Raw genomic sequence first — 115,343 nt, forward strand, 5'->3', positions numbered from 1 at the left:
GGATAGAGGTGGAAATTATGGGGTTGCCTAGTTCTTTTACAATACAAAGCGGAATTTGATTATCCGGGACCCGGATGCCCACCGTTTTCTTCCGTATTCCGCCTAGCCGGGGCACTTTACTGCTCGCTTCTAACACAAAAGTAAACGGACCCGGTAAAGCCTTTTTCATCACTTTATAAACGGAAGTCGAAATATTTTTAGCATAATCCGAAATGTGGGTTAAATCGGAGCAAATAAAAGAAAGGTTTGCTTTGTCGGGCTTAATGCCTTTAATCAGGCAAAGTCTTTCCAAAGCCCGGGCATTATGTAAATCACAACCCATCCCGTAAATAGTATCTGTAGGATAAATCACGATGCCGCCTTTTCGTAAGATATCTACTACTTGTGTAATTTTATTCATAGGCGGATTAGTCGGATGAATTTTTAAAAGCACTGCGTTTGCCATGTTAAATATTGTTTAAGTATAAATTGCATGGTATTTTACCGGCAAATTAGAAATTGGTTTATTTTTTTATAGAAATATTTATTAACATCTGGTTGTGGGCTAACGCAAATGCTGTGGAATAACTTATATTTACCAGATTAGAGCAGAATATCAATTAAATCCCACCAAAATTCTTAAAAATTATTTTGCTAAATTTTTGTTAAAAAATTTTGGTTCAAAATTTGAATTTGTATTATACCAGTTTACTGAACATGAGTTAAAGTTGGTCCGCGTGAAAGAATTATGCAAACAGAACTACTGAAACAGCTACACGAATTACAAAACAGAATTTTAGAATCAGAAAACCGGAATCAATTATTAATAAAAAAGCAGGCTATTCTGGAAGAAAATTTTAAAAATTTAACCGTTCAGCAAGAATTAAGTCAGATTGATGGTACTAATTCGCATCTACCAGTTAAAGTAAATCCGAGTAGTCTATTTAGTGGAATTGTATTTCGGCAAATATTTCAGGATAATCGGGAGGCCATGTTGATTATGTCAACGGAAGGAATAATTCTGGATGCTAACAAGGCTGCTTGTGCTTTACTACAATACAACTCCGCGGAAATTCTAACGCTGCAATACGCGCAAATAGTAAATAAAGATACCCGTGAACCAGCTTGGTGGAACCAGAATTTAGGGCCTAATACCGCCTGCAAAGAAGTACTAACTCTTATTCGCAGCAATGGAGAACCTATTTTAACCGAAATCAACGCTCAAGCCTACAACGATCAATCTGGAGAAATAAAAGTTTTAGCTACCATCCGGGATATTACGAGCCAACAGATAGCGTTGCTAGGCGCAGAACAAAATTACTGGGAACTATTCAACAAAGTAAATGATGCCATTTTAATATTTGATTTAAATTCTGCTCACATTTTGGATGCTAATCACCAAGCGTGTAAACTCTATGGTTATACTCTAGCGGATTTTAAAACTACAAACTTAAAAGATCTTTTTGAAGATGTTGAACTTGGGCAAAAATACTTGCAGCAATTAAGGCTGGCCGGCAATCTGGAAGAGATAGAAGTTACCCATTGCCGAAAAGATAAATCTACTTTTCCATTATCGTGGCGTGTCTCTTTTATAAATTACCGCAACCAAAAAGCAGTTTTAGCTATTATAAAGGATTTAACGGAGCAAAAAAAGACAGAAAAAATCTTGCTTGATAGCGAAGAACGATTTTTTGCTTTCATGGATAATAGCCCCTTTTTAGCTTGGATGAAAAAGGCGGATAACTGGCAATATACTTATTCAAACGCCACTCATAAACGATTTTTAGGTTTATCCAGAGAACAACTAAATGGTAAAACGGACTTTGATTTATGGCTACCGGATATTGCCACCAAATTACGCCAGAATGACATAGATGTGGTAGAAGCCCAGCAGGCATTGGAATATCAAGAAGAGATAGACTTGCCTGATGGTAGTAAAAGACAATTCTTAGTGCAGAAATTTCCCTTTAAACCTTTGACTGGCGAGTCTTACGTTGCTGGTACCTGCATCGATATTACTGATTTACTACTAGTACAGCAAGCTTTAGTTGAAAGTGAAACCCGGAATCGAGCGGTGTTAAATACGGCTATGGAGAGCATTATCAGCATAAATCGGAAGGGAGAAATTTTAGAGTTTAATCCGGCCGCTGAAAAAACTTTTGGTTATCGGCGCGAGGAGGTGATTGGTAAAAAATTGCATGATGTTATTATTCCCCCACGTGTGCGGCGCGGCCACGATTCAGGCTTCCACCGATTTTTACAAACGGGTGAAAGTAATTTAATGGGGCGCGTATTAGAATTAACTGCCATGCGGGCTAATGGAGAAGAATTTCCAGTAGAAGTTTCTATAACTGCCAGCATAGAATTAAATATTCCCATATTTACTGGAATCATCCGGGATATCAGTGAGCGAAAAGCAGCTGAAGATGCACTTCGCCGAAGTGAGAAACAATTCCGAGTTATTACGGAAAATATGACAGACCTGGTTTGTTTGCACGAGCCGGACGGTAAAATAATTTATATCTCCCCCTCGGTGCAAGATATTTTAGGTTTTAAGCCGGAAGAGTTAATTCATACCTCGCCCTATGCGCTTATCCATCCGGCCGATAAAAGTAGATTAATCACTTATGTGGTAGAAGTTTTATCCGGTAATCCGTCAGTTAAAAATATGGAATACCGGGTGCAGCAGAAAGACGGAAATTATATATGGGTAGATACCGGCGTACGACCCATATTTAACGAAGCAGGAAAAACAGTTGAAGTACAAACCGTATCCCGCAACATTACGACCCGGAAGAAAACCGAACGAAAATTAAAAAAAGCAAAAAAAGCGGCCGAGATTTCTGCCATGGCCAAAGAAAGTTTTTTGGCTAACATGAGTCACGAAATAAGAACGCCTCTGAATGGAATTCTGGGAATGGCTGGTTTATTAACCAAAACCGCGTTAAATGATGCGCAACAAAAATATTTAAATATCATCGATTATTCTGCCCGTAATCTGTTGGTTATTATAAACGACATTCTGGATTTAGCTAAAATTGAATCTGGTAAATTAATTCTGGAACAAATTCCTTTTAATATTCAGGAGTTGTTACAGAGTACCCAGCAAGCACTGGAATATAAAGCCGAGGAAAAAGACATTTTACTGATTGTAAAAAGTTTTAACCTGGCTAACCCGTATGTAGTAGGCGATCCGCACCGTCTCACGCAAGTACTGCTCAATTTAGTGAGTAATGCCGTTAAGTTTACCAGTCAAGGGGTTGTGGTTATTCGCACCGACATTTTAGAAGAAACTGCCACTCATTTTAAATTTTTAATTACTGTAAAAGACACGGGCATTGGTATTCCCAAGGAAAAACAAGAATTAATATTTGATAATTTTACGCAGGCTGATCCGCATACTTCCCGGAATTACGGTGGCACTGGTTTAGGTCTTACCATTTGTAAAAACCTGATTGAAATGCAAGGCGGCCGCATTTGGGTAGAAAGCGTACCAGGCCAAGGCAGTGAATTTAAATTTGAACTTGCCTTTCAGAAAGCTGCGCCTGCTCAGATTGAAAAAGTAATTTCAGATATAGAGCACATTGATTATTCCAGCTTGGGGCCGTTGCATATTTTGCTGGCCGAGGATAATGAGGTAAATCAGTTTTTAGCAAAATCGATTATGCAAAACTGGGGTTTTACCATTGATGTCGCGAAAAACGGGAAAGAAGCAGTAACATTAGCGACCAACCGTGATTATGATTTAATTTTAATGGATATCCAGATGCCGGAAGTAAGTGGCACCGAAGCTACCCACCTGATCCGGCAATTACCCAATCCACAAAAAGCCAATACTCCCATTATTGCCTTAACTGCAAATGCCTTAAAAGGCGACGCCGAACGATTTATAGCTGCCGGTATGAACGATTACGTGGCTAAACCATTCGACGAGAGTAAACTTTTTCAAAAAATTGCCGCGAACCTGGCAAATTCCGAGGTTCTTTCAACTAAATCAATTAATTCTTTAAAGGAGATAAATACTGTGACAAATTTTTCTAACGGAACACCGATCAAAGTCTGCGATCTGACCGCTTTACAAGCGATGGCTAATGGTAAAAGCGATTTTTTAATTAAATTTTTCGAATTATTTATTCAACAGGTTCCACCCCAGGTACAGCGCATGCAGGAAGCAGCTGCCCAAAATAACTGGTCTACGGTAACCGGATTGGCACATCAGCTTAAATCAAATTTTGATACGCTAGGGGTAACCACTCTGCAGCAACCTATTCGCAACCTCGAAGATTATTCCCGGCAGCAAAGCAATTTAACGGCTATTCCGGGGTTGTTAGCCACCATTAAAACAATTTCGGATCAGGCCATTTTGGAGCTTCAAACGGAAAAAGCACGTTTGCAAGGTTAAGGATTACTTTGTGATTTTATTTGTGGTACTTCCGAGATGCGTTTATCCGGAAGCACAGTTTAAGTCATACCAAATTATAATTTTAATTGGCAGCTAGTTTTCAGACCACTGGCTGCCATTTTTTTGCTTCTGCCGGGTTGTCATTATTTACCACTGCTTGACTAAAACGTAACAATAGCCGCCTCGCTGTTAATCAAAATTTTAAAATCCTGCCAGATGTATTACTTTTGTTTATTAGCGGCGACTACATGCTGCGGCTGCTAAAGGAATTTAAGTTAAAACATGGAAGTACAGAAAAAAGCCCGGAAAAAATCAAATGCCCTTCGCAATTTTCTGGTTGTGGGAGGGATTTTATTTGTTAGTTTTTCGTATTACGCCTACCAAATAGTTTATACCCCCAACATTGATACGCACGGTAAACATAGTTATATCCGGATCCCGCGGGGAGCAACCTTTGAGCAGGTAATGGATTCTGTGGAACAGGAAAAAGTAGTGATTGATCTATTGTCCTTCCGGTTTATTGCCAAGTTAATGGATTACCCGAAGCTTATTAAACCGGGTCATTATGAACTGGTAAATGGGGCTACCAATTACCAAATGATCGGTCGTTTACGGGCCGGTATTCAATCGCCGGTAAAGCTTACCTTTAATAACATCCGGATAAAAAAAGATTTAACCGCCAAGCTCAGTACAGACATATCAGCTACTCAAACTGAACTGGATTCTTTGCTGCGCAATACCAAGTATGTGCAAAACCTGGGTTTTGATACCACTACTATTATGACCATGTTTATTCCGAACACTTACGAGTTGTATTGGAATACTTCCGGTAGAGAGTTAATAAAACGCATGAAGAAGGAGTACGATGCCTTCTGGACTCCCGCCCGGGTAGCCAAAGCTAAGGCGCAGGGCCTAAGTAAAACGGAGGTATCTACTTTAGCTTCCATTGTGGAAGCAGAACAAGCGGTGCATCCGGATGAACGCCGGCGGATTGCGGGCGTTTACCTGAACCGTTTAAAAACCGGCCTGCCCCTGCAAGCTGACCCCACAGTGGTATTTGCGGTGGGCGACTTCACGATTCGCCGGGTGCTGAATGAACATTTACGCCTTGATTCGCCTTATAATACCTATAAATACAAAGGTTTACCTCCCGGTCCGATTAACTTGCCGTCCATCACTTCCATTGATGCGGTTTTAAACCCGGAGCAGCACGACTATATTTATTTCTGCGCCAAAGAAGATTTTTCCGGCTATCATAATTTTGCGGTTACTCAAGCCGAACATATCCGAAATGCCCGTAAGTACCAGCAAGCTCTGAACGAACGAAATATTTTAAAATAAATTTAGAAATTATGAATTAGAAACTGAGCGTTGCAGTATTTCTAGCCCGGAATTATTTTAATTTCTAAATCAACTAATTTCTGAATTGGAGTATACCATACAATTAAAAGATCATTTCTAATTTTTAATCCATAATTGAAAAATATGTTTCAATCGGAAGTGCAGGTACGAGTGCGTTATTCAGAAACAGATCAGATGGGCTACGTTTATTACGGCAACTTTGCCGCGTATTACGAAGTAGCACGTACCGAAACTTTTCGCAATCTGGGCATTAATTACAAAGAATTAGAGAAAGCGGGAGTTATGATGCCCGTACTGGAACTCCGCTGTAAGTACATCCGACCAGCCCGTTACGACGATTTGCTCACCGTTAAAGTATTAGTACCTAACAAACCCCACGGTACACGTATAAAGTTTGAGTACGAAGTGTTTAACGAAGCAAAAGAGCTCTTAAATATTGGAGAAACAACCCTGGTGTTTGTGGATATGCGTTCTGGAAAACCAACCGCTATTCCGGAAAGCTTGGTATCGCTGCTCGAAGGTTATTATTAACGCATGGGTTTACAACAGAAATACGTAGAAGATCGCAAGCCTTACCGGAAATTTATAATTTTTTTAAAAAGGTTGCGGTTTAACCAAGGGCGACTTTCGGTGTACGATATTCTGGACGTTTTAATTCGGGAGTTGAAACTCGATTCGCTTACCAAAAGGGCTTCTTACATGGCCTTTAACTTTACACTATCTATTTTCCCCACTATTATTTTTCTTTTTACCCTTATTCCTTACATCCCCATTCCGGATTTAAATTCCAGCATTTTAACTTTTCTGCAGGATTTTATGCCCAAGGAAATGTACGCGGCTGCTTCCAGTACCATTGAGGATATTGTAAACATTCCGCGCGGTGGGTTATTATCCGTTAACTTTTTGTTTGCTCTGGTGCTTTCCACCAACGGTCTGATGTCGTTAATGGATGCCTTTGATAAAAAATACAAAACATTCCGGCAACGATCTTACCTGCGTAAGCGCGTAATTGCCACCGGACTTACTTTTATGCTGTCGTTTATTTTAATTATGTCCATCGGTATTATTTTTTTCGGAACTTATTTGCTGGATGTATTGGTGTTTTACGAAATAGTAACGGAAGCTTTTACTTATACTTTAATTGTAGCTTTAAAATACATTGCAATTGTGTTGTTGTTTTTGCTAGGAACCTGTTCTATTTACTACTACGTACCGGCTATTCACGATAAATGGCCTTTTTTCTCGGTGGGTGCCGTGGTAGCTACTTTGCTTATATTTTTGGTTTCCTGGCTGTTTTCGTTGTATATCCGCATTTTTGATACCTACAATCATTTCTACGGGTCAATCGGCGCTTTGGTCGGGATGATGATCTGGCTGGATTTTATTTCGATGATTTTGGTTTTAGGGTTTGAAATAAACATTAGTATTGATTCTATCACAAAACGTTTTTCAAAAATAAATCTGGAGTGAGCCTGTAAAAGCCGGTAAGTGATGTGGGATTGCCACTGTTTTATTGCTTATTCGATAGCGCTATTATTAATTAAATAATTTGGTAGAGTTTTTTAGATTTTAGAACCTAATAGCTGCATTTTTAAAATTCGAACCCGAAATAATACCGAGATTGAAAATAAACTCTTTCAAAATGAATACGTTAATGTTTTTGAGCTAACAAAAATTTAAATTTTTTTTGTGGTTTTCGCGCAAAACCCTACTTTTGTACCACTAAAGAGAGATGGCAGAGTGGTCGATTGCGGCGGTCTTGAAAACCGTTGACTGTTAAAGGTCCGGGGGTTCGAATCCCTCTCTCTCTGCTAGCTAAACAAAAAAGCCTGTAAGTTATTTACTTACAGGCTTTTTTGTTTAGCAGTATCATATCAATTAACTAATCGATTTCTAATTTAAGGGTTAAGGTGTTCAATGGCTTATAATTTAAAATTATTTGCCAGAAGGTTGCTCAAAATGCTTACCTGTTCCGTTATAGAAAAAGATTTTGTTTTCTTTAATTATTCAAGTCTTAAACTTGTTAGCATCTTTGCCAACTAAGCAGGAGGTAAAAATGGCTGCGAAATGTTATATCTACTCATATGAGACAAATCTTTGCTCTATTGCTTTTTTTGATTTAACCTTTGCTTGTTCTTTCGAGAAAAAACCGGAAAACAACCAAAAGGTAATATCTTTGCAACCAGCCTCTAAGCCTGTGGTACGAGCCGCTCCCCAACCGGTAGTAAATTTGACGGAGAAAGTAGTTTTGCAGGATACGTTGGATGTAAAAAAAAGCCTTAAACACGAGTCGGTTAATGGGCCAGCGAGAGGAACCAAGCCATCCGGAGTTAAAAAGAAAATTCCGGAAGCACCTGGTAAGTTGGTAAACAAAGGCGTTATTACCAATACCGCTAATTTAAATAAAAATTTACAGGCAGCTACCTCTGGCGATCTGCTGATGAAAAAAGCAGTAGATAAAGCTATTACTGATGGCTATAAAGCCTTAAAAAAACCGATTGCGGTGATAACCACCAAAAGTTTTATGGTGGATACCGAGGATAAGCACAACTTTAATTCGGTGGCTCCTTATTGGCACCAACAGGATAATGGTACCTGGAAGAGAATTGATGGTAAAGCCAACGGCTTAAGTGGCAAAATTGGCGATACGGTAAAATTGCAAAAAGGAGTCGGGAGTGTGGTACCCACGTTAGCCCTGGCTTATGTAGCGAGCAGCAATCCGGCAGAAAAAGAAAAATTTGCGGCGCGGGCCATTGAATACTGCCAGAAGTTTTTTTTAAATCCGGCCACCCGCATGAATCCCAATCTGGATTACGCCCAGTTAATACCGGGTCAGAACAAAATCCGGGTAGAGAGTGCCGTGGAAGGCGAGAAACTCGTGGAAATCGTGGATGCGCTTTTACTGCTTCAATCCAGTAAACATTATACCCCCGAGTTTGATCGGCAAATACGCAGTTGGTTCGGGGATATGGCCGATTGGATGGTAAACAGCCCCACCGGAAAACAAGCTGATAAAAAAATCAGGGGTAATATTGGCGTTATTTACGAAACCATGCGAGCCGCCTTTGCTATTTTTAGTGGCGATACCTCTTACGCCCGCCGCCGCCTGCCACGCGTAAAAGAGCGTTTGTTCGCAGAAATGGATTCTGACGGGGGCCTGAAACTGGAACTAGGCCGCGCAAAGCCAAATATGTACAGCAACAAAGCCTTAAATGCCTGGTTAACTTTAGCCCGCATTATGGCTATACAAGACGTAGATCTTTGGACTTTAGAAGAAAATGGCAAGAGTTTAGAAAAAGCGGTTTTGTTTATGGTACCTTACATGATGGGGGAGAAAAAACTTAACGATACCGAAGAAGTTCAACCCAGGTATTTTAAAGAAGTAGCCCGCACGGCCCAATACGCCTACCGGAACCATCCGGCAACAGTACAAGCGCTAGAGCAATTTTTAGTTAAATACGACACCGATTTTCGTGAGGGAGATGATCCTGCAATTTTAACCGAAAGTTATTTGCCCTGGATGAAAGGTTTGCCACAACCAGAGTTCAGTAGTTTCCAGGAACAATAGAAAAATTTAAAAATTAGAATTTATCTTGCGATTAGCTGTTCTGATTGTAGCAAAATCTACTGTAGTACATAAATAAGCTGGTTTGCCACTTTAGCTAGTACTCTGTGTTCAAATAAAGAAGGCCGTACTTAAAAGCAATGGGAAAAGCTTGCTCTAAATAAAAGGTAGCAACCACCAGAGTAATCCATTTAAAAACGCAATATAAAAACAGGAAGTCACCAAAAGGTTAAACTTTACCAAGCAATTTTGGTTAGTTTAACTTATTTTATGAGGAAAACAAAAAATGATGAATGAACAAGAAAAAATAACGGCCTCGCAACGGGTGGTGCAACTTACCACTCAGCGGGAACTGACCGAAGCGGAACAAGTGGAGTTAACAAACCTGAGAGAATTATTGGCTGCCCAACCGGATTTAAACAATCCGGAAGAAGATTTTATAAATCCCTTAATCACTAATTCCGGCGAATAAAAAAGTTTATTTTCGTTTAAAAAGCCGGCTTTATTGTCAGTTTTTAAATTTATGGGTGGTTTGTCTCCTTTTATGCCATTACTAAGGAGCTTTAATTAGTTTACTATTATTGCATATAGCTTCTATTAAATTTGGCAATAAAGCTATGCGTAAACGCAGTTAAGTAGAGTTTAGAGTCTTATTATTTATAGTATAAATTTAAAATCCGGTTAACCGTACCAAGCGATTTTGACGGAATTTTTTCATAAAGAGAAAGCTTGCAAATGAATGTAGAAAAGAATTAAACTTTTTGAGCAACCGGAGTAAAAAGCCACTGGTGCGCTAAGTCGATATCTGTAAAAACTGCCACTTTTACTCTGGCGCTAAGGTCAGCATCTTGTTCTACTAAATCCATGATGTTATAGGCGGTAACTACTTCCGGCACCATGGGCCGGATAAGATACGCATAATCGTGTGTTAACTGGGGATTAAAGGAGGTAAAGATGTTTTTAACCAGCCAGAGTTGATCAGCAGCTTCTAAATAATCAGCTTGTTGAATATTGCACAACCATTTGGTTAGTTGCTGTTCGTGGGCATAGTGGTGGGCACGAAGAACTACTTCTCGGAAAACCTGGCTAATTGGGTGGGTTAGCCATTCTAACTCCAGGTAGCTATACTTCAGACTTACCTGAATTACAACTTTTTCATGGCAGAATATCGTTTGTAAGTTCATAAGTATCTAAAATCCACACTACTGCTTACACGAATAAAAAGTTGCTTTTTAGCGCCTCATTTGTGTATTTAGAGGATAGATTGTTTTGCATGTACTATTGGATAGAAGAAACTTTAATCAAAAGAAAGGCGGAAGTTTAATTTTTTAAATTTTTGCAATGGTGCTTTTACTTTCGATAGTGATGGGCGAGCCCTCCGCCAACATTACCGAAGCAGGAGCGATGTTATTTAAAAATTGAAACTCCCGACCATAGTTTAAGGCAAAATCTACGGTTATGGCGTAATCTTTAACCGCGTACTGTTCCCATTTGGGATGCGTTACTTCGTACTGGTTACTTTTGGCGTTATTAACTTTAGCATACCCGTAATAATGCTCCGTAATAAACTCAGCTTCGCTTCCGGCAACAATGGCAATAGCTTCTTTATCGGCGATTACTTTTATTTGCTGCCAGTTCGATTTTTGCTTCCAGCGATAATCTATTTCCCAGGTATTGTTATTGTCGGTCCAGGAATGCAGCATCGGTTTGGTTTCGTATTTTTCGTTGTATAACAGGTTGGCTACCAAAGCTAAGGCTGGTAAAGGCACAATCTCTTTAATAAAGACAACCCCGCGTCGCCACGAATTGTTGGCCTTTCTTTTAACATAAAACCGAAGGTTAACTTCGGCAAAATTTACGTGGTAAGGAATTTTTAGACCCAGCAACCGTACCTTTTGAAACATAAAGCCAATCAGGCTTACGTAGCAAGTATCTTCCCATAAGTCCAGTTCGGTACCAAAAGGTAAATAAGGTTTTAATATATTTGGATTTACTTTGTAATTGGCAATCGCTAGTTTACGCCATTCGGCAGTCAGGAAACTCATAATATTTTTTACCGGGTAAATAATCTGCAGCTAAATACGTAGTTTAGTATTTGCCGGGATTTAGTTGCGCGTTTATATATTCAGCATAGCTTCTCTTAAATCAGGAAATTAGGTGGAATTTAAAAATTAGCCTTAATGGATGGACTAGACTACTGGCCTTAAACAGAGCAGCTTAATACTAAATAGTACATTAAAAGTTGTACTCTGGTTGTTCCTGCAGAAAAGTTTGCAAATAGAACAACTAAAAACTAATCCGTTAGTCATAAAAAAGCCTGATGCGAGAATTTGCATCAGGCTTTTAGGTTATTTTTAAAAATACTAGCGCAATTGCATATCCGCAATAATCTCGTGGATGCGCCGGGTTAACTGGGCATCTACACGGTCGAAGTCGGCTTCGGACGGAAGTTTTTGCTGCACGCTAAAGTAAAATTTAATTTTTGGTTCCGTGCCCGACGGACGAGCCGAGATTTTAGATCCATCGGCGGTAATAAACTGCAGCACGTTGGAGCGTTCCATATCAATGGTGTGCTCCGTGTTGGTTTCCAGGTTTTTAATAACGCCGGTTTTATAATCCCGGATTTCGTGTACCCGCGCACCATTAATTACCTGCGGCGGATTTTCCCGGAGCGTCTGCATCATTTCGGCAATTTCCTGCTGGCCGCGCTGGCCTTTTTTGGTTAAAGAAATTAAGTCTTCTTTAAAAAACTTAAACTCTTCGTACATGCTTATCATGAGTTGGTACAACGTTTTGCCCTGATCTTTAGCAGCAGCGGCCATTTCGGCAATCATAGCGCAGGAAGCAATGGCATCTTTATCGCGTACGAAATCCCCGATTAAGTAACCGTAGCTTTCTTCGCCGCCGCCAATAAACGTTTCTTTTCCTTCTAAACCCCGGATTACTTCAGCAATGTATTTAAAGCCGGTAAGAGTCTGGTAAGATTTTACGTGGTATTTTTCGGCCACGCGGTTCATAAGCTCGGTAGTAACAATAGTATTGGCAATAAATTCTTTGCCAGTTAACTTACCCGCGTCGTTCCAGGCTTTTACTAAATAATATATGAGCAAACTACCGGTTTGGTTGCCATTGAGCAGCACAAATTCGCCGTGAATATTTTTTACAGCTATCCCTACGCGATCGGCATCCGGGTCGGTGGCCAATACTAAATCAGCATCTATTTCTTGAGCTTTTTGTAAAGCCAGGCTCATGGCTTCTTTTTCTTCGGGGTTCGGGTAAATTACCGTCGGAAAATTACCATCCGGCGTGGCTTGTTCTTCCACGATGGTAACATTGGTGAAACCGAGTTTTTCCAGAATCCGGGGAACTAAGGTAATGCCGGTGCCGTGCAAGGGGGTGTACACAATTTTTAAATCGTGCTGGCGCTGTATAGCCTCGTGCGAGATAGATAAACCAGCTACCCGTTCCAGGTACGCTTCGTCTACTTCGTTGCCGATTAACTGAATGTTTTCTGGTTTAGATTCAAACCGGATATCTTCGATGGAAGTAATGGCGTTTACTTCGTTAATAATATTTTTATCGTGGGGCGCTACCACTTGGCCGCCATCGTTCCAGTAAGCCTTGTAACCGTTGTATTCTTTGGGGTTGTGCGAGGCCGTTAAAACTACCCCGCTGTGGCAACCTAAATGGCGAATGGCGAAAGAAAGCTCCGGGGTCGGGCGCAGTTCTTCAAAGAAAAATACTTTAATATCATTGGCGCTGAAAACATCAGCCACAATGCGGGCAAACTCCGGGCTATTATTTCGGCTGTCGTGGGCAATAGCTACTTTTACTTGCTCGCCCGGAAAAGATTTTTTTAAATAATTACTTAAACCTTGCGTGGCGGCGCCTAATGTGTAGCGGTTCATGCGGTTGCTACCTACGCCCATTAATCCCCGGAGGCCACCCGTCCCAAACTCCAGGTCGCGGTAAAATGCATCGGTGAGCGATTCATTCTGCGTGCCGGTCATAAGTTCCCGTATTTGCGCTTTGGTCGCGTCGTCGTAAGGTCCGTTTAACCAGGAGTCGATTTTACTTTGGATAGCTGGGTCAATCATAGTTTTAACATAGAATTAGAAGGTGAATATAAAACAAGTAAATTTTAAAAATTACCGTAGTACTTCAGTAAAGTAGTAAGAATTTAGGTGAAACTACCTTTTATAAGGCTACTAATTTATTCCGCCGGGAACCTTGAGTTTCGCGGAACAAAATTAGAAAATGTTGCCATATAAATTTGTTTATTTACAGGTGTGGTTCTGTACGGATTTTACCGGAATTCGGATATTATAAATCCAGAATAGGCGCATACTAACAGTTAATAACCGGCCTAAATAGCTTTATTATTTGCTTGCTCCTGGATAAAGTTTTTCCGTAGCAACTGTTCCATCTCAACCATTATTAATATTAAGCTACACACTTGATAGTATAAAACGGAAAACAAAGCCCTGGCTGGAAGTAAGTTATTACTCCTAAACAGATTCTGGTAAATCTTCCTCTTAAATGGTGGTGGCTGTTTTAAATTATTTAGTATTTACTTGCAATTGCTGATTCATGTTTTAAAATTTGTAAAAATCATAGCATGCACTCATGAACACGAAGGAACTGAATACATCACTTATAGCCATTATCCAGAAAAAGCAGGAATTAGGAAAACTAACCTACGACGACGACCGGTACGATGAGGTTGAGGAAGAACTGCACGATCTGGAAGATGATTTTAATGAGAGATTTGGCGATTATTTAGAAGATATATTAACCCAGGTACACGATAAAGTTTGTCCGGATACGGATGTATTGCTGCCAACTGCTTATTTGCCCACCCAACTAGCGACCGAAGACAATACTACCATTTCGGCCAAAGAAGGTGTTTGGGTAGATACCGAAGAATTTCCGGACCGCGAAGCCCGGCTGGTATTAGTGCCTAACCCAACCCGCTTGGTTTTATCGGTGGGCAAAAACGTACGCAAGGAAGTGTGGAAAGCTTAGAAGGGTAAGCCAGATTAGCAATTACTTAAAAAGCATAAATCCGGAGTGGCCAGGCCACTCCGGATTTATGCTTTTTAAGCTTTCGTAAGTTAAAGTCCGGAAGGTACACGTGCGCCACTTATAAATAATAACGATTAGCGTTTAAATGCTCAAAACTAATATTTCTTGCTTCAACAAATCTAAATTGTACTTAAATTTAATTGATTTATACTATTGTATAATTTACAATAACTAATATATTTGTTAGAACAGGCTTTAAAATATTGATAAAGAGGAGGGTAAATTAACTATATAAATTAAAAATTTTTAAATTATTCAGTTTGTACTTTAGTAAATTTCTAGTAAAATTAATTTTTTTGAAGAAATATTATATCGAAAATCCGTTTCAGATTAATTATCGCGTAAATAAATTTGCCAATTATTTATTTAGCTTTTAGGGTTGTTCATTTGAAAGCTGTCTTTCAGGTAAGATGCTGTACCAACGCAATAGCGTCGCTGAAAAAGGTTTAAAAACAAGGAGCAATTTCCGAATCGGGGAGGTAAATCTTTTTATCAGTTAAACCAATCAATAATTTTAAATAAAGAAGTATATGCGTACATGTAGACTCATTTTTTACTTACTCACATGGAGTTTGGGCTTATTCCAGGCGTTAAATGTACAAGCCCAGGGCAGGCAGATTACCGGCACCGTTCTTTCGGCCAAAGACCGGCAAGCTATTGTTGGGGCTACTATTCTGGTTAAAAACACGACTACTGGTACCACCACCGATGCAGAAGGAAAATTTAGTTTAAACGTACCAGAAAGTGCGACGCTGGTTGTTAGTTACATTGGTTATACTAACCGCGAAATTCCGGTAGGTAATCAAACCACCATCAATGTTTCGCTGGAAGAAAATTCTGAAGCCTTGGAAGAGGTGGTAGTAACGGCTTTGGGTATAAGAAAAGAATCAAAAAAACTAGGTTATGCTACTTCTACTGTAAACACCGAGCAATTAACTACCGCACGCACCACCAACGTAGGTAATAGCCTGGTAGGTAAAGTGCCTGGTTTGCAGGTACAAGCCCCGCCCAGTGGGCCGGGTGGTTCTTCTAAAATCCGGATTCGGGGACAAGCCTCTTTTGGCGCCAATAACTCGCCATTAATTATTGTAAACGGGGTGCCGATTAACAACTCTACCGGCGGATCGGCCAACAGTGGCGGAACCGGATATACCGGTGAAGCCCGTACCGATACCGGAGATGGTCTGCAAAGCATTAATCCCGACGATATAGAGTCCATGACCGTTTTAAAAGGAGCAGCGGCCTCGGCTCTTTATGGTTTTCGGGCTAGCAACGGGGTTATTATTATTACTACAAAATCCGGTAAAGGTCAAGCCGGTATGGGAGTAGAATTAAATTCGAATTTCCAGGCCGATCAGGCTTTAGATTATACCGATTTTCAGTACGAATTTGGCCAAGGCGAAAACGGCTTCCGGCCGCAGGTACTCGAAGGTGGTCCAAATGCGGCGCGGGGGCCTTCCACCGGTACTGGTACCTGGAGCTTTGGCGAACGTTTCGATGGTAAACCTACTATTGCGGTAGATGGTCAATTACATCCGTATAGTCCTTACAAAGATCGGGTTAAAGATTTTTACCGTACTGGTACCACCTGGACTAACTCCGTGGCTTTATCCGGCGGTAATGATAAAGGTAACTTCCGTTTGTCTTTTGCCAATACCAATGCCAACAGCATCATTCCTAATTCGGAATTCAACAAGAAAATTTTAAATTTCGGATTAAATTATAACCTCACCGATAAGCTTTCTACCCAATTTAACGCGAACTACTCCAACGAGTACAATAAAAATCCGCCGGTAGTGGCGCAACAAGATTATAACATTAACCAAACAGTTTACACCTTGGCTAATAGCATTGATGTAGCCTGGCTAGAAGCGGCTTACCAAAACGCGGCCGGCAACGAAATTCACCCTTCCCGTTTTACCAACCGAACTAACCCGTATTGGTCCATTAATAAACGCTTTGAAGAAAACCGCCGCGACCGGATTTTTGGCAATGCTTCCATCCGTTACCAATTTACACCTTGGTTATACGCGCAAGGTAGGGTAGGGCAAGATTATTTTACCAACCCCTATAGGGCTAACCGACCCACCGGAACTGCTTTCCTGGTTTCTGCTCCTATTGGTTTTAATGGTAACTTTTATCAGCGGGAAAATACTTTCCGGGAGCGCAACCTTGATTTCCTAATTGGCGCTAACCATGAGTTTGGTAAGTTTGGTATCGACGCAACTTTCGGTGGTAACTCCCTAGATATAAAAACTACTACCATTGGAACTTCGGTAACTAACTTCTACGTGCGCGACTTGTATACCATTGGTAACGGCCAGGTGAAAGACCCGCAAGCATCCAGCACTTGGAAACGGGTAAATTCTTTATTTGGTACTGTTGATTTTTCGTTCAACAACTACTTGTTTTTAAACCTGACCGGCCGTAATGATTGGTTCTCGCCTTTAAATCTGAAATCAAACGATATCTTTTACCCATCAGTCAGTACTAGTTTTGTTTTTAGTCAAGCCATTACATCGTTGCCAGCTTGGCTAAATTATGGTAAACTCCGGGTAGCTTACGCCGAGGTAGGCGGAGACACTGATCCTTATTCCAATGCCCTCTTCTATAACATTAACGCTAATCCTTTAGCAGTAGGTAGTAATAATTATGCTTTAGGAAATATTTCCGGTTCCGTCAGTCCAAATCCAAATTTAAAACCATCTCGGGTGAAGGAAGCAGAAGCGGGAGTGGAATTAAAAACTCTGGATAACCGGATTAACTTAGACTTAAGTGTTTACCGGAAAACTACCGTGGATGAAATTTTGAACGTGGATATTTCGAACACCTCTGGCTATAATCAAACCAAAGTAAATGTGGGTAAACTTCGGAACCAAGGTATTGAAGCCTTATTAACTTTAGAGCCCGTACGCTCGGACGCTACTACTTGGACCAGTGCTTTTAATTTTACCATTAACAAAAGCGAAGTACTGGAACTAGCAAATAACCAAACCCGCTTCGACGTTGCCAATGCTCAAGATTTAGGAGCTTTTATTGGTTATGTGTCGCACGAAGTAGGTAAGCCTTTAGCCTCTTTACGCGGCTTCGATTACAAACGGGATGACCAAGGACGCATTTTAACGACCAACGGCCGCTTTGCGCAAGGTAACCTGGTAACTTACGGTAGCGCAATCCCTACGCATACCGGTGGCTGGTTAAACACCGTTAACTTTAAAGGCTTCCGTTTATTTGCGCAAGTAGACTTTAAAGCGGGTCATAAGCTAATATCTAACTCTAATTTTAACTGGATGCGTCACGGCTTGCACAAAGCTTCCTTAATTGGCCGCGAAGGTGGCGTGGTAATGGAAGGCGCGGTAAATGCCGATGGTACTCCTAATGCTACTCCCGTACCTGCTCAAGAATTTTATAATAACTACCGCAGCGTAAACGTAACCACTCCGTTTGTGTACGATGCGAGCTTCGTGCGTTGGAGAACCTTGTCTTTAGGATACGATTTTACCAAGTTTGTAAACAAATCTTTCGTGAAAGGTTTAGCGCTGAATGCTTTTATTAACAACGTGCTGATAATTAAAAAATACGTCGACAACCTGGATCCGGAAACTCAGTTTTCGGCATCTGACCTTAACACTGGTTTAGAAGCGCATGCCTTACCTACTACCCGCAGTTATGGTTTAAACATTAACATTAAGCTTTAAGCAATTATGATTTACACGAAAAAATATATATCCCTGGCCTTTGCCGCTCTTTTATTAAGCGTGAGCAGCTGCGATAAGGATTTTGAATTAATTAACACCAACCCTAACGCAGCTACTGATCTTGATCCGGTTTATCTGTTAAACAATGCCCAGTTTGCTTCCGGTAACCAAGCCATGCATTTTTACGAAGGCCAGATTGTACAACAGGTAAACACTCCTTTTACGGGGGTAGTAGAGGCCGGTAACCACAACGTGCTCAACGATGCCAACACCCGGAGTTTGTGGAACGGCTTATACGAAGGTCCGGTGCGCAACACGGTAGCTATTATTGAAAAAACCAAGGCTGATCCGAACCAAAGTAATATTTACAACATGGCCCGCATCCTAAAGGCCTACAACTTTATTGTTTTAGTAGATAGCTACGGCGATGTGCCTTACTTTGAAGCCGGTAAAGGATTTGTGGAAAGTACTTACCTGCCGAAATATGACGATCAGAAAGCCATTTACGATGATATTCTGAAGGAATTACAAGAAGCTACGGCTGCCTTAGACCCCGCTAAACCAACCGTAATTGGGGGCGATATCTTCTATAATGGCAACATTGAAAAATGGAGGAAACTGGGTAATTCTTTGTTGTTGCGGGCGGCTATGCGTTTCACGGAAGTGGATCCAACTAAAGCCGACCAGTGGGTGGATAAAGCCGTAGCTGGTCCGTTAATGGTGTCTAACGACGATAACGCTTTTGTCCGCTTTAATTCTCCGGCTTATGTGCATCCTACTACCTCCGGCTTAACGGCTACCGAAAAGGCCAACTTTTTTGCCGGCGAACCTTTCGTAAATTACCTGAAAACCTACAACGATCCCAGAGCCCCTTATATAGTTGTCCGTTACTCGCAACGCGGCACCGATTCCGGGGGTGAAATAAATACCAACCTGGCTGATCAGTTTGGCTTACCTTATGGCTATTCCGATGTAACCTTACCTACCGCTCCCGGCTACCGCGGATCGCTGGACCTTTACTCGCAATTTCGCCGCACTACCGTATTAAATCAAAATTCGCCGGAGTTTTTAGTTACCTACGCGCAAACCCAACTTTTACTGGCCGAAGCAGTGCAAAGAGGGTTTATCACCGGCGATGCCAAAACCTATTACGAAACCGGTATAAAAGCGCACATGGACCAACTAAAAGGCTATGATGCTACCATTAACATTCCGGAAGAAGTAAAAAATGCTTACGTGCAGCAACCCGGTATTTTGTACGATCCGGCTACTGCTCTGGAGCAAATTAATACGCAATACTGGGTGGCCTCTTTCCGGAGCTGGTCCGAAGCCTGGTCTAACTTCCGCCGTACCGAATTGCCAAGATTGCAGCCTATTAATTACCCCGGCGAAGATGCCTCGGTAAAAGGAGGCTTTATCCGCCGCCTGGTTTATCCGAACCGGGAAGTATCGGTAAACCAAACCAACGTGAACGATGCGGTTAGCCGGATGGGAGCCAATGTTTTAGGTACCCGTTTGTTCTGGGATAAATAAAAATTTAAAAAAAACGCCCATTATTATTAAGTAGCGGGCGTTTTTTAAATTTTTAGCCTCTTTGTATTTTGTTTTAAGGTAGCTATACGGCTAAAGATCATATTATCTACAAAATTAAACTAATACCTTACTGCTCTTCAGCAGCCCTTATTTCCGCGATTTGTTTCTCTGTCAAATGAAAAAAGTATTTACCTTACTACTCTTATCTTCCTTTTTTATTCCTTTTTCCAACATACAAGCGCAGCAAATATCCAAAGAAGAGTTAGTTTTTCTGACCCCGGAGTGGAAAGGGGATCGTTTTCCGGATGGGCGGCCAAAAGTTCCGGATGATATTCTGAAACGCATGAAAGCGGTAAGTATGGAAGAAGCCTGGGCGACGATGGGAGGTGCCCAATTCAATTACCAATTAGCGGAAGATTGGCCCGTTAGAATCAACCCGGACAGTGTACTGGTGGGCCGGGCATTTACCACCACCTTTATGCCTTATCGCCCGGATATGTGGAAAGTTATCGACGAACGCGGTAAAAAAGAAGGCCGCCGTAACCAAAACGTGTGGGGGGTGGAGCAATTGCAAAAAGGCGATGTATATGTGGCTGATCAATTTGGCTTGCACAAAAATGGCCCCACCATCGGCGACCGCGTAGCCGCCGATATTTACCGAAGATCTGGTAATGGCATTGTGTACGACGGAGCCATCCGGGATATTGAAGGTTTAAAAGAGATGGGCCGGTTTACCTCCTATGTAACGAGTTACTCTCCATCTTATCATAACCCGCGCAACGATTTAAATACCATGATCATGGGCATTAACAAACCCGTTCGTATTCGTCAGGTAACGGTTATGCCGGGCGATGTGGTTTTGGGCAAAGAAGGAGTCGTTATCTTTATTCCGCCGCATTTGGCCGAAAGAGTAGTGAAAGCATCCGAAAAAACCCGCCTGGAAGATATGTTTGCCCATATTCGCACCGCCGAAGGTAAATATACGGCCGGCCAAATGGATGCGAGTTGGCCGGCTGCTATTCAGAAAGATTACCTGGATTGGTTAAAAGCCAGCGTGAAAGATAAAAAATTAAAATTACCGGTAGCCAAAGCGCAAGTCGAGGAAATAATAGCGGCCAGTAGTGTCAATAATGTCAATTAAACTTTAACCAAAACACCTAGCAAATAAATTAAACAAATATGTCATATAAACAAAATCGCCGTTCCTTTATAGGGAAGCTTTCATTAGCGGGCGCTGCGAGTCTTTTGGGTGCTCCGGCCTTGGCTTCGGCCGGTACCGGTTTAATTGGAGCTAAAGAAAGAACGACCCACGCTTCGGCTCCGGCTGATCTGAAAATTACCGATGTAACCTGTGGTTTTATCAAAGGGGGCCATGATTTAATTGTAAAGGTTTCGACTAACCAAGGCATTGTGGGTTGGGGACAAGGGGTAGATGCCGTAGATGGAACCTACTATATGGTAAAACAAATGGGCAACCGCTTAAAAGGCCAAAACCCCTTAAATCCTAATCGTATCCAGGAAGATTTGCGGAAAGGTGCTTTTTTTGGGGGCGCCCAATCGGGGGTTTATGTAGCCGTAATGGGAGCTATTGAAACCGCTCTTTGGGATGTTACGGGCAAAGCGTTAGGCGTACCGGTGTACCAATTACTAGGCGGTAAATTTCGGGATAAAGTGCGGGTTTATTGCGATACCGCCTTATATACCGCTCGTAACCCAACGCCCGATGATTACGCCAAATCGGCGAAAGGTGCCGTTGACAAAGGTTATACGGCCGTTAAGTTTGATATTGATGAAGGCAACGACCCGAACAAATATGACCGCTACAACTGGACCGCCAACCCGGCCGAGTTAGACCGCATGTATAATTCTATTGCCGCGGTTCGGAAGGCAGTAGGACCAAAAATTGATATTTGCGTGGACATGCACGGCCGTTATGATGCCACAACCGGCCATCGAGTGGCTAAACTGATGGAGCCTTTAAACCTGATGTTTTTAGAAGAGCCCATACCGGCCGATAACATGGATGTTTATAAAGAAATTACTAAAAGTACATCTACCCCTATTTGTGCCGGCGAAAACATGTATTTAGCTTATGGCTTCACCCGGGTTTTAGCCGATGGCGGCGTGGATATTATCATGCCGGATTTACAAAAAACGGGCGGTTTAGGCGAAGGCCAACGCATTGCTAACCTAGCCAACTTGTATTATGTGCCTTTCTCTCCCCACATGGTAGCCTCCTTCATCGGGGCAATGGCAACTGCCCACGTTTGTGCCTCCGTGCCAAACTTCCATATTCTGGAGTGGCAAACTTACATGGATACGGAGCAGATTTACAAGGACGTAGTAAAATACGACAAACCATTCGTAGAAAAAGGTTTTATTACCGTTTCAGATAAACCAGGTATTGGCGTAGATATCAACGAAGAAGGCATGAAGAAATACCATCCGAAAGATATTCCTTTCTTTGTGTAAAGCCTTATCAGCTTAAACCCTAAACTTTAGAATTTTTTAAATTTTGAATACACCTACCAGATTAGTTTACCCAACACTTTGCCTGAATAGGCTACTTTTAAAAAATTTCATGCTAATAACCGATAACCAATAACAATTAACTTCTTACTTCTAATACTCCTAAATAACCTTAAACTTTATGAAAAGCATTTTACAGAAGATTATTGCCCAAAACAAACAACAGGAGAAAGAAACGGCCGAAGCCATGCAGGCTGAAATAAATAATCCCCAAACCAGTGACAGCCGCCGTTCATTTTTAAAAAAATCAGCTTTAGGCGGTATTTCGTTAGGGGCTTTAATGGGAATGTCTTTTGAAGATACCATTGCCCAAACTACCTCCAAAGTAAGCCGGGCTTCGAAACCCTCCGAATTAAAAATTACGGATATGCGCTACGCCTTAACGAGTGTGTTGGGCGGTACCGCTATCATCCGGATTGATACCAACCAGGGAATTTACGGTTTAGGTGAAGTTCGGGATGGGGCCGATCCGCGTTATGCCTTAATGCTGAAAAGCCGCATATTAGGTATGAACCCCTGCAACGTAGAAATGATATTTAAAGCCATCAAGCAATTTGGGGGGCAAAGCCGCCAGGCGGGTGGCGTTTGCGGCGTGGAAATGGCTTTGTGGGATTTGTGCGGTAAAGCGTATAACGTACCGGCCTGGCAACTATTAGGAGGACGTTACCGCGACCAGGTACGCTTGTATGCCGATACGCCGGAAGCGGGTTCGCCGGAAGAACAAGCGAAATTAATTAAATTCCGGACCCAGGATCAAGGGTATACTTGGCTGAAGATGGACGTTTCGATTGGCGAATTAAAAGGGAAACCCGGCACCGTGGTAAACTCTAAGTTCTGGGAAAATGCCCAGGGCAACTTGGCGCAGTGGGGCGATCAAAGCAATTACATGTCTTATGGCAATACCTTGCACCCATTCACCCAAATCCAAATAACCGATAAAGGCTTTGAAGAACTGGCTAAAATTGCCGAAAATGTGCGGAGCATGGTGGGCTACGATATTCCCCTGTCTACCGACCATTACGGCCACTTCGATCATAACAACGGTATCCGGTTAGGGAAAGCGCTGGAAAAGTACCGGCTGGCCTGGTTAGAAGATATTATTTCGTGGGAATACACCGATCAGTGGAAAACCATCTCGGATGCGATTGAAACCCCCACCACTACCGGCGAAGATATCTTCTTACTGAAATACTTTAAACCACTCATTGATAAAAAAGCGGTTGATATTATTCACCCGGACTTAGCAACCTCCGGCGGTCTGCTGGAAACAAAGCGGATTGGCGATTACGCCGAAGAAAATGGCATTGCCATGGCCATGCACCAGGCTGGTACGCCGGTTTCTTTTATGGCCAACGTGCATTGCGCCGCCGCTACGCAAAACTTTTTAGCGCTGGAACACCACTCCGTAGATTTACCTTGGTGGGAAAGTTTAGTGAAAACTACCGATGGCCGGAAATTAATTACAAAAGGCTACGCGACTGTACCGCTTACGGCACCGGGCTTAGGCATTGAATTAAACGAAGAAGTAGTAAAACAGCACTTGCACCAAAGAGATAAAACATTTTTTGCGCCAACCAAAGAGTGGGACGAAAGACGTTCTCACGACCGGATTTTCAGTTAATAAGCTTAAAGCGGAAGGTAGCATTGCCTTCCGCTTTATTAATTTTTAAAAATTTTACTCGTGGGCGAACTACCCAACAGGCGTTCATCCTGATCTTCCATTAAGATTAACAGTTTATACCTTGAAACAGAACAGCATTTATAAAGTAGCCTTGGGAATAGCGGCACTGGCCCTGGTAGTGGCTCTTGTAATGATCTTTAGCGGCAAAAACGCGCAAGCCGGGCCTGTATTTATTTTAGTATTTGTAGCCTTAGGCATTGGTTTCCGCGGCTTTGCCATTACCAAAGGCTTTGCTTACACCATGATGATTTTTGCCGCCGTAACAACGGCGCTTAATTTTCCGCAGTATTTTGTAGAAGTTAACGGCTTTAAGTTTGCCACCCTCATTACCCCGCTTATTCAAATCATTATGTTTGGCATGGGCACCGAAATGGGATTGAAAGATTTTGCCGGCGTTTTAAAAATGCCCAAGGCCGTATTAATTGGCTTAGTGGGCCATTTTACGGTAATGCCTCTCCTGGGATTTTCGTTGGCCAAAGCTTTTGGTTTTCCGCCGGAAATTGCGGCGGGCGTTGTTTTAATCGGCAGCATGCCCTGCGGTTTGGCTTCCAACGTAATGTCGTACCTGGCCAATGCCAATCTCGCTTTATCGGTAACGCTTACCGCGGTAGCTACTTTACTGGCCCCTTTCTTAACCCCCCTGTGGATGAAAATTTTAGGCGGTCAGTTTGTGGAGGTAGATGCTTTAGCCATGATGTGGGACATTGTAAAAATGGTAATTATTCCGATTGGGGGCGGTTTGTTGTTTAATAAGTTTTTTAAAGGAAAAGCCCATTGGTTAGATAAAGCCATGCCTTTAGTTTCCATGATCGGGATTGCTTTTATCATTACCATTATTACCGCCGCCGGCCGCGATAATCTGATTGTTATTGGCCCGGCTTTAATTGTGTGTGCGCTGATTCATAACACCGGCGGCTATATGTTCGGTTACTGGATTGGCCGTTTGTTTGGCTTAAAAGAACGCGACGCCCGCACCATTGCCATAGAAGTAGGTATGCAAAACGGAGGCTTGGCCTCGGGTTTGGCGAAAGAAATGGGCAAAGCCGCGACCATTGGCCTGGCGCCGGCTGTTTTCGGACCTTTAATGAATATTACCGGTTCCATCCTGGCCTCTTACTGGCACCGCAAACCACCCGTAGATAAGGACGAAGCCCTCAATCAAGAATTTAGCGAGTTGGCCGTAAAATCGTAACGAGTAGATCGCGCTCATTTAATCGGCAAAAATTTAAAATTTAAAAAACGAAGTAATAAAAACTTACATGAAAAAAATAGGGGTACTGTGTCTATTTTGGCTGGGGTTTATCGGGAACGGTTTTGCTCAAACTGCCGAAGAGAAGCAAGTAACAGCAGCAGTCGAAACGTTTAAAAATGCTTTAATAACCGCTGATAAAAATTTGCTGGAGTCCATAACAGCCGATGAGCTCAGTTACGGACACTCCAGCGGCAAAGTAGAAGACAAAGCAGCTTTTGTGAATGGTGTAATCAACGACCCCATTAAGTTTAATTTAATTGATTTACAAGATCAAACCATTCGGATGGCGGGTAATACGGCCCTGGTGCGGCATGCTTTTAATGCCAAAATCACGAATAATGGCACCCCCGGAGAAATTAAAATTAGGAATTTATTGGTGTGGCAAAAACAAAAAGGGCAATGGAAATTATTAGCCCGGCAAGCTTTCAGAGTACCGTAAATTTTAAAAAATACTTAAAAAGTTTTTGCATCAGATAATTTAAAATACAAAAAAAATGAATAAAAAGATATTTCTTATTGGCGCGCTCGTTTTAAGCGGATTTTTAACAAATGCCCAAATGCGGGTAGGTTCTACTCCCGAAACCGTAAAAGCCTTAACTTCTAACTGGAAGGGTGAACGGTTTCCGGATGGCCGCCCTAAGGTGCCGGATATTGTATTAGACCGGTTACAAAATGCCACTTTAGAGCAAATCTGGGGCTATTTAGGCAACAAAGGATATCGCAACCAGGTCGAAAAAAACTGGATTATCTTAAAACCCGGCGAAACCATGACCGGCCGCGTAGTTACCGCGCAGTTTATGCCTACCCGCCCGGACCTGGATAGCTTGGTAAGAGCGCAAGGCAAAGCCGAAGGCCGTTCGCAAAAAGGCGGTATTAACATTTGGCCCATCGATGTTTTAACCAAAGGCGATATTTACGTGGCCGATGGTTTTGGCAAAGTAAAAGACGGAACTTTAATTGGCTCTAGTTTAGGCAACGCTATTTATGGTAAAACCGGCAAAGGTGTTATTTTCTACGGTTCCGTACGCGACATGCAGGAATTAAAAGACACCAAAGGTTTTAACGCCTGGGTAAAAGGCCACGATCCGTCGTATATCAAAGACATGACGCCCTCTTCCATTAATGCCCCCATCCGGATTGGCGAAGTAACCGTTTTCCCCGGCGATGTGGTGTTTGCGAACGAGTACGGCGTGGTATTTATTCCGGCGCACTTAGTAGAAGGCTTGGTATCGGCTTCCGAAATGACGGCGTTGCGCGACGAATTCGAGCGGGTACTTTTAACCCAAGGTAAATATCCGTCCGGCGAAATTCACGGCGACTGGTCCGATAAAATTAAAGATGAATTCAGAACCTGGGTGGGTAAATATCCGAAGAAGTTAGCTATTACTAAAAAAGACATTGACGCTTACTTAGCCAAAGGGCATTAATAATATTCCGGTTAAGTAAACGGGATTAGCTTGTCTTAAATTTAAAAAAAATAATTTCTGGTAGATAAATTCAATTTTTAATCCATAAAAGTTGCGCTTGGTTAGTTAGCAAAATCTTTTGTTAGATTGCGTTAACTAACCAAGTTGTTTATACAAATCTTTCATTTAATGATAAATCTATAATGAATTTTAAAATTTCTTTTTTATTGCTTTCTGTTGTGGGTATTATGGACTCACAATTATTATACGCCCAAACGATCTCGAAAGAAGAACTTACTTTTTTAACTTCCGAGTGGAAAGGAGAGCGCTTTCCGGATGGACGCCCGAAAGTGGCGGAAAGCTTACTCGAAAGAGCCAAGAAAGTGGGCATTGCCGATGCCTGGACCGTGTTAAAAAACGAGGGTTATACCAACCAGTACGAAGGCAACTGGAAAACCGTAAACGACGAAACCCCGGTAGTAGGCCGGGCCGTTACGGCTCAATTTATGCCCAGCCGGCCCGATGTAGAAAAAAGTATCGTGGACCGGGGCCAGAAAGTGCAAGGCCGCAAAGGGGCTTCTAACTCCTGGCCCATCGATGTGTTAACGAAAGGCGATGTGTACGTAGCCGATGGTTTTGGTAAAATTAACGGCGGCACTTTAATGGGCGCTACACTGGCTAATTCTATTTTTAATAAGTCGGGTAACGGCGTAGTGTTTAACGCGGCCGTCCGCGATCTGGAAGAAATTCAAACCATAAAAGGCTTTAACGCATTTGTGCGCGATTGGCACCCGTCGTTTTTAGAAGGCAGCGTACTTATGGGTTTAAATACCCCCATCCGGATGGGCAACGTCATGGTGATGCCGGGTGATTTAGTAATTGCTAAAAGAGAAGGCGTGCTTTTTATTCCGGCGCATTTAGCGGAACAAGTAATTAGTACCTGTGAGTTTGTAACCCGCAAAGACAAATTTGGCTTTGAAATGATTAAAGCGGGCAAATACTCAGCCGGTCAGATTGATAGCCAGTGGAACGATCAGTTAAAAAATGATTTTCTAAAGTGGCTGGGTACGCACCCCGAAATGGGCACCATGACCAAAGCGGAAGTGGACAAAGTAATGAGCAAAAGAACCTGGTAGCCTTTTTTTTAAATTTTTTGTAAAAGCTGGAGTAAATTCCAGCTTTTTTCTTTTTTAGAGTAATTCTAGCAACTAAAAGTTTAATAAAAGGAACTCGGTACGATTTAACTAAACTTATAAGATTCTTTTATTACGTGCTAGATTCTCTAACTTTGTTATTCTGTTTTTTTTTAATGTAAAAAACTGTTTTTTTATATACTTAAAGAATTCTGTTTTTAAGTATTAAAAAATATAAAAAAAATCCTTTTGAAAATCGAACTAGTACCCTAGGCTTATAAGTTGTCGTTTTTAGTAAATTAGCTTATTCTTTATGATGCATACATCCGACAATTTATTGCAAGATTTGGAGGCAGTCCGGCAAATTTCCTTTGTACCCAGTATGCTGGAGATTATTTGCCAGATTACCGGGATGGGTTTTGCTGCCGTGACCCGGGTTACGCCGGATAAGTGGATTGCCTGCAGTGTGCGGGATGAAGTGCAATTTGGCTTAATAGCGGGCGGGGAGCTTCCTGTTGCTACTACTCTTTGCAATGAAATAAGAGATCACCGGCAGCCCATCATCATTGATAATGTTGCGCAAGATCCGGAGTATAAGCATCATCATACGCCGCAGCTATACGGGTTGCAAAGTTACATCTCCTTTCCTATTATTTTAAAAAATGGCGCCTTTTTCGGTACCCTTTGTGCCATTGATTCAAAAACCGCAGCGTTAAACAACAAGAAAGTGGTGGACACCTTTACCATGTTTGCCGAACTGCTGTCCTTTCATTTACAAAGTCAGGACTTACTGGAACGGAGTTACTGCACCACGGTAGAATTACAAAATAAAAATACTATCCTGACGAAGGCTAATCAGGACCTGGACTCCATTGTTTATACGGCCGCCCACGACCTGAAATCCCCGATTACCAACATTGAAGGATTGGTAGCAGCCCTCACTTACTCGCTGGGGCAAGAAAATTTGAATCGGGCAGAGATTAACCAGATTCTTAAGCTGATGCAATCCTCTATAAAGAATTTTCACACCACCATCCAGGATTTAACCACCATTATAGAAGCAGATACGAGCAAGCGAGAGGAAAAAGCCGAAGAAATTCACCTTTTAGAGCTGGTAGAAAGTGTGAAATGGGATCTGCAACATTTGCTGGAAGAATCACGGGCCCAAATAGAGGTAAGTAGCGAAGAAAACCTGTCGCTGCATTATCCCAAAAAATACTTTAAAAGCATCCTGTATAATCTTTTAAATAATGCCCTTAAATATCGCTCCCCAGTCAGAACACCGCTGGTGCGGTTAAGTCTAAAGCAGGTGGCAGGAAAGATTCATTTTACCGTGGCGGATAATGGCTTGGGTATTCGCGCAGATCAACAAGATAAAATATTTACCTTATTCAAGCGCTTTCATAACCATGTAGAAGGAAGCGGTCTGGGTTTATATATCGTTAAAAAGATGGTGGAGGATGGCCAAGGGCAAATACAGGTAAATAGCATTTTAGATCAAGGCACTACCATTACAATCATATTTTAAGTTTCTTATCAAGAATATCTGCGTAATTGCTTTGGGAATAAATGGTATTATTACGCCGGTTACCTAATGAGAAAATGCTGCTCCAGAATCCCCGGTAAAGCTGTTTCGGTTTAGGGCTTAATCATTAAATCAGCAACCGCTTATTTTTAAAAAACGCTCCTTCAGATAATAGGCCGTACCATCCGCATCTACTGGCAAAGCACTAGCAATATTAGTCACGGTATTTTTTTAAAAATAGGTAATGTTCCAAAGTATTCCAGCAAAACTTATTGCTTATTACGCGGAAAGAAAACCTGAAAAGTGGAGCCTTCGTCCAGCGTACTTTGTACCTGGATTTTACCACCCGCATTGTCGATGATTCTTTTAAACATGTATAAGCCAATTCCGGAACCTTCCACGTGATTGTGCAGCCGCTGGAACATGCTAAAGAGCTTTGGTTTGCCGGATAAGTCCATGCCCAAGCCATTATCCGAAACAGAAAGTACCTGGTATTCGTCTTTTTGGGAACAATGCACTTTAATCCAGGATGTTCGCGTAGGAGAGCGGTACTTGAGCGCATTGGAAAGTAGATTATACATAATATTGCGTAAGTTCTTCGGGGAAAAGTAGATGCTGGGGCAAGCGCCTACTTCTAGTTCTATTTTGGCCTGCGCGGCTTGAATATCCGGGGTTAAATCTAGTTGCACCTCGGCAATCAGGGTTGCTAAATCAATGGGGGTGGCTTCCAGGCTATTCTCTTTCTGCAGCTTGGTAATTTCGGTTAAATGATCAATGGTGCGCTTAAAGCGTTGCACCGAATCTACAATTAAATGCATGGTGTACTGCGTAGATTTGTCGTGAATGGATGCGGGTGGTAATTGGTCCCGCAAGGCTTCCATCAAACCTTCAATATTAAGAATAGGGGCTTTTAAATCGTGCGAGGCCGTGTAAATAAAGTTATCCAGGTCCACGTTTACGCGCAGGAGCTCCTGGTTAGTTTGTTGTAATTCTTGGTTCGCCAGTAGTAAACTTTCGGCTAAGGCTGTAGCCTGTTTCTCACTCGCTTCAAGGGATTGGCGAGCTGCTACCTGATTGGTAATATCGTTTATTAAAGTATAAAATCCGACAACTTGACCATTTTGCCAATCGGGCACATAACTGGTGCGGATATGCTTGGTAAAGCCTTCCCGGTAGGGCATAGAGGCTTCAAAGTTTAGGCGTTCTCCCGCTAAGGCCCGGTCAATATATTCTTTTACTCTCTGGTAAGCCGTTTCGCCTATTATTTCCCGCACGGGATGTCCCAGCAAATCCGCTGGTTTTTGATTAAACCAACTCTCATAGGCCTGGTTAGCAAACTGGTATTTCTCATCCTGATCCAGGTAACCAATAAGTACGGGTAAGGCGTCGGTAATCAGGCGTAGTTGTTGGGTACTAGCTTCGCTGGCTTGGCGGGCTTTCACCTGCTCGGTTACTTCAAAGGCAAATACCACTACCCCATCAATGCGCCCCTGCCAATCATTACGGGCTTGCTGGATAAAGTTGAAGTAACGTTTTTCCCATACGCCATCTTGCGGGCGGGCTAAAGGGATGAGCAGTTCTTGTTCTTTATGGGTTTTTCCGGTGCGAAAAACTTCTTGAAAAGTACGATAAACCTTATTCTCAGAGATTTCCGGTAACACTTTCAAAATAGGAGAACCAAGTAGATGCCGACCCGGAAAGAGTTGTTGGTAAGCCGGATTAACTAATTCATAAACTAAGTCCGCGCCCCCTAATATACAAATAGCGGCGGGCGCCTGCATAAACAACCGTTCTAAGCGGAGCCGCTGCCGTTCGGCTTCGGCCTGAGCTTTTTGCACTTCTTGCGTCCGCTGAACCACACGTCCTTCCAGTTCTTCGTTGAGACTTTGGAGCGCCCACTGGGTTCGTAATACTTCCTCATTAGTGGCTAGCAGCTCTTCGTTAATTACCTGTAACTTCTCGTTGAGTTGTTGGACCTGGTGTCGGGTATTTACCTGCTCGGTTACTTCTACTGCTACATTCAATACTCCCAGCACTTGGCCTTGTTCATTGTAAAGAGGCTGGAAGACTAAATTAAAATAACCTGTTTTTAAGTGTCCTTGGCGGAATATTTGCGCGGGAATTTCAGTGCCCACAAAAGGAACCTGGGTGTGAAAAACGGTAGCAATCTGCTCACTAAAATGCTGGTCTTGTAGCTCCGGAAGCGCTTCATTAAAGGACCGGCCTAATACTTGCCCGGGCGAACGCCCCCAAAGATTACACATCATGGCATTAGCCAGCGAAATGCGTTGTTCCGGTCCTTCGAACAAGCTAATGGCGGCGGGTGCTTGTTCAAATAAGCGTTGCAAGATCGCCCGCTGATTTTCCACTGCCTTCCAGGCGGCTACTTCCCGAATCTGACTTTGCCGCAACAATCTATCGGCTTGCACCTGGCCCGTGACGTTCACAACCGCGTGAATGATGTGCCGGACCTGGCCTTGCGCATCGAGTACCGGCGTATTGCGGGGTAACCAATGGCGCTCTACAAATTGGCCAACGTTCTCCGGATCGGGTACATCGTAGTGCTGGCGGGCCATCTCGTGGGGCTTACCCGTGGCTAATACCTGTTCTAAAGAAGCCCGTAAATTAGATACTCCTTTTGCTTCGGGTGTTTGCGGGTTGTCAGGAAAAGCTTCAAAGATAGAGCGCCCCATTAAGTTTTTCCGTTCAGTCAGGGTAGCTTCTAAATAAACATCCGAAATGGCTTCAATGCTAAACTCCCGGGAAAGTAATAGAAACGCTCCCGGCATAGAATTAAAAACAGCCAACAAGAGATGAGGCTCGGTATTAAGATCAAACATTCCAATCAACTTATAGGCCAAGGAGTAAAGGTTGGATTATTGTACTTACCTTTCTGGAATAGTATTACGGAACTTGCTTCAATACAGCTGAAAAGAAGAATATACTTAACATTTTTTATTGGTTTAGTTTAAAAATAGGTGGATGACGTGTCCTGAAAAATTTGTTCCATAATTTACTTTTTTTAGGTTCACCTTTTAACCTCTGCAACCAGACTTTTTTAGTTTAAAACTGTTTTAAATGGCCGTTATATCAATCAATCTTAACATTTAATTGTTGAGTCGAGTTGTAGCCAAGAACAATAAACTTGTACCACAGCCAGCAGAATTTTTTAAATCTATGGAAGAGAATCATTAAGCTTGTAACAGCCGGGCGATGGTTCGCCTAGTGAGCCGCTCTAAAAGGAAGTGCTTTGGTAACGCTTTTACTGCTAATGCTACCAAAGGCTTTCTTTCCACTGCTTGTCTTTTACAAGTTTCTCATTTATAATTCTGCTTACCCTACCGGGTTTTTCCATTTTTATCTATTTTTACAAACCGGCAAGGAGGGCAATGGGTTATATTTTAAAACTTCGGTGATATCTATTCGGCGTATATTGCGTCTTATTGTCTTTTCCCTAATTTTAGCATCCTTACTTTTACGACACTACTCAATTTTCAGGATTATTGGCTATTGTAATTATAAACAGGAATAAGTTAATGAAGAACACGCTACAACAAATAATGATGGCCAACAAAGCCACTGAAGAAAAGCAAAAGGCAATTCATCAGACCGAAATAAATAATCCGTTAACAAAACCGGACCGGCGCCATTTTTTAAAAAAATCAGTTTTAGGCGGTGTCTCCTTAGCTAGTTTCCTGAATCTGTCCGTGGAAGATACGTTGGCCCAGAGTACCGCTAAAGTAAACCGGGCCTCTAACCCATCGGAATTAAAAATTACCGATATGCGGTACGCCACGGTATCAAATGGTACCTCGTTTACCAATGCCCGTAACGTAATAATCCGGATAGATACCAACCAAGGTATTTACGGGTTAGGCGAGGTTCGGGATGGGGGCGATGCGCGTTATGCCCTTTTCCTGAAAAGCCGGCTGCTGGGTCAGAATCCCTGCAACGTAGAAATGCTATTTAAAATGATAAAGCAATTCGGGAATCATGGTCGCTTGGGCGGTGGCGTAAGTGGTGTAGAAATGGCGCTCTGGGATTTAGCCGGTAAAGCGTACGGCGTACCGGTTTGGCAACTGCTGGGCGGGCATTACCGCGATAAGGTTCGATTGTATTCGTACGTTCCCGGCCACTCGGTAACCAATATGGATGTAGCCAAGTTTAAAGCCGACATAAAACACCGTCTGGAAGAACAAGGCTTTACCTGGTTAAAAATGCACCCGGGCATCCAAGTGTACAGTAGTATTTTGGGCACTACCGTTAATACCAAATTTGTTCCGGGTTTCGGTACCGATGATCTGAGTTTTGGTTCTTACCAGAGTACGCGGCATCCTTTCACGGCTATTCAGGTAACTGACAAAGGACTGGACTTACTCGCAAAATACGTGGATACTATTCGTTCTATTGTGGGCTACGAAGTTCCTTTATCCGCCGATCACATGGGCCACTTCGACGTAAATAATTGCATCCGGGTGGCGCGGGCCCTGGAACCGTTCCGGATGGCCTCGTTGGAAGATTTTGTACCCTGGGACAGCACCGACCAGCTAAAAACCATTACCGACGCCATTACTACGCCCACCATGACTGGCGAAGATATTTACCTGAAAGAAACCTTTCAGAAGCTCTGTGATGTACGGGCCGTGGATATTGTGCAACCCGACATGGGAAGTTCCGGCGGCATCCTGGAAACCAAAAAAATTGGCGATTACGCCGAAGAAAAAGGAATTGCCATGGGCCTGCACTTTGCCGGTACGCCAATTTGTTTTATGGCTAACGTGCACAGCGCTGCGGCTACGCAAAATGTACTAGCCCTGGAAGTTCCCAACCAGGTAGTAGATAATCCGTGGTGGCCTACTTTAGTAAAAATGGTAGGCAAACAACCTTTGTATACCAAGGGCTACGCTCATGTGCCTTTAGATGCGCCAGGCTTAGGGGTAGAATTAAACGACGAAGTAGTGAAACAACACTTGCATAAAGAAGATACCTCTTATTTCCGGCCCACCCCCGAATGGAACGAAACACGCTCCCATGACCGGATTTTTAGTTAAAAAGAGTTTAACATTTTAAAAAGAAACTCCTAAACAAGCTTAAGTGGGTAAAAAAAGACAGGAATAACTTTAAAAAACAAAACCTTGAAAACTATTAAGATTTCTTGTCAAGGATTTGGACCTCTGGAAAAGATTTCTAAAGTAAATTCCCTGGCCGGTATAGTTTGCTTGTTCTTTCCAGCTTCAAATTTCAACTTTTATTTTAAATGCAACAATGGCCCAATTACTTCATTGTTTCGATTTTAAATACACTATCAAATATTTTTTATAAAAAAAAGACCGGGTAGTTTTAGATTTTTTGTTGGCTATTCTTCTCGAAAATCATTTTAACGTATTAAAGTTAGAGGCTGCTTGACCTAAGTGGACTTATAGGACTGGGTTAGCCGAGTAAGAGGGTAGCGTCGCCTTTTTTTTTGAAGCGAAGTGCTTCACACCATTTTATTTGTTGCTCGTTCCTTTATTTTTGTTATTATTTTATTGTGTGAGCAACAAAAAAACAACATTGTGCCCGTTTTCTCTCTCCAGAATCTTCTCGTAAGACTACCTTCTCTAAAATACTAGCTATATGTATTATCAAGTATAAATAAAAACAATTGAACAAATTTTCTGCCGCCGAAATGTGTCTAAACAGCTTTAAACAAGCCGTTACTGCTATCATGCCAATGGAACTCGAGGATTTTGAGAACCTATTACCCGTTCTAAAAAGTAGGACAGTAAAGAAAGGAGAGTTGATTTTACAGGAAAATCAGGTGTGTCGATACATATACTTTTTATGTAACGGTTTGGTAAGAATGTATTATTTAGATAATGGAAAAGAGATTAGCTTCCGTTTTACCGAGGGCGGTAACTTTTTTGTAGATTTTCAGAGTTTCCTTACGCAGAAACCATCCCGGTATTATTGGGAAGCAATGCAGGATGTGGAGCTTCTCCTGATACCTTATGTATCTGTCCAACATATCTATAAGTTATATGCCCGGTGGAATTACTTTGGCCGAGCTATGGCCGAGCATGTGTATTTGCAGCTGAACGAGCGAGTGGAGATGCTGCTTTTTATGAAACCAGAAGAACGGTACAAGTACCTTTTAAAAACAAATCCCACTTTAATTAACCAGGTTACTTTAGCTCATCTTTCCTCGTATTTGGGTGTCAAGCCAGAATCTCTCAGCCGTATTCGCAAAAGAATTTCTGAAAAATAATTTCTTAACCAAAGTCAATTTTTACGACTAACGGATTACTCACCTTTGCTAATATAAAAATACTATGGTTAAATTTTCAATTTTCCTTCGCAAGCGAGCTGATATAAATCAGACCGATTTTGTTGATTATCACAAAACGCAGCATGCGCCTTTATTTACGTCTTTGCCGGAAGTGAAACAGTACGTTCATAAGTATGTACAAAGTCATGCGGTGCCGGTAGCATTGCCCGGCTTTCCTGATACTTACTATAATGGCATTACCGAGTTGTGGTTTGATGATGTAGCATCCATTGGTAAAGTATTTGGGTCAACGCAATACCTAGCAATTGTTCGTCCTGACGAAGAGAAGTTTCTTGCCTTGAATGAGTGCGGCTTTTTAATTACTACCGAAAACCACGTAATGTAATAATTGCAACTGGGCAGTTGATTCCCAAACTGTCCAGTTTTAAAAATATAGAATGGAGACCCTTCATTTTTAGTGGCCTTCTACAATTGTCCGAAGAAAAATTACTTCCTTTTTAATTGGGAAGGTTTGTCCAATTTTTCGGTTTCTAACTTCTGACTGACTAGATCAGCTATTTCGGCCATCCTTTTTTGCCTAGTTACTGGTAGTTTGGCCACGGCCAGCCGTTGCAGAAGAGCTTTTCTTACTGATTTGCTTAAACGAAGGAAAAAATCCTGTGAGCCTTTTTTAGTTTCAAACTCTTTTGCCAGGTCCAGAGGTATTATTAATTTTTCTACTTCGTCTAGAATGGTCCAAGATCCATTTTGTTTTGCCCGGTCAATGCTTGCAAAACCAGCTGGCGTCATCAAGCCTTTACCAATAAGATGTTTAATTTTTTCTTTATTCACTTTCGACCAAGTTCCGTTAGGTTTTCGCTGGGTAAAAAACTGCATAAACTTGTCTTGGTCCAGTGCTATTTTCTTACTATCAATCCATCCAAAGCAAAGTGCTTCGTCTACGGCGTGGCTCCAGGAGATAGTAGGCATACCGGATTTCTTTTTATAAAATATGAGCCCTACCGCTTGTTTAGATTGATGATTGTCTACTAACCATTGCCGCCAATCTTTTTGGCTAGCGGGACAAAAAGTAGCTATATCTTTTTTTTGCATGGCTTCTTGCTATCTCATGGCCACTAAAACAATACTTACTATAAAGATACCCACTAAATGATAGGCGCCACTGATTATTCCGTAATGAATGGGATAGGGTATATTCGGGTTGATAGCAATGTTGAAGGTATTGGCTACCAAATAGCCTCCACCCACGATAAAGGCAAACCCCATGGCTTGGCTATAAGTATCTAGGCCTAAAGCATAGAGCAACAGGGCACTCGTAATGGTGATGATGAAGGAGCAAACTGCCGGGCCAATAATGAAGATGGGAGCTGGTTTAGCAGGTAACTCATTTTCTTTTCCCAAGGAAATCGCGTACTGCTTTTTAAACAGTACGGTAAACCAAACTCCACCGAGTATCGTGTAAGCTACAAAGGCTATCAAAACGCTAATCCAATTAATATTTGCTAACTGACTCATCATACTAGTATATTTTTAAATTTGATTGTATGCACTGATTTGTTTTAATTTTAAAACATTAAAAAGGAGGTCACATTTTATGAAACTCCTTTTTAATGTACTTTCCGGACTACTTCACCACCGTAGCTTCCAGTTCCACGGTTAATCCGGCAAAAAGCCCTTGCACTTCAATTAACGTAGTTGCTTGGCGAATGCCATGCTTGGCGGTGAACGCTTGATAAACATCCACGCACGTAGTGAAAAACTCGGTGGTAGAAGTAGTAAAAACATTTAACCGCACAATACCGCTGCATGCATACCCGGCCTCACTAATAAGTTGTTCTAAATTCTGGATGGTTTGCAACAGTTGGGCTCTCATGTCGCCGGTACTAGGTTGTCCATTCGCATCAATGGCTACCTGCCCGGAGCAATAAAGCGTTCCTACCGGATTTTTTATTTCAACGGCCTGTACGGAATTAGTTCTTTCACCCCATTGCCAAGGGTCAATTGTGCGTTTTTCCATTTTTATTGTGTTTTAGATTAGTTGAAAAAGTGGTTGGTTCCTTAATAATATAAAGGTAAGTCCGGCTAGTGACAGCCTTATGTCAGGGGTGAAATATTTAATGCGATTTATCGAAAAATTCTTGGAGAGTCATTTTATGGGGCGAGAACTTGTTGGATAGAATTTCCAGATGCTTTATTCGATCCAAACGGAAATAGCGAAATTCTTTTCGTAAGCGGCACCAAGCTACCAGTAACCAATTTTCCGTGGTGCTTACTAAGGCAAAAGGCTCAATTAATCGGCTGGTAATGTTATTGGCTTCGTTGCTGTATTCTATTTTGGTCAGACAAAAATTAGTAAGGGCAAATTGCAGTTGAGATAAGTTGTTACTGTTTTTTTCGCTGTTGCTGTTTTGATTAAATCGGGTCCGTTCGGCCAGCAGGTTAGCTTTGTCTTTTAAAGAATAGCCTAATACGGCTTTAATTTTATCAATTGCCTCGACATAATCCTTTACAAAAGAAGAATCTTTGTTTTTTAACACTAATTGTTCGGCCAGAATTAAGGCATTTGCTTGATTTTCCGTAAACATAACCGGAGGAATTTTGTACCCTTCCATTAAGGTATAACCTTTGCCTTCTTCGGTAATAATAGGAACCCCCGATTGTTCTAATGCTCTGATATCGCGGTAAATGGTTCTTATACTAACCTGAAATTTGTCGGCCAAGCTTGTGGCGGTAATTAGGCGTTTGGTTTGCAATTGAGTTAAAATTGCCGTAAGTCGGGAAAGTCGATTTGTCTCGTTTTCGTACATCTTTTAATTTAGGCTAACAAGTACCTGGTCGATTTATGAGAGGGTTACCATTCCATTAACCGCATAGTGGGGCATTACCTGGTTTGCTAGGTAGGTTTTCAGCTAAATGATTGTCTAAATTCTAAAGGGGATAAGTTGGTCTTGTTTTTAAATAGTTTACTGAACGACTGCGGATGTTCAAAACCTAATTCGTAGGCAATTTCGCTTACCGATAAATTCGTTACGGATAACTTTTCTTTTGCTTTTTCAATTAATTTATCGTGGATGTGTTGCTGGGTGCTCTGGCCGGTTAACACTTTAAGCAAACTGCGTAGGTAATTGGGCGATATATTTAAATTTTTCGAGATGAATTGAACAGTAGGTAATCCTTTTAGTACTAAATCATCGCTGTTAAAGTAAGCCGTAAGCAATTCTTCCAAACGGTCCAGGATTTTATGATTACTAATTTTTCGGGTAATAAACTGGCGGTGATAAAACCGTTCGGCATAATTTAGTAAAGTTTCAATCTGCGAAATAATGATATCCTGACTAAACTTGTCGATGGTGGAATGATATTCTTGCTGGATGTTTTGAATGACGTTGTTAAGCGTAGCTTCCTCCTTTTCAGATAAAAATAAGGCCTCATTTACGGAATAACCGAAGTATTCGTAACGTTTTATATTTTTAGCTAAGGCTGTATTCCATAAGAAATCGGGGTGAAGCAGCAATATCCAACCTGATTTCTTTAAAGCAGCATTATTCTCCTCCACTTGGGTGCTAAAGACTTGTCCGGGCATAATAAAAAACAGCACGCCTTCATCAAAATCATATTGCTGCTGCCCGTATTTAAATTTAGCATGAGCATTTCTTTTCAACGCGATCGAATAAAAATCAAGCACCCAACTAACAGCATTATTAGCCGGATTATGTTTAATGGTTGAATAATCGACCACACTGATTAAAGGATGTTCGGGCTGAGGTAAGCCTCTGGAACGATGAAAATCACGGATGGTTTTTAATCTTTGGATTGGTAAATCTTTCATAGTATGTGCTTCCGAATGAGCTTTATAAGTAGTTGTTTGTTGTTTGTTGTTTGTTATTCGGTTCATAGAGATATGCTAATCAACTACATCATTATCAATCTTTATTCATTTAATTTTGTCCCAGTAGGTAATATAATCACTTTATAGTACCTAAAGACCTACCCGTGCAAGAATCCTTTACCAGGGTACTTCCCCTTCTTCCCGAAAGAATTTTCCGGTTGGGCCATTATGCTCCATGGTGGCAAGTTTAACTATCGGGCGGGCTCCTTCTTCTACTGATTTTGTTCCTCTGGATTGATTCAGGTCCGTAGCGGTATAACCCGGCGTAACACTGTTGATTTTAAATTTAGTATTTCTATATTCATGCGCTAGCATCACAGTAAAAGCATTCAGGGCGGTTTTTGAAGACCCGTAGGCATGATAAAAGTCCCAATTGGAATTGCGCGCAGGGCTGCTATGCAGCGTTAAAGACCCAACTTCACTCGAAACATTCACAATAACGGGTAGATTCGCTTTTTTTAAAAGAGGAATAAATTGCTGCGTGGTTTGTACAGCACCAAAATAATTGGTGTCGAATACTTGGCGTAAGTTTGCGATGGCGCAGGTGGAGCTGTTTTGTGGCTGCTCTCCGCTAATGCCGGCGTTGTTTATTAAAATATCTAAAACAGCAATTTTTAATTCTAATTCTGATTTTGCCTGTTTTATGGAATTGAGATCCGTAACATCCATTTCGATGGCATCAACATTTAAAAGACCGCCATCTTTCAATTTGCTTACCGCATCATTGCCTTTTTGTTTATCCCTGCTGGCTAAGTAAACATAGTATCCTAATTGCGCTAATTGTTTAGCGGTTGCAAAACCTATTCCTTTATTGGCCCCGGTTATCAATACAGTTTTCATATTGTAGTTTGTGAAAATATAAACGGGTTAATGGCTGCCTGCCTGAGAGGTCGAGCCGCTATGAACAAGCTTGGTTACGATAAAATCTACCCCATAACCTAATGTAAACCCAGCGGCCAGCGGCAGGAACAATTGTTTAATTATGGGAATAAGCGCTATAGTTGGTTCTGCTCCGTAAAAAACAACTAATCCGAAAAACCAGGCCGTTAGATCGTGCAGATTTTTAATTTTAATTAAAAATGCCAATGAACCGATTAAGATAAAGATGGCCAAGTACGGACCAAATTCGCCGACAAAGCCCGCTAAGAATTCTCCTGCAAGCTCAATTAGTACACTCAACCCAATTCCTAAAATAATCTGTAGGTATATATTAAGTGATTTTTGGACCGATTTACCGTACAAGTAAAAACAAATCCAAGCCATAAACAATACCCAACCCGGCCACTCCAACGAAATAGATAGATACACGGCCAAGGCTCCGAACAGCCCCATGATGGCACCAAATAAGAAAGTTTTCATACTGATTTATTTATTATTTTTAAAAATTGCTGCGAATTCTTGGGCGTAATCCGTCATTTTTACTTTCCCGAAAACGGCGGGTAAGTTTTGATTATAATCTTCGAATAATTTGCCGGAATGCATGGCTGCGTTCATTTCTACTAAACCAGCTGCCAAGTGGGGCGCCACGCCGATGGATTCTAGGCGGCTCTGCATTTGTTCATCAGAAATAACTACCCATTTTAAGTCAGGCTTTCCGATAGCGGCACCCAGAATACTGGCTGTTCTATTACAGGTCAGCTCATCGCTTACTACATACCGTATTTTTTTCTCCTCAGTCAATGTTGTAAGTTCCTCCGCAATCACAGCGGCAATATCGATGGGCGAGACCCAGGGAATTAGATCATCACCACCATAATTGGCAGCGATTAATCCGGAATTTTTAATGACGGGTAAAAAGCCTACTAAATTGTAGTAAAAAGCAAGCGGACGAATATGGATCAGGACTACATCTGAAGACAGTTTTTTTAAAATACTTTCTACCAAGTGATGAAATAGTAGTATGCCGTTGCCTTTGCCTAGATGAGCGCCAATGCTGCTGAGATGCACCACCCGCTTTACCCCCGATTGCCGGATGGCTTGTACAAAATTGTGACCTAGATTGCTGTAATAGTCAGTAATGTTGAGGGTATGATCGAAGAAGCTAACCGGAGGCTCCATTAAATAAACTGCGTCTGCACCGGTAAATGCCTGGGTAAGAAAATCTACATTTTCGATTGTGCCGATAGCGGGTTTGGCACCTAATGCTTCGATGTATCCCTTCTTTTCTGAGTTACTGCTAACAACCGTAATAGAATGTCTTTTTGCTATTAAATTCTCGGTAAGGGGTTGGCCAATGTTTCCTAACGAACCTGTAAGTGTGATTTTCATATTTCTGTTTTTTGTTGTTGTAAAGGTGAGCAACAATAAAAAAACAGGTGTAGCCGAATCGCCTTTAGTTGTAGTCAAAAAGTATACTATTGCTTTAAATGTTTGATTTTATTAAGAACGATAAGATAACAATAAGAATAGATTTAAAAATCTGGCGAATAACGAAAACAAGATGAACTTCATCATGATTAACTCCCAATAAGAATTAAAAATAAACGATCAGCGTTTTTTAGGATAAATCAACCTTCTTTAGAACGACTCACTGTTTTTTATATAATACGGCTTATCAGGCTAAGTTTGGTTAGTAGGAGAGGAATAGTAACTTTCCCTTAATTAAAATTCAGCATTCCATTCCATTTTGTTTGTTGCAAATGCCATCTTTTTAGTGGCAGTTTTGTGGCCAACACTATTTATTTTGCTGCCACTAACGAGAGAAAAAGCATAATAAGGACTTTTTGTATGGTTGTTTAGTTGCGGATTTGTTGCAATAAACCCGCAATAGTGTGGCTGTTTTCCAACATCCACTTGATAAAGGGTGTTTTCAAAGGGTTAGGAGCAAGCCTGCTTTGTTTCTCCGGAGAGAATAGCCATTTTACTTAACTTTTAATTACAAGGCAAATTGAGTTTACAGAAGCTAAAGTCAGGTAAGAATTTAAAGATAAACTTATTGATAGCCTTGCTGTCAGTGGAAAGTAAAAGAAGAAATTAATTTTATGCCTTATGTCCACCTTAATCCGGATTTCGGGTGGTTAAAACACCAGAACAAGGGTTTACTTTTGTTGCGCATCCTATGTTGAGCCAGGTACTTATGAAGAAAGAGGAGATTCATCTTTTTGAATTAGCCACTAGCCCTTATGGACTGGTAATTTCCCCCATGCGGGATGACTTTCTCCCTACCGAAGAAGTTACACCGGCTTTCGATCCCCATCGCCATGATTATCATTCTCTTTTTCTATTAGCTAGCGGGTGCCTTGAATTAATGGTCGATGCCCAACGCGTAAGTATGGAAGCACGATCTATGCTGCTGATCTATCCCGGCCAGGTGCACTGCTGCCTGCACGCGGCCGAAATCTCCGGATGGGTTACTTCATTCGACGGTAAATTTCTGGATCCCAAAGCGCGGGCGGTGGTCGAACAGCCAGTTGGAAAAATACCACACTTCCAATTAACAGCTGCGGAATTTTCTTTCTTCCACCAATGCTTGAACCTTACCCATGCGACCACCGTGGCCGAAAATCCCGGCCTGTTTCAGTTGCAACTGCTACAAGCATTGATCAACGGCGTCTATTATAAAGTTGCCAACCTGTACAATTCGCAGTACTCTCTACCCTCTTACGCTGCCCGACCGGTCGAGATCACGCAACAGTTCATAAAGTTAATTAAAATCCACTTTCTTCGCCTAAGAAAGCCAGCGGATTACGCCGCCCTAATGCACCTGTCGGTGAGTTACTTGAATGATACGGTTAAATCCATGACGGGCTTTCGGGCCACTTACTTTATTCAGCAGGAATCTATGGGGGAGGCACAGCGGCAGCTGCTTTACACTTCTCTGTCCGTAAAGGAAATCGCTTATTTGCTGGGCTATCAGGATGCTAAGTACTTTATTCGCCTGTTTGCCAAAGTAACTGCAACATCGCCAACTGCTTTCCGGAAAGCCCATCAGCGGAACCCTGCCAACTTCCGGAAAACCGTCCTGATTTTTAAAACTGATGTAACTACTTCCGCAGAAGCTACTCTCATCCTAAAAGCGCTGCTAAAACTATTGCCTAACCACCAGGCGAACTTTGACCTGGAGGACCAGGACCGTATCCTGCGCATCGAAGGCCTACCCATTTCCCCGGAGATAATTATCAATGCTTTAGGCCAACAAGATCATATCGCCGAGGAAATTCTTTTTTAAACGTTATTGCCCCGTGCTTATATGAAAATTAAAAAAGTTTTAATTACCGGGGCTAGTATCACCGGCCCAACCTTGGCATACTGGCTGCACCATTACGGATTTGCGGTTACGGTAGTGGAACGGGCCAGCAAACTGCGTTTAGGCGGCCAGAACATTGATGTGAAAGGACCGGCATGGGCAATTGCCCAAAAAATGGGTTTAGAAGAAAACATCCGGGCAGCCAACACTACGGAAATCGGCATTCGTTTTGTCAACGGACGAAATCAGACTCTGGCGGAATTTCCTAAGGAAAATGCCCTGAGTATGACGCAAGAACTGGAGATCCTGCGTGGTGACCTGGTTCAAATTTTGTATGAGCGTACCAAAAATAACGTCTGTTACCGCTTCGGCGACTCGGTTTCAAATCTAATGGAATCAGAAAATCACCTGGCTGTTAATTTTGCCAGCGGACATAGCGAAGATTTTGATTTGCTGATTGTGGCGGAAGGCATTGGTTCCCACACTCGTCAATTAGCTTTTAGCCATCCGCCCAATTTTAAATTCCTGAACTTATATACGGCCTACTTAACCATAAGCAAAGCTGCAACCGACAGCCGTTGGGCTCGGTGGTACAACGCTCCGGGTGGGGTAGTGTTTATCCTACGGCCAGACAATTATGGAGAAACAAGAGCCTCCATTACTTTTTTTTCGCGGGACGAGCAGTACCGGGACCTGACACTAGCGGAACAAAAAAAAGTGCTGATCGACCGGATTAAAGGTACTGATTGGGAATCGGAAAGGCTAGTTAAAGAAATTGAGCGTACCACTGACCTGTATTTTGACAAGGTCAGCCAGGTTAAAGCGTCGCGGTGGAGTACTGGCCGGGTAGCCTTGGTGGGCGATGCGGCTTACTGTGCGACTCCCATTGCCGGCAAGGGAACCGATTTGGCCATGGCTGGCGCCTATATTCTGGCCGGGGAACTCTCCCGGGGAAACACCTATGCAGAAGCTTTCCAGGCGTACGAGCAGCGAATGCGTCCTTATGTAGAGAAGTGCCAGAAATTACCACCGGGCGTTCCGTCCTTGGTGTATCCGACCTCGCGGTTGGGAGTTGGCCTATTAAACAGCGTTTACCGTTTGCTGGGAAGCGGACCGGTCCAATGGACAACCGGCTTGTTCAGCCAGAAAAAAAATCCGGAAATGGAATTGGAATTGCCGGATTATAATCAGTCGTCAGGAAGCGAGTACCTTTGATAGACCAAAAACTCTCTTAGAATGCCAATTTTTCGGAGATTGACCCCCCTTGCCTTACGTAAAAAGACTTATAAGATTGTTTTGCTAAACTATTTTTTTGGCTCCTAAAGGAAAATTGCGACTAGCATGGAATATACTTGCTGAGTAACAAGACACAAGTAGTAAGACACAAGTATCAAGACAAAATATGATCTAAATATTTAAAATTCAATAGTTTAGCCACGTGTTTTTTATAGAGTAATATACCTTGTAATTTGTCCTGTAACTTAGTAATGAGGAAAGAGAGTAAATCAACTTGTTTTTACATATTTTTTAAAAATACCAGAAAAGGCGTACCAAACAAACCCGTTCAGGGGTGTTTAAATAGATTTTCTTTGATAACGAATATTAGTTTAAATAAAAGCTTTTATCTGACTTTTGGCTTATTTAAGAGTTAAATGCATTCTTTTTATAATTTGCGCCGATTTTATTTTCTGATTGGTATATCCCATTTTATTAATGAACAATAATGCGCTGGCCACTAAGCCACACTACCCCATCTTAGACGGTTTGCGCGGAGTCGCCGCCATTATCGTGGTTACCTTTCACCTGGCTGAACCATTCTCCACCAGTAATTTAGATAAAATGGTCAATCACGGTTATCTGGCGGTCGACTTTTTCTTCTTATTATCCGGATTCGTGATCGGCTATGCTTACGACGACCGTTGGCCCAGGATGAGCCTGGGTAGTTTTTTTAAACGCCGGATTGAACGGCTGCAACCCTTGGTGATTTTGGGAATGAGCTTAGGCGCTATCGGCTTCTATTTTACGGATTCTACCCTCTGGCCGCTCATTCATAATGTACCGTTCTGGAGGATGCTGCTGGTACTGCTGATCGGTTACACGATCTTGCCTGTGCCCTTATCGCTGGATATACGGGGCTGGCAGGAGATGCACCCCTTAAATAGTGTGGGCTGGTCCTTGTTCTTTGAATACCTGGCCAACATTCTTTATGCGGTCTGGATCCGGAAATTCTCTAAAACGGCCTTAAGTATCTTCGTCGGACTCGCGGCTATCGCCCTAACCCACCTGGCCATTACCAACGGTGACGTGAGTGGTGGCTGGACCTTGAATGTGGAACAGGTACGCATAGGGCTAACCCGTACCATGTACCCTTTCTTTGCCGGTCTGTTACTTTCTCGGGTAGCGAAACCAACGCGTATTATAAATGCCTTTTTCTGGTGTAGCCTTTTAGTGGCAATTGTTCTGTATATGCCGCGCATCGGCGGTGCAGAGCAGGTTTGGCTGAACGGGATCTATGACGCTGTTTGCATAATCATTGTTTTCCCGCTGATCGTATATCTGGGGGCCAGCGGGGTAACGTCAACGCCCAGAGAGAACCGGATCTGCCAATTCTTAGGGGGTATATCCTATCCGCTTTATATGGTACATTACCCACTAGTCTATTTTTACGTGGCCTGGATCAGCAATCATAAAGGTGTAACGCTTGGGCAGGTATGGCCCTATGCGTTACTTATTTTAACCAGCAGTATTATTTTGGCCTATGCCGCCCGGAAATGGTATGATGAGCCGGTTCGCCAATGGTTGCGAAAAAAGCTGGCGTAGGAGTAGAATAGGGTAAATATGGTTGCCCACAAGTAATCGTTGGTTAATCAAGAGCATTGACCCACTAGCACCTTTTTAATTTAAAATTTAGTGGTCCTGAAAGAGGTTGACTATTTTTTAATAACTTCTTTCAGGACAGGACAAATCATTTTAAATAAGTCTATTTAGCAGGAATCAAAACAAGGAAAGAGCAAGCTAATTATGGCTTGGTCAGAGCAAAAGATTTTTTTTGGCAATAAAGTTTCCCCAGGTTAAGAAAATAGCGGAAAGAACGAGGAAGAGCAGGGATATACCCAGGCAATTGAGGAGAACAGACTGAATACCGATTGTTTTAACATTAAGAAATGGATAAGGATAAAAGCTGGTCCAATTGGCGCGAATTAAAACAAAAAGCAGATAAGCAAAAGGGTAAATGAGCCAGTATAAAATGATTTTCCAGTTTAACTGGTCCTGGTGGCTGAATAGTATCCAATAAATGATAAAAAGTACCGGATTCACTACGTGCAGGAGTTCGTCCACCAACATTTGAAGGCCTTGGGGATCCCAGATAAAACGTAGCACGAGATTATAGATAAGCCCCACTATAAAAATATAAATAGCTACTGCCGTTTGCGTGGCTTGTTTGGAAAAGAAAGCAGCTATTTTGGAGTTTGGCATTAACAGCAAACAGGTACTGAGCAAAGCAATAATGAGGTTAGTGTCCAGCGTAAAGTAGCTAAAATACCGGATAATGGTTTCTGCAGGAGAGGCAATTTGACTGTGGAGGTTCAGGTAGAACTGGCTTATTAAGGCAATCCATTCTAATAAGAAAATAAGTGTTAGAATACCCTTACGCATGTTATTTTTTATCAATTTATGTGTCATTATAACCATTCAATCAACGAAACCGCTATTCCAATGGTACTTTGGCGGTGGTTATAATCAATCAGCGTTTCTCCATAACCGTGCGAAAGTTGCAAATGGCCTTTCAGGTGACCTGCCACGCGGTAAGTCCAGTCAAATATTAATTGTCCATGGTTTTTGTTTCCTAATCGTAAAGAGTGACTGCCGGTTAGAGAATACAGACTACGGCCGCCATTATAGATTAAAGTAGCATCACCTCTACCCACGTAATCGGTAATCGCCGGGTTTTCATCGTCTGTATCCGGTAATCGGTACCAAGGCCGCAGGTAAATAGTCCACTTATTCCGTTCTAGAGCTACGTACGCAATCACCCGGTTCCAGCTCCGAGAGAGAGGCAAGGAGCGACCATTCGATTGATGGTTCATGGCTAGGCCCATCATGCGGGCTTTAAAACCGAGCACGTTGAAAGTAGTAGCAAAGTTCAGTAGCACTTCCGGTTCATAGTTGGTTTCCCGGAAAGGACGGGAAAAGCCGACGTTGTAAATTTGCCAATGTGACTTTTGGGTATAGGCCACCCACAAATCGCCGTGCCGGCCCCAGATGCCTTGCCAAACTTTGGTTTTAAAACTTAACTGAAATTTTGCTTCGTACTTGCCGTAATCATACTTAATAGGCGAGGAGTAGAGTGGGTTTTCACTGAAAGGTTGCTCATTCGGATTACTGGACTTACGCCCAGCAGTAATGTAGACGGGCTTATAAGGGGTAATCAAAAAAGTGCCCCGTCGGGTCGTAGAATCTAGTTCCCAACGGTCCGTTAAACGATGCGCATCCAGCTTTTCTTCGAATAAGGGCGCTACCTGAGCTTGGGCTTCGGAGAGTGGACAGCTGGACCCGAGCAAGGTTATAAAAGGAACACACCCCCTAATAGTTTTTAAGAAACATTGGCCGGCATGCGTAATAGGGTAGGTTTTTTTCATAGAGTTAAACCAGGTAAGATTAATGCTTTTAAAATTCTGTTTACTGACCCGCATACATTAATTTGTCGGCTTGTTTTAGGATATACCCCTTCCAGGGGTAAAGCTTCCACGCGCCGTTTCCCCAATGATGCTGTCCTTCCGCGCCTTGCCGATTTAACAAGATAGCTTCCCGGGCCGGGAGAAAAAGTTCTGCTTGTTGCTGATCCTCTGAGAACAGAATAAAAGCTGATCCTGGTCTTACTTCGGCCTTCTTCAGCGGATTTAAACGGATTCCTGCCGAGCGTATCGGAACACATTGCCTTTGTAAATTGGACCAGGTAAATCCAAATGAAGTAAGACAGCTATGCGCATCCTGTTGGCAAGGCATTGGTTTTAAAAGAATGCTGTTATCAAAATTAATAGCGGCTTTGTTGGCAAAAGCTGATTTCTGACCGAGGTTGGTTACTTCTCCGTATCCTTCGATCCAAGTCTGATCCTTTTTCAAGAAGGCTACTTGACGAACGGATATTTGTCCTTCGGAAAGGAAAGTATAATCAGCAAAAAGCGTATCTCCTTTCATTTGCCCCGCAATAGTTCCGGTATTATAATCTTTCCCGGCCAAAGCATAAATTAACTGCCCTTTTATAGAATCACCCACCGGGTTCAGGTGCAGCAAAACACTATCCTGGCTGGAGCTGTACTGATAACAAGAGGACCTGCGTTTATTCTTACTTGTTTTTAGGGTAGTGTTTTCAACAGGAATCTTCTTTTGCTCGCTTTGGCAGCTCAGTAATACAGGAAAGCTGGTCGCCAGAATAAATAATTTTATTTTCATGAGGTAGTAGCAGGCAGTAGCTTGTCAGTTAATTTAAATAAGTTGGACCATATGGAAAAAGCAAAATACTTACTTGCTGGCAATTTGCTTTAATAGTTCGCGCATTTCCGTGAGTAGCACTTCTTCTTTCGTGGGAGCGGGCGGAATAAAGGGGGCCGCAATCTTTCGTCGAGTAAGGGTATTCATTCCTTTGACCACCAGAAAGATGATAAAAGCCAAGATGATAAAGTTAATCAGAATGGTAATAAAGTTGCCCCAGGCAAATACCGGTCCTACCTTCTTTGCGTCCACTAAGGCCATTCCTTGTTTAATTTTATTGGAAAGAGGAATGTATAAATTACTGAAATCAACGTCGCCGATAATTTTACCTATCAAAGGCATAACTAAATCATTCACGACTGAGTCGACAATTCGCCCAAAGGCGGCACCAATAATGACCCCTACGGCTAAGTCAATGACATTACCGCGCATGGCAAATTCTTTGAATTCTTTTAACATAATAATAGGTGGTTTAAGATGTATAGGATTTTGCGTCCTTATAGAAAAGCAGTTAATATTAACCGGTGAAATTCTGGAGGTTATATCGTGCCTAATCCGGAAATACGTTGATTCAACGTTTCGCAAAACGACCGTTTTACGTGACCAAAACAAAACCACCAAAAAGAGGCTTTTTTCATCTAAAAATTATCTCGAATGACCATTGATCACCTTATCAATTAAAACTTAGTATTGATTTATGAGATGAGCCATAGCCAAGGATCATTATGTATTTCCAAACAGCAGGAATAAAAAAATTTATAAAATTGCTGAAAACGAACTAGGTGCGTTAAGTATTTAGGATACTAGTTCAAAAAGCTAAACGGGACTGACTTGTAGGGCCTAAGATTACCATGAGCAGGTCAGCTGAGATAACTAGTAAGCTTAAAATAGGAGCCAGCTCTACCGTTTAATAGTTAGTTGTTCCTGAATTCTTCCCAAGATAATCTTTGTAGTACAATGCTTCCACCATACTACAAAGATTATCTTTACACCTGATAACCTAATCTTTCCCGAACCCGGGCCAGAACTTTAGAGCCAATGGCTCGGGCTTTAGCAGCTCCCTCGGCTAGTTTGCGGTCCACTTCGGGCAGGTTGTTCATGTAGTACGTAAACAGCTCCCGTTCCTGCTTATATTTTGTTATGATCAGCTCGTATAAAGCTTGTTTGGCATGGCCATAACCATAATTACCCGCCAGGTAACGCTGGCGCATTTGTTCTGTTTCTTCCGGGGAGGCCAATAAGGAGTAAAGCATAAAAGTTACGTCTGTATCCGGATCTTTAGGGTCCTCTAGCGTTTTACTATCGGAAATAATCGATTTTACCGCTTTATTTAGTTTTTTATCGTCTTCAAAAATATCAATGATATTTCCCCTGGATTTGCTCATTTTAGTCCCGTCCGTTCCCGGAACCAGCATCACCGCTTCGTCAATCCGGGCTTGCGGTATTATAAATGTTTCGCCGTAAGCATTATTAAAAGCCGTAGCAATGTCGCGGGCCATTTCTAAATGTTGCATCTGATCTTTCCCAACGGGCACAAACTCGGCATCGTACAGAATAATATCCCCCGTCATTAAAACTGGGTAAGTAAATAAGCCCGCGTTTACATCGGCTAATCGATTAGACTTGTCTTTGAACGAATGAGCGTTGGCCAGCATCGGAAAAGGCGTTAAGCAACTTAAATACCAGGTAAGTTCCGTAACTTCCGGTACATCCGATTGCCGGTAAAATAGATTGCGGTCGGTATCAAAGCCAAAAGCTAACCAAGCTGCCGCTACGGCGTAGGTATTCGCACGTAATTGCTGGGCATCGCGTACGGTAGTCAGCGAATGTAAATCGGCAATAAAATACAAAGAATCGTTAGCGGAATTTTTAGAAAGCTCAATAGCCGGAATAATGGCCCCCAACAAATTACCTAAATGTGGCCTTCCTGAGCTCTGAATTCCAGTTAAAATGCGCGACATACTAATTTTTTAAATTTTTGGCAAGTTAGTGATGAAAGTTGCAGGTTACAAGGTGCAGGTTGGCAGGTTTGTAGGTTGCAAGTTGCAGGTTAGAAAGTTGAAAAGTTGGCGGGTTGAAATGTTTCATAGTTGGTAATTTAATAAGTAATGGCTAATCAAAAACTATTAATCTTTAAACTAATCACCTGCAACTTGCAACCTGTAACCTTCCAACTAAATTTCTGCCGCCTCTTGTTGAATTTTTTCGGATAGAGGATTGCCCAGGTACCGGTCAATGGCAAAATGAGCGATATAGAGTAAGGGCGTGAGTACTACGGCCACGACAAATTTATAAATGTAGTTAATGGTGGCCACAGCCAGCACTTGTTTCAACGGCCAGTTACCAAAAAGGTAAAAAGCAATAAATAAGACGACCAGGGAATCTATCAACTGTGATACTAACGTGGAACCAGTGGCTCGTAACCAGATTTTACGGCTACCCGTTACCCGGCGCAACCAATGAAATACCGAGGCATCTAAAAACTGCGAAATTAAAAAAGCCGTTACCGAGCCAATAATAATACCGGAACTCTGGCGAAAAATGCTGTTAAAGGCGTAATTAATGTTAAAGGGCTGGCCATCCGGACCTTTGCCATTGACATCTAACCAAAAAGCAGCCGGTGGTAAAGCGCTGATAACCATGATGACTAAAAACATGTACAAAATCAGCAGAACGGTGATGATGCTTATTTTCTTGACGCCTTCTTGGCCAAAGTATTCATTAATAATGTCGGTACTGATAAAAACAATAGGCCAAATAACTACTCCGGCCGTTAAATTAAAATCCAACCTAAAATCAGAAAGTACCGGAATATGGGCTCCAGGCAAGCCAAATATCGCCTCGGCCGAAAATATCTTGACCCCTATCAACTCGGCTAATAAAGCATTTGCCAGAAAAATGCTGCATAAAATTAAAAATAAAGTATTTTTTTATGTTTTGCCGAAGTAGTTAAGTCCGCCATAGGTTGTTTTTACCAGCAATTTACACCAAGATGTTTGGAATAAAAGGGTGCAAAATTAAAATTATTTGATCCAATCTACTCCGTTAATACAATAGCTATAGTTCGCTATCCTGCTATAAAGGAATTGTTGTAACCTGTGTTTAGCGTCTTGCTTATTACTAGTGTTTCAATCTTGAGTTTTCCCTTGTAGAGTTATCCTGGAAGAATATAATCAGCAGAAAACAAGAAAAAGCAACTAGGAGAATGGGGATTACTTCTTATAATTTAAAAATTACGGAATGAATATCTTCTATGCAAAAGCGCTGTAGGGTTACATCCTTTCGGACGGCCAACATGTGCGGATATATCTGCTTCTGGTATGAAGCTCGGCTTCTCTAATTTTTAAATTTTAGGTTTAATTTGGGCGAGACTAATGGAAAGAGAACGCTATTACTAAGCCATTCCAATTTTTTGATCCTTTGAGGTACAATTTCAGATGATCTTGGCAAGGATTCTTAAAAAATTTAAAAAAAAAGATTTTAAATTACTCCAGTACCTGAATGGTTTTACCTTCCAGTGCCAGTTGCGTATTGGCAAAAACCACTTGCGCCTCCTCAAGGAGCGGGTTTAAATCGCGGTAGCGAACCGAAAAATGACCAATCAGCAAGCGTTTAACTTCCGCTTTTAAGGCCAGCGTAGCGGCTTGGCGCGCCGTGGAATGCAGGGTGTAGGCCGCTTGGTGTTGCAGCTCATCCAGAAAAGTAGCTTCGTGGTAAAGTAAATCTACGTGTTGGATATAAGGCAAAATATCTTCTTTGTATTTGGTATCGGAACAATAAGCATACGACCGGCTGTGATTCGGTTCGCGGGTTACATCCAGGTTGGCAACTAATAATTCTCCGTTTTCATTAAAGATATCCTGGCCCTGTTTTAAGCGAATAAGTTGAGGTGGCGTTAAAAAGGCAGGTAACTTATCTTTTACTAAATGCCGCAATTTAGGCTTTTCCCGGAACAAAAAACCGCAGCAGGGCACCCGGTGCTGCATGGGCAAAGTATGCACCGTTATGGCTTTATCCTCGTAGACTAGCGCATGAACCGTAGTATCCAGTTCATGGAAAATAAGTTTAAAGCTGAGTTGGGTATTGGAATATCTTAGTTGGGTGGTCAGAATTTCGTCTAAACCAGCCGGACCAAATAATTGCAGGGGTAGGGTGCGATGCTGCAAGTGCATGGTGGAAAGCAACCCGAATAAACCAAAATAATGATCGCCGTGGAGGTGGCTGATAAAGATATTGGAAATGCGCTGATGCTTTACTTTGTAACGCATCAGCTGCATTTGCGCATTTTCGCCGCAATCAATCAGGTTTATTTGATTGCCAATGGTTAATACTTGAGCAGTATGATGTCGGTCGGGGGAGGGAGTGGCGGAAGAACTGCCCAGTATTTTAAGCTCAAAATCCAATACTTCCGCGGCTTACCTGATTATTCTTCTTTGTTGGTTAAATCGCGCTCAATCTCGTGCAGAAACACGCGATCAATGGCTTCTTCTACCGATGGTAAAATATTTAAAACGGTTTCCAGTTTCGAAATAGTAATCAGTTTCATAACGTGATCCTGCAAACCAGATAAAATTAGTAAGCCATTAGAAGAATTACATAAACGATTGGCAATTAAAATAGAGCTAAGGCCCGATGAATCCGTATATTTAACATTGCCTAAATCTAAAATCAAGTTAGTAATACCTTCAGCGTTTAATTTAACAAATTCTGATTTCAGGTCTGGGGCAATAGTAGTATCAAGCTTTTTCTCATCAATGGTGATGATCGTATAGTTTTCTTTTTTATCAATGGTGTATTTCATAAGAACTGAAATAAGGTTTAGAATGCGAATGTACTAAAAAAAATTAATATTTTATAATTAATGTGGCTTTAAGAAGCTGTATTATTAAACATTTTGCAATATATTGGCTTTAATTCGGTTATTTATCTCGTTATAGTCGGTTTTCTCAAAAGCGTTACCGGTAACAACTTCAAACAGCTCAATATAGCGCTCCGAAATACTGCTGATCCAATCATCATCCATTTCGGGAATTCTTTGACCGGTTTTACCCTGAAAATTATTTTCGATTAACCATTTACGAACAAACTCTTTCGATAATTGTTTTTGAGTGGCACCCGCTTTTTGCCGTTCCTCGTAGCCTTCGGCGTAAAAATAGCGCGAGGAGTCCGGGGTGTGCACTTCATCAATCAGATAAATTTTATCATTGGCCTTCCCGAATTCGTATTTGGTATCCACGAGCAGTAAACCGCGTTGCGCCGCTATTTCGGTACCCCGCGCAAAAAGCAGATAGGTGTACTCTTCTAACTGCCGGTAATCCTCGAGAGCTACAATTCCTTGAGCTACAATATCGGCCGCCGAAATATCGGCATCGTGTCCTTCGGCAGCTTTGGTGGTAGGCGTTATGATGGGTTCGGGTAATGGATCGTTTTCCTTTAAACCTTCGGGCAGCGCTACCCCGCAGACCGCGCGTTTGCCGCTTTGGTATTCCCGCCAGGCATGACCGGCCAAATAACCCCGGATTACCATTTCTACTTTAAAAGGTTCGCAGTTAATGCCAATGGTAACGTTTGGGTCCGGGTGCGATACCACCCAATTAGGAACAATATCGGCGGTAGCTTTTAAAAAAGTAGCAGCAATTTGATTGAGTACCTGGCCTTTGTACGGGATAGCGCGCGGCAGAACCACATCAAAGGCCGAAATACGGTCGGTAGCTACCACCGCCAGTTTATCCTGGAAGTAGTATACATCCCGAACTTTACCGCGGTAAAAACCAGTTTGATTATCAAAATTATAATTTGTCTCTTTAAGAGCCTGCATCCAAAATAGTTTCAAAATAGAATACAAAGTTAGCAAGATATTCCATAGGTCAAAATAAGTCTAAATACGGAAATACCCGTGCTACTCGCGAAGTTCTTACTCTTATTTCGTGTAAATAATACTTATATAATTTATAATGGATGAAATATGCGGTAATTAGCCGCTTTTTTTAAATTAAATGAAAAAATACGTCAACAATGGTATTGCTAATTAGTATGGATAATTGCTAAAAAATTTACTTAAACTACCGAAATAAAAAAGCCTGCGCGTAGGCAGGCTTTTTTATGGGTGCGAATATGAACTTAAATTTAATTAGAGCTGTAAATAGCAACGGCTTTTTCGCGTAAATTATAATTTGAAGCCATAACCTCGGCGTACGCGCCGGCCGTGCGAATGGCCATTACATCGTGCCGGTGCGTTTCGGGCAAGGGTACATTTTGCGCAAAACAATCCGATGATTCGCAAATAGGACCCACTACATCGTAGGTTTGTTCCGGTAGATGGCTGCTTAAATTTTCAATTTTATGATAAGCCTGGTACAGCATCGGCCGGATTAACTCGGTCATGCCGGCGTCCAGGATAGCAAAATTCTTCTTTTGGCCTTTTTTAATGTAAAGTACCCGGGAAACTAAAGTACCGCATTGCGCTACCAGCGCCCGGCCTAATTCATAATGAACAACCTGCCCTGGCTGAACTTGTAATAGCCGGTTAAAAATGGCAAAATAAGCAGCAAAATCCGGAATAGCATTACTTTCCGGCTCATAATAATCAACGCCTAATCCGCCGCCTACATTTAAGTGTTTCAGATGATAGCCTTGGTCCCGAAATCCTTGTTGGATTTCGTTTACCCGCACGCATAATTGTTCAAAAACCTGCAAGTCGGTAATTTGCGAGCCAATGTGAAAATGAATGCCTATTAATTCTAAGTTGGGTAATTGCTTTAGCAAGTTTAATACCTCAGGCAGTTCCCAGGTATTAATGCCAAATTTATTTTCTTCCAGACCGGTGGTAATGTATTTATGGGTATTGGCATTTACATTGGGGTTAATGCGGAGAGCGATACGAGCCGTTTGGTTATGCTGCTGGGCCAATTCGTTCAATACTTCCAACTCTTGCACCGATTCGCAGTTAAAGCAAAAGATATCGGCATTTAAAGCAATTTTGATTTCTGCATCTGATTTGCCTACCCCCGCAAAAACAACCTGACTGGCTTCAAAGCCGTTGGCCAGGGCTTGCTTAATTTCGTTACCGCTCACACAATCGGCCCCAAGGCCGTATTGCTGAATTAATTTTAAAATTGGTTCGTTGCTATTGGCCTTTAAAGCATAATGAATGTGATAGCCGTATTTAGCAGCTTCGGTGCTGGCAGTTTCTAAAGTTTGCTTTAATAAATCTAAATCGTAGTAGTAAAATGGCGTGGGGGTGCCGTTCCAATTTTGTTCTTTTAAATTACGCATGTTCGGCTATTCTTTCAAAAACTCCTGTGTTTAAAGCTTTTAAGGCTTGTTTTTTATCGGCAGTGGCAATGAGCAAACTAATATTGTTTTTACTGCCACCGTACGAAATCATACGCAGCGGTATATCTTTCAAAGATTTAAAAATTTTTAAGGTAGTTCCCGGCACTTCTTCAATGGAGTCGCCTACCAGGCAAATTATGGTTTGGTCTGTATCTACCTGCACGGAACCAAATTCCTTTAACTCCGCAATAATTTCCGGTAAGTATTTGGTGTTATCAATCGTTAACGACACGGCTACTTCCGAGGTAGTAACCATATCGATGGGGGTTTTATATTCTTCAAAAACCTCGAAAATTCGACGCAGAAAGCCATAAGCCAGCAGCATCCGGCTCGACTTTACATTAATAGCCACAATACCATCTTTAGCCGCTACGGCCTTAATGCTTTTACCCGATGATTGGGCCGATATGGTAGTACCTTTAGCCTCGGGCTGCATGGTGTTGAGTAGTTTTACCGGAATGTTTTTTTGTTTGGCTGGTAATACGCTGGAAGGATGCAGAATTTTAGCGCCAAAATAAGCCAGCTCCGCTGCTTCATCAAACGATAATTCCGCAATCGGGTAGGTATCGGGCACTACCCGGGGGTCGTTGTTGTGCATGCCGTCGATATCCGTCCAGATTTGAATTTCGGAAGCTTGGACGGCGGCGCCAATTAATGAAGCGGAATAATCGCTGCCGCCGCGTTTTAAATTATCTATTTCGCCGAAAGCATTGCGACAAATATAACCCTGCGTAATAAATAAATTTGATTGGGGGTATTTAGCTAACAGAGCGGTTAATTCTTCTTCCAGAAAAGTTAAATCCGGTTCTTCGTTTTCATCAATCCGCATAAAGCTTAATGCGGGCAGTAAAACGGAATTTTGATTCAACTCCTCCAGTAGAAACTGGAATAAATGCGTAGAAAGTAATTCGCCTTGCGCCAAGATGGCCCGTTCTTCCCGAATAGAAAAAGGGCCGGTAGCCAATGATTTTATAAAATCAATGTGCGAAAGCAAAAAGTCGAGCGCGGCAAATTTTTTCTTTTCCGTGGTGTACAGCTCATTTATCACTTCGCGGTAAATTTTATGCAAATTCTCCGTTAAGTCTAAGGCTTCTTTGGTTTGTTGCTGGTACAACTTGTTCGCTATTTCCACGAGTTTATTAGTGGTACCCGACATAGCCGATAGCACTACCATTTTCGGCTCTTCAGCGCTTATTAAATTGGCAACTAATCTCATGTTGTGCGCGGAGCCCACGGAAGTTCCGCCAAACTTTAATATTTTCATTAAACCTGTATTTTAGCAACTGCTACAAATCTAATAAAATACCCTGTACGCTTTGTAATTATTCAGCTACTTGTTAAATAATTGTTAAATTTTTAAAAAAATTGTTTATTTTAGTATAAATAATAAGGCAAAATACCGCCGTAAGCCATTTTAATGAAAAAACCATCAGCAAATACACTTGCCAAATGTTTACTGGTGTTTGAAAGCCTGCTAATTTGTTCTTAATTGCCTTGTAAAGTGAGGTTTAGACGAACAAAAGTAAAACCTTATTTTACTATTTAGAGTAAAAGATATTTCCTGCTTTGCCTACCCACCTTAAAAACATGCCTATTTATGGAAGATTACAATTACACCTATTCCGATACGGATTTAGACATTATTTCTAAAAAAGAGTTCTGGAAGCTCTTAAAAACCGGATTAATCATCGACGCCCGCAACGGTGGACTTATGCTGGGGCCTTCTATTGAACAAGGCGGCATTGACTGTGTAGCCGAAACGGCCGATGGCTTTATGAAAATAGGCAAAATTGAAGGTGGCGTATTTATTATTAACTCTCTAGCTAATAAAAATTACAGCGATAAGCTACAAGCTTTTAATGCTTACGATGTGCTTTTTCTGGAGGATGAACCCGTGGATTATATTATTTCGCCCACCACCTCCGTGTACAATACCTTCGGGAACGATGAAAAGCTGGTTTGGTTACGGGGCGACGAGTTTATCATGAACAAGTACGCTTCTTTTAAATTTTTGAAAGAAATTGAAGAAATCAACTACTTCGACTTTCGGGTTTGAGTTTTTAGTTCAAAGGTTGGAAAGTTCAAAAGTTTTAAAGTTTTAAAGGTTGGAAAGTTCTTCGGTAAGGTACCAGCTTTTATGATTTACCTTTTTTAAAATTTTTATAAGCTGTTAACGGTGGTCTATAAACTATCGTCTTTCGATTAAAATCCTTTTCTGATTATTAAGGCCGAAGCGTTGCCGCCGAAACCTGCCGCTAATAACATAATTCGCCGGATCGATTTAGGCTTTAGTTGCTCCTGGGTAATCACGGGGTAAGGAAATTTTAAAAAAATTTGATTTTCTAACATCCAAAGAGCGTACTCTATACTTAAGGCGGCGGAAGCTCCTAAGGTGTGGCCAATGAGTAATTTATTGGAAGTCAGCAACGGAATACCTTCCCCAAATACGGCTTTAATAGCGTTAATCTCGGCCGCATCGCCGGCGGCGGTACCCGGCGCGTGCAATACGATGGCATCAATTGTTTGATCGTTTTCGGGTAATTGCAAGATAGCTCCGCGCATGGCTTTTTGAAAATTTAAGCCTTCCCGCGAAATCCCTGTTTTACTCGTAATTTTTTCAAAGCCAAACCCAATTGCCTCCAGCAAAATGGAATCTTGCTTTAGTTGATTCGCTTGGGTACGTTCCAAAGCAAACAAAGCCGCTCCTTCACCCAAAACAAAGGTATTTTGTTTTTCGGCATTCAACGGGCGACACCAAAAGTTACTTACCGGTTCTTTGGCGTAAATACCAATGGCCTGCATTTGAGCCACGGTAAAAGGCGTAAGTGGCGCTTCGGAGGCGCCGGCTAAAAAGCGCGTAGCCATTCCGGATTGTAACCAGGCAAAACCATTCGCAACTGCCTGCAAAGCTGTACTACACGTAACCGAATGACTTACTACCGGACCCTCGGTTTGTAAATCGTGAGCTGCCCAACTCGAAATATTCCCTAAAGTAGTAGTGGGAGAGGTTTGGGAAGATAATTGGGAAGGGTTCGTTCTAAAATCTTCCAGGTTTTGCTCCAAAAGTTCGGTAGCTCCCCGCGAAGAACCAATGTTAATGGCTACTTCAATATCGCTAACCCAACCGGCTTTTTTTACTGCCTGGCGAGCCGCATGCATGGCCAATAAAACCGTTCGGTCCAGGTTTTTGTACATTTTATTTTCCTGTCGAATGGTTGTGATTTCTGCCTCGGCCTCGGGCGACAAAGCAGCAACAGGAACCGGAGAATTTTTTAAAATTTTTAAATTTATCCGGGATTCTGCCTGTAAGTACGCTACATTTACCTCCTTAGGTGTACATCCTAAAGGCGAAATAGCGCCCCAGCCTTTAAGCGCAATATAGCTGTTGTGCGTTGTCAAATTAGTTTTCTGCAATTAAAGTAAGCATGCCGGTAACTACCCCGTAAATTTGCGCTAACTGCTCATTGGTAGTGCAGTAAGGCGGCATTACGTAAATAATGTTGCCGAGCGGCCGTAGAATAACATTGTTATCCAGCGCAAATTGATACAGCTTCTGCCGGACGTTGTTGAAGTAAGAGGTTTCGCCGGTATTAAACTCAATGGCCAACACTGTACCCAATTGCCGGCATTCTTTAATGGTTGGATGATTACTTAACTTAGAACGAAATTGCGCGTGTTGTTGACTTATGCGTAGCCTGTTTTCCTGGCAGATTACATCCGTAAATAAATCCAGACTGGCCAGGGCCGTGGCACAAGCAATAGGGTTGGCAGTAAAGGAATGACCGTGAAAAAAAGTTTTAGCTGGATTGTCGCTTAAAAAAGCTTCGTATATCGCCGCGGTGCTACTGGTAACGCCCAAAGCCATGACGCCCCCGGTTAATCCTTTAGATAAACATAGGATATCTGGCTGGTTTTTTAAAAATTCGGTGGCAAAGTTTTTCCCGGTTCGCCCGAAACCCGTCATTACCTCATCGGCAATGGTGATAATATTACTTTGCTGGCATATTTCCAGCAGGTCATCCAAAATAGCGGGCTCGTACATTACCATGCCGGCAGTACCCAGCAATAAAGGTTCAAAGATAAAAGCGGCTACGTCGCCTTTTTTTAAAATTTCCTGAATCTGCGAGAGTACCAGTTGTTCTTTGCCCGGTACGGGCACATCCAGGAATTCTACCTCAAACAAATACTGCACAAACGGTTGGGTAAAAGCACTGCGGCTACTTACCGACATGGCCCCAAAGGTATCGCCGTGGTAGGAGTCCCGGAAAGCAATAATTCTACGTTTGGGCGTACCTCTATTTTCCCAGAATTGAATGGCCATTTTTAAAGCTACTTCCACGGCCGTCGAGCCATTATCGGAGTAAAAAATGCGTTTCTGATTGTGGGGTAAAATGGACAGTAACCTTTCGGCTAGTTCTACAGCGGGCCGGTGCGTGAATCCGGCAAACAGAACGTGATCGAGTTCCTTGATTTGTTGGGCCACTTTCTCCGCAATGTAGGGGTGGGAGTGGCCGTGAATGGTAACCCACCACGATGATACCGCGTCCAGGTAAACAGCACCGTCTTCGGCATATAACAAACTGCCTTCACCCCGCACAATACCAATGGGCAAAGCCGCCGTTTGCATTTGGGTATAAGGGTGCCAGATAATTTCGTGATCGCGGGAGGCTAAACTCATAGTAAAAAAGGTTTCCATTGCTCGGCGTAATGCTTTACTACCGCCGCGTTTATAGTGGTTTCCGGCAAAAGCGCGCCGAGTTTGGGAACACCAGCGTAAGTCGTGATATAATCCTCGGAAGCCGAGGTAGGTGGTCCGTTGAAGATAATGCCTTTAATCGGTATTTTTCGCTGCTGCAAACTTTGCCAGGATAATAAAGTATGATTGATGCTGCCCAGATAATTCTGAGAAACCAGAATAACTTCGGCTTGCAATTGCGCAATTAAGTCAATAATCAAAAATTGATTATTTAAAGGCACCATTAAACCGCCGGCTCCTTCGATAATTAAATGGTTTTGGGTTTGGGGTAAAATAAAATTAGCGGAATCAATAGTAACTTGTTCTACGGCGGCTGACAAGTGCGGCGAGGCCGGTAGCTGAAAGCGGTACGTTTCCGGGTGAAAATAAGATTGCGGATTAGTAACTAATTCTTTTACCCGATCGGTGTCCGAAAAATCTAAACTCCCCGATTGAACGGGTTTCCAGTAGTCGGCTTGCAAGGCTTCGGTGATTATGGCGGCTACAATGGTTTTACCCACATCGGTACCAATGCCGGTCACAAAATATCTTTTCACTAATTTAAAAAATCAAATGTTGTAATAAACTATCTACTTGCTCCTGGGTATTAAAAGCGTGAATAATAACGCGCAGCCGTTCTTTACCTGCGGGTACGGTTGGGCTAAAAACCGGTCGCACATCAATATTGTTTTGCTGCAACTGTTCGCTGATTTTTTTTAATTGCGCCACGTTGTTCTGGAAAATGCCGTTAATCGGTCCCGAATTTTTTAAAAAAATTCCCGTGGCAGCGGCTATTTTCTGGTTCAGGTAGCCGGAAAGAGCTTTTACGTGTTGTCGTTCGGCTTGCAGCGAAGGCAGGAAACTATAGGCACCTTTGATGGCTAAAATAGTATGCAGCGGCAAAGCTGTACTATAAATAAATGGTCGGCTAAAATTGATAAGGTATTCCCGCAAAGCTACAGAACCAACTACAACCGCCCCGTGGCTGCCAATGGCTTTGCCAAAGGTCATGATGCGGGCAAATACTTTGTTTGCCAATTTTTGTTCTACTACTAACCCTTCACCATTTGGGCCAAACAAACCGTTCGAATGCGCTTCATCTACTATTAAGTAAGCGCCTTTCTCTTCGCAAAATGCGGTTAAATCCAGAAGCGGCGCCTGGTCACCATCCATGGAATAAATAGATTCTACGGCTATATAGGCATTACCCGTGGCATGCTTAAACTTACGGCTTAAATCTTCTAAAGAATTGTGCTTGAAAGAATACGCCTTGGCTAGACTCAACCGGATACCTTCTTTGATGGAAGCGTGGCTGGCTTCGTCGTAAAAAATAGTATCACCCCGTTGCGGCACCGCCGAGAAAATTCCCAAATTAGCCACGTACCCGGAGTTAAACAGCAAAGCCGCTTCGGCTTGGTGAAAAGTAGCTAATTGTGCTTCGAGTAATTCGTAAACCGGATGATTGCCGGATAAAAGCCGCGAACCGGTCGCTCCCATTAAGTAATCGGAGAATTGCTCTGCTTCCAGTGCCACTAGTCGCTTTAAAGCAGCTGATCGGGCTAAACCCAGATAATCATTCGAACAAAAATCAATTTGCGCCTGGCTGGTTTTTAAGCGGCGGTAGGTCCCTTGGTCGAGTCGGGTATTTAATTTTTGCTGTAAGTTTTTCGGAAACTGCATGGCTTAGTTAGCCGGTTCCAAGGCATTTTTAAATGCTTTGCGCGGTTCTAAGCCCAATAACGCAAACATAGCCTGGTCTTCGTTGAAATCCGGGTTAGGCGTAGTTAACAATTTATCGCCGGAGAAAATAGAATTCGCGCCCGCTAAAAAGCAAAGAGCTTGTTCGGCTACGCTCATCGTACTCCGCCCCGCTGATAAACGCACCATGGTTTTGGGCATGGTTATGCGAGCGGTAGCAATCATGCGAATCATGTCCCAAACCGATACGCGGGGCTGATGCTCCAGGGGAGTACCAGCTACCGGAACCAGAGCATTAACCGGCACTGATTCCGGATGTTCCGGCATGGTGGCGAGTACGTGCAGCATTTCAATCCGGTCTTTGGTGGTTTCGCCTAAGCCAATAATGCCGCCGCTGCACACCGAAATACCGGCTTTGCGCACGTGGTCGATGGTGTTTAAACGGTCTTCGTATTTGCGGGTGGTGATAATATTGCTGTAATGATCGCCGGAAGTATCCAGGTTATGGTTGTAGGCGTATAAACCGGCTTGTTTTAGCCGCTCGGCCTGGTATTCGTTTACCATTCCTAGAGTACAGCAAACTTCTAAGCCCATGTCGTTTACCTGCGTAACCATACCCAGTACCCGGTCGAAATCGCGGTTATCGCGTACCTCGCGCCAGGCAGCGCCCATGCAGAAACGCGTAGAACCGGCATTTTTGGCGCGGGTAGCCGCTTCCAGCACTTCTTCGTCTTTTAACAAACCATGCGCTTTTACACCAGTTTGGTAACGGGCGGCCTGCGGACAATAGGCGCAATCTTCGGGGCAACCCCCGGTTTTTACCGATAACAAGGTACATACCTGTACTTCACTACCGGTTTGGTGTTGGCGATGCACATTCGCGGCTTCAACCATTAGTTCCAGGATGGGTTTGTGGTAAATTTCCCGGATCTCGTCCATCTCCCAATCGGTGCGGATGCTATTATTTAAGTTCGACATAGCCTGTTATTTTGAATTTCGAAAGTAAAGAAGAATTTACTACTTTAAAAAATTACTTGAGCGGTGGTATAGCCGTTTTTTCTTTAACTATCAGGTACTGATAAAACTAAAAACACCAAGGCTAAGCCTGGGTTTTAAGATTTTTAAATATTTATCGGAATTAGGTTAATCTTAGCTCAGATTTTTTAAGAATGAGGGCAGGTACGTAAAGCTCATACGCGTATACTAAATTTTTGAAAATTCGAGTATCTGGCGCAAGTCTTAGCGTAGCGAGACTTGTGCTGAAAAGACATAGGCAAGTCTCCTGACTTGCGTATTGCCACTTTTTTACTTTTTACCGCATTCGGAAGTCTGGAGACTTCCTTTCGTCAACAAGTCACAAGTCTCGTTGCGCTAAGACTTGTGCCAGTTTGGGAATAGGCTTTGTATAGCAATATGGCGCGGAAGTTACTTCCGTGACTTTCTAAATTATGCAGGTAAGTTAATGTAGAATTAATAAGCTTTCGATTAAGCTCCTAAGCAAGTCACGGAAGTAACTTCCGCGCCATCCCGAAACCACTTTAATGAACAGGTTTAAAAAAACAAAAAAGCGTCTGATCATAACTACCAGACGCTTTCCTTACAAAATTTAAAAAATTAGTGCTTCCGAAACTATAATCGTCTGATATCTGCGCCAATGGCGTTCAGGCGTTTGTCTATGTATTGGTAACCACGATCAATTTGCTCCACGTTGTCAATTATACTTTTACCTTCTGCGGATAAAGCGGCAATTAATAAGGCAACGCCAGCCCGGATGTCGGGTGAAGTCATTTTAATGCCCCGGAGTGGTACTTGCCGGTTGTGGCCGATTACGGTAGCGCGATGCGGATCGCACAAGATAATCTGCGCGCCCATGTCAATTAACTTGTCCACGAAAAATAAACGGCTCTCGAACATTTTCTGATGGATCAGGACGGTACCTTTGGCTTGGGTAGCCGTAACTAAAGCCACGCTGATTAAGTCGGGCGTAAAACCAGGCCAAATAGCATCGGCAATGGTTAAAATACTGCCATCGATGTAGGTGTCTATTTCGTAGGAATCCTGGGCCGGAATGTAAATATCATCACCCCGGAACTCCATTTGAATACCTAAGCGGCGGAAAGTATCCGGGATAATACCTAATTCCTGTATTTGGGCATTTTTTATCGTGATTTCGGAACCAGTCATGCCGGCTAATCCAATAAAAGAACCAATCTCAATCATGTCGGGCAACATGCGATGGTCAGTGCCACCCAGCTTTTCCACGCCTTCAATTACGAGTAAGTTAGAACCAACGCCGCTAATTTTAGCACCCATGCGCAACAGCATTTTACAAAGTTGTTGCAGGTATGGTTCGCATGCCGCGTTGTAAATAGTGGTGGTACCTTCAGCCAGTACCGCTCCCATTACAATATTGGCGGTACCCGTTACCGATGCTTCGTCGAGCAGCATGTAGGTTCCTTTTAACTTGTTAGGAGCCGTAATCTGGAAGAAAGAATCCTGGGAATCATAATTAAAAGTAGCGCCCAGTTTTTTCAAACCGTTAAAGTGCGTATCCATCGGGCGACGGCCAATTTTATCGCCACCCGGCTTCGGTAAAGCGCATACCCCAAAACGCGCCAGCATCGGTCCCATAATCATCACCGAGCCCCGCAAAGCCCGCCCCTGGGCCGCGTATTGTTCCGTTTTTAAATAATCCAGGTTAATATCGTCGGCGATAAAGGTATACGTAGCCGCGTCCTTCTTTTCTACTTTTACGCCTAAGGAAGCTAAAATTTCAATTAATTTATTTACATCCCGAATGTCCGGAACATTAGAAATCGTGACGGGTTCGGAGGTGAGTAATACGGCACATAAAATTTGCAAAGCTTCGTTTTTGGCGCCCTGCGGAATAATTTCTCCTTTTAGTTTATTGCCACCAATTACTTCAAAACAGGCCATTTAAATGAGTTAAGAGTTATAAGTTAAGAGTTATAAGTTGAATATTTCAGGCAAATAATAGCCTAAAACACGAACCTAAACTATGCGCGATTTAAAATAGAAATGGAAATAATTAGAGTTTGCACCAAAGTTAGCCGGGAAAGCACGAACGATAAGCTGTGCCATTGTTTGTGTCTTCACAAACAACTTTTAGGCCTTTAGCGAAAGTCTTAGTTAAAAAACGAACAACAGGTAACTAGCAACCAGCAACTAAACTACTGTTGTTTTTTGCGTTGCTGCTGTTTGTTGTCCTGCATTTTCTTCCGGTTGTTATTATTATTGTTGTTGTTGCTATTGTTGTTATTGTTGTTGGAAGAATTATTATTCTGATAAGCCGCTTTGGCGCTTACTTCAAATAAGCTGTTGGCTTCGATGCGGGCCAGATCCATGTTTAATTTACCCCGGGAAAGTTCGCGAATGTTATTCAGAATAATCTCGTCGGTGATAGAGTCTTTATTATAAGTGCGGTAAAGCGTTTTCATAAGTTTACCCAAGGAGATAATGGCCGCATCCTGCTCGTCCCGGTCTTTAATTTCAATGGCCTTGTTAATTAAGTGCTCCACGTTTTTACCGTAGTGTTTGTACTTCGGAACATCGTGCGGAATATCCATGCGAGCGGGTTTATCGTTCAGGTATTCCATGGCACTTAACGGATACGGGCAATCTACATCCAGCTTCCCATCGGACATTACGAACAAATGGTTCCACAGCTTTTGCTGCATATCCTGAATATCCCGGATCGCCGGGTTGAGTTTGGCCATGAGATTAACCAACAGTTGCGCGCTGCGGCTGCGTTGCGCCCGGTCTTCGATGGATAGAATGTAGGTTACAATATTTTGAACATTTCTGCCGTACTCGCGCAGTAGTAGTTCCTGTTTAAAACTGGAATTAGCAATCATAAGGTAAAGGTAAGATTTTTATTTAGTATCAGGTAGCAGGTAGCAGGTATCAAGTAGCAGGTAGAAATATTTAGAATTAAACTTAAATCAAATTTATTTTTAAGTCTTACTACTTGCTACCTGCTACTTATTCATGTATACGTAGTTTGGCGAAGCTGAGGAGTAAAGTTTTTTCGCCGGCTTCTTCAAATTCGATAATGGCTTTGGTGCTGTTGCCTTGAGTGTCCATTTTAGAAACTACACCAAAACCAAATTTAGGGTGTTCTACGCGCATACCGGCTTGTAAGTTGGCGGTGTCGCTGGCTACAAAGTCGGCGGGGGGCACGTAGTTGGTGGCTTTCTTTACTGCGGGCGTGCTCGGGATTAAATTGCTTTTGCGTTTTAAAACCTTATCAAAAACATTTTCTGCTTCGCCGTACTGGAAATTTAAAAATTTCGAATCAATCTCGTCGATAAACCGGCTTTTTTCGCAGGCCCGCAAATTGCCCCACTGGTAGCGACTGGTAGCGTAGGAGAGGGTCAGTTTTTTTTCGGCGCGGGTAATGGCTACGTAAAACAAACGGCGTTCTTCTTCTAAATCGGCGCGGGTAGTCAGCATCATTTGGCTCGGGAACAAATTTTCTTCCATGCCCACGATGTGCACGTTCCGGAATTCCAATCCTTTGGCCGAGTGAATGGTCATCATGGTGACGTATTCGCTGCCATCGTCCTGTTGTTTGTCGGCGTCGGTAATTAAAGCAATATCCTGCAAAAAGGCCGATAAGCTTTTATCTTCTTTTTCCGGGTCGTCCACAAATTCTTTAATCCCGTTGAGTAATTCCTGGATGTTTTCGTACCGGGCCAAGCCTTCGATGGATTTATCGGCGTACAGTTCTTCCACGATGCCGGATTGTTTGGCAATGTGCTTGGCTACTTCGAAAGCATCGTTTTGCTCAGCCATAATGGCGAAGCTTTTAATTTTAGTCGCAAAATCTTCGATAGGGGTGGCTACCCGGCCGGTCAAAAAGCTTTTAGCATTACTTACTACTTCCCAAATCGTGTGGTTGGTTTCGTCGGCCGAAACAATAATTTTTTCGATGGTGGTATCGCCAATGCCGCGTTTCGGGTAATTGATTACGCGGCGTAAAGCTTGCTCGTCGTTGGGGTTTACGGTAAGGCGCAGGTAGGCAATTAAATCTTTAATTTCTTTCCGTTGGTAGAACGACAAGCCCCCGATAATGCGGTACTTGATGTTCATCTTCCGCAAAGCTTCTTCCATGGCCCGGCTTTGGGCGTTGGTGCGGTACAGAATGGCGAAATCTTCGTAGGAAAGATGGTTGTTCATCTTTTCTTCAAAAATAGCGTTGGCCACCAATTTTCCTTCTTCGTTGTCGGAATTGGCTTTGATTACTTCAATCAGCGGACCTTCTTCGTTGTCGGTAAAAACATCTTTGCGCAGTTGGGCTTTGTTGTTTTTAATAACGGAGTTAGCGGCGTACACAATGTTTTTGGTAGAGCGGTAGTTTTGCTCTAGTTTAAAAACTTCCAGCTCGGGGTAATCGCGCTCGTAATTTAAAATATTCTGAATATCGGCACCCCGGAAGGCGTAAATACTTTGGGCATCGTCGCCTACCACGCAAATGTTGCGGTTTTTGGCGGCCAGTTTGCGGGTAATTAAATACTGCGAGTAGTTGGTATCCTGATACTCATCCACCATCACGTATTTAAAAATATTCTGGTATTTGTTCAGGGCATCTACGTGTTCTTTGAACAGCACGTTGGTATTAAACAATAAATCATCAAAATCCATCGCGCCGGCTTTAAAGCAGCGGCTTTGGTAGGCCTGGTATATTTCCCCGATTTTGGGGCGCATCGCCGCTTCGTCGTCCGCCTGAATGGTAGGGTCCTGACGGTATTGCGCTACGGTGATCAATTTGTTTTTAGCCGCCGAAATCCGGCCCAGCACCATGCCCGGCTTATACAGCTTTTCGTCCAGGTTCATTTCCTTCACGATGTTCCGGATCAGGGTTTTGGAATCGTCGGTATCGTAAATAGTGAAGTTGCTGGGGTAACCAATCTTCGGCGCTTCGGAACGCAGAATTTTCGCAAACACCGAGTGGAACGTGCCCATCCAAATATTTTTGGCCTCGTTGCCGATTACCTTTTCAATCCGGTGCCGCATTTCTTTGGCGGCTTTGTTGGTAAAAGTTAACGATAAAATATTAAAAGGATCTACGCCTTGGCTTATTAAATGGGCAATCCGGTAAGTTAATACCCGGGTTTTGCCGGAACCAGCGCCGGCTATAATCATGACCGGACCGTCGGTGTGCAGGACGGCGGCGCTTTGTGATTCGTTTAGTAATTTCAGGTAATCCATCTGCTTCAGGGCTGTCAGGGAAAAGGGTTGGCAAGTTAAAAAAAAATGTGGTACTCTCTTCTATGCTAACACGCAAACTACCCGGTTCAGTTTCTTAAAATTTCTTTCAGCCGGGACTTTATAAATTATCTTACGATATATTTTTATTATTACTAAATAATTGTATCATTACGAATGTTTCGTAGTATAGAAGATTAATAAATTATTTAAAAATATGGAAAAGTTAACTGCCCCGGAAGAGCAAGCCATGCAAGCCGTCTGGAAAATAGGAGAGGCCCACGTGAAGCTATTTTTAGAACAAATAAAGGAACCCAAACCACCTTATACCACGCTGGCCTCTACTATTAAAAACCTGGAAAAAAAAGGTTACCTGAGCAGCCGTTTAGTAGGAAATACTTACCTGTACCAACCGGCTATTTCGGCAGCAGAATACAAAAAGAAATTCATGAATGGCGTGGTGCAGAACTACTTCGCTAACTCTTATAAAGAGCTGGTAAACTTTTTTGTGGAGCAGAAAAAAATATCGGCCGAGGAGCTACAGGAAATTATTACTATGATCGAAGGAAAAAATAACAACCAGTAGCATGGAAGGGGTACTCATTTATAGTCTGAAGGTAGCCATTTGCCTGAAAGTGCTTTAATGATTTTACTTCTTAGCCTTGCGCCATTGGACGTTTTATAACTGGAACCGTTGGTTTTTGTTCCTGGGTACGCTGGTTTGTTACGCAATTCCGGCTTTGGCAACTTTGTCGTGGTTCCAAAATTCACCAAATCCGTATGGTCCGGTTATAAAAATTATTCCCCGGCTGTATACGCTTGCAACTCCTGGTTTTACTGCTGCAACTTATCCGGACATTTATACCGATTTTTTAAATTTTTGGCTGCCGTTGCTATTTTTTACCGGAATGCTGGCGCAGGGCACCCAACTGGCTATGCAGTTCTGGCCTTTTTACCAGTTGCGCCAACAAGCCAAAAGGTTACCGGATTATGCAGAAAAGGTGTACCAGGTAGATCAAAACCTGGCTCCGTTTTCGTTTGGGTAGTCTATTTTTTAAATTCTGAGCTGCTTCAGCCCGCGGAGTTTCCCGAAATTATCCGGCATGAGCTGGTGCATATCCGGCAAAAGCCCACCTGCGATGTTCTTTGGCTGGAGTTCTTATTGCTTTTTTAGTGGTATAATCCTTCCGGTAAATGTCAAAGATCTACCTCCGCCACCGCTCGTAGTTCGAGAATTTGCAATGCCTAGTAAGTTTGAAGAAAATAGTGAAATGTACGATTTTAACGATCCGATCAGCAAAGCTAAGGCCGCAGAGCAATACGGGGAGCTGCCGAAAAGTTTGTTACAGTGGTAAAAACATGGCTTACTAACTAAGAAAAACAAGAAAGAGCCGACACCCAAAAGGGCGGCTCTTTCTTGTTAAAAATTTAAAAATTTTCTATAACAAATCTTTATTACCATTCAAACGCATAATCTTTTCCTCTAGCAAAGGAGAAACAATGGTAAGCAGGTGCTCCACCAGGCCTGGGTTTTTAATAGGCTTTTCGTCGAGCAGGGTAATAATGCCAATGTTTTTTTGATTCAGGTCTTTTAGAGCCATACCCATGTAACTATGTACGCCCAAGTGCTGCAAAATAAGCGCTTCCGGAAACTCCTGCTGGATGCCCAAAGGGTAATAACAAATACTGTGGCTTAAAGCATTCTGGCAGGGAGCGCCAATGGTGCTGTACACGGCATTATCCAGCACGGTGCCGTTGGCCATAAATAATAGAGAGCTTAACTCCGATAAATCCTCGGTGTGCGCTTTGCTGATCAGGATGTATTTTACCTGCGTAATGTCGTAAATATGTTTGGCTAGTACCTCCAGCGTATTGGCGGGTTTTACCTGCAAAGCTAAATGTATGGTCTGGTTGATAAGGGCTTTTTCTTCGAAGTTCCAATCATCAATGCGGTGGTGTATAAATTCATATTTCATAGCCCAAATTTTTACAAACAATACGTTTTACTGGATAGTGTAGCGCTTCTAAGAAATCCGATAGCCGCTTTATAATAAATTTTAAATTTTTTAAATGGAGAGCGCCAGGCTAGTAAATGCAAGTTAAATATTTTTAAAAGCGATTTGGCATTCTTTACAAATAACCACGAAGGGTCATGCTAATCAGTAATAAATGAGTAAATTTTAAATTGATAATAAAGTAATAACTAAAATTTAACAATTTCTTAACATTACCCATAGTTGTTTTATTCTCTTAAACTGACCTTGATTCTCTACTTTTGTAAAATTTTTAAAGTTTAGGCGTTCTCTCCACTCTCCACCCGCGTCGGCTTTAAAAACAAAAGAGACTAAAGATGAGAAAAAATGTTTGGCTGCCCAAACTAAAAAAGGGCCGTTGGTGCTATATAACAACCTTTTTACTGGTAAACACTTTTGCTTTCCGGGCAGCCGCCCAGCAAAGTAACCAGGATTCTACTACTTCCCAGGGCGAAGGAATTTACTCGGTTTTTAAAAAGTTCGAAAATTTAAAATTTAGCGGCTACATCCAGCCACAATTTCAGTTGGCCCAGAGTGCGGGCGCTCCCAGCTTTGCGGGTGGTAACTTTGCGGCTAATTCCAACAACCGGTTTATGCTGCGGCGGGGCCGCATCCGGATGGAGTATACCATGTTGCAGCACGATGAATTGCCTTCGGTGGCGTTTGCATTTCAGTTTGATGTAACCGAAAGAGGCGTGCAGATTCGGGATTTTTACGGGAAAATTTACGAAAATCATTTTAGTACATTTCATTTGACCACCGGCATGTTCCCGCGGCCTTTTGGTTTCGAAGTCAATTATTCTTCGTCGCAGCGCGAAGCTCCGGAACGGGGCCGTATGTCGCAGATTTTGTTCCGTACGGAACGCGATTTAGGCTTGATGCTGAGTTTTGAGCCGCAACGGAAAAATGCTGCTCTCAAAAATTTACGCGTGGAAGCCGGTTTATTTAATGGTACGGGCGTAGCCGCTCCCACCGATTACGACAGTCATAAAGATTTTATCGGTCGCGTTTCGCTCAAACCTTCATTAATTGCTAAAAAACTAGTTCTGTCCGGGAGTGTGTCGCATTACAATGGCGGCATGCGCCAGTTTGGTAAACAAGTGTACCGGTTAAACAAAACCGTTGCCGGACCTATGTTCCAGGTAGATTCTGCGGAAACCAATATTGGTAAAATTGCTACCCGCCGGTATTACGGTGCTGATGCGCAACTTAAAATTTTAAACAAATGGGGCGCTACGGAGCTTCGGGGCGAATTTATCACCGGCCGGCAACCTGGTATTGCCACATCTTCGGAAGTGCCTTCCACCGAACCAACTACCGACGAAATTACCTTCGTGAATAATCTGCCTTTTGCCCGGAAAGTAGGTTTGCCCATTTACCACCGCCGGTTTAACGGCGCTTATTTTTACTTTTTACAAGATATTAAAACTAATCGCGACCAGATTGTACTTAAATACGATTGGTATGATCCGAACCAAGAAGTAAAAAACAGTGAAATTGGCCGGCTAGGTTCCAACACCAATGAAGCTGATATTAAATTCAGCACCTTAGGCGGCGGGTATATTCATAATTTTAGCAATAACGTGCGCTTTACTTTTTGGTACGACTGGGTGACAAACCGACCCACGCAACTAGCCAAATACGCCCACGACTATAAAGACAATATTTTAACTATTCGCGTAATGTATCGTTTTTAAGCAGGTAGCAAGTAGCAAGTAGCAGAACTCTTTAATCTTGCTACCTGCTACCTGCTTCTTGTTTATTTCTCCAGTATTACCTGCTCCGAAATTTCTGCTAAGCCTTGTTGCATTTTTAAAATATAGAGGCCTCTCGGTAAGTTCTCGACCGGAATTTTTACAGTTTTCGTTATTTGATTTTTGTGGTCGCCGGCCGTAGTATACACCGGCTGGCCTTGATTATTGTACAGGGTAAGCACAGAACTTGCATCCCAAGCCGCCGGAAGATCTATCGTTACATAAGAGCGGGCAGGGTTGGGGTAAATGCGTAAGTCTATGGCAGACGCGCTCGTACTTGGGGTAACTTCCAGATAATCCAGGTTAGGGCCCGAGGTTCCGGTAGCCGTTAACCGCACTTTATTAGTACCGGCGGTTAAAGGGGCATTTACACTTTTACCAGCCCAGTTGGTCCACTGGCCGGTAGCAGTAAAGGCTAAATCCGCGGAAATAACTTTTTCGTTCACCTGCAACCGCAGATTTCGGGTGCCCTGGTTTAAGGCGTACTGTACTTTTAAATTATAGCTGCCCGCCGTGGGTACATAAACGGTAAATTCTACGTAATCGTCGCTTTCATTTATAAAATCCGCAAAACCTTTACCGCTAAAGCCCGCATTTTTTGCCGAAACCTGAGCTCCTTTTAACAAAGCTTCTTCGGCTTCGAGCTTATACGTTGTTGAAATGTCGCGGTAAACGGCGGTGTAAGTAGCGTTATTTTGCGGCGTAGCAATGGTTTGGTTAGCCGCCCCACCGTGCTGCCATTTTTCAAAAACATAGGTTTTACCATTCAGAGTTTGATTATCTACCGGCCCTAAACTTCTTGCAATGCCTTCCACGCTGGTTTCGGTGTGCGGGGCGGTAAACGGTTGCCCATCCATCGTTACTTTTAATCCGGCCGGTTGAGTGGCCAGCGTGATGGTAGAGGTATACGGATGAATGTCGCGGGAAACGGTGTGGGTTAAGCCTTTCGAGTCTTTTACCGTTACGGATAGTTCGTACCACACATTGGCCGATACTTCACCGCTGGTAGGTATAGTAAAAGAACCACTCTTTACCCCGGCGGCTATAGGCGGACCATCGTGGGTATGTGTATCATGATGAAAATCAACGGACCAGGTAAAAGCGCTGGCCGGCAAGGTGCCATCTTCCTTATCCGTAGCTTCCCCGGAAAACAGAATGGTCTGACCTCCCCGGTAAAGTGAGTTAGCCGCCGGCGTATTAATTATAGCTATTGGTGGACTGTTAAAGGCAGTAACAGTAAGCGCAACAGAGCTGCTGGTAACGCTGCCCACCGCATTTTTAACCAATACCCGGTAATTACCGGCGTCCGTTGGTTTTGTGCTGGCGATAGTGTAAGTAGCCGCAGTAGCGCCGCTAATGTTTGCATTATTTTTTTGCCATTGGAAAGTAAGCGGCGTTTGGCCCGTTACCGTAACGCTATATGTGGCGGGCTGGCCGGCCGGTACCGAAATACTTTTTGGCTGTTGCACAATTTCCGGAGCTGTATTCGTCGTATAAATAATCTTAAATACCGCGCTAGTGGTTCTTTCCAGGTAATACAAATTGCCATCGTTGCCTACGGTTAACCCTAAGGCGCTTGCGCCTAAGCCTGTAGCAAAAGGTTTTCTTTTAACCGTACCACCGGAAAAATCAAGGAAATTAATCCATTTGCTGCAATAATCCTGAAAAAAGTATTTCCCCCAGTAAGCCGCCGGGTAATTGGTTGTAGTGGGATTAAAAAATACCCCACCGGTAATGGCGCAACCTGTTCCGTCTTCGGCGCTAAAGTTGCGCGAATACGTATAAACCGGGTTCACGTAATTAGGATTGGTGCTAACCCCTTCGGTTATGGGCCAGCCAAAGTTTTTTCCCCCGGTAGTAGCATTATTAATTTCCTCCCAGGTAATCTGGCCCACATCATTTACGAACATTTTGCCGGTACCAGGCTGCACCGAGAAAGTAAACGGATTGCGTAAGCCCAAGGCCCAAATTCTTTTTTGCTGCGCGGAGCCAGTAGGGAAAGGATTTCCGGAAGGTACCGACCCATTGGTGTTAATGCGCAATAATTTGCCGTGGTACGTATCCTTATTTTGGGAGTTAGCCGAGTTGGCATTGTCACCCACGGCTACGTATAATTTTCCGTCGTTGCGGAAGTGCATGGCGCCGCCATTATGATTAGTGGCCGAGCTAAGCGGGTCCAGATCCAGTACTACTACTTCGCTACCGGGTACTACCTGGTCGCCGTTCGCGGTAAACCGGCTAATGCGATTGTGGGAAGCGTCGGGTAAGGTGTAATAAACATACAGAAAATTATTGCTGGCGAAATTTGGATCTAATACTAAGCCAATTAACCCTCTTTCCCCTTCGGGCGTTACCGGCAATTGCATGAAAGGAGTGGTTAGTAACTTGCCATTTTTGATTATCCGTAAATTGCCGTTCTGCTGCGCTACAAAAATTCTTCCATCCGGGGCAAAGGTCATGGTAGTGGGCTTGGAAATGCCTGCAGCCACTTGCACCCGACTAAAACCGGTTGGTAAATTCTGCGCTAAAGTTTGAGAACTGATCAGGAATAAAATAAGATAGAAAAGATTTTTTTTACCTTTTAAGGTAGATAATAGCGTAGAAAAAGTCATTGGTATGCTGATTAAAATGATTGAATTTACATGAAAACACGGGGGGATGTACTGGATTGAAGCACAAAAATTGGCTTTTTGGGGTGAATATTTAAAAGTATAAAGTGAGTTTTTATGCAACCCGTTTTTAAAAAACTCGGCTTAAAATAAATAAGGTTCTTTCGGGTGGATTTTTAAAATAGCTGTAAAATTTTACTTACCGAGGTCCGGTGAGTTAGTTAGTACACGATTTTGGTTGATTGCGGTGCGGTTTTTTAAATTTTAGGTTGATTTAGATTAGGGAATTACTGGTAACTTGCAGCTGGGCTTAACCTTTTAAAAACAATATTTGGTATCATAAATTATCTTTTTTTCTGAAACTAAACTTTCCCCAATATAGGATAAAAGCTTTAAAAACCAGTAGAAAATCCATGAATTTAGCCTATTCGCAAAAAGATACTACAAGTATTTTGTACAGACACAGCTTTTAACCCCGCCCGGAGTAGGGGTCGTTGTTCCTGTTTAAGCAATATTTTAAAAATCAGAATCATACATACGCCTTTCTCCTAGCGTTTTTACCCCGTATTTCAAAAGCCCGGCCGCTACTTTCTTTGTTTATTTAGCGAGTAGCCGAAAATACCCCGTTTCCATTAGAACCCATGTAAGAACCCCAGACGGGCTTTTCTTTGATTTGAATGGGCGTATCAATGCGTTTAATGCGCATCCCTAAAAAAGAAAGTAAATCGGAGTGGTTGTAATACTGGCAATGCACAATATCCAGGTAGCCATCTTGGTCGAGGTCGCCGAGCCAGGGCGTAGAAAAAATGTTTTTAAATCCTTTGGTTTGATCAATGGGATTTATGGAATTGTGCTTAAAATCAATTGCTAAAAGTTTGTTTTCTATCGGAAAGGAAGTTTGATTGAGTAAACTGCGGTTGCAATCGTATTCGTTGATACTCAGGATAACCTCGTCTTGTCCGTCGTGGTTTAAATCATAAACTACCGGCGACGAAAATCCGGAACAGCCTAAGGCGTTTTGGTAAGCAATTTTGCCATTTTTACCATCGAGTAAAATCTGACGAGTTCCTGTATTGCTGGGCCAGGCTCCTTTGCTTACAAAAGTAAAAAAATCCGGAATAGCATCATCCGTAAAATAACCCACGGCAAAGCTGTTGCTCGATTCGGTTTCGGGTATTTGCTGTTGCCAGATTAACTGTTGATTTTGGCCATCCAGGGCAAATATAGTGCTGCCGTGCGAAATAGCCACAAGATCCGGCACTTGGTCGTTGGTAATATCTACTACAACGGGCGGCGCTATAAACCCATGGCCTTTTTCCGAAGCAATTATTTTGGCCCGGGATAGTTTATGCTGCATCAAGTCGGTGAGTTTAGCCAAGTATAAATTGCCCGCTATGGTTTCGCCACCGGTACCAAACAAAATATGCCACTCCTGCTCGGCTGGCCGTTTAAAACACACCGGCGACATGTAGGACTCCCGGCCGTCGGGCATGGTATCGGCAGCTAGTACCTGTCCGTTTTTAGCATCGATTACCATTAAAACGCCCGGAAAACGATCTTTGGTGGAATTCGGTTGGGCATTGGCGTTGCCCCCGTTAATGGTAAGTAATTCTTGGAAGCCATCGTTATTCTGGTCCGGAATTAAGGCTAGATTATAAAAGTTAAAACGTGCAAATTTTAAAATTGGATCATGTTCGAACTGATACTTATATTCCCAGATTACTTTCCCGGTTTTGCCATCCAGCGCTTTTAAATGGGGCGAACGGCCCCCGATAAAAACATCTGACACGTTATCCTGGGTAATATCGTATAAAGTGGCGGAGCCGTACACCTGGTCCGGGGCTTGCTGCTGCCATAGGACTTTCCCGGTTTTTCCGTCCAAGGCCAGAATTCCTTGTTCGCTTCCTTCAAATTCGTTTTTACCGGCTCCCATCACAATGTCCAGGGTGCCATCTTGGTTTAAATCGGTGGCTCGCGGCGACGATTGCGAACCAATGCTGTACAGGTTTTTATCCCAGACCACGTTGCTTTTGCTTTTTTTAGGCGTGCAATTTTGAATAATAATACAGTTTAGAAAAAAGAAAAAAGCCCGGTAACAAAAGTGCCGCATAAATTAGAATAGTAATGGAATAAGATAAAATAGTCCGGATAAATGGGAAAATAAGTTTAAATCCTTAAACGAGCTATTATTTAAAATTTATTCAAAATAAGATTAGTAGGCCCTCTAAAATTTAAAAAAATGCTTTAACAGGCTTTTGTGCTGGTAAAGTTAAAAATAGGCCTTTATTAAAACACTATAATTTTAAACGAATGCCGAGGCGGCTTAATAAACCCGTTACGCCGACACAGCCCAGCGCAAACAAGAACGACTTTAATAATCCCACGCCGCCGGTGAGCATCCAGGCTGGCCAGTGAATGTTTAAAAGATTTACGGCCGCATAGGCCAAGTAGGGAAGCAGGTAACACAACAAGGTATCGGTGCCGGCCGGTTTAATAAAGCTAAACCAATGCGCTTTCCCTTTTATATCGGCTAACCAATAAATAGCCATAAAGGCCAGAATGGTTAAAGCACTGCAGATAAATAACCAGGCCGGGGTGGCGCCCAGCTTGGCAATGCCCCAGTAAGGCCGCGTATAAAAGCCTAAAGCCATTAAGCCCACCGCCACCCCGCCTAATACCAACAATAGCCGGCCAGAATTATTTTGTGGCCGGAAATGCTGAATGAGCAAAGTTATAATTACGCCGCCTAAAGTAATCGCTACCAAGGTGCCGCCTAAAATAGGATTAGGAATAATATTTAAAAAACTATCCGCTGGAATTAACTTGGCGCTGGATGCCATACTTAAACCGCAGAACAACACCCATGCTACTCCAATCAAAAAATACTGGCGGCCGGCGAAAAGCGTAGTAAGGGCACTCGCCAGGTAAGACCAGCCAATTAACCCCAGAATGCCCCACCAGTAAGTAGCAAACTGGCCCGCTTCATCGCCTTCGCCGCCTCGGTACATAAAAGCTAGAGTTAGTAAAATTCCCACTCCGATTGCTTGTAATAACCGGGCCACCCCAGGTTTAACAGTAACCGGGTACATATTCCAAATCAAAATAAACGCTAAACAGGAAAGGGAGTACCAGCCCGTCCGGGAAAGTCCCGTGGCTGTTTCCTGAATGTATTCGCCATTTACTAAAAACAAACCCATTACCAACAAAGCCAGGGTGCGGGCGGCTATATGACCTACCAAGGTAAACGTACGATCGCCTTTCTTTTTTCGGTTGGCGATTGCTAAGGGTATAGACATGCCCACAATAAACAGAAAAGCCGGGAAAACGGTATCGGCTAAACCCATGCCATCTACGCCACGGGGCACATGTTCCAACCAAGCCGGTATATGCTTTAACGACCACAAATCATTTACAAAAATCATGAGCACCATGGTAATGGCTCTTAAAATATCAATAGATGCTAACCGGGCAGGGGCAACAGAAGTTGCCGCTATAGGTTTAAACCCAGAGGCGTTATTTACAGGAGTTGTTTGGGTAAGGGCCATAGTGGATGGTGATAGGTAGGGAAGTAATATACTGGATTTATGGTATTTAAACAATGATGGTAAGCGGCATTTTAAATAGTTTTACTGAAAGCAATTTTACCGGTAAAAAGCTTCGTAAAACCAGCTTTCATAAAACATAAATTTGGGTGATAAAAGTAACGCGGTTATCTATTTAAATGAAAGCACCGAATATGAAAAAAAAAACCAACGGTAAAAGATTACTTTATGGATTGATACCTAAGTTGGAATTCGGCAAAATAGAATTGTTGCGGATCTCAGATTAGCAAAACCATTTTGTTTCATGTTTTATTTGCGGAGCCAGGGTTGGGGCTTAAACAATGATTTTTTAAATTTTTCTATTTCTCAACAGCTATTTATTTAAAAAGCAGGTTTTAATTTTAAATTTCTATTCACCGGAATAATTCTTAATTTTCCGTTTGCACCTAACAAAAACAGCCATGAAAAAACGCATACCATTTGGTCGAGTGATTTTTTGGGTAACCTTCTTTGCCTTCGGCCTGATCTTACCCGGTTACGGTCAGAGCAGCGCTGTTTTAGCGGGAAAAGTAGAGCGGATTAAGGTGCACGGCAAAGGTTTGGAGGGAAACCTGGCCGGCGATTCTCCGGACCGGGAAGTGTCGGTGTATCTGCCGCCTAGTTATAAAGCGAATACCAAGCGCCGCTACCCCGTAGTTTTTCTTTTGCACGGTTACACCGATAGCGATGCCAAGTTGTACGGTTTTGAAAAGCACTGGATGAACTTACCGGAAGTGCTGAACCAAGCTTTTGACAAAAGCAAAACTCAGGAAATTATTTTTGTAACGCCTAATGCGTATACGCGTTTTCAGGGCAGCATGTATTCTAACTCTGCTACTACGGGCAATTGGGAAGATTTTGTCGCGAAAGAACTGGTGGCTTACATCGATAAAAATTACCGCACCATCTCGAAAGCGGCAAGCCGGGGTTTAGCCGGGCACTCGATGGGCGGGTACGGTGCCATGCGCATTGGCCAGAAATATCCAGAGGTTTTTTCCAGTTTGTATTTGCTGAGCCCGTGTTGTTTGGAAACCACCAGCAACGTCTCCCCGGATGCTACTGCTCAAGCGAAACTAGCCGCTATTAAAACGCAGGAAGATTTTGAGAAAGCCGATTTTTTCACGAAAGCTACTTTTGCGTCGGCAGCGGCCTGGTCGCCGAATCCGGCTAAACCGCCTTTTTACCTGGACCTGCCTTTGGAGAATGGCCAGGTGCAACCAATGGTTTTGGCTAAATGGACCGCCAACCGGCCCCTCGCCAGCATCGACCAGCATATATTTGCCCTCCGGAAATTACGCGGAATAGCTTTTGATGCCGGTTCGCAGGATAAAGGCATTGCCGCCAGCATTAAAGAACTAGATAAAGTGCTTAATAGCTACGGCATTAAACATTTTTACGAAGAATACGACGGCGACCACATCAATCGCGTAGCCGAACGCATTGGCGGTAATTTGTTAAAATTCTTTTCGGAGAACTTAGCTACCGATCAACCGAAAAAATAAAAATTTAAAAATTTAAAGAAGCGGAAGCAAGTTTAAATGCAAGTATGCTTTTATAATGAAAGAATTTAGCGCAAGTGTTCCGCATAGCGTCACTTGTGCTTTAAAGACCAGGGGAATTCTCTGACTTTCGGATGTTATAAACTTCCTTTTATTAATAGTTAGGCCACATTGAAGAATAATGACAGGATTCAAAGAGAATACTATAAAGATAGCATCTGCGCTAGGTCTCTCTAATGACAACTTTGCAGCTGTTGGGATTCATGATTGGCCATTAATCATGCAGAAGATTGAACGGAACTTTGTAAAGAAGGAAAACTCCAATACTAAATTTAATTGGTGGTGGGAAAGCTTCAAAGGTCCTCATTTTAGTATTGATTTTATAAATGATAATGCTTTTATATTCCTTGATCAAATAGTTGATAAAGAAGAAAAAGTTTGGTTTGTGGCTTGTGATTCTGATTATGACCCAAGTAAGTTTTGGCTGTTTCAAGGATATATCAACCCAATTCAAAAGATAATTGGAGAGCTACCTTATATTGAATATTATATAGTATCCAAAAAATATGAATGGTTGATTTGTGAAAGTGACCATGGTGTGTTAATAGGATTAGGAAGTATTATTCCTAAAATGCAGCAATTTAAAATAGAAAACAACGTGGCCTAACAAGGTGTATAATTCAGGCTTCGGCTACGCCTTGCCCGCATCATACACTAGACGTACCGGTTACGCTTCGCTAAACCAGCCCCAACTTTTACCCATTTTCAGGCATTTCATTTCTAGTTGGCGGGAGAAAATAGTATTGGTAAGCGCCAGTCGGAGGTTGGCCGTTAAAATAGTAATAGCGCTTTGCTTACTTTAAGCATAACCAAACAGAATAAATTGTAAACTTCAGCATGTGCCGAGGGTATTGTTTTTTTTGATTTTTTAAATTTTTGGCTAACTCAACTCTTTTTCAGGTGTGCCGATAAGCCATTGGGCGCCAAGGGCAAGGTTTTAAGTTTGATGCCTGTGGCATCCGCAATGGCATTTCGGATGGCCGGGGCAATGCCTACAATCGGAGCTTCGCCGGCGCCCGCCGAAGGTAAATCCGGGCGGTTAATTTGCACAATTTGGATAGCCGGTACATCTTTAAACCGGGGTACCCGATACTGCGCAAACGTAGGATTTAAAATTTTGCCGTTTTCAAAATCAATGGCCTCGAATAAAGCGCCGCCTAAGCCTTGCACCATAGCTCCCATAATTTGTTGGTCTAAATGCGCCGGGTTGATAATAGCGCCGCATTCAAAAGCCGTTACCAGCCGCAATACCTTTACAGCGCCGGTAGTGCGGTCAACAACAACTTCGGCACAAGAGGCTGTAAAGCCGCCTTTTTCGGTGCCGCCGGCCAGGCCAAAACCATGATCCGGGGCGGGTTTGGCTTTGCCCCAACCAAAAGCTTCCGCCGCCGCTTCTAAAACCGCCTGCAAACGCGGTTCTTTTAAATTTTTTAACCGGAACGCCAGCGGATCTAGGTTAGCTAATTGCGCCAAGTCGTTCATCTGCGATTCCAGGGCAAAAATATTAGCCGTGGAGGCTAAACCGCGGTAAGAACCTTGCTGTAACGGCGACTCTACCGGGTGGAATTGGATTTGCTGGTTTTCTACGGTGTAAGGGGTATGAATGCCGGAGTTACCCGAGTTGTAATTATGAAATTCCCAGGCCGTGAGCGTACCGTCGTTCTTGATGCCGCTGCTTACTTCTATAACGCCCGCCGGCCGGAAATAAGCCCAGGTAAATTCTTCGGGCCTTGTCCAGGTGAGTTTCACGGGTTTTTGGGCTGCTTTGGCCAGACGGGCCGCTTCGGAGGCGGCTTCGCCGGAGTGCTTGCCGCCGTAAGCCGATCCAGTATCCGGCATGATTACCCGCACTTGTTCTTTGGGTAAGTTAAATTCTTCGGCTAAATCGCTTTGCACCCCAAATGGGCGTTGCGTACCCGTCCAGACGGTGAGTTTGCCTTTTTTCCATTGGGCCAGGGCAGCGCGCGGTTCCATGGGGGCATGGGCAATGTATTCTACGGTGTAAGTAGCTTTTAACGTTTTATCAGCGGAGCTTAGCCCTTGCGTTATGTTGCCTTTGCTGGTACCGGCATTTCGGCCACCTTCTGGCGCGTTAGAAGCATTCTTTTTTAAAAAATCAAATATTTCGGCCCGCGCAGGCTGGGGTTTGGTTTGCCATTCAGCTTTAATAGCAGCCAGAGCTTTATTCGCGGCAGTTAAATCGGGGGCCGCTACGCCTACAAAATCTTTTTCGTGTACTACCGTTACGCCGTTTATCGCTTGCGCTTTAGATACATCTACGGTAATTAAGGTAGCGCCAAAGCTGGGTGGCCGTAAAATTTTGCCGTACAACATACCCGGCAGCTTCATATCCGACACGTAGGTGTGCTTGCCCGTAATAAAACGGCGTCCGTTTACTTTGGGTACCGAGGTTCCGGCAATTTTCCATTCCGGCACCGGGGTAGCTGGCAAATCAGGAATTATCTCTTGTACTAATTGCTTGCCTTTTACTACATCGCCGTAGCTTATTTTTTGGCGGCTGGCCGGATGCGTGATTTTGCCATTGGCTGCTTGCAGCGTGCTTTTATCAACTTTCCATTCCTGGGCAGCCAGGGTTAATAAGGTTTCGCGGGCGCTTACCGCCGCTTTCCGGAGTTGGCTGCCCATGGCGGGTGTGCTGCGGCTGCCAAACGTACCGGCGTCGTAAGGTACCTGGTCGGTATCGCCCATTATCATGTTTATGGCCGTGATGGGTACCCGCAGTTCTTCGGCTACTACCTGGGCCAGCGAGGTGCGAATATTTTGGCCTACTTCTACTTTTCCGGTAAAAACGCTAACCATGGAATCCGGGCTAATGTGCAGCCAGGCACCAATTTGGCTTTCCGGCAATTTAGCATTTGTAAAAGCAGTTTCCTTTGGCGAGGCTGCTAAAGCGGCAGGAGGCATTACCAAAGCTACGGCCAGACCACCGCCCAGCCATTTTATAAATTTCCGGCGGTTTATTACCTCCGGGGCGGCGGGTAGCAGTTCGGGTAATTCTGCTGGGTATAACCGGTCTTCAGCTTCTCTGGGCTCCATTTTTTTAAATTTTTACGCTTGCGCAGCGGCTTCCTGAATGGCTTTTATAATGCGCGGGTAGGTGCCACAGCGGCACACGTTGCCGTTCATAAAATCAATGATTTGTTCTTCGGAAGGTTGGGGATTATTTTTAAGCAAAGCCACCGTAGATAGCACCATGCCGGAGGCACAATACCCGCATTGAAAAACATCTACCTTTAAATAAGCTTCCTGCACGGGGTGCAAGCGGCCGTTTTTTTCTAAACCCTCAATGGTAGTAATGTTTTGGCCGGCTATACTGCTAATAGGGGTTTGGCACGACCGCGTGGCTTTGCCATCTACCAACACCGTGCAGGCGCCGCATTGGCCTTCTCCGCAGCCGTACTTGGTACCCGTTAAATCTAACTCATCGCGCAGCACAAACAGTAACCGGGTTTCCGGAGCGGCCTGGGTTATGCGTTTTATTCCATTTATTTGAAGCTCCATGGTGTAAATAGTTGTTCGTTCAACGCGGTTCAACAAATAAAACTTGCTAAATAATATATTCCAGTAGAATCTTTTCTAAGTAAATCTACTGGAAAAACTTATCCCCAAAACAGGGAAACACTTGTAAGCTATTTAAATTTCAGGAAAAAGGCAAGAAGTAGCAAAACTGAAAAAGTTTGGGTTTAAATTTTAACCATAGCTTTTATTTGAAAACAGTACCATCAGGAAGATACTTGCTCAGGTCTCTTTCACTTTGTGATACTAGGATTAATGGTAGCTAGCCGCGCCGCCTTTAGGTTATTTTTTTAAATTTAAGATAGAAATTCTTTTACAAACATCAGGGATTAGCAGGAATGGTAAAGTAATGCTTGTGGCTATATTTATGCAATTAAAAGGAGAGCAACAAGCATTATTATATCAACTAACTGATCTCGCCGTTTTTAGCTATTTCCAGTTCTTCAATAACCGCATTTTGCAGCGCGGCAAATTCTATTTCCCGATGGGTATCCCGGATAATTATAGATAAATCTAAGGCAGCAAAATCATTTTTACGACCAATGGTTGTTTTACCTAATTTATCAAAATCCCCGTTGATATCGGTAAAACTTTGCACCCACGTCAGGATAGGTTTATCATCTACTTTACCCAGAAACTTACCGAATACACCGGCTACCGAAAACAATAAGTCCGAGATTTGGGTAACGGCACTGGCATTTTTCACGACCTCTTTTAAAGTAGAAACCACACTGGCAAATTCCGGATCATTCTTTACATCCGACATAACTTTAGCCACATCGCGCAGGTTTTGTTTACTTTTTAAAATAGAGGCCAGCACGTGAATTTGGCTGGGGCTTTTATCTGTAACTTGTTGCTGTTTCCAGAAATAGATAGTTTTATCCACGGGCAAATCTTCATTATCTCCTACTTTGGCAAAGCCTTTCAGTTCCAGATTCTGCAACGCATCGCCCGTGTCGCTTACCACAATTAGCATCAGATACATTTTAGAAAATCCGGGAAAGGGCCCAATCTTAGGTGTTTTATTATTGATAATAAAGGCCCGCGACAAACGCACCTCAATGCCCGTTATATTTTGAGAAGTAGCAATGCCTGCGGGTTTACTATTTTCGGCTCCTTCAAAAGCAAATTGCTCCACAAAAGCGTCTTCTTTAATGTTTAATGCCATAGTTTCTGTTTTGTTGAACCAGGATATTGTTTTTAAACCAATCGCTATTACTTTATTCTTGCGCCCAGCTTTTTACCAAATGGTATCCGGAAGAAGCTGGTAGGTTAGAATTAATACAAACTATATCTGAAAGATAGACAAAATCAGGGCTTACGCAAAAAACTCATAAAGTCGTTTGTGAAGACACAAACGATGGCACCGAAAAACACATCAAGTCGTTTGTGAAGACACAAACGGCGGCATCGCCCATTGGCAGTGTCCTCACTGCCAACTTTGCGTAAGTCCTAAATATAAATAATTCCCGATTCTGGAAAGTTAAGTGGACCTGCGCTATTACCTATAAATAAAATTCCCTTTTAAAAAAGGGAATATAAAGTTAGCTGCCGTCCGGTTTCTGCTTGAACAACCATTTGGTCCACAGTAATTCTGTGCGCAATAAAGTGTAAGATTTAGCCTGCTGTTTACCGGATTTTTCGAAATAAATGCTTTTATTAAAGCTTTTGCCTAATAACTGGCTGATAAAAATACCTAGTAATGGAATGGCTGTTGTTTTGTTTCGTTCGCTTTGGCCGGGCGCTAGGGTTGCTTCTAAATTTTTGGGCCGGGCGCGTAGCTGCGGCACGGAGAGAGCCGTATTTTTAAATTTTTCGGAAACTCCCACCGTACCTTTATGCTATTGACAGATTTTAAATAACTTTTTATGCCACAATAACTTGGTTGCCATCCGCTACGAATTGTTCCGGTTCATCGGGGGCGGATTTAATGGGCGGCGCTAAAAAATGCTGGATTATATCGGCGAACATATCTCTGCAAACCCAGTATCTGCTGTGCGTAAAACTTATTCGGCTGGCTTTAAATTGGCAGTTTATGTTTTTCACTCCCTGGTAATAATCCAAAGAACCGCTTACGTAATCGTGGCCGTCCCAGTAATTATGCCAGGTAACGTCATCAAATAATCGTTTTTCGCAAGGCTTTACGATAAATTTATAATCCGATTGGTTTACCCAGTCGCGTTGCTTAAAGCCATGAAAATTGTTGATGATCTGGGCCCGCAAGTACTCTTTATCTGCAACCTGTTCCCGGAAAAAGAAGGCGATTTTGTCTAAAGGGCTGCCAAAAGTTACTAAACCGGCAAACCTTTCGGAAATTTTCCGGCCATCGGCGGGGGAGTTACAAGTACCGTTGCCGGAGTAGCCGTTTATTTCGCCCTGATTTACTAAGTGGTTTAGCCGATTTATGGCGTCAAAAGCTACCTGGCTGCCCAAAGAGTGCCCGGCGAGCAAAATTTTGCCGTAGGTAAAGGCGGGTGTTCCTTCGCTGGTTACCGCGCGAGCTTCCAGCAAGTATTTCAGCGCTTGCACGGCTCCGTCTAAAATGCAATTACGAATTTTAAAAAAACGCGATTTAGCATCGGTTGTATTATAAATAGCAATGTCGTTGAGTACGTTGGCTATTTTGTCAAAAGTACCGTTTAATTTGTCTTGCAGGAATAAAGAAACAAAAGAACCAATAATGGGAATGGCAGTTAATAATTTCACCCCAAAATCAATGATCCAGTTCAGAAAAACAAATAATTGGGGCAAGAAGCTTACGCAAAACCAGTAACGAAACGGCTTAAACGCGCTATCTTGAATAAAAATGCTCCGGTCGTTGTTCGTTTGCGCAAAATTTACATTATCCCGGTAAAATTTACGGGCTCCTTTGGTAACATTATTCAGCCAGGTATTTAAATCTTTGATAGTCGCTTGACCTTCGGTTTCGTGCGCCCAGTAGTATTCGTAAATATCTAAATGCGGGTCTTCTGCATTTTTCGGGTAAATTCTTAAGAAATTATCGAACCAAGGCACCTCACTGTCCGAAGCTGTTTTTTTAGCCAGTAGATGTTGAATTTCCAAGTCATAACCGGCGTCCTGGTACGTTTCCACTAATTGGCTGGCAAACCCGTCGAGGGTTTCTAAGGGATTTTGATTGCCAATACCGTGAATAACCAGAATGGCCGTATCTTGTTCCGGCCACCGACCGCCGAGGGCTTTCCGGAGATCGGGGTAGTGAGTAAGGGGCGTACTGGAATTTAGTTTAAACTTTTCGTTTTCGGACATAATTCTTTGATAAGCTTATACAAACAACCTTAAACGTATGGAACAGCCGGTACTTTTGCAATACTGATTTTTCAGTATTTTTTAAATTTTTAAATTCTTAAGGGCGATAGATGGTCTGGTTGCGATAAGGCGGATTTGTAGGCTGGCATTCTGTTATTCTAATCGTCTGCATAAACTCGTTTCCTATTGCTGAGTGGAATTAGAAAAAGTTTCCTTAAAAAAAGGCTGATTTTAAATGCTTGCCAAGATTCCAAAATCAGCCGAAGATGCTAGTAGTTTGCTTTCGAAAGGATCTGCTAGGAAGTTCTCTTAACTAAGGGTTTTACCGGTGCCAAGGCAAAGCCGCGGGTTTCCAAAAAGCGTTTGCCATTTTCAAACATAATACCACGGATTAATTCTCTTACTTTAGCATCGTCTATTTTACCTTGAGCGTTGGTGGGTAGGAGCGTAGAGCCGCCATTTTCTTTGCGGTAAGCTTTATCGGCAATGGGTAGCCATCTTAAAAGTACTTTTTCCAGGTCGGGCATTTTTGAGGAATCGCGGCAAATTTTTACCGGGTCAATTAGCCCGTCGAAATCGCTGCCGATGCAGATATGTTCCCAGGGATTCGGCGCTTGGGCCTCAATTTCGGCTTGGTTGGCTTTAGCTACCGCCACGATGTGCAGCAAATTAAAGCATAAACTTAAAGGGTGCCGCTCTTCTTTAGTAGGAATAAGCCACGACTCGGCGGTTTCCAGGCTTTCCAGCGGTTCGGTGCCCAAGCCTCTTACCTGCAGGTGCGGGAAAAAAGTTTTAAAATCGGGTACCGACAAGTATTCGGATTGTTCTTTGGCGCCTAGCCCTATTTTGGCCTGGAAACCGAGTATGCGAACATCCAGCGATATGCCAATCAGCCCGCCCGAGCGCAGCACCTCCACAATATCTTCGTCCATTAAATTAATGCTCCAAGGGTTAAAAGTAAATTCCTCATTCAGATCGGAGCCCCACTCGCCGGCTTTTCTTCTTTTGGTCGTAATTTCCACGGCCCGGATGCCCGCCTGCGCAAAACCGGAAAATTTAGAGATAGCCTCTACCCACTCGGGCAGCGAATAACCGGTTACTCCTACGTGCGAGGCAATTAGCGGAATATGCGCATAGGCGGCATTGTTTTGGCGGAGCGCGTATAAATCTTGCCGCGATTTTAAACCCATGTGCTTAATATCTATTAAAATGGGTGTGGCCTTATCGGTTCCATCAGCTTCTTTTACCGTCATGGTATAGGCGGCAGCCACTACTTCTTTGCCCAGCGGCGTAATGCCGTTGCCCACCGGGTAAAAAGCGCCGTGTTTCAGCATTTTCATCCCGAAAGCGTGGGTGGCCAAAGGTTGCTCGATAATGTGGGATAAGTGAGTTAAGGTAATGTAAAAAAGATCCATCCCTTCGGCCCACAAGGCTTTATGTAGCCGTTGCAAGCTCGCCACCACTCCGGCGGGTTCCGCCAGACAAAAATCCTGATAAACGGCATCGGCTTTGCCGTTGGTGGGCTGGGCATCGTATACGTTGGGTTTGGCTACCTTTACCCGCGATAAATTATGGCCGCCCTCCATGCCTAAAGCAAGAAATGTTGTATCGCCTTCTAGCTTTACGGGATTTTTCCGGGTTAAAAACGCTACTTTCTCATTTGGATTTTTAGCCAGCGTCCGGTAAAGGTCCAGTTCTTTAATAAACATGCGGTAATACGAGACTTCGCCCAGCCGCACCGATTTCATGTGTCGCTGGTCGAGGGGGCGGGTCCAGTTCGATTTTAAGAGCTTAGATAGAAAACCTTCGCTGTCGGCAATGCCGTGTTCAATGGCTACTACGTTGGCAATTCCCAGCCGTACGCCGCCTTTCTGCATTTGCTCCAGGCAACATTGGCTCTCCAGAATGTGCAGCACTTCTTCGTCGGCCAAATCCATCAGGTCGTTTTTTAAATCCATGGCCTTGATGAGTTCCGGCGCTTGCCGCGTGGAAGGATAGTCTTCTTCGAAGCGGGTAATAAATTGCTTGAAAACCGGGTGAAAATGAAAATCAAAATAAGATTGCTGGGCCATTTTTTTAAAATTTAGCGCTGGAAACTCTCAAAATAATCGTTTAGTATTTGCTTGCTCTTGATTCTACTGTTGGGCGAAGCAGACTCCAGGCCACTGGGGGGCTGGCTTTTGATTAAAGCCGTGAGCGCTGTTCGGCCGCGGCCGGTGAGGTTTACGAAATCCGTGGATTCCTGGTGGCCCGGCGTTACTTTCCGTTTCAAGGTATTCCATAAAAAATGGATGGCTTCCCGCACCCCTAAATCGGCTTTAGCTCTTCCATTTACGTCTTTGTACGCATAAGTCAGTGCTTCTTTTGGAGGCGGTTCGCATTGCAGCAGCTTATCTATATTCAGGATTCCTTTCCCGTACATATTTTCTTTCCAGGTATAGTGATCTGGTTTCCGGGCGCTGGTCTGTAAGCAGTACCGGAAAGCTTCTACCACTTGCCATTTCTCCGGATATTTTTTTATTTCAGCGCTATAACGGGCTTTCCATAAGGCGGCGGCGGCGGCCACGTGGGGAGTAGCGTAACTGGTGCCGTCGCCGTAGGCCATTATTTCCTGGCCGTCTTTATCCACAAAAGGCACGTACACCGATTCGCCGGGGGCCGCAATATCCACGGCGGGTCCGTAACTGGTACCGCTCCAGGGCTTTTCGTCGGGGTTGATGGCGGCTACCGCAATGGTGCCGGCGTATAACGCGGGGGCTACCACCATTTCTACTTCGTTGCCGGCCGCGCACACCCAGATTACTCCGTTGTCGTAAGCCAGTTTGGCGGCTTTTTCCATCATGGGGCGCGGGTAACTACCCATGCACATGAATATAATATCGGCGTTATTACTTACGGCGTGGTTCACGGCACTTACTAATTCTTTGCCGCCGCCCAGCAGCACTACCGTTTTGGCAATGCGGTAAGGAATCAATTTTAATAAGGTATTATTCGAATCGTACAAAATGCCCTGATTCCCTTCGTTGGCGTAAGGCGGTTTGATGGTGCCGCCAATTACCAGGCTGGCGGTGCGGGTACCGTGGTTCGGATGTTTAAAAAACCATTTGGCCAGTTCGTCATGGGCATCGGTGTCGTTATCGATAAAATCCATGTCGAACTGCAAATTATAGGCTTCTTTTACCTTGGAGTGGGTAGAATAGCCCGTGTCGAACTGCACGAGTTTTAAATCGCCAATATTTTCTTTAATAGCTTCCCATAACTTAGCATCTTTCTGCGTTTCTGTAAATTTTACGGCGCGCCAGTTCCATCTTCTTACGGCAGGCCAATTTTTATTTGCTATTTCGGCTTTACATAAAACGGAATCTTTCCATTTTTCTAGGAATTTATCTTCGTTCCAGGTGGCGGTGCCGTCGTTGTAAATAACATCCACCGCCGATTCCTGACCGGTAGGTTGACCGCCAAAATTAACACCGGTACTGGCTACATCGGTATAAACCGGTAAATCCGGAGTGCAGGTATCAATATGAGGCAAGGCTTCTATTTCGGCGGCCAGCTCCCAGGGCGCCCGGTCCGACTTTACCGTGAGGTAGTAAAAACGCCTTTGGTCGGCATCCGAGGCGTACGGGAAAATGGGTTCGCTTTTCACCAAACCCGTTAAAAACGTGCGCGCGTTCGTTTTCCAGTCTTCCTGCAAAGCTTCCATGGCAGATAATTCTACCTCAAAATATTGCAGACCGCCCGGCCTGGCTTGCGGCAATTCCGGAGCAGGCGCACTTTCCGAGAGAGGGGCGGGCGGAGGAGCCACTGCTGTCTCTTTTGGGGCGGGCATCGCGGCAATTTCAAAAATCTGGTTGCGGTATTGTTCCATTTCTTTCGGGATTTCGATTTTAGCAATTGCTTTTAAAATGCTGCTGATCCGGATGCCTTCGTTGCCCATCCAGTCGATCACATCGTCCGGGTCGCCGGGCTCCACCACGGTGCCGTTTTTGCGCAGCCACTGGCCTTGGTTGTTGCGGCGGGGTACCCCGCTGTGGTGCAAAGCCACTACTTCGCCGGTACCCAGCCCTACCACCATGCTGCCCGACGAGCCCGGCAAAGTATCGGACTCGTAGATTAAAAAATTATCGGTGAGCGTGAGCATCCGGATGTCTTTGAGTACTACTTTTTTATAGTCGCCGGCTGGGTGTTGAATTACGATGCAATTTTCGCCGTCCAGGATTTTACCTAAGCTTTTATCTAACCGTACCGGCTGAAAATCCGTAACCGCTATGCCTTCTTCCGATTTGGTTTCGATCGCCACAATGGTAAAATCCAGGCCACTAAACGGCACCGTGATCTGCTTTTCGATGGGCGAGGTCATGTAAAAAAGGTCGGGCCGCAGTTTAAAAGTTACCGGGTCGGAGGCGCCGGTGCCCAGCAATTCGTATTTAAATTGAGCCAAAGAAGTTTGGGCGGTTTCGGCATCGGGCAGCACGTGGTTGTTAGTAATAATTAAATTGGGGGCAATTAAAAACCCCGTACCGTACCCTGAGCCCCCAAAGGGGCTGCGAATCATGACGCGGCACACCGATTCGGAGAGCTGTAAGATTTTGCGCAGCACCAGTACGTCCTGGAAATTGGGCACGCCATTGATGCGCTCTACCGCGTCAACGGGGGCCAATCCTTCTCGCTCAATGCGTTGGGCCAGGCGGGCTGCTTCGTCGGGGCTTTGGATTTCCGTTAAAGTTACCTGGCCTTTGCGGTTATGGTAAATACCGTTTTTTATTCTTTCAATTTCCCGGATAGAGGCCGAAAAGCGGTCGGAGGCGTAATTGGCAACACTGGTTTGGCTTTTATCCATAGGTTTAAATCATTAACAAAAAGGAAAATACTTTACCTGCTACCCTTATTTTTAAAAATGAGGGGATAGGTAGTTAATTGCTTATCAGAACCCTGCTGGAGTAAACGCTCGGTCATTGGTGTTGCCTCTAGCGGTAAAATTAAATGGCGGCGGCAGGTATCTGTTTAACTAGCTTTTTTTCTGCATTTCCTAACCGGTTAGCAATCCTTGTTTAATGAATAATCTGGCTGGGTTTGCATTTTTAAACTTAGAGGAAAAGCCTGGCCACCGCAATACTGATTTTTCAGTATTTTTTTAAATTTAGAGTAGAAATAACTTATGGTGCCTTATAGGCTCCTGACTTGCCGATGAAAACACACCGTATGGGCATGTTAAGGTAAGTCCCATTTATAAAATAGCTAACCCGTTAAGTAGTAATAGATATTTAAAAAATACTGAAAAATCAGTATTGTGGGTGAAACAGACTTCTCTTACATTTAATTTTATAAACCATCGGGAAACTTGGCTTCCTGCAACACTTTGCATCAAACAGTAATACGGATATAACCCAGGTTTTTACTCCTTACTGCTTCCTTCACAATATACGATTGCTCAATTAGCTATCGCTGACAAGCATCTATTGAATATAGAATAAGATGAGGCTACAAGAAATCCGTCCTTGAACTTTAGGATGGGATTTCATAGCGTATTATTGAAAATTCACTCCTATAAAAGTTGTCATGAGACTAGGCCAATTTATACAAGAAGCTTCATTCTATCCGTCTGGCATCAACAATGAAAATAGACAAGCGCGTAAAGATTTTATTCGGATTAGAGTAAGGCAAATTAGAAGGGTAACCGGTGCAACAGATTTAAACGATATTCCATCAAGTTTGGAAGCTCCCATCCGCGCAAGTATACTTTCAGAATTGCCGCAAGTAGAGGCTGCCTTCAATACTATTTGGTCGAGAGTAAGTTCTGATACCCAGCATATTAATCTTAATGCTGTGGACCGTAGAATGAGGAATTATTATCTAAACATCGAAAATTTTGTGCCAAATCGGCTTTTAATCAACTTAAGGCAAAGGCTTGTAAAATTCATAGTGTATCGTGCTTGTGGGTGGGTTCAAAGTATGATATCCCCTTCTGGAATAGAGGCATTACACATGCTGGTAGACCGCAGACTGAGGATTGTAGAGAGAATGTTATACGATGTTGGAAGAGTAGAGCGGTGGGATAGAAATTGGCGTATTACGCCAATAACCGGAACATGGGAAGATAGTTGGAATCGCAACTTCGAATACCCGAGAATTCCACGATCCAGATTTGACCGGTTTTGCAATCCCAATTCAAGTGGAATTTGCCAAACAGCCGGAATGCAAGATTGGACACGTTTCGGCTCAGATAACTTGCTCTTGACAGGTACTACCAGACTAAATCCAATAGTAAGAGCTCAATGGGTTCGGCCACCTGGCGGAAATGAGTATATGTTTTACATTGAACCATATACCAATAAGGAAACGGCAATCAGTTCGCTTTTTTCACCAAGTACAAATTATAAAGATAGAAATTTAATTTTTTGTGATCATGTAATACATGTACTTCACCTAGAGGCGCTTCTTTTTGCTAAACGCAAAAGAGGGCAATCATTAAGCTCATGGCTGGATGATACCTATGGATTGGCACATCCAGGTTATTTGCGCATATATGCTCCCTTTGTAGGAGCAGAACATTTTATAGCAGGATCTGAAGATCAAAATCCAAACCGACATTATGAGTTTAAAGAAGTAGTGGAGGAAGAATTACAAATAGGCGATCATTTGATTGTTTATAATCATCCCGTTTATGATAGAGCAACGATCAACGGAGTCTGGCGGTTAGAGAATGCCATTGTTGTTGAAACATATCCAGAATTACGAATGCAGGGGCATGGTATCCAACCAAAAACCCTGGGACAGATGAAGGAAACCATGATTGCTTTGTTCAATAACGAGTTAAATGCGCTTAGACGAAGAGTTATGAATCATATTTCATCTGGGAGCAGTGCCGTGATTTTTGATCTTGAAGACCACGAAGCAGCTTTAGCAATGGTTACAAACGTAGTCGGGTTTTCACCGGCGAATGGTTACGCAACAAGTGTAAATATTGCCCGATGGTGCCTCATATGGGTAGCTAATTCAAGTGAGATAAGAATTCATAGTAATAGTAGCTGGAGTGGATTAATTTGGAGACAGCAAAAAGTATTTTATTCCCGCTTTACTGGCAGACCTGAAATTTTTGGAATATTCCCCCTTTGGGAACCTCTTCCCGATCGGCATGGAAATCCTCGTATTAATTCAGCCGGGGAAGTAACTCGAATAAGAGAGGTTCGTGTAACACCCCAAATGGTAGCTGCTTGGACCTGGTATTTCCCTGAAAGTCCCGCCGCTATGAACTCTATCCCAGTTATCCAACCAAAACCCTAAGTTTATGTCTAATAATAGCGATATTATCAGTAAGATACTATTGGAAGCAGGTGGAGTTATAACCCCATTGGAAAATGCATTGCATGGTCCAGATAGTGCATGGTCCTTTGTGAATGAAATAGGTTGGGAGGTACCCGAAACCTTTACTAACTTAGGAATAGAACCGGCAAGATTAAGTGGATTTTTTGAATCCTTAGATGAAGCAATCGCTTTGCCGGCTCAAGCATCGGATACAGAGCTCGCTGCAAAGTTTGGCAGATTGTTGATTGAATTATCTGCGCTCACTGCAAACATTTATCAGGCAGGAACAAGAATTTCCTCTCAACTGGATGCTTCCTTTCTGGCTGTAGCAGACATCGTGGAGAAATTGCCCGTAAGGATCATTGACTTTCTTATAACTAACTACCTTGAGGGGTCTTATCCTGTTTTACATAAAATACTAGTAGCCCTCGGAATTTTTGAATATCTAGAAGTTCCGGGTGATAGCGCTGCAAAAATAACTAATCATGTACGGCGTATCATCCATTATAACAGGATAGCCTTACTTTTTACAAGCCCAGATGAGTTGTTCCGGGAAGTTTACGGTTGGGGAACAACTGAATCCCGAATGACACTTTTTTTAGAAAGATTATATAACGTAGCTTTAGTAATAAATTTTCCGGCTTCATTCCATTTTCCTCCGGAAGAGAAGATACAGAATTTATCACATACTATAACTCTCCCGGATGAAGGAATAGCAGAATATCCTGAACTTCGTTTCCCTTTATTGAAAGAAAAAGAAGATGTTGCATCGGGAGAAGTGGGAATGAATTTAATGGTACTCCCGCCTTTAAATAGTTCCAGTGGAGAAGGGATAGGACTGCATCCATATCTTACAGGTAGTTTTGATATAGATATTCCACTCGATAGCGAAAACAAGTGGTTTTTTAAAATTGCCAGCAATCTGGATATGGTTCTTGGGTTTGGGCTTTCCCTTTACGCTAGACAAAATCTGGAGCTTGTAACGGATATTTTTGGTAACGGGTCATCAATTGAAGGGGGCTTTATGGCTGAATTTTCCAGAAGAGGGCAAATTCTTCAACCCATTGAGCTTCTGGCAATTTCAAATGAAACAAAACTTACTGCGGAAAACATCTTTTTAAAAAATGCATTAGCTTTTACTAATAACCAGTTAGAATATCTAATTGAAATGGGTATCGTTGGTTGTAAGCTAGATGTAGCTCAGACCGGGGCCGATAATTTTATCGGATCTACCATTGGCAATTCATTAAAGGGTATCAATTTTGACCTGACCGTAGGTTGGTCGAATATTGCAGGAATCTATTTTAAAGGAAGTGCAGGACTCGAATTGCAAATTCCTATTCATCAAACATTGGGACCTCTGAAGGTAGAAAGTCTTACCTTAGCAGTAAGAATAAGTGATCGGAATATACCAATTGAGATTGGAACAGACATTAAATTATCCCTTGGCCCATTATTAGCGGTAGTTGAAAACATTGGTGCAAAGGCAAACTTTTCCTTTCCGGAACATGGCGGTAATTTAGGTCCACTTAACCTGGAACTTGGTTTTAAACCACCGAAAGGCGTTGGCCTCTCGCTCGATACAGGGGTAATCAAAGGCGGCGGTTATTTGTTCTTCGACTTTGACCGGGAAGAATACGCCGGCGCCCTGGAACTGGTATTCAGTGAGTGGATTGCGCTGCGCGCCATTGGTTTAATTACCACCAAAATGCCCGATGGTTCCAAAGGCTTTTCGCTGCTCATTATTATCACCGTGGAGTTTGGCACCGGACTGCAGTTGGGTTTTGGTTTTACTTTACTCGGGGTAGGCGGTATATTGGGCTTAAACCGCACCGTTAACATTAATCCGCTTGCCGAAGGCGTCCGGACGGGGGCTATCCAGAGCGTCATGTTTCCGCAAGATATTATTGCCAACGCTCCCCGCATCATCAGTGATTTACGCCGGTTCTTTCCACCCGTGGCCAATCAGTTTCTGGTAGGCCCAATGGTTAAAATTGGCTGGGGCACGCCCACCCTGGTGAGTGTTTCCATGGGCATTATCCTGGAGTTCCCGAATGTTAGCCTTACTATTCTGGGTATTATTAAGGTTACTTTGCCGCACGAAGATGCCGCCGTTTTAAAATTGCAGGTAAACTTTATTGGGCGCATCGAGCCGCAGAATAAGCTTTTGTGGTTTTACGCCGAGCTGTTCGATTCCCGCATTTTATTTATGACCCTGGAGGGCGGCATGGGGCTGCTGGTAAACTGGGGCGACCAGCCCAACTTTGTGCTGAGTGTGGGGGGCTTCCATCCGCAGTATACGCCGCCGCCGCTGCCTTTTCCGGCACCGCCGCGCATTTCCGTGGACATCCTTAACCAACCTTTCGCCCGGGTCCGGATAGAAGGATATTTTGCGGTTACTTCCAATACTGCCCAATTTGGCGCTAGGGTAGAAATTTTCTTCGGCCTGAGTGCTTTTAAAATAGAAGGCCATTTTGGCTTCGATGCCCTCTTCCAGTTCGATCCGTTCTACTTCAGCTTTAGCTTATCGGTTAGCTTGTCGGTTAAAGTGTTCGGGGTGGGTTTGTTCAGCGTGGGTTTTACCGGCTTGCTCGAAGGACCAACGCCTTGGCATATCAAAGGCCGGGGCCATATCAGCATCTTGTTTTTTGAAATTTCGGTTCCCTTTGAAGAAACCTGGGGCGAAAGCAACAATTCCGTACTGCCGCCCATCGAGGTGTTGCCTTTGGTGGAACACGAGTTTCAGGCTCTTACCAACTGGGAAGCGGTATTGCCGAGTGGCAGCGGGTTACTGGTTTCTTTGCGCAAACTGGGAGCCGAAGCTGCGGATGCTTTAGTGCTGCACCCAGTAGGTTATCTGCGCATTAGCCAGCGTAAAATACCCTTGGATTTGCTGCTTGATAAAGTAGGCAATCAAAAACCCAGCGACGTAAACAAAGTTACCGTGCGCCAAACTGGTGGCTGGGCTTCGTTGGGGGCAGTGCAGGAACCGTTTGCCCTGGGTCAGTTTAAAGACCTGGATAATTCTAAAAAACTTTCCAGTCCGGGCTTCGAGCACCAGAACAGCGGCCTGCAAGTTTCGGCGGCCGGCTCGCAATTACGCACCAGTAAAGCAGTCAAACGAAAAATCCGTTATGAAACTATTATTATCGACAATAATTACAAGCGGCACAGAATCCGGTTTTATCAATTCTTTCGCCCGGGTTTCAGTGGTTTATACGGTACTTTATTTAACCATTATTTAGGCGGCAGCGCCGTGAGCCAATCGGTTTTATCGCAGAGCTACCGCAAACAAATACAGCCTTTCGACGAGGTTATTAAAGTGCAACCCCACCAATATTCCGTGGCCTTTAACCACAATAATCAACCGCTGCACGACTCGGCCATGCATTTTAACAGCCAGGCCGATGCCCAGGATTTTTTGATGCAACAGCTGCAGAACGATCCCAATTTAGTGGACAGCTTACACGTGATTCCCAACACCGAGATTACTATCTAGCATGAGTGATATAGCCACCTATACCTTTTTGCCCTGGCTGCGGCAGGGTATCGCTAACCAGATTAGTGAAACTGTGGTCGGCTTCCGGGCCACGATTCCCATTGATCTGGAACTGTCGGGCGATAAAATCGGCGGCGGTACGCTTACCCGGCCGCCCATTCATAAAGATATTCAAATCTACGGCCCCGGTGATATTACCGGTCTGGACCCACGGGCAATCATTAAAGTAGAGCCCCGTAACTGGATTACTAATTTTGAACCAAACTACCTGCCTTATATCGAGTTCTACGACGAAGATCTGCCTTGGCGGTATTCACCGTTGAAAAATCCTCTTATACTCGAAGAGCCAAATGCGGAGAACCACCGGCTAACGCCTTGGCTGGCCTTGGTAGTACTGCGCGAAGATGAGTTTGAGGAAGGTAAAAATAGTAAGGATAGCCCCTTGCCGTTTATTATATTTACCGGTGATCCCACCACAGTGCTGGCGCCCGCCAATCAATTGTGGGCCTGGGCGCACGTGCACGTGAACCGACCTATAATCACATCAATGCTATCCACTGATAGTGATGCCATTCAGACCAGTCTGGCTACCAACCTCCAGCAAAATCCAGACCTGGCCTATTCCCGGTTAATTTGCCCGCGTCGCTTGCAGGCTCAAACGGCTTACTCAGCCTTTTTAGTACCGGTATTTGAATCGGGACGGTTGGCAGGTCTGGGCGAGAACCTTGGTAAAGTTACAAATAATGCACTCGCCTGGGGAGGGGGAGGGCCGTTTAACGAATATAAGTTACCGTATTATCACCGGTGGTATTTTCGGACGGGCACCGTGGGTGATTTTGAATATTTAGTACGCTTGCTGAAGCCCCAGCCGGTGGATAGCCGGGTAGGTGTCCGGTCGATGGATGTGCAGAAACCCGGGGCCAACTTAAAAGGAATAACGGACGAAGCCCTGAATGGAATTTTAAAATTAGGCGGCGCATTGCAGGTTCCCCGTATTATTTACACCGATGAGGAATTGGCCGAAGTACAAAAATACGAAAACTGGGCCCAGCCCTACCCGCATGCTTTTCAAACGAGTTTGGCGGCTTTTATAAACTTGGCGAACGATTACCAAGAAAAACCCGCCGCGGTAGCCAACGCTAACGAAGCCATAAAAGAGGAATCTGCTGTGGGAACTCCCGTTCCCGGCACTGAAAATTCTATTTACTCCATTGGCGATAACCCCGACCCGATAATTACGGCACCTTTGTACGCCCAGTGGCACGCTTTAACGCAAAGGTTGGAACCAAAACCTGCTGACAATCCCGCAGAAAATAAGGTTGATTGGGTGCACGAATTAAACTTAGACCCCCGGTGGCGGGTGGCCGCGGGCTTCGGCACCAAGGTAATCCAGGAAAACCAGGAGAATTACATGAAGTCGGCCTGGGATCAGGTAGGCGAGGTGCTGGAAGCCAATAAAAAAATCCGGGCAGCTCAATTGGCTAAAACCATTTCGCAAATCTGGTACTTCTCGCACCTGCAAAAAATTAAGGATAATAATATAGATAAATGGTTTACTCTAGCCTCGCCGGTGAGCAAGCGCATACTGGCCGAAGGTACCACGGTTTACCACGCCGTAAAACAAAGCAAAGTACCGTTAGCGGCTACTTCGGTAACCATGCGGAGAATTTTGCGGCCGCGGGGCGAACTGGTGAAACGCCTGCCTTTTAATGCCGATATTCGCCCGACCGCTATTATTAGCCGCATTAACAAAGGCGAAGCCACCGCCGCTCCCCCGAAAACTACGCCCGATGGCATCAATTCTCTACAAAAAAATGCCGAAGTATTACTACCAGACCGGATCGAAAAGTTTCAGCAAGTACTACCCCGCCTGATGAAAACGCTTCCGACTTACCGGGTCATCTGGAGTCAGCTGGGCGATCTGGTGCCCGTGTACCGCCGGGTAGATGAAGAAAGCCAGAAACGCAACGCCATGGCGCTTTTGGAAGAAGCGCAGGATGGCGACGTAATCGATAAGTTACCCCGGAGCCCCATTTTCCGGCTCTCCCGCCCAGACGAAGCTAACTTCCGGTTCGACTACGGGGGCGAGGACAATGAAGAAGCCCAGGAATTTAAAAAATCGCTGGTGGAGTTACATAAAGTGTTCCGGATTAGTGCTAAAGCCGGCGCCACCCGGGAAAAACCAGCTTTAAATATGGACAAGGTAAGTGACGCTCTTTTCGAAAGCATTAACCCGGCTTTAACCATCCCGCGGTGGACCTGGGGCAGCGTGCGGTTGCCCGAGCGCATCCGGACCGGATTAAAAGAGCAATTTGTAGAAGCCATGGCTTATCCGGAATTTGATCTGCCCATGTACAAGCCTTTGGTTGATTATTCTTCCGAGTTGTTCTTACCCAATATCAATCAACTGGCCCAAAACAGTATTTCGTTGCTGGAAACCAACCAAAAGTTTATTGAAGCTTATATGGTGGGCTTAAATCATGAATTTGCCCGCGAATTACTCTGGCGCGAATACCCCACCGACCAGCGGGGTAGTTATTTCCGGCAGTTCTGGGAAACCAAGGGCTACCTGAATCATGAAAACTTATCCCCCGAAGCGCTCAAGGAAAAATTAAGAGATATTCCCCCGTTGCATATATGGCCCCGTGCATCGGAACTGGGCGACCACGACCACCGGGAGGCAGATGGCGCCAAAGAGCAGGAAGTAGTATTGGTTATCCGGGGTGAACTCCTCAAAAAATACCCTAACGCCGTTATTTACGCCCACAAGGCCGAATGGGCCCCGAAAGATGATGGTACTATTGATCTGACCAAAGAAAGAAACCCGGTTAAGTTGGAGACCGAAAATTTGCCATCGCGGGAAGTTATTAAAACCCCGCTCTACGAAGCGAAAGTAGATCCCGATATTTATTTTTTCGGCTTCGATATAACGGCTTGCGCGGCCAAAGGAGGGGCGGGCAAACCCGACCAGCCCGTTAATCCGGCTTGTGCCGATGCCAATATACCCTGGGATGATCCGGGTTGGTTTTTCGTGATAAAAGAACGGCCTGGTGAGCCTCGCTTTGGGCTGGACATTGCCAGCGACACCCCCGTTACCAGCGTGCAGGTCTGGAACGATTTAAGCTGGAATCATTTAACGCCGGCGGTGCCGGAAAACGGGTTTATTCAAATTACTGCCGGTACTACGCCCATTCTGCTCCAGGCACCCACCAGCCCCGAGGATCAGGAGAAAAAAGAACAATACGACGAAGATAAAGCCCTGCAGTGGAACCTGAACATGAGTTCGGCCGAGCTGGCTTATGTTTTATACCAGGTTCCGGTGTTGGTGGCGGTGCACGCTTCGGAAATGCTACCCGACAATTAATTAAATCCGAAATAGGTATGCCAAGTTTTAAAGAAACAAAGCTGGACCTGCGGCAAATTGAGCAGCAACACGAAACGCAACGCCTCGCGGTGTTTCGGGCCAGAGAAGAGTTAAAAAAAATTAATCGGGAAAAAGCCAATCTCTTGCGCAGTAATACCACCAGCGAAGCCTATAAACTTTTGCTGGAGCGCGAACAAGCCATCCAAAATTCTTTACCGGAACTGGAAAAAAACTTGGCCGAAATTTTAAATAAGAAAAATTCTTTCCGGGAAATTTTTCAAACCTTAGCGGATCCGCGCCGGAATATCGGGCAATTTTCCGATAATTTTCCGATCCTGCTTTTTCCGGTGCGCCTGGAAACCCGATTTAAAAAAATAATGCTGCCCACGGGAGCGCCGCAACACCAACTCTGGGTGCGCATTTTCCCGGACGATTGCTCCATCGATACCTTTGATGGCACCCTGACGGAAGCCGAAGTAAAAAAAGTTAAAAATTATTGGATCAGTGTCTGGAAAGCCGGTCAATCAACGGATGCTGCTAGCCAGAACCACATCCAAAATTTAAAAAAAGGTGCCTGGCGCGAGCTGTTGGGCAACGGCCAGGCCGGACGCGCTTACTGGACCATTGGCCAATACCAACCTTTAAACCTTGCCGCTTTACCCCAGCGCCAGCGTACGGACGAAGTCATTCTGGTTATTCCCACAGAAGACCTGCCGACTGAGGAAGAACAAAAAGCCCTACGAGCCTACTGGAAAGCGGTCTGGGAAGCCAACAGCAATGCTCTTAATCGTCAGTCCGCTTTGGATGCCTTAGTGGCTGTAACGGGCAGCGAAAAAGCGCAAACCCTCCTGCAAACGTATATTCCGGCTAGTCAGGAGCCTCCAGCGGCCGGTTCTCCGGTGCCAACCGCGCAAGTAGCCTTTGTGCAATTCCCGAAAATGCAGGATACGGCTACCAAGCAACAATCCTGGTCGCAGGCCCCGCGCATTACCACCTTTCCGGAGCGTTTTGTGCTGATGGGCTATAAAAACAATACCGATGTATTCTCCAGCCAGGTGGGGCTGCCCGTGCCCAATCCGCTGATTATTGGCCCCGATCCCCTGGAAAACCTGGATGAAGTGCTGCAGGAGGCCTATGCCAACGGCGAAATTGGCGATAACACCACGGCTTACGAATCCTTGAAAGAAGAAGATAAAGTCGGGCTGTACGTGGCGTATTTGTCGAAAAAAGCCGATACGCGTTGGTTGTTTGATTTTGATGCTGCCGTACGGCAAGGTTTAGGTTTTAAAGTAGATTTAACCGGAGATCAATACCTGAATGGGTTTGACCGTTTACTGGTGCTGGGCGTAAAGCTGGGTTACGATGAAAAAGAAGGCCAGGAAGCCTTGGAATCGTTAATGCAGCATCATCATTTTGGCACCAGCGGCCTGGCCCTGCTTCCCCAGGGAACCCCCACCAACAATACCGAAACCAGTGGCTCGGGTTACTCCGGCCAGGATGACCCTGATGAAACCTTTGAACGCTACATTCTGGGTAATGCGGGGGATGACCCGGAAGACCGGCAACGGAAAAAAGACGGTCGCTGGTTGGCCGAAATGCTCGGCATTAGTGCGGAGGCTTCTACCCTGAAACAAGTGGCGAATTACTACCACACCGACCAAAGCGAAGCGCATGCCTTAAATACGGCGCTTTGGCCCGCTACCATCGGTTATTTTATGGAAAGCATGTTAACCCCGGTTTTTACCGAATCGGAACGCAACATTGCCCGGTGGTATTTTACCAATCACGTTATTGGCCGGGGCCGGGTTCCGGCTCTACGGATCGGTAACCAGCCCTACGGTATTTTACCAACGGCCGCTATTTCCCGCCTGAAATGGATCAGGCAGGAGGGAGGCATCCCCATTAGAGGTCTTGAAAACCGGATGCCCGTTATTCAGAAAATATACCAGCTTTTAAGCCAGGTGCGCCAGGATTGGACTGCGTTCCAGAACAACGTGGCCCACGTAGGAAAAACCGGCGATGCCCACCAGATTTTGCTGGAAGTACTAGGCTTGCAAGCCAGTTCGCTGGAATTTTACCAGCGGTACGCCGAAGGGTTTGTCCACCTGTATAATTACCTGCTGTGGTTTCATCCTTATTTAGGGAAAGTAGCCTTTGGGGCTTCGCTTTTTCAATCTTTAACGCCCCGGCAACTGCTCCGTAGATTGGGCTACGATGCCAATAATAACCAGGATCAACCACCCATTCTGGAAAAAGCTTTTTTTAGTAAGGCCAACGAGTTAAAAGGTCCTTTTATCGACGATCGGCCGCTTTCGGAAACGCAGCCCATTCGCGCCTACACCCCCGATGGAAAAAATTACCTGGAGTGGTTATGGGAAAACGCTTTAACCAACCCGGACCGGATGCGCATACAAGAAGGCTTTACCGAAAATAGGGTTCCGCGGGCCTTACTCTACCAGATGCTGCGGCACGCCTTAAATCTGTCTTTCTCCGATACGGGTCTCCGGCTGTACCGCCGGGCCCAGATTTTAAACGACAAGCAGATACAAGCCGCCCGGATCGATGCCAATTTTATTGGTTTTCCTTCTACGCAAGAAGAAGTGGGCAGTAAATGGGAATACCTGTTCCGGGCAGAAGAACGCATTGCCCCGGGAGGCATTACCGTAGCCCAGCACATTGCCGAAATTTTAAAAAAATCCGAACCTTCCTGGGAAGCCGGAGATACCCAGGATCTGGTGCAGGCGCTGGAGTACCTGGTAAAAGTACCTACCGCCCGCCTGGAACGCGCCTTTGCCGAGCACCTGGATTGCTGCACCTACCGCTTGGATGCCTGGCTGCTGGGCTTGGTAAATATGCAATTATTCGGGATGCGCTACGGCGGCGATTTTGAGTCAGTGGGGCCAGCCCGGCCGGGAATTTATATTGGCGCCTTTGGTTGGGTAGAAAACCTGAAACCTGATCCCCGAACCCTTACCCCAGCCGAACTGCCGGAAGAATTGCATAAAATTTTTAATGAAGGCGAAACTACCCCGCTGCTAAAAGACAGTACCAACGCCGGGTACATTCACGCGCCTTCGCTCAACCAGGCCGTTACGGCTGCCGTATTACGGAATGCCTACCTGGCCAATGCTTCTCCGACTAACCCCGAAGTCTTTAAAGTCAATCTTTCCTCGGAGCGGGTCCGGATGGCCTTGGGTATTATTGAAGGCATGCAGCAAGGCCAGAGCCTGGGTGCTTTACTGGGTTACCAACTGGAACGCGGTTTACACGACCGGTATGAGGAAGCCGAAGTAGATTTTTATATTTACGAATTGCGCAAAGCTTTCCCGATTGCTTCTAATCGCCTGGTAGCTACTGCTGTTCCAGAGAACGAGCAAGATTCAGTAACGCAAACTGAAGCCCGCAACGTGGTAGATGGCCTGGCCCTGGTGGAACATATTCAAAAAACCGGCAGTGTACATTATCCTTTTGATAAAACTTTAGAACCAGTTACTACGCCTGGTCAGCAAGCCGCGATTGATGCCGAGGTAGAACGAATCCGGAACATTAATGATGCTGTGGCTGACCTGGCTATGGCCGAAAGTGTGCACCAGGTAGTACAGGGCAATTACGCCCGGGCCGCCGGCACCCTAGATGCCTACAGCAAAGGTTCTTACCCCCAACTACCCGAAGTAGTGCAAACCCCACGCAGCGGTAAAACGCTAACGCACCGCGTGGGTATTCATTTGCCCGCGGCCGCCGTTGCTCCAGCGGGAGCTAATGCCCGGGTGCTGGCCGAGCCGGCGCTTAACGAATGGCTTGCTTCTTTGCTACCACCCGCTGTCGATATTGTTTGCCAGATTACTTACCAATTACCCAGTACCGAAGCTGTGAATCCGAACCCGGTTACTAACTTGGTGGTTAGTATGGCGCAATTAAATTTAGCTCCTTTGGATTTAATTTACCTGGTAGGCGGAGCCAATGAGAAAAGTTTAACGGCGCTGGATGATTACCTGTTGCGCTACCTGTATGCCCAAGCCGGAGAAACGCTCCGGCCCGATATCGACGTTAAGATTCAGTACGCCCCACCCGTGGCGGATAAAGTTACTTTTTTCGAGTTAGTGCCCTTTATCAATAGCCTTCGTTCGCTGGTGCTGGCCGCCCGCCCGCTGCGGCCCTCCGATATTACTTTGCCCAGCGAAGCCGATAAAGCATCCGATCAAACGATATTCCTGGATAGAAATCGTTTGGCCGCGCCTTTGGCCCAACTAAAAGCGACCATTACCGCGGGCGATGCGGCCGGCAGCGTACCTGATTTTATCAGCCTGATTCCCGCAAATTTAGCGGATCCTGCTGTCCAGACTACGGTGGTGCAATCTATTGATGATTATATTATCGCGTTTACCAACCAACTGCACCGGGTGAGTATATTCGGGATACCGCAGGCGGGTTACGGGTTTGTGTACGACCGAAAAAGAAGCCTATATGCCGCAATTTTTAAAAAAATACTAAACTACGCCAGTCGCTGGGAAGAAAATCTGTCGGCTTACGAAGATTTAGTAACGGCCCAGTTTGCCGCCGCTACCACCGAAGAAGCACGGTTTGCTATTTTGCAAAAAGCCGAGATGCTTATCTCTACGGCTTTTACCTTGCCGCTTCCGGCCGAGGCAGCCCAGTATAAAACCGACTTAGCCGCTGGAAAAGAAACAGCTTTCCGGGCCAAACTAGCGCTGATCCGGGCCCTGGTAGATCCGCCTTATGTGCTTACTTTATCGGGTCTCGCCACGGGCGTGCTGGCTCTAGCTACCACTTTGCCCAGCCTGGCTACCTTCGATTTAGTGCCTCTGGATATTGCCCCGGAAATAAAGCAAATTTTAATTTTAACGGAAGATATGTTGGTGCAGGCTCAAAAACTGCAAAAACTACTAACCGATAAAATTACCCAAATTGAAAATTTACTCGTAGAGCACGATAGCTTAGCCGATACGAACCGCCAGGCTAACTTATTAGCCCAGGCCGCCAAAATACTGTTGGGCGAAGATTTTGCCGTGTTCCCGGGCTTCCGGTTAAGTGCCTTGCAGCAAAGCGAATTAACGAATTGCTATACCGCAACTGACCAGTTATTAACGTATCAAAAAAATGAATTAGAAGTAAAAGTAGATTTTCCCGTGGACGACTGGCTCTACGGGGTAGCCCGGGTGCGCGAAAAAATAGGACATTGGGAAAATACCGTGATGTTAGCCGAAGGATGGCGGAATAGTGTGTCGCTCGACTTAACCCCACTGCAATTACCTTACCGGCCCGCTGACTCGTGGCTGGCCTTAGCTTACCCCGAGAGCTTGGTAATTGACCAGGATAAATTGTTGTATACAGCGTATTGGCCTAATTTTGACCCTAGCCAGCCGCAAAGTGGTATTTTAATAGATGAGTGGACGGAGGTTATTCCGGCTACCAAAGAAACTACCGGGCTTACTTTCCACTACGACAAACCCAACCACGAACCGCCCCAAAGTTTGCTGTTGATTACTCCCACGGAATTTACCGGTAATTGGCAATGGCCCGACCTGGTTGATGCCTTACACGAAACCCTGGATTTAGCCCGTACCCGCGCCATAGAGCCGGTTCAAGTAGATGGCACGCCTTATGCGCATTTTCTGCCCGCTACTGTTTCGGCGGTAACGGTGCATCCGGCTACCATTGCCCTGAATTACGCCATTAACAATAACTTAAGCACCGATTAATATGGCCGAAAAAATCATTACCCAGTTAAAATTCCCGGCTACCGTTACCGCCTGGAACCGCATCGAAGGCCGCCCTCGGACCGAAGATTTTGACCGGGCCTTAAAAGCCGAGGTGCGCGATGCGCTCTGGATGGTGTCCCGGCAGTGGCAATTAGGCGAATTCATCGGCGACGATGCCGGTTCCCCGGTATTTGCCAAGGTACACATGAAAACCACCGCGCTCACTAAATACCAACCGCAAGCTGGTAATACCCAGGCCATGCCATCTAGTGTCCCTTTGGAAGTTAAAGTCGAAAATCAACCCATACCTTTTAAGCTGGCTAAGGAAATAGCTTCGCTGGATATACGGCTGCTCATGGGGCGGCAATGGTTTAAATTACTTGGTGTAGAAAATCTGGCTGCGGACACTTTGGCCGCTGCCAAAAGCGATTTTGTGACGCAGTATGCTATTGCCCGACCCGATCCGGAGAATGTGGATGATGCGGCTCTTTGTGCGCACCCGCAGGTCTGGCAGCAGTTTGCAGCGGTGGCTGGTCGTCGGATGGATGGCTACGAACTATATCAATATTTAAAAAAAAGTAGTACCAACCATGCTTCCGATAACATCAGCAGCCTGACGGATGCGACCGACCAAACGAATGTAGACGATTTGGCCAAACGATTTATAAAATGGTATGAACAGCTGTACTACCAACCCCTGGCGCAGGAGAATCCTTCCTGGAAACCCAGTCACCTGGAGCATCAGTTTGCCTGCTCCGCCCCCCAGGGTGCCACTGAGAAAGTGTTAATCGCCGACGAATACTACCACGGCCATTTGGATTGGTACAACCTGGATATCAACCCCGAGCAAACTCCCTTGGGTACCGTAGAAGAAACCATTCCGGACGTAGAACAAGCTACCACGCTTACCTTTATTCCGTCGGGCATTACTTTTGCCGGCATGCCGCACACCCGGTGGTGGCAATTTGAACATTCCAAAACTAATTTCGGCGATATCAAACCCGATACAACCGATCTGAACAAACTCATGCTGTTGGATTTTGGGTTGATGTATGCCAACGACTGGTTTATGGTGCCGTTTACCTTGCCGGTGGGCAGCATAGCGGATGTAGCAGGTTTAAGCGTAACGGACGTTTTCGGAGAACGGTTCTGGATTGAGGCGGCCGGTAGTGGTTCGGATGAAGATTGGCAGCGCTGGAATATGTTTAGTTTGAGTATTCGTGGCAGCCAGGACGTACCCGCCGATAACAGCCTTGTACTGCTTCCCGCTGCTCCTAAATTACTAGAGGCTAAACCTATGGAGCAAATTTATTTATTGCGCGACGAGGTAGCTAATATGGTGTGGGGCGTAGAAGCCCAGGTTCCGCTAGCTACTGGCAAAAACAAACCCGGCAAAGAAGCAGCCCTGGAATTAAAAGCCAAATACCAGCAATTTATTCCGCCCGTAAAGCAACCCTTGCCCCTGGAAAACGACGGCAGCATTCGGTACCAGGTCGTAAACAGCGTGCCCGAACACTGGATTCCGTTTGTGCCGGTGCATCTGCCTGACTCGAACCGGCAAATTCAATTACAGCGCGCCGCTATGCCCCGCATTCTGGAAGGAGATCCCAATCTGCCTAAAAAAGTAGAACCCCGCACTTCCATTCTGCGGCAAGGGTTAGATTCCGATTCGCCTAAGCCGTATTTTCTGCACGAAGAAGAAGTTACCCGGGCCGGTACCCTCATCTCAAAAGCATTCCAGCGGACGCGCTGGTACAATGGCCGGGTGTTTACCTGGGTAGGCATGCGGAAGCAATCCGGACGGGGCGAAGGATTCAGCGGATTAGCCTTTGATCAGATTTTTCCGAAAGAAAAGCAAAGTGGTGTATAAGTATTAGGAATAGAAGTATTTAGATGCAGAAGAGAAGTGTTGGTTCTAACATTATTTTGTGGAGCCTTTTCAAGTCTCCACGCGTTGGTGCTATCTTATTTGACAAGTAGCCAGTTTGCCTCGTGGCCGGCGGGCCCCGTTTGGCTCTTCCGCACTCGCTAGCCTTCCTTTCCTCGCTCCGCTGCGGAATGTGGCTATGCCACACCGGAACCCTAGCAGGTGCTCCACAGCCAAACTGACGTAGATTGCTTTTAGCTGCGGCTTTTCGGGTGCACCAATACTATGGACTACCATGGCGCGGAAGTTACTTCTGTGATCAACCTTTCTACTTCCATAGTTTTTCTGAAAAGCCTTAACAGTTTAAAAACTTACTAGTTTTAGAAGAAAAGACATCGTTTGATTGTAGATAGATGCTCCTACTTAATTCCAACAGCTTAAATGACAATACGTAAATTCGTCAGTCGGGAGACTGACTTATGTCCAAAAGGCACCAGTGACGCTGCGCTGAACACTTGCGCCAGGATCTGTAGTATTTTTTTAAATTTTTTCCATCCTACCGAGTGCGCCAAGAAAGCCGCAGCTAAGAAAAGATGACATCAGTTTGGCTGTGGAGCACCTGCCAGGGTTCCGGTGTGGCATAGCCACATTCCGCAGCGGAGCGAGGAAAGGAAGGCTGGCGAGTGCGGAGGAGCCAAACGGGGCCCGCCGGCCACGAGGCAAACTGGGTACTTCCCAAATAAGATAGCACCAACGCGTGGAGACGGGAACCGGCTCCAAAAACCAGCCGTTATAAAACGCATTTCCTCTTTATGGCAGCTTCTATTTACTAATTGGTATATTAGTATTTTAAAAATTAATTTAGCCGATGGCTATTGTTACTTCCCACTAACCTCCTGAAAAGCCCGCAAATACTTATCAATATAAAATTGTTTGGATTTTGTTTTGTACTGCATCACGAAACGAGGATGCTCCAGGGCCACAATGGATTTAAAAAACTGCTGTTCCTCATTGAGTTTTTTTAAAAATTTTTCGTTTTTACCGGTGCCAAAACAAAAGCATACATCGGTGTTAATGCCAAAACTAATTTGTTTTTGAATGCTTTCTACGATAAACGGGTAAACCGCCCGGGTAAGTTCAGGGTGGTCGTAGTAGTTGTAGTTTACTTCTTTTCCGTTTTTGCCAGTCGCGGTAAAACCCAGCGGACAAATAGAATTAATATAAAATTTCTGGTAAAAAGCTTCGGGTCCGCCGTAGGCATTCACCACGTCGTACACAAAAACCGACGAAACCTCGTGGGTTTCTTTGCCGGAGTACGCGATGCCGCATTCGGTTTGCAACCGTTTCGGATCGGTGAAAGGCACGCCCGTTACCCCGCCGCCAAACCGGCCCGGATTGATGCCCAAAATCATAAAGCGGTTATTATAGTCCGCGTAGTACTTGTGGTAAAAAGTAGCGGATAGCGGTAGTATGTCTTTATTATCCCGAAAAGGATTTAAGATGCTGATGCCCGGCGGGAGCTGACCGGTAAAGTGCAGGTTCGTATTAAAGGCGATTACTTTGTCGGCGAAGGTGCGCATAGAAGTAGTTATACGAATTTTTTTAAATTTTTCTGTTTCCGAACGATTGTTCCGGGTGAAAACATCCCGAAAATACGGTAAGATTCGATTTTAATTTTACTATAATACGGTTTCTGTAAAAGCTTCTTTTCCGGTAAAAACAAATAATCAGCCTAAACTTCTATTTAACCACCATAAGTTTTTCTCAGATTGATATATTTGTGTTGCAACAGGAAATGGTGTCTTCCTGCCTCAACCGCTCACAAAAGAGCTGATGGCGCCTGCAAATAAAATAAAGGAACGTGTTATTTGTAGCCATGCGGCAATTTTTAAAAAAGGGAGAGCCAGCGTTGGTTTTTCAGCACCTCGTAAAATGGACGTTGATAGCTTTACCCATGGCCTTGGGAGTAGGTTCGCTGGTAGCTTTATTTCTCTGGTTATTAGAGGAAGCTACCAATCTCCGGTACCAATATCCGGCTCTGTTGTATTTGCTGCCCTTCGCCGGTGTGGTAATTTATGCGCTTTACAAGTATCTGGGACAAGGTACCGAAGCAGGAAATAATTTAATCCTCGACCAGATTCACGATCCCAGCGGGGGTATACCGTTCCGGATGGCGCCTTTGGTATTGCTTACCACCATTGGCACGCATTTATTTGGCGGTTCGGTCGGCCGCGAAGGAACCGCGGTCCAGATAGGCGGTAGCATTTCTTACTACGTTGGTAAAAAATTTAAACTTAACCCAGCCGATATTCAGATAATTGTATTGTGCGGTATGGCGGCGGGTTTTGGCGCTGTGTTTGGTACCCCGGTTACCGGGGCGGTATTTGCCCTGGAGGTAATTGCCATTGGGGCTATCCGGTACCATGCTTTAGTTCCGTGCTTCATAACGGCGGTTCTGGCCGATGCTGTTTGTTCAGCCTGGGGCATCCAACATACCCAGTACCAGATAAATTTTCAGAAAACAGCCTTTAACCTTACTTCTTTTCTACGCAGTGATTATTTATTGCTGATTAAGGTAATCGGCGCCGGCGTAGCATTCGGACTGGTAGCCCAACTTTTTGCCCGCGCCACGCACGCTATCCGAAATTTAAGCAACCAATACATTTCCGTTAAGTGGCTTATTCCGGCGTTGGGTGGTGGTATGATTATAGGGCTTACCTTTTTGTTAGGAACCCAAGACTACCTGGGCCTGGGAGTAGTGCCGCCGCCCAACGGTACCGTAAGCATTACTACCGCTTTTGAACCAGGAGGAGCCACTACCTTTAGCTGGTTCTGGAAGCTGTTATTTACGGCCATTACTTTAGGTGCCGGTTTTAAAGGCGGCGAAGTTACCCCGCTGTTTTTTGTAGGCGCTACCTTGGGCCATACCTTGGCCGTACTTACCGGCGCCCCCATCGACTTAATGGCAGGCTTAGGTTTTATTGCTGTTTTTGCGGGGGCCACCAACACGCCTTTGGCCTGCACGCTGATGGGCGTAGAGTTATTTGGCGGAGCTCCTATTCTGTATTATGCGGTAGCTTGTTTTACCGCCTATTATTTTAGCGGACACCAAGGCATTTATGCGGCGCAACGGCTGGCTACTCATAAGTTTTTACATTCTTCCGGGAAAGAGGAAAATTCCGGAAATAAGGCTGCGGGAAAATAAAAAATTTAAAAAATAGATTTTACATGTTGTTTCAAAACTAGTACCTAACAACTAAGCGGTTTTCTGGTTATCCGGTTGGCTTAGGGGATTGGTTCAATTAATAAGTTTTACTTTCGGTACTGGTTAAACATTTTTTTAATTTTTAAACGAACAAGCTACCTATGCGAACTTACCTGATGCTAGTTCTTTTTCTTTCTTCCTGTTTTTGGCTGGCTTGCCAGTCGGGTTCAACCAACCAGGAAACTGCTAAAACAAAGCCGGAAAAAGCGGCGCAAGAATTTGTTGACCGGGCTATCACTACGCACGGTGGTAAAAAATTCGAGAATTTAAAGGTAGCATTTGATTTCCGGAACCGGCATTATGAAGCTATCCGGAAAGGCGGAGCATATACCTACACCCGTTCTTTTACCGATTCTACGGGCCAGGTGAAAGATGTTTTAACCAACGATTCTTTTATCCGCACCATTAACGACCAGGTGCAAAAACTGCCCGAAGAACGGGTAAAAGCTTTTACCGCATCTATAAACTCCGTTATTTATTTTGCCTTGTTACCTTTCGGGTTAAACGACCCGACCGTAAAAAAAGAATTACTCGACACGGTTAATATTCAGGATGCATCTTACGCCAAAGTTAAAGTTGCTTTCAAGCAAGAAGGCGGCGGCACCGATTTCCAGGATGAGTTTTTGTATTACATCAATCAAAAAACCGGCACCCTGGATTATTTCGCGTATACCTACGCCACCGAAGGCGGCGGCATTCGCTTCCGCCAAGCCATTAATCCCAGAATGGTCGGCGAAATTCGGTTTCAGGATTACGTGAATTATGAGCCCACCGACACCACTAACTTTGATTTCTGGCAGATCGAAAAGCAGTTTACAGCCGGAAAGCTGAAAGAATTTTCAAAAATTGAGTTGCAAAATATTCAGGTAAGAAATAGATATTAGTTGTTCATTATTCGTTATTAGATTGAAGATTGGGTAAATGATATAATATTAGATCAAACAACTATTAACGAACAACGAACAACCAACGCTCATGCCCGAAGGACCGCGAATTGCTTTTTTAAAAGAACAGTTAGATCAATTTGTCGGGCAACCGGTGGTAGAAGCCCAGGGTACCGCTAAAAATATTCCTTTTCCTTTATTACCAGAACAAACCTTAACCGAAATTAAAACTTTCGGGAAAGAACTGTTACTGTGCTTCCCGGATTTTGCGTTACGCATTCACCTGCTGTTTTTTGGTAAATACGCTCTTAATGCCGAGTTAAACCGCGAATTGCAGTTGGGTTTAACCTTTGAATCAGGAACCATAAATTTTTACGCCTGCGACTGCCGGTATATTTCCGAACCCCTAGAGCAACTGTACGATTGGACCACCGACGTGCTGCACCCCAGCTTTGACCCCGATAAAGCTTTACAAAAACTGCTGCGTCAACCAAAACAACTGATTTGCGATGCTATTCTGGAACAATCCATTGTAGCGGGAGTTGGCAACGGCATTAAAAACGAAGCTTTGTTTCGGTGCCACCTGCACCCGGCTAGTGTCGTCGGCGAAATCCCGGAACCTATTTTAAAAAACCTCGTCCGGGCTTGTGTTACTTTTAGCCAGGAGTATTTATCCTGGAAGCAGGAAAATACGCCAACCAAAAACTGGCAGGTTTACCAGCGAAATACCTGTCCCCGGGATCTGGTTCCTTTACGAAAAGAAAAACTCGGCAAAACAAAACGTTCCTGTTATTTCTGCGAGAAATGCCAGGAATTGTATGCTGCTTCTTTTTAAAATTTTATCTCGCCACTGGTAATTCTTGGGGTATTAGGCCATAATCCTGCTGGTATTTGGCTACGGCTAACTCTTTGGCTTTGGCTTCAAACATAATGTCTACTTCTTGATTATACGTTTGCACCTCTTCGTACAAATAATCGGCGTGAGCGGTAGCTACGGAGCTAGGGTCTTCGTACTTTTTCTTGGAGCTAGAATAATGCACCACCGGGGTAATATCCGGGGGCCAGGTACTAATGGCCGCCATTAACGCTTCTTCTTCGCTGAAGCCACCCGTGCAGAATTGGTGATGAAAATAATCGAAGGTAATGGGTACCTGGGTTTGTTCGTGCAGCCACCATAAATCGGACACGCTAAACATATTGGCTTTATCGTCGTTTTCTACGGCTATTCTTTTCCGGACATTATCCGGCAAACGCTGGTAGTTATCGGCAAAACGGGCCAGGGCCGATGTTTTATCACCGAAAGCCCCACCCACGTGGATGTTAATTTTGGCATAAGGCGAAGTTGGTAAGTTCAGCAAATCCATGACTACGGCGTGCTGGTTTAGTTCGTGAAAGGTTTTGGTGAGCACACTTTCGGAATTAGACGCTAACACGTTAAACGGTCCGGGGTGGTAAGTTAGCCGCAAGCCACTTTGCGCCGCTTTTTCCCCGCAGCGTTTTAAGATCAAACTTATAGCTTCAATATCGGGTAAGTCTAAAACCTGGTATTGGCTCATCCAAGGCAGCATGTCCGAACTCATCCGGAAAAACAAGATATTATGCTGAATATTCCAATCGAGTACTTTTTCAAAATCGGTAAAATTAGCCAGCGCCAGCGCCGAAGCATAGGGTACGCCTTTTTCCAGAAAAGTTCGTTTCATCATCGAACGATTTACCTGAATCTTCTCAGCCGCTAAAGTTAAATTAATGGAGGCATAGCCAAATCGCATACATCTAATGGTTAAATTTTTTGAGCCAGATTATAAAGTAAGGTTTAATCCGGAGGAGGCATTTACGTAAACCAGGCTGGTAAAGACAAGGGAGATCCTTATTTTTTAAAATTTAAATTAACAGCTTATATTCTTGTTTTATTTAAAACTGCGTATAAGTTACCCGCCGGCAACAAGTCCCGGAAAAATGGGGAGGAGGAAGGAAAAAATTTAAAAATTTTAAAAAGCGCATCCGGAAATGCTTTGCCGGGGAACGATATTCCTGGATTTGCTCGAAAGAAATTCTAAAGCATTACTTTTTATTACGGCTTATCCTTAAAAAATTAAAAAAACACTATTTATTTATAT

The 115,343-nt window shown here is 43.9% G+C and carries 84 protein-coding genes, 1 tRNA gene and 1 riboswitch (2 of these 86 only partly in view); of the genes, 39 read left to right on the forward strand and 46 right to left on the reverse strand.

Annotated features, from left to right (window positions below):
- Positions 1-445: the 5' portion of an L-threonylcarbamoyladenylate synthase gene (locus tag AHMF7616_RS04780; protein WP_115371844.1), read on the reverse strand. Its footprint begins 188 nt before the window's first position; the window shows 445 of its 633 coding nt (coding positions 1-445); it begins with the start codon at positions 443-445; the stop codon falls past the left edge of the window.
- A gap of 282 nt (positions 446-727) precedes the next feature.
- On the opposite strand from AHMF7616_RS04780, the gene AHMF7616_RS04785 reads away from it, so the two are divergent.
- The 7 genes from AHMF7616_RS04785 (at position 728) to AHMF7616_RS04815 (ending at position 9,780) form a co-directional block, all read left to right on the forward strand.
- A complete protein-coding gene (locus tag AHMF7616_RS04785) occupies positions 728-4,381 on the forward strand; it encodes a PAS domain-containing hybrid sensor histidine kinase/response regulator (protein ID WP_115371845.1) in 3,654 nt (1,217 codons plus the stop codon).
- A 282-nt stretch (positions 4,382-4,663) separates the two neighbouring features.
- Positions 4,664-5,722, forward strand: coding sequence for an endolytic transglycosylase MltG (gene mltG / locus AHMF7616_RS04790; RefSeq protein WP_115371846.1), 1,059 nt, complete (start codon positions 4,664-4,666; stop codon positions 5,720-5,722).
- Between the two features lie 144 nt (positions 5,723-5,866).
- The gene (locus tag AHMF7616_RS04795; RefSeq protein WP_115371847.1) at positions 5,867-6,274 is read left to right on the forward strand and encodes an acyl-CoA thioesterase; all 408 of its coding nucleotides are present in this window, start codon (positions 5,867-5,869) and stop codon (positions 6,272-6,274) included.
- Between the two features lie 3 nt (positions 6,275-6,277).
- Positions 6,278-7,213, forward strand: coding sequence for a YihY/virulence factor BrkB family protein (locus AHMF7616_RS04800; RefSeq protein WP_115371848.1), 936 nt, complete (start codon positions 6,278-6,280; stop codon positions 7,211-7,213).
- A 256-nt stretch (positions 7,214-7,469) separates the two neighbouring features.
- Positions 7,470-7,554, forward strand: a tRNA-Ser gene (locus tag AHMF7616_RS04805).
- Between the two features lie 245 nt (positions 7,555-7,799).
- Positions 7,800-9,311, forward strand: coding sequence for an alginate lyase family protein (locus AHMF7616_RS04810; protein ID WP_147275605.1), 1,512 nt, complete (start codon positions 7,800-7,802; stop codon positions 9,309-9,311).
- 283 nt (positions 9,312-9,594) lie between these two features.
- On the forward strand, positions 9,595-9,780 hold the full coding sequence (locus AHMF7616_RS04815; RefSeq protein WP_147275606.1) for a hypothetical protein: 186 nt from the start codon (positions 9,595-9,597) through the stop codon (positions 9,778-9,780).
- Between the two features lie 280 nt (positions 9,781-10,060).
- Here the strand turns inward: AHMF7616_RS04815 and AHMF7616_RS04820 are convergent, their stop codons facing one another.
- The 3 genes from AHMF7616_RS04820 to AHMF7616_RS04830 form a co-directional block, all read right to left on the reverse strand.
- A complete protein-coding gene (locus AHMF7616_RS04820; RefSeq protein ID WP_115371851.1) occupies positions 10,061-10,492 on the reverse strand; it encodes a hypothetical protein in 432 nt (143 codons plus the stop codon).
- 144 nt (positions 10,493-10,636) lie between these two features.
- Positions 10,637-11,353 carry a YqjF family protein gene (locus AHMF7616_RS04825; protein ID WP_115371852.1) on the reverse strand — a complete coding sequence of 239 codons (717 nt, stop codon included), beginning with the start codon at positions 11,351-11,353 and terminating at the stop codon, positions 10,637-10,639.
- A gap of 318 nt (positions 11,354-11,671) precedes the next feature.
- Complete coding sequence (locus tag AHMF7616_RS04830) at positions 11,672-13,405, reverse strand: phospho-sugar mutase (RefSeq protein WP_115371853.1); 1,734 nt, start codon at positions 13,403-13,405, stop codon at positions 11,672-11,674.
- 529 nt (positions 13,406-13,934) lie between these two features.
- On the opposite strand from AHMF7616_RS04830, the gene AHMF7616_RS04835 reads away from it, so the two are divergent.
- From AHMF7616_RS04835 to AHMF7616_RS04885, 11 genes are all read left to right on the forward strand, one after another.
- Positions 13,935-14,333, forward strand: coding sequence for a hypothetical protein (locus AHMF7616_RS04835; protein ID WP_115371854.1), 399 nt, complete (start codon positions 13,935-13,937; stop codon positions 14,331-14,333).
- 590 nt (positions 14,334-14,923) lie between these two features.
- Entirely contained in the window at positions 14,924-18,091 is a 3,168-nt protein-coding gene (locus AHMF7616_RS04840) for a SusC/RagA family TonB-linked outer membrane protein (RefSeq protein ID WP_115371855.1), read from the forward strand.
- Between the two features lie 6 nt (positions 18,092-18,097).
- On the forward strand, positions 18,098-19,624 hold the full coding sequence (locus AHMF7616_RS04845) for a SusD/RagB family nutrient-binding outer membrane lipoprotein (protein ID WP_115371856.1): 1,527 nt from the start codon (positions 18,098-18,100) through the stop codon (positions 19,622-19,624).
- A gap of 175 nt (positions 19,625-19,799) precedes the next feature.
- On the forward strand, positions 19,800-20,765 hold the full coding sequence (locus AHMF7616_RS04850) for an RraA family protein (protein ID WP_115371857.1): 966 nt from the start codon (positions 19,800-19,802) through the stop codon (positions 20,763-20,765).
- 38 nt (positions 20,766-20,803) lie between these two features.
- Positions 20,804-22,096 (forward strand): mandelate racemase/muconate lactonizing enzyme family protein, encoded by a 1,293-nt coding sequence (locus AHMF7616_RS04855; protein WP_115371858.1) that lies wholly within the window; start codon positions 20,804-20,806, stop codon positions 22,094-22,096.
- Between the two features lie 178 nt (positions 22,097-22,274).
- Positions 22,275-23,774, forward strand: a complete 1,500-nt coding sequence (locus AHMF7616_RS04860; protein ID WP_115371859.1) for a mandelate racemase/muconate lactonizing enzyme family protein — start codon at positions 22,275-22,277, stop codon at positions 23,772-23,774.
- 190 nt (positions 23,775-23,964) lie between these two features.
- Positions 23,965-25,026, forward strand: coding sequence for a bile acid:sodium symporter family protein (locus AHMF7616_RS04865; RefSeq protein WP_115375469.1), 1,062 nt, complete (start codon positions 23,965-23,967; stop codon positions 25,024-25,026).
- A gap of 67 nt (positions 25,027-25,093) precedes the next feature.
- Positions 25,094-25,525 (forward strand): nuclear transport factor 2 family protein, encoded by a 432-nt coding sequence (locus AHMF7616_RS04870; protein ID WP_115371860.1) that lies wholly within the window; start codon positions 25,094-25,096, stop codon positions 25,523-25,525.
- A gap of 118 nt (positions 25,526-25,643) precedes the next feature.
- Entirely contained in the window at positions 25,644-26,513 is an 870-nt protein-coding gene (locus AHMF7616_RS04875; protein WP_233507752.1) for an RraA family protein, read from the forward strand.
- 182 nt (positions 26,514-26,695) lie between these two features.
- On the forward strand, positions 26,696-27,628 hold the full coding sequence (locus AHMF7616_RS04880) for an RraA family protein (protein WP_115371862.1): 933 nt from the start codon (positions 26,696-26,698) through the stop codon (positions 27,626-27,628).
- Between the two features lie 310 nt (positions 27,629-27,938).
- On the forward strand, positions 27,939-29,153 hold the full coding sequence (locus AHMF7616_RS04885) for a sensor histidine kinase (protein ID WP_115371863.1): 1,215 nt from the start codon (positions 27,939-27,941) through the stop codon (positions 29,151-29,153).
- A 266-nt stretch (positions 29,154-29,419) separates the two neighbouring features.
- Here the strand turns inward: AHMF7616_RS04885 and AHMF7616_RS04890 are convergent, their stop codons facing one another.
- Positions 29,420-31,990: a PAS domain-containing protein gene (locus tag AHMF7616_RS04890; protein WP_115371864.1), complete on the reverse strand. Its 2,571-nt coding sequence runs from the start codon at positions 31,988-31,990 to the stop codon at positions 29,420-29,422.
- 696 nt (positions 31,991-32,686) lie between these two features.
- Here AHMF7616_RS04890 and AHMF7616_RS04895 point away from each other — a divergent pair.
- From AHMF7616_RS04895 to AHMF7616_RS04905, 3 genes are all read left to right on the forward strand, one after another.
- On the forward strand, positions 32,687-34,201 hold the full coding sequence (locus AHMF7616_RS04895; protein ID WP_115375470.1) for a mandelate racemase/muconate lactonizing enzyme family protein: 1,515 nt from the start codon (positions 32,687-32,689) through the stop codon (positions 34,199-34,201).
- A gap of 593 nt (positions 34,202-34,794) precedes the next feature.
- Positions 34,795-35,397 carry a Crp/Fnr family transcriptional regulator gene (locus AHMF7616_RS04900; protein WP_233507331.1) on the forward strand — a complete coding sequence of 201 codons (603 nt, stop codon included), beginning with the start codon at positions 34,795-34,797 and terminating at the stop codon, positions 35,395-35,397.
- A 64-nt stretch (positions 35,398-35,461) separates the two neighbouring features.
- Positions 35,462-35,803, forward strand: a complete 342-nt coding sequence (locus tag AHMF7616_RS04905) for an EthD domain-containing protein (RefSeq protein WP_115371866.1) — start codon at positions 35,462-35,464, stop codon at positions 35,801-35,803.
- A 101-nt stretch (positions 35,804-35,904) separates the two neighbouring features.
- Here AHMF7616_RS04905 and AHMF7616_RS04910 read toward each other — a convergent pair whose 3' ends face one another.
- From AHMF7616_RS04910 to AHMF7616_RS26155, 9 genes are all read right to left on the reverse strand, one after another.
- The gene (locus tag AHMF7616_RS04910; RefSeq protein ID WP_115371867.1) at positions 35,905-36,510 is read right to left on the reverse strand and encodes a YdeI/OmpD-associated family protein; all 606 of its coding nucleotides are present in this window, start codon (positions 36,508-36,510) and stop codon (positions 35,905-35,907) included.
- A 9-nt stretch (positions 36,511-36,519) separates the two neighbouring features.
- Positions 36,520-36,936 carry a DUF1761 domain-containing protein gene (locus tag AHMF7616_RS04915; RefSeq protein ID WP_115371868.1) on the reverse strand — a complete coding sequence of 139 codons (417 nt, stop codon included), beginning with the start codon at positions 36,934-36,936 and terminating at the stop codon, positions 36,520-36,522.
- 106 nt (positions 36,937-37,042) lie between these two features.
- A complete protein-coding gene (locus AHMF7616_RS04920) occupies positions 37,043-37,435 on the reverse strand; it encodes a RidA family protein (RefSeq protein WP_115371869.1) in 393 nt (130 codons plus the stop codon).
- 97 nt (positions 37,436-37,532) lie between these two features.
- Complete coding sequence (locus AHMF7616_RS04925) at positions 37,533-38,225, reverse strand: helix-turn-helix transcriptional regulator (RefSeq protein ID WP_115371870.1); 693 nt, start codon at positions 38,223-38,225, stop codon at positions 37,533-37,535.
- A 98-nt stretch (positions 38,226-38,323) separates the two neighbouring features.
- Complete coding sequence (locus AHMF7616_RS04930) at positions 38,324-39,247, reverse strand: helix-turn-helix domain-containing protein (RefSeq protein WP_115371871.1); 924 nt, start codon at positions 39,245-39,247, stop codon at positions 38,324-38,326.
- A gap of 177 nt (positions 39,248-39,424) precedes the next feature.
- Entirely contained in the window at positions 39,425-40,147 is a 723-nt protein-coding gene (locus tag AHMF7616_RS04935) for an SDR family oxidoreductase (protein ID WP_115371872.1), read from the reverse strand.
- 27 nt (positions 40,148-40,174) lie between these two features.
- Positions 40,175-40,666 (reverse strand): DUF1097 domain-containing protein, encoded by a 492-nt coding sequence (locus AHMF7616_RS04940; RefSeq protein ID WP_115371873.1) that lies wholly within the window; start codon positions 40,664-40,666, stop codon positions 40,175-40,177.
- A 6-nt stretch (positions 40,667-40,672) separates the two neighbouring features.
- Positions 40,673-41,575 carry an NAD(P)H-binding protein gene (locus AHMF7616_RS04945; protein ID WP_115371874.1) on the reverse strand — a complete coding sequence of 301 codons (903 nt, stop codon included), beginning with the start codon at positions 41,573-41,575 and terminating at the stop codon, positions 40,673-40,675.
- 333 nt (positions 41,576-41,908) lie between these two features.
- The gene (locus AHMF7616_RS26155) at positions 41,909-42,100 is read right to left on the reverse strand and encodes a hypothetical protein (protein WP_147275607.1); all 192 of its coding nucleotides are present in this window, start codon (positions 42,098-42,100) and stop codon (positions 41,909-41,911) included.
- 478 nt (positions 42,101-42,578) lie between these two features.
- Here AHMF7616_RS26155 and AHMF7616_RS04950 point away from each other — a divergent pair, with 478 nt between their 5' ends.
- From AHMF7616_RS04950 to AHMF7616_RS04960, 3 genes are all read left to right on the forward strand, one after another.
- Positions 42,579-43,475 (forward strand): helix-turn-helix domain-containing protein, encoded by an 897-nt coding sequence (locus AHMF7616_RS04950; RefSeq protein WP_158546101.1) that lies wholly within the window; start codon positions 42,579-42,581, stop codon positions 43,473-43,475.
- 21 nt (positions 43,476-43,496) lie between these two features.
- A complete protein-coding gene (locus AHMF7616_RS04955; protein WP_115371876.1) occupies positions 43,497-44,708 on the forward strand; it encodes an FAD-dependent monooxygenase in 1,212 nt (403 codons plus the stop codon).
- A 498-nt stretch (positions 44,709-45,206) separates the two neighbouring features.
- The gene (locus tag AHMF7616_RS04960) at positions 45,207-46,313 is read left to right on the forward strand and encodes an acyltransferase family protein (protein WP_115371877.1); all 1,107 of its coding nucleotides are present in this window, start codon (positions 45,207-45,209) and stop codon (positions 46,311-46,313) included.
- A 210-nt stretch (positions 46,314-46,523) separates the two neighbouring features.
- Here the strand turns inward: AHMF7616_RS04960 and AHMF7616_RS04965 are convergent, their stop codons facing one another.
- From AHMF7616_RS04965 to AHMF7616_RS05015, 11 genes are all read right to left on the reverse strand, one after another.
- Complete coding sequence (locus tag AHMF7616_RS04965) at positions 46,524-47,177, reverse strand: Pr6Pr family membrane protein (RefSeq protein WP_115371878.1); 654 nt, start codon at positions 47,175-47,177, stop codon at positions 46,524-46,526.
- Complete coding sequence (locus AHMF7616_RS04970) at positions 47,177-48,133, reverse strand: phospholipase A (protein WP_115375471.1); 957 nt, start codon at positions 48,131-48,133, stop codon at positions 47,177-47,179. Before AHMF7616_RS04970 ends, AHMF7616_RS04965 begins: the two co-directional genes overlap by 1 nt.
- 40 nt (positions 48,134-48,173) lie before the next feature.
- Entirely contained in the window at positions 48,174-48,947 is a 774-nt protein-coding gene (locus AHMF7616_RS04975; RefSeq protein ID WP_115371879.1) for a hypothetical protein, read from the reverse strand.
- A 69-nt stretch (positions 48,948-49,016) separates the two neighbouring features.
- On the reverse strand, positions 49,017-49,445 hold the full coding sequence (gene mscL, locus AHMF7616_RS04980; RefSeq protein ID WP_115371880.1) for a large conductance mechanosensitive channel protein MscL: 429 nt from the start codon (positions 49,443-49,445) through the stop codon (positions 49,017-49,019).
- Between the two features lie 527 nt (positions 49,446-49,972).
- On the reverse strand, positions 49,973-50,947 hold the full coding sequence (gene trpS, locus AHMF7616_RS04985; protein ID WP_115371881.1) for a tryptophan--tRNA ligase: 975 nt from the start codon (positions 50,945-50,947) through the stop codon (positions 49,973-49,975).
- 213 nt (positions 50,948-51,160) lie between these two features.
- Complete coding sequence (locus tag AHMF7616_RS04990) at positions 51,161-51,856, reverse strand: queuosine precursor transporter (RefSeq protein ID WP_233507332.1); 696 nt, start codon at positions 51,854-51,856, stop codon at positions 51,161-51,163.
- Positions 51,857-52,471: 615 nt separating this feature from the next.
- On the reverse strand, positions 52,472-53,389 hold the full coding sequence (locus tag AHMF7616_RS04995) for a ribonuclease Z (protein WP_115371883.1): 918 nt from the start codon (positions 53,387-53,389) through the stop codon (positions 52,472-52,474).
- A 20-nt stretch (positions 53,390-53,409) separates the two neighbouring features.
- Positions 53,410-53,787, reverse strand: coding sequence for an STAS domain-containing protein (locus tag AHMF7616_RS05000; RefSeq protein WP_115371884.1), 378 nt, complete (start codon positions 53,785-53,787; stop codon positions 53,410-53,412).
- 84 nt (positions 53,788-53,871) lie between these two features.
- Complete coding sequence (locus AHMF7616_RS05005) at positions 53,872-54,804, reverse strand: phosphoribosylaminoimidazolesuccinocarboxamide synthase (protein ID WP_115371885.1); 933 nt, start codon at positions 54,802-54,804, stop codon at positions 53,872-53,874.
- Positions 54,805-55,112: 308 nt separating this feature from the next.
- Positions 55,113-56,261 carry a diaminopimelate decarboxylase gene (gene lysA / locus AHMF7616_RS05010; RefSeq protein ID WP_115371886.1) on the reverse strand — a complete coding sequence of 383 codons (1,149 nt, stop codon included), beginning with the start codon at positions 56,259-56,261 and terminating at the stop codon, positions 55,113-55,115.
- Positions 56,254-57,585 carry an aspartate kinase gene (locus AHMF7616_RS05015; RefSeq protein ID WP_115371887.1) on the reverse strand — a complete coding sequence of 444 codons (1,332 nt, stop codon included), beginning with the start codon at positions 57,583-57,585 and terminating at the stop codon, positions 56,254-56,256. The genes lysA and AHMF7616_RS05015 overlap by 8 nt, the downstream gene beginning before the upstream one ends.
- A 333-nt stretch (positions 57,586-57,918) precedes the next feature.
- Between AHMF7616_RS05015 and AHMF7616_RS05020 the strand changes: the two genes are divergently transcribed.
- Positions 57,919-58,377, forward strand: coding sequence for a hypothetical protein (locus AHMF7616_RS05020; protein WP_115371888.1), 459 nt, complete (start codon positions 57,919-57,921; stop codon positions 58,375-58,377).
- 146 nt (positions 58,378-58,523) lie between these two features.
- On the opposite strand, the gene AHMF7616_RS05025 is transcribed toward AHMF7616_RS05020, so the two are convergent.
- From AHMF7616_RS05025 to AHMF7616_RS05060, 8 genes are all read right to left on the reverse strand, one after another.
- Positions 58,524-59,720 carry a beta-ketoacyl synthase N-terminal-like domain-containing protein gene (locus AHMF7616_RS05025; RefSeq protein WP_115375472.1) on the reverse strand — a complete coding sequence of 399 codons (1,197 nt, stop codon included), beginning with the start codon at positions 59,718-59,720 and terminating at the stop codon, positions 58,524-58,526.
- 1 nt (position 59,721) lies between these two features.
- On the reverse strand, positions 59,722-60,999 hold the full coding sequence (gene bioA / locus AHMF7616_RS05030) for an adenosylmethionine--8-amino-7-oxononanoate transaminase (protein WP_233507335.1): 1,278 nt from the start codon (positions 60,997-60,999) through the stop codon (positions 59,722-59,724).
- Complete coding sequence (gene bioD, locus AHMF7616_RS05035; RefSeq protein WP_115371890.1) at positions 60,996-61,613, reverse strand: dethiobiotin synthase; 618 nt, start codon at positions 61,611-61,613, stop codon at positions 60,996-60,998. The genes bioA and bioD overlap by 4 nt, the downstream gene beginning before the upstream one ends.
- A 4-nt stretch (positions 61,614-61,617) precedes the next feature.
- On the reverse strand, positions 61,618-62,736 hold the full coding sequence (locus AHMF7616_RS05040) for an aminotransferase class I/II-fold pyridoxal phosphate-dependent enzyme (RefSeq protein WP_115371891.1): 1,119 nt from the start codon (positions 62,734-62,736) through the stop codon (positions 61,618-61,620).
- Positions 62,737-62,739: 3 nt separating this feature from the next.
- The gene (gene bioB / locus AHMF7616_RS05045) at positions 62,740-63,732 is read right to left on the reverse strand and encodes a biotin synthase BioB (RefSeq protein WP_115371892.1); all 993 of its coding nucleotides are present in this window, start codon (positions 63,730-63,732) and stop codon (positions 62,740-62,742) included.
- Positions 63,733-64,383: 651 nt separating this feature from the next.
- Positions 64,384-65,691 (reverse strand): UDP-N-acetylglucosamine 1-carboxyvinyltransferase, encoded by a 1,308-nt coding sequence (gene murA, locus AHMF7616_RS05050; RefSeq protein ID WP_115371893.1) that lies wholly within the window; start codon positions 65,689-65,691, stop codon positions 64,384-64,386.
- Between the two features lie 254 nt (positions 65,692-65,945).
- Positions 65,946-66,629, reverse strand: a complete 684-nt coding sequence (locus AHMF7616_RS05055) for a DUF4290 domain-containing protein (protein ID WP_115371894.1) — start codon at positions 66,627-66,629, stop codon at positions 65,946-65,948.
- Between the two features lie 127 nt (positions 66,630-66,756).
- Complete coding sequence (locus AHMF7616_RS05060) at positions 66,757-68,985, reverse strand: ATP-dependent helicase (RefSeq protein WP_115371895.1); 2,229 nt, start codon at positions 68,983-68,985, stop codon at positions 66,757-66,759.
- Positions 68,986-69,199: 214 nt separating this feature from the next.
- Here AHMF7616_RS05060 and AHMF7616_RS05065 point away from each other — a divergent pair, with 214 nt between their 5' ends.
- Both AHMF7616_RS05065 and AHMF7616_RS05070 read left to right on the forward strand, forming a co-directional pair.
- The gene (locus AHMF7616_RS05065; protein WP_115371896.1) at positions 69,200-69,568 is read left to right on the forward strand and encodes a BlaI/MecI/CopY family transcriptional regulator; all 369 of its coding nucleotides are present in this window, start codon (positions 69,200-69,202) and stop codon (positions 69,566-69,568) included.
- 76 nt (positions 69,569-69,644) lie between these two features.
- Positions 69,645-70,028 (forward strand): hypothetical protein, encoded by a 384-nt coding sequence (locus AHMF7616_RS05070; RefSeq protein ID WP_115371897.1) that lies wholly within the window; start codon positions 69,645-69,647, stop codon positions 70,026-70,028.
- A 393-nt stretch (positions 70,029-70,421) separates the two neighbouring features.
- Here AHMF7616_RS05070 and AHMF7616_RS05075 read toward each other — a convergent pair whose 3' ends face one another.
- Positions 70,422-70,958, reverse strand: coding sequence for a hypothetical protein (locus tag AHMF7616_RS05075; RefSeq protein WP_115371898.1), 537 nt, complete (start codon positions 70,956-70,958; stop codon positions 70,422-70,424).
- 374 nt (positions 70,959-71,332) lie between these two features.
- Here AHMF7616_RS05075 and AHMF7616_RS05080 point away from each other — a divergent pair, with 374 nt between their 5' ends.
- A complete protein-coding gene (locus tag AHMF7616_RS05080) occupies positions 71,333-72,712 on the forward strand; it encodes a porin (RefSeq protein ID WP_115371899.1) in 1,380 nt (459 codons plus the stop codon).
- A gap of 62 nt (positions 72,713-72,774) precedes the next feature.
- Here AHMF7616_RS05080 and AHMF7616_RS05085 read toward each other — a convergent pair whose 3' ends face one another.
- The 3 genes from AHMF7616_RS05085 to AHMF7616_RS05095 form a co-directional block, all read right to left on the reverse strand.
- Positions 72,775-75,381 carry a PQQ-dependent sugar dehydrogenase gene (locus AHMF7616_RS05085; RefSeq protein ID WP_115371900.1) on the reverse strand — a complete coding sequence of 869 codons (2,607 nt, stop codon included), beginning with the start codon at positions 75,379-75,381 and terminating at the stop codon, positions 72,775-72,777.
- Positions 75,382-75,979: 598 nt separating this feature from the next.
- Positions 75,980-77,488 (reverse strand): outer membrane protein assembly factor BamB family protein, encoded by a 1,509-nt coding sequence (locus tag AHMF7616_RS05090; RefSeq protein WP_115371901.1) that lies wholly within the window; start codon positions 77,486-77,488, stop codon positions 75,980-75,982.
- Between the two features lie 184 nt (positions 77,489-77,672).
- Positions 77,673-78,923, reverse strand: coding sequence for a DUF5009 domain-containing protein (locus AHMF7616_RS05095; protein ID WP_115371902.1), 1,251 nt, complete (start codon positions 78,921-78,923; stop codon positions 77,673-77,675).
- 458 nt (positions 78,924-79,381) lie between these two features.
- Between AHMF7616_RS05095 and AHMF7616_RS05100 the strand changes: the two genes are divergently transcribed.
- Together AHMF7616_RS05100 and AHMF7616_RS05105 are read left to right on the forward strand one after the other, a co-directional pair.
- Positions 79,382-80,461, forward strand: a complete 1,080-nt coding sequence (locus tag AHMF7616_RS05100; RefSeq protein ID WP_115371903.1) for an alpha/beta hydrolase — start codon at positions 79,382-79,384, stop codon at positions 80,459-80,461.
- A gap of 178 nt (positions 80,462-80,639) precedes the next feature.
- Positions 80,640-81,125, forward strand: coding sequence for a DUF6756 family protein (locus AHMF7616_RS05105; RefSeq protein ID WP_115371904.1), 486 nt, complete (start codon positions 80,640-80,642; stop codon positions 81,123-81,125).
- 278 nt (positions 81,126-81,403) lie between these two features.
- Here AHMF7616_RS05105 and AHMF7616_RS05110 read toward each other — a convergent pair whose 3' ends face one another.
- The 7 genes from AHMF7616_RS05110 to AHMF7616_RS05140 form a co-directional block, all read right to left on the reverse strand.
- On the reverse strand, positions 81,404-83,575 hold the full coding sequence (locus tag AHMF7616_RS05110) for a xanthine dehydrogenase family protein molybdopterin-binding subunit (RefSeq protein ID WP_115371905.1): 2,172 nt from the start codon (positions 83,573-83,575) through the stop codon (positions 81,404-81,406).
- Between the two features lie 12 nt (positions 83,576-83,587).
- Positions 83,588-84,040, reverse strand: a complete 453-nt coding sequence (locus tag AHMF7616_RS05115) for a (2Fe-2S)-binding protein (protein WP_115371906.1) — start codon at positions 84,038-84,040, stop codon at positions 83,588-83,590.
- A gap of 421 nt (positions 84,041-84,461) precedes the next feature.
- A complete protein-coding gene (locus AHMF7616_RS05120) occupies positions 84,462-85,223 on the reverse strand; it encodes a hypothetical protein (protein WP_115371907.1) in 762 nt (253 codons plus the stop codon).
- 376 nt (positions 85,224-85,599) lie between these two features.
- Positions 85,600-85,884 carry a hypothetical protein gene (locus tag AHMF7616_RS05125; protein ID WP_115371908.1) on the reverse strand — a complete coding sequence of 95 codons (285 nt, stop codon included), beginning with the start codon at positions 85,882-85,884 and terminating at the stop codon, positions 85,600-85,602.
- Between the two features lie 37 nt (positions 85,885-85,921).
- On the reverse strand, positions 85,922-87,322 hold the full coding sequence (locus AHMF7616_RS05130) for a hypothetical protein (protein WP_115371909.1): 1,401 nt from the start codon (positions 87,320-87,322) through the stop codon (positions 85,922-85,924).
- A 296-nt stretch (positions 87,323-87,618) separates the two neighbouring features.
- Positions 87,619-89,394: an amidohydrolase family protein gene (locus AHMF7616_RS05135; protein WP_115371910.1), complete on the reverse strand. Its 1,776-nt coding sequence runs from the start codon at positions 89,392-89,394 to the stop codon at positions 87,619-87,621.
- An 11-nt stretch (positions 89,395-89,405) separates the two neighbouring features.
- Positions 89,406-92,162, reverse strand: a complete 2,757-nt coding sequence (locus AHMF7616_RS05140; protein ID WP_115371911.1) for a S8 family serine peptidase — start codon at positions 92,160-92,162, stop codon at positions 89,406-89,408.
- A 719-nt stretch (positions 92,163-92,881) separates the two neighbouring features.
- On the opposite strand from AHMF7616_RS05140, the gene AHMF7616_RS05145 reads away from it, so the two are divergent.
- From AHMF7616_RS05145 to AHMF7616_RS05165, 5 genes are all read left to right on the forward strand, one after another.
- Complete coding sequence (locus tag AHMF7616_RS05145; RefSeq protein ID WP_115371912.1) at positions 92,882-94,606, forward strand: hypothetical protein; 1,725 nt, start codon at positions 92,882-92,884, stop codon at positions 94,604-94,606.
- A gap of 607 nt (positions 94,607-95,213) precedes the next feature.
- Positions 95,214-98,126, forward strand: coding sequence for a DUF6603 domain-containing protein (locus AHMF7616_RS05150; protein ID WP_115371913.1), 2,913 nt, complete (start codon positions 95,214-95,216; stop codon positions 98,124-98,126).
- 1 nt (position 98,127) lies between these two features.
- Complete coding sequence (locus AHMF7616_RS05155; protein WP_115371914.1) at positions 98,128-101,490, forward strand: hypothetical protein; 3,363 nt, start codon at positions 98,128-98,130, stop codon at positions 101,488-101,490.
- A 17-nt stretch (positions 101,491-101,507) separates the two neighbouring features.
- The gene (locus AHMF7616_RS05160; RefSeq protein WP_115371915.1) at positions 101,508-107,210 is read left to right on the forward strand and encodes a hypothetical protein; all 5,703 of its coding nucleotides are present in this window, start codon (positions 101,508-101,510) and stop codon (positions 107,208-107,210) included.
- Between the two features lies 1 nt (position 107,211).
- On the forward strand, positions 107,212-109,080 hold the full coding sequence (locus AHMF7616_RS05165; RefSeq protein WP_115371916.1) for a hypothetical protein: 1,869 nt from the start codon (positions 107,212-107,214) through the stop codon (positions 109,078-109,080).
- Positions 109,081-109,955: 875 nt separating this feature from the next.
- Here AHMF7616_RS05165 and AHMF7616_RS05170 read toward each other — a convergent pair.
- The gene (locus tag AHMF7616_RS05170) at positions 109,956-110,657 is read right to left on the reverse strand and encodes a uracil-DNA glycosylase family protein (RefSeq protein WP_115371917.1); all 702 of its coding nucleotides are present in this window, start codon (positions 110,655-110,657) and stop codon (positions 109,956-109,958) included.
- A gap of 202 nt (positions 110,658-110,859) precedes the next feature.
- A riboswitch (Fluoride riboswitch) is annotated at positions 110,860-110,927 on the forward strand.
- Positions 110,928-110,953: 26 nt separating this feature from the next.
- Here AHMF7616_RS05170 and AHMF7616_RS05175 point away from each other — a divergent pair.
- The 3 genes from AHMF7616_RS05175 to AHMF7616_RS05185 all read left to right on the forward strand — a co-directional run bounded on the left by AHMF7616_RS05175 (position 110,954) and on the right by AHMF7616_RS05185 (position 114,061).
- The gene (locus AHMF7616_RS05175) at positions 110,954-112,282 is read left to right on the forward strand and encodes a voltage-gated chloride channel family protein (RefSeq protein WP_115375473.1); all 1,329 of its coding nucleotides are present in this window, start codon (positions 110,954-110,956) and stop codon (positions 112,280-112,282) included.
- Positions 112,283-112,443: 161 nt separating this feature from the next.
- Positions 112,444-113,226 carry a DUF6503 family protein gene (locus AHMF7616_RS05180; RefSeq protein WP_115371918.1) on the forward strand — a complete coding sequence of 261 codons (783 nt, stop codon included), beginning with the start codon at positions 112,444-112,446 and terminating at the stop codon, positions 113,224-113,226.
- A gap of 91 nt (positions 113,227-113,317) precedes the next feature.
- Entirely contained in the window at positions 113,318-114,061 is a 744-nt protein-coding gene (locus tag AHMF7616_RS05185; RefSeq protein ID WP_115371919.1) for an endonuclease, read from the forward strand.
- A 4-nt stretch (positions 114,062-114,065) separates the two neighbouring features.
- Here the strand turns inward: AHMF7616_RS05185 and uvsE are convergent, their stop codons facing one another.
- The gene (gene uvsE / locus AHMF7616_RS05190; protein ID WP_115371920.1) at positions 114,066-114,995 is read right to left on the reverse strand and encodes a UV DNA damage repair endonuclease UvsE; all 930 of its coding nucleotides are present in this window, start codon (positions 114,993-114,995) and stop codon (positions 114,066-114,068) included.
- A gap of 346 nt (positions 114,996-115,341) precedes the next feature.
- Between uvsE and AHMF7616_RS05195 the strand changes: the two genes are divergently transcribed.
- A protein-coding gene (locus AHMF7616_RS05195) for a dihydrofolate reductase family protein (RefSeq protein ID WP_115371921.1) crosses the window boundary here: on the forward strand, positions 115,342-115,343 show a 2-nt sliver of it. The gene runs 700 nt beyond the window's last position; a 2-nt sliver of its 702-nt coding sequence is all that appears in the window; its start codon straddles the right edge of the window (only 2 of its three bases are visible, at positions 115,342-115,343); its stop codon lies beyond the right edge, outside the window.

The organism is Adhaeribacter pallidiroseus, from assembly GCF_003340495.1.
Taxonomy (GTDB): domain Bacteria; phylum Bacteroidota; class Bacteroidia; order Cytophagales; family Hymenobacteraceae; genus Adhaeribacter; species Adhaeribacter pallidiroseus.

What these genes read in the sequence shown, in the direction of transcription:
- AHMF7616_RS04785 (WP_115371845.1), top strand. Translation starts at nt 728, where the DNA reads ATGCAAACAGAACTACTGAAACAGCTACACGAATTACAAAACAGAATT.
- mltG (WP_115371846.1), top strand. Translation starts at nt 4,664, where the DNA reads ATGGAAGTACAGAAAAAAGCCCGGAAAAAATCAAATGCCCTTCGCAAT.
- AHMF7616_RS04795 (WP_115371847.1), top strand. Translation starts at nt 5,867, where the DNA reads ATGTTTCAATCGGAAGTGCAGGTACGAGTGCGTTATTCAGAAACAGAT.
- AHMF7616_RS04800 (WP_115371848.1), top strand. Translation starts at nt 6,278, where the DNA reads ATGGGTTTACAACAGAAATACGTAGAAGATCGCAAGCCTTACCGGAAA.
- AHMF7616_RS04810 (WP_147275605.1), top strand. Translation starts at nt 7,800, where the DNA reads ATGGCTGCGAAATGTTATATCTACTCATATGAGACAAATCTTTGCTCT.
- AHMF7616_RS04815 (WP_147275606.1), top strand. Translation starts at nt 9,595, where the DNA reads ATGATGAATGAACAAGAAAAAATAACGGCCTCGCAACGGGTGGTGCAA.
- AHMF7616_RS04820 (WP_115371851.1), bottom strand. Translation starts at nt 10,492, where the DNA reads ATGAACTTACAAACGATATTCTGCCATGAAAAAGTTGTAATTCAGGTA.
- AHMF7616_RS04825 (WP_115371852.1), bottom strand. Translation starts at nt 11,353, where the DNA reads ATGAGTTTCCTGACTGCCGAATGGCGTAAACTAGCGATTGCCAATTAC.
- AHMF7616_RS04830 (WP_115371853.1), bottom strand. Translation starts at nt 13,405, where the DNA reads ATGATTGACCCAGCTATCCAAAGTAAAATCGACTCCTGGTTAAACGGA.
- AHMF7616_RS04835 (WP_115371854.1), top strand. Translation starts at nt 13,935, where the DNA reads ATGAACACGAAGGAACTGAATACATCACTTATAGCCATTATCCAGAAA.
- AHMF7616_RS04840 (WP_115371855.1), top strand. Translation starts at nt 14,924, where the DNA reads ATGCGTACATGTAGACTCATTTTTTACTTACTCACATGGAGTTTGGGC.
- AHMF7616_RS04845 (WP_115371856.1), top strand. Translation starts at nt 18,098, where the DNA reads ATGATTTACACGAAAAAATATATATCCCTGGCCTTTGCCGCTCTTTTA.
- AHMF7616_RS04850 (WP_115371857.1), top strand. Translation starts at nt 19,800, where the DNA reads ATGAAAAAAGTATTTACCTTACTACTCTTATCTTCCTTTTTTATTCCT.
- AHMF7616_RS04855 (WP_115371858.1), top strand. Translation starts at nt 20,804, where the DNA reads ATGTCATATAAACAAAATCGCCGTTCCTTTATAGGGAAGCTTTCATTA.
- AHMF7616_RS04860 (WP_115371859.1), top strand. Translation starts at nt 22,275, where the DNA reads ATGAAAAGCATTTTACAGAAGATTATTGCCCAAAACAAACAACAGGAG.
- AHMF7616_RS04865 (WP_115375469.1), top strand. Translation starts at nt 23,965, where the DNA reads ATGATCTTTAGCGGCAAAAACGCGCAAGCCGGGCCTGTATTTATTTTA.
- AHMF7616_RS04870 (WP_115371860.1), top strand. Translation starts at nt 25,094, where the DNA reads ATGAAAAAAATAGGGGTACTGTGTCTATTTTGGCTGGGGTTTATCGGG.
- AHMF7616_RS04875 (WP_233507752.1), top strand. Translation starts at nt 25,644, where the DNA reads ATGCGGGTAGGTTCTACTCCCGAAACCGTAAAAGCCTTAACTTCTAAC.
- AHMF7616_RS04880 (WP_115371862.1), top strand. Translation starts at nt 26,696, where the DNA reads ATGAATTTTAAAATTTCTTTTTTATTGCTTTCTGTTGTGGGTATTATG.
- AHMF7616_RS04885 (WP_115371863.1), top strand. Translation starts at nt 27,939, where the DNA reads ATGATGCATACATCCGACAATTTATTGCAAGATTTGGAGGCAGTCCGG.
- AHMF7616_RS04890 (WP_115371864.1), bottom strand. Translation starts at nt 31,990, where the DNA reads ATGTTTGATCTTAATACCGAGCCTCATCTCTTGTTGGCTGTTTTTAAT.
- AHMF7616_RS04895 (WP_115375470.1), top strand. Translation starts at nt 32,687, where the DNA reads ATGAAGAACACGCTACAACAAATAATGATGGCCAACAAAGCCACTGAA.
- AHMF7616_RS04905 (WP_115371866.1), top strand. Translation starts at nt 35,462, where the DNA reads ATGGTTAAATTTTCAATTTTCCTTCGCAAGCGAGCTGATATAAATCAG.
- AHMF7616_RS04910 (WP_115371867.1), bottom strand. Translation starts at nt 36,510, where the DNA reads ATGCAAAAAAAAGATATAGCTACTTTTTGTCCCGCTAGCCAAAAAGAT.
- AHMF7616_RS04915 (WP_115371868.1), bottom strand. Translation starts at nt 36,936, where the DNA reads ATGATGAGTCAGTTAGCAAATATTAATTGGATTAGCGTTTTGATAGCC.
- AHMF7616_RS04920 (WP_115371869.1), bottom strand. Translation starts at nt 37,435, where the DNA reads ATGGAAAAACGCACAATTGACCCTTGGCAATGGGGTGAAAGAACTAAT.
- AHMF7616_RS04925 (WP_115371870.1), bottom strand. Translation starts at nt 38,225, where the DNA reads ATGTACGAAAACGAGACAAATCGACTTTCCCGACTTACGGCAATTTTA.
- AHMF7616_RS04930 (WP_115371871.1), bottom strand. Translation starts at nt 39,247, where the DNA reads ATGAAAGATTTACCAATCCAAAGATTAAAAACCATCCGTGATTTTCAT.
- AHMF7616_RS04935 (WP_115371872.1), bottom strand. Translation starts at nt 40,147, where the DNA reads ATGAAAACTGTATTGATAACCGGGGCCAATAAAGGAATAGGTTTTGCA.
- AHMF7616_RS04940 (WP_115371873.1), bottom strand. Translation starts at nt 40,666, where the DNA reads ATGAAAACTTTCTTATTTGGTGCCATCATGGGGCTGTTCGGAGCCTTG.
- AHMF7616_RS04945 (WP_115371874.1), bottom strand. Translation starts at nt 41,575, where the DNA reads ATGAAAATCACACTTACAGGTTCGTTAGGAAACATTGGCCAACCCCTT.
- AHMF7616_RS04950 (WP_158546101.1), top strand. Translation starts at nt 42,579, where the DNA reads ATGGAAGCACGATCTATGCTGCTGATCTATCCCGGCCAGGTGCACTGC.
- AHMF7616_RS04955 (WP_115371876.1), top strand. Translation starts at nt 43,497, where the DNA reads ATGAAAATTAAAAAAGTTTTAATTACCGGGGCTAGTATCACCGGCCCA.
- AHMF7616_RS04960 (WP_115371877.1), top strand. Translation starts at nt 45,207, where the DNA reads ATGAACAATAATGCGCTGGCCACTAAGCCACACTACCCCATCTTAGAC.
- AHMF7616_RS04965 (WP_115371878.1), bottom strand. Translation starts at nt 47,177, where the DNA reads ATGACACATAAATTGATAAAAAATAACATGCGTAAGGGTATTCTAACA.
- AHMF7616_RS04970 (WP_115375471.1), bottom strand. Translation starts at nt 48,133, where the DNA reads ATGAAAAAAACCTACCCTATTACGCATGCCGGCCAATGTTTCTTAAAA.
- AHMF7616_RS04975 (WP_115371879.1), bottom strand. Translation starts at nt 48,947, where the DNA reads ATGAAAATAAAATTATTTATTCTGGCGACCAGCTTTCCTGTATTACTG.
- mscL (WP_115371880.1), bottom strand. Translation starts at nt 49,445, where the DNA reads ATGTTAAAAGAATTCAAAGAATTTGCCATGCGCGGTAATGTCATTGAC.
- trpS (WP_115371881.1), bottom strand. Translation starts at nt 50,947, where the DNA reads ATGTCGCGCATTTTAACTGGAATTCAGAGCTCAGGAAGGCCACATTTA.
- AHMF7616_RS05000 (WP_115371884.1), bottom strand. Translation starts at nt 53,787, where the DNA reads ATGAAATACACCATTGATAAAAAAGAAAACTATACGATCATCACCATT.
- AHMF7616_RS05005 (WP_115371885.1), bottom strand. Translation starts at nt 54,804, where the DNA reads ATGCAGGCTCTTAAAGAGACAAATTATAATTTTGATAATCAAACTGGT.
- lysA (WP_115371886.1), bottom strand. Translation starts at nt 56,261, where the DNA reads ATGCGTAATTTAAAAGAACAAAATTGGAACGGCACCCCCACGCCATTT.
- AHMF7616_RS05015 (WP_115371887.1), bottom strand. Translation starts at nt 57,585, where the DNA reads ATGAAAATATTAAAGTTTGGCGGAACTTCCGTGGGCTCCGCGCACAAC.
- AHMF7616_RS05020 (WP_115371888.1), top strand. Translation starts at nt 57,919, where the DNA reads ATGGAAGATTACAATTACACCTATTCCGATACGGATTTAGACATTATT.
- bioA (WP_233507335.1), bottom strand. Translation starts at nt 60,999, where the DNA reads ATGAGTTTAGCCTCCCGCGATCACGAAATTATCTGGCACCCTTATACC.
- AHMF7616_RS05040 (WP_115371891.1), bottom strand. Translation starts at nt 62,736, where the DNA reads ATGCAGTTTCCGAAAAACTTACAGCAAAAATTAAATACCCGACTCGAC.
- bioB (WP_115371892.1), bottom strand. Translation starts at nt 63,732, where the DNA reads ATGTCGAACTTAAATAATAGCATCCGCACCGATTGGGAGATGGACGAG.
- murA (WP_115371893.1), bottom strand. Translation starts at nt 65,691, where the DNA reads ATGGCCTGTTTTGAAGTAATTGGTGGCAATAAACTAAAAGGAGAAATT.
- AHMF7616_RS05055 (WP_115371894.1), bottom strand. Translation starts at nt 66,629, where the DNA reads ATGATTGCTAATTCCAGTTTTAAACAGGAACTACTACTGCGCGAGTAC.
- AHMF7616_RS05060 (WP_115371895.1), bottom strand. Translation starts at nt 68,985, where the DNA reads ATGGATTACCTGAAATTACTAAACGAATCACAAAGCGCCGCCGTCCTG.
- AHMF7616_RS05065 (WP_115371896.1), top strand. Translation starts at nt 69,200, where the DNA reads ATGGAAAAGTTAACTGCCCCGGAAGAGCAAGCCATGCAAGCCGTCTGG.
- AHMF7616_RS05075 (WP_115371898.1), bottom strand. Translation starts at nt 70,958, where the DNA reads ATGAAATATGAATTTATACACCACCGCATTGATGATTGGAACTTCGAA.
- AHMF7616_RS05080 (WP_115371899.1), top strand. Translation starts at nt 71,333, where the DNA reads ATGAGAAAAAATGTTTGGCTGCCCAAACTAAAAAAGGGCCGTTGGTGC.
- AHMF7616_RS05085 (WP_115371900.1), bottom strand. Translation starts at nt 75,381, where the DNA reads ATGACTTTTTCTACGCTATTATCTACCTTAAAAGGTAAAAAAAATCTT.
- AHMF7616_RS05090 (WP_115371901.1), bottom strand. Translation starts at nt 77,488, where the DNA reads ATGCGGCACTTTTGTTACCGGGCTTTTTTCTTTTTTCTAAACTGTATT.
- AHMF7616_RS05095 (WP_115371902.1), bottom strand. Translation starts at nt 78,923, where the DNA reads ATGGCCCTTACCCAAACAACTCCTGTAAATAACGCCTCTGGGTTTAAA.
- AHMF7616_RS05100 (WP_115371903.1), top strand. Translation starts at nt 79,382, where the DNA reads ATGAAAAAACGCATACCATTTGGTCGAGTGATTTTTTGGGTAACCTTC.
- AHMF7616_RS05105 (WP_115371904.1), top strand. Translation starts at nt 80,640, where the DNA reads ATGACAGGATTCAAAGAGAATACTATAAAGATAGCATCTGCGCTAGGT.
- AHMF7616_RS05110 (WP_115371905.1), bottom strand. Translation starts at nt 83,575, where the DNA reads ATGGAGCCCAGAGAAGCTGAAGACCGGTTATACCCAGCAGAATTACCC.
- AHMF7616_RS05115 (WP_115371906.1), bottom strand. Translation starts at nt 84,040, where the DNA reads ATGGAGCTTCAAATAAATGGAATAAAACGCATAACCCAGGCCGCTCCG.
- AHMF7616_RS05120 (WP_115371907.1), bottom strand. Translation starts at nt 85,223, where the DNA reads ATGGCATTAAACATTAAAGAAGACGCTTTTGTGGAGCAATTTGCTTTT.
- AHMF7616_RS05130 (WP_115371909.1), bottom strand. Translation starts at nt 87,322, where the DNA reads ATGTCCGAAAACGAAAAGTTTAAACTAAATTCCAGTACGCCCCTTACT.
- AHMF7616_RS05135 (WP_115371910.1), bottom strand. Translation starts at nt 89,394, where the DNA reads ATGGCCCAGCAATCTTATTTTGATTTTCATTTTCACCCGGTTTTCAAG.
- AHMF7616_RS05140 (WP_115371911.1), bottom strand. Translation starts at nt 92,162, where the DNA reads ATGGATAAAAGCCAAACCAGTGTTGCCAATTACGCCTCCGACCGCTTT.
- AHMF7616_RS05145 (WP_115371912.1), top strand. Translation starts at nt 92,882, where the DNA reads ATGAGACTAGGCCAATTTATACAAGAAGCTTCATTCTATCCGTCTGGC.
- AHMF7616_RS05150 (WP_115371913.1), top strand. Translation starts at nt 95,214, where the DNA reads ATGACACTTTTTTTAGAAAGATTATATAACGTAGCTTTAGTAATAAAT.
- AHMF7616_RS05155 (WP_115371914.1), top strand. Translation starts at nt 98,128, where the DNA reads ATGAGTGATATAGCCACCTATACCTTTTTGCCCTGGCTGCGGCAGGGT.
- AHMF7616_RS05160 (WP_115371915.1), top strand. Translation starts at nt 101,508, where the DNA reads ATGCCAAGTTTTAAAGAAACAAAGCTGGACCTGCGGCAAATTGAGCAG.
- AHMF7616_RS05165 (WP_115371916.1), top strand. Translation starts at nt 107,212, where the DNA reads ATGGCCGAAAAAATCATTACCCAGTTAAAATTCCCGGCTACCGTTACC.
- AHMF7616_RS05170 (WP_115371917.1), bottom strand. Translation starts at nt 110,657, where the DNA reads ATGCGCACCTTCGCCGACAAAGTAATCGCCTTTAATACGAACCTGCAC.
- AHMF7616_RS05175 (WP_115375473.1), top strand. Translation starts at nt 110,954, where the DNA reads ATGCGGCAATTTTTAAAAAAGGGAGAGCCAGCGTTGGTTTTTCAGCAC.
- AHMF7616_RS05180 (WP_115371918.1), top strand. Translation starts at nt 112,444, where the DNA reads ATGCGAACTTACCTGATGCTAGTTCTTTTTCTTTCTTCCTGTTTTTGG.
- AHMF7616_RS05185 (WP_115371919.1), top strand. Translation starts at nt 113,318, where the DNA reads ATGCCCGAAGGACCGCGAATTGCTTTTTTAAAAGAACAGTTAGATCAA.
- uvsE (WP_115371920.1), bottom strand. Translation starts at nt 114,995, where the DNA reads ATGCGATTTGGCTATGCCTCCATTAATTTAACTTTAGCGGCTGAGAAG.